At 74.3% G+C, this 115,343-nt stretch carries 85 protein-coding genes, 1 tRNA gene, 1 rRNA gene and 1 pseudogene (1 of these 88 running past the window's edge); 60 read left to right on the plus strand and 28 right to left on the minus strand.

Annotated elements, in window-relative coordinates; genetic code table 11:
• Positions 1–27 precede the first annotated feature (27 nt).
• The 3 genes from rrf to GTY84_RS24605 all read left to right on the plus strand — a co-directional run bounded on the left by rrf (position 28) and on the right by GTY84_RS24605 (position 1,076).
• A 5S ribosomal RNA gene (rrf, locus tag GTY84_RS24595) occupies positions 28–144 on the plus strand.
• Between the two features lie 114 nt (positions 145–258).
• The gene (locus tag GTY84_RS24600) at positions 259–924 is read left to right on the plus strand and encodes a DegT/DnrJ/EryC1/StrS family aminotransferase (RefSeq protein ID WP_161228686.1); all 666 of its coding nucleotides are present in this window, start codon (positions 259–261) and stop codon (positions 922–924) included.
• Between the two features lie 79 nt (positions 925–1,003).
• Positions 1,004–1,076: transfer RNA gene (locus GTY84_RS24605), tRNA-Thr, on the plus strand.
• Between the two features lie 190 nt (positions 1,077–1,266).
• Here GTY84_RS24605 and GTY84_RS24610 read toward each other — a convergent pair.
• Positions 1,267–4,017: a SpoIIE family protein phosphatase gene (locus GTY84_RS24610; RefSeq protein WP_161228579.1), complete on the minus strand. Its 2,751-nt coding sequence runs from the start codon at positions 4,015–4,017 to the stop codon at positions 1,267–1,269.
• Between the two features lie 419 nt (positions 4,018–4,436).
• On the opposite strand from GTY84_RS24610, the gene GTY84_RS24615 reads away from it, so the two are divergent.
• From GTY84_RS24615 to GTY84_RS34175, 10 genes are all read left to right on the plus strand, one after another.
• On the plus strand, positions 4,437–9,908 hold the full coding sequence (locus GTY84_RS24615; RefSeq protein ID WP_345943516.1) for a HAMP domain-containing protein: 5,472 nt from the start codon (positions 4,437–4,439) through the stop codon (positions 9,906–9,908).
• Between the two features lie 298 nt (positions 9,909–10,206).
• Positions 10,207–10,884: a response regulator gene (locus tag GTY84_RS24620; RefSeq protein WP_161228581.1), complete on the plus strand. Its 678-nt coding sequence runs from the start codon at positions 10,207–10,209 to the stop codon at positions 10,882–10,884.
• Between the two features lie 270 nt (positions 10,885–11,154).
• Positions 11,155–13,920 carry a DNA translocase FtsK gene (locus tag GTY84_RS24625; protein WP_202551697.1) on the plus strand — a complete coding sequence of 922 codons (2,766 nt, stop codon included), beginning with the start codon at positions 11,155–11,157 and terminating at the stop codon, positions 13,918–13,920.
• A gap of 242 nt (positions 13,921–14,162) precedes the next feature.
• Positions 14,163–15,008 (plus strand): RodZ domain-containing protein, encoded by an 846-nt coding sequence (locus GTY84_RS24630; protein ID WP_161228583.1) that lies wholly within the window; start codon positions 14,163–14,165, stop codon positions 15,006–15,008.
• A 147-nt stretch (positions 15,009–15,155) separates the two neighbouring features.
• Complete coding sequence (gene rimO / locus GTY84_RS24635) at positions 15,156–16,628, plus strand: 30S ribosomal protein S12 methylthiotransferase RimO (RefSeq protein ID WP_161228584.1); 1,473 nt, start codon at positions 15,156–15,158, stop codon at positions 16,626–16,628.
• Entirely contained in the window at positions 16,625–17,479 is an 855-nt protein-coding gene (pgsA, locus tag GTY84_RS24640; RefSeq protein ID WP_161228585.1) for a CDP-diacylglycerol--glycerol-3-phosphate 3-phosphatidyltransferase, read from the plus strand. Before rimO ends, pgsA begins: the two co-directional genes overlap by 4 nt.
• On the plus strand, positions 17,476–18,021 hold the full coding sequence (locus GTY84_RS24645) for a CinA family protein (RefSeq protein WP_161228586.1): 546 nt from the start codon (positions 17,476–17,478) through the stop codon (positions 18,019–18,021). The genes pgsA and GTY84_RS24645 overlap by 4 nt, the downstream gene beginning before the upstream one ends.
• 109 nt (positions 18,022–18,130) lie before the next feature.
• Positions 18,131–18,511, plus strand: coding sequence for a helix-turn-helix transcriptional regulator (locus tag GTY84_RS24650; RefSeq protein ID WP_161228587.1), 381 nt, complete (start codon positions 18,131–18,133; stop codon positions 18,509–18,511).
• 161 nt (positions 18,512–18,672) lie between these two features.
• On the plus strand, positions 18,673–19,143 hold the full coding sequence (locus GTY84_RS24655) for a DNA starvation/stationary phase protection protein (RefSeq protein WP_161228588.1): 471 nt from the start codon (positions 18,673–18,675) through the stop codon (positions 19,141–19,143).
• Complete coding sequence (locus GTY84_RS34175; RefSeq protein ID WP_237532634.1) at positions 19,140–19,532, plus strand: hypothetical protein; 393 nt, start codon at positions 19,140–19,142, stop codon at positions 19,530–19,532. The genes GTY84_RS24655 and GTY84_RS34175 overlap by 4 nt, the downstream gene beginning before the upstream one ends.
• Before the next feature lie 589 nt (positions 19,533–20,121).
• On the opposite strand, the gene GTY84_RS24665 is transcribed toward GTY84_RS34175, so the two are convergent.
• Both GTY84_RS24665 and GTY84_RS24670 read right to left on the minus strand, forming a co-directional pair.
• On the minus strand, positions 20,122–21,012 hold the full coding sequence (locus tag GTY84_RS24665) for a DNA-formamidopyrimidine glycosylase family protein (RefSeq protein ID WP_237532635.1): 891 nt from the start codon (positions 21,010–21,012) through the stop codon (positions 20,122–20,124).
• Between the two features lie 18 nt (positions 21,013–21,030).
• Positions 21,031–25,944, minus strand: coding sequence for an ATP-dependent helicase (locus tag GTY84_RS24670; protein ID WP_161228589.1), 4,914 nt, complete (start codon positions 25,942–25,944; stop codon positions 21,031–21,033).
• Between the two features lie 414 nt (positions 25,945–26,358).
• Here GTY84_RS24670 and GTY84_RS24675 point away from each other — a divergent pair, with 414 nt between their 5' ends.
• The 3 genes and pseudogenes from GTY84_RS24675 to GTY84_RS24685 all read left to right on the plus strand — a co-directional run bounded on the left by GTY84_RS24675 (position 26,359) and on the right by GTY84_RS24685 (position 28,540).
• A complete protein-coding gene (locus GTY84_RS24675; RefSeq protein WP_202551698.1) occupies positions 26,359–27,345 on the plus strand; it encodes an AraC family transcriptional regulator in 987 nt (328 codons plus the stop codon).
• Positions 27,297–27,923, plus strand: a pseudogene (locus GTY84_RS24680) (AzlC family ABC transporter permease); the annotation flags it as partial. The gene GTY84_RS24675 and the pseudogene GTY84_RS24680, both read left to right, overlap by 49 nt.
• A gap of 308 nt (positions 27,924–28,231) precedes the next feature.
• Complete coding sequence (locus GTY84_RS24685) at positions 28,232–28,540, plus strand: AzlD domain-containing protein (RefSeq protein WP_161228590.1); 309 nt, start codon at positions 28,232–28,234, stop codon at positions 28,538–28,540.
• 57 nt (positions 28,541–28,597) lie between these two features.
• Here GTY84_RS24685 and GTY84_RS24690 read toward each other — a convergent pair whose 3' ends face one another.
• Positions 28,598–29,560 carry a hypothetical protein gene (locus tag GTY84_RS24690; protein WP_161228591.1) on the minus strand — a complete coding sequence of 321 codons (963 nt, stop codon included), beginning with the start codon at positions 29,558–29,560 and terminating at the stop codon, positions 28,598–28,600.
• Positions 29,561–29,640: 80 nt separating this feature from the next.
• Between GTY84_RS24690 and GTY84_RS24695 the strand changes: the two genes are divergently transcribed.
• From GTY84_RS24695 to recX, 4 genes are all read left to right on the plus strand, one after another.
• Entirely contained in the window at positions 29,641–29,835 is a 195-nt protein-coding gene (locus tag GTY84_RS24695; RefSeq protein ID WP_161228592.1) for a DUF3046 domain-containing protein, read from the plus strand.
• Positions 29,836–29,895: 60 nt separating this feature from the next.
• Entirely contained in the window at positions 29,896–31,197 is a 1,302-nt protein-coding gene (locus GTY84_RS24700; protein ID WP_345943517.1) for an AI-2E family transporter, read from the plus strand.
• Positions 31,198–31,790: 593 nt separating this feature from the next.
• Entirely contained in the window at positions 31,791–32,915 is a 1,125-nt protein-coding gene (recA, locus tag GTY84_RS24705) for a recombinase RecA (protein ID WP_161228593.1), read from the plus strand.
• A 2-nt stretch (positions 32,916–32,917) separates the two neighbouring features.
• Positions 32,918–33,685 carry a recombination regulator RecX gene (gene recX / locus GTY84_RS24710; protein ID WP_161228594.1) on the plus strand — a complete coding sequence of 256 codons (768 nt, stop codon included), beginning with the start codon at positions 32,918–32,920 and terminating at the stop codon, positions 33,683–33,685.
• A 234-nt stretch (positions 33,686–33,919) separates the two neighbouring features.
• Here recX and GTY84_RS24715 read toward each other — a convergent pair whose 3' ends face one another.
• The 7 genes from GTY84_RS24715 to GTY84_RS24745 all read right to left on the minus strand — a co-directional run bounded on the left by GTY84_RS24715 (position 33,920) and on the right by GTY84_RS24745 (position 40,612).
• Positions 33,920–34,312 (minus strand): rhodanese-like domain-containing protein, encoded by a 393-nt coding sequence (locus tag GTY84_RS24715; RefSeq protein WP_161228595.1) that lies wholly within the window; start codon positions 34,310–34,312, stop codon positions 33,920–33,922.
• Positions 34,309–34,866, minus strand: coding sequence for a cysteine dioxygenase (locus GTY84_RS24720; RefSeq protein WP_161228596.1), 558 nt, complete (start codon positions 34,864–34,866; stop codon positions 34,309–34,311). Before GTY84_RS24720 ends, GTY84_RS24715 begins: the two co-directional genes overlap by 4 nt.
• A gap of 467 nt (positions 34,867–35,333) precedes the next feature.
• Positions 35,334–37,064, minus strand: a complete 1,731-nt coding sequence (locus GTY84_RS24725; protein WP_161228597.1) for an FAD-dependent monooxygenase — start codon at positions 37,062–37,064, stop codon at positions 35,334–35,336.
• Positions 37,065–37,228: 164 nt separating this feature from the next.
• On the minus strand, positions 37,229–38,101 hold the full coding sequence (locus GTY84_RS24730; RefSeq protein ID WP_161228598.1) for an amino acid ABC transporter permease: 873 nt from the start codon (positions 38,099–38,101) through the stop codon (positions 37,229–37,231).
• Complete coding sequence (locus GTY84_RS24735) at positions 38,098–38,763, minus strand: amino acid ABC transporter permease (protein WP_161228599.1); 666 nt, start codon at positions 38,761–38,763, stop codon at positions 38,098–38,100. Before GTY84_RS24735 ends, GTY84_RS24730 begins: the two co-directional genes overlap by 4 nt.
• A gap of 84 nt (positions 38,764–38,847) precedes the next feature.
• On the minus strand, positions 38,848–39,681 hold the full coding sequence (locus tag GTY84_RS24740; protein WP_161228600.1) for a glutamate ABC transporter substrate-binding protein: 834 nt from the start codon (positions 39,679–39,681) through the stop codon (positions 38,848–38,850).
• A 154-nt stretch (positions 39,682–39,835) separates the two neighbouring features.
• Positions 39,836–40,612, minus strand: a complete 777-nt coding sequence (locus GTY84_RS24745; RefSeq protein WP_161228601.1) for an amino acid ABC transporter ATP-binding protein — start codon at positions 40,610–40,612, stop codon at positions 39,836–39,838.
• A 319-nt stretch (positions 40,613–40,931) separates the two neighbouring features.
• Here GTY84_RS24745 and GTY84_RS24750 point away from each other — a divergent pair, with 319 nt between their 5' ends.
• Both GTY84_RS24750 and GTY84_RS24755 read left to right on the plus strand, forming a co-directional pair.
• Complete coding sequence (locus tag GTY84_RS24750; RefSeq protein ID WP_161228602.1) at positions 40,932–41,618, plus strand: response regulator transcription factor; 687 nt, start codon at positions 40,932–40,934, stop codon at positions 41,616–41,618.
• Positions 41,619–41,627: 9 nt separating this feature from the next.
• A complete protein-coding gene (locus tag GTY84_RS24755) occupies positions 41,628–43,070 on the plus strand; it encodes a HAMP domain-containing sensor histidine kinase (protein ID WP_161228603.1) in 1,443 nt (480 codons plus the stop codon).
• Here GTY84_RS24755 and GTY84_RS24760 read toward each other — a convergent pair.
• Positions 43,049–44,041 (minus strand): TAXI family TRAP transporter solute-binding subunit, encoded by a 993-nt coding sequence (locus GTY84_RS24760; protein ID WP_161228604.1) that lies wholly within the window; start codon positions 44,039–44,041, stop codon positions 43,049–43,051. The genes GTY84_RS24755 and GTY84_RS24760 overlap by 22 nt on opposite strands.
• Before the next feature lie 645 nt (positions 44,042–44,686).
• Between GTY84_RS24760 and GTY84_RS24765 the strand changes: the two genes are divergently transcribed.
• Positions 44,687–45,100, plus strand: a complete 414-nt coding sequence (locus GTY84_RS24765) for a MazG nucleotide pyrophosphohydrolase domain-containing protein (RefSeq protein WP_161228605.1) — start codon at positions 44,687–44,689, stop codon at positions 45,098–45,100.
• Between the two features lie 256 nt (positions 45,101–45,356).
• Here GTY84_RS24765 and GTY84_RS24770 read toward each other — a convergent pair whose 3' ends face one another.
• Together GTY84_RS24770 and GTY84_RS24775 are read right to left on the minus strand one after the other, a co-directional pair.
• Complete coding sequence (locus GTY84_RS24770) at positions 45,357–46,589, minus strand: cation:proton antiporter (protein WP_161228606.1); 1,233 nt, start codon at positions 46,587–46,589, stop codon at positions 45,357–45,359.
• Between the two features lie 4 nt (positions 46,590–46,593).
• Positions 46,594–47,079: a TrkA C-terminal domain-containing protein gene (locus GTY84_RS24775; RefSeq protein WP_161228607.1), complete on the minus strand. Its 486-nt coding sequence runs from the start codon at positions 47,077–47,079 to the stop codon at positions 46,594–46,596.
• A 198-nt stretch (positions 47,080–47,277) separates the two neighbouring features.
• On the opposite strand from GTY84_RS24775, the gene GTY84_RS24780 reads away from it, so the two are divergent.
• The 3 genes from GTY84_RS24780 (at position 47,278) to miaB (ending at position 50,748) form a co-directional block, all read left to right on the plus strand.
• Positions 47,278–48,444 (plus strand): HAMP domain-containing sensor histidine kinase, encoded by a 1,167-nt coding sequence (locus GTY84_RS24780; protein WP_345943518.1) that lies wholly within the window; start codon positions 47,278–47,280, stop codon positions 48,442–48,444.
• On the plus strand, positions 48,441–49,106 hold the full coding sequence (locus GTY84_RS24785; RefSeq protein ID WP_161228608.1) for a response regulator transcription factor: 666 nt from the start codon (positions 48,441–48,443) through the stop codon (positions 49,104–49,106). Before GTY84_RS24780 ends, GTY84_RS24785 begins: the two co-directional genes overlap by 4 nt.
• 115 nt (positions 49,107–49,221) lie before the next feature.
• Positions 49,222–50,748, plus strand: a complete 1,527-nt coding sequence (gene miaB, locus GTY84_RS24790) for a tRNA (N6-isopentenyl adenosine(37)-C2)-methylthiotransferase MiaB (protein WP_161228609.1) — start codon at positions 49,222–49,224, stop codon at positions 50,746–50,748.
• A gap of 147 nt (positions 50,749–50,895) precedes the next feature.
• Here miaB and GTY84_RS24795 read toward each other — a convergent pair whose 3' ends face one another.
• Together GTY84_RS24795 and GTY84_RS24800 are read right to left on the minus strand one after the other, a co-directional pair.
• Entirely contained in the window at positions 50,896–51,756 is an 861-nt protein-coding gene (locus GTY84_RS24795; protein ID WP_161228610.1) for a DUF3592 domain-containing protein, read from the minus strand.
• Positions 51,757–51,846: 90 nt separating this feature from the next.
• Positions 51,847–52,941 (minus strand): hypothetical protein, encoded by a 1,095-nt coding sequence (locus GTY84_RS24800; RefSeq protein WP_161228611.1) that lies wholly within the window; start codon positions 52,939–52,941, stop codon positions 51,847–51,849.
• 403 nt (positions 52,942–53,344) lie between these two features.
• On the opposite strand from GTY84_RS24800, the gene GTY84_RS24805 reads away from it, so the two are divergent.
• Complete coding sequence (locus tag GTY84_RS24805; RefSeq protein ID WP_161228612.1) at positions 53,345–54,058, plus strand: class III extradiol dioxygenase subunit B-like domain-containing protein; 714 nt, start codon at positions 53,345–53,347, stop codon at positions 54,056–54,058.
• A gap of 739 nt (positions 54,059–54,797) precedes the next feature.
• On the opposite strand, the gene GTY84_RS24810 is transcribed toward GTY84_RS24805, so the two are convergent.
• The gene (locus GTY84_RS24810) at positions 54,798–55,100 is read right to left on the minus strand and encodes an antitoxin (protein WP_161228613.1); all 303 of its coding nucleotides are present in this window, start codon (positions 55,098–55,100) and stop codon (positions 54,798–54,800) included.
• 24 nt (positions 55,101–55,124) lie between these two features.
• Positions 55,125–55,340 (minus strand): hypothetical protein, encoded by a 216-nt coding sequence (locus GTY84_RS24815; protein ID WP_161228614.1) that lies wholly within the window; start codon positions 55,338–55,340, stop codon positions 55,125–55,127.
• A gap of 180 nt (positions 55,341–55,520) precedes the next feature.
• Between GTY84_RS24815 and miaA the strand changes: the two genes are divergently transcribed.
• From miaA to hflX, 6 genes are all read left to right on the plus strand, one after another.
• A complete protein-coding gene (gene miaA, locus GTY84_RS24820; protein WP_161228615.1) occupies positions 55,521–56,459 on the plus strand; it encodes a tRNA (adenosine(37)-N6)-dimethylallyltransferase MiaA in 939 nt (312 codons plus the stop codon).
• A gap of 107 nt (positions 56,460–56,566) precedes the next feature.
• Positions 56,567–57,076, plus strand: coding sequence for a hypothetical protein (locus tag GTY84_RS24825; RefSeq protein ID WP_161228688.1), 510 nt, complete (start codon positions 56,567–56,569; stop codon positions 57,074–57,076).
• An 83-nt stretch (positions 57,077–57,159) separates the two neighbouring features.
• The gene (gene dapF, locus GTY84_RS24830) at positions 57,160–58,041 is read left to right on the plus strand and encodes a diaminopimelate epimerase (protein WP_161228616.1); all 882 of its coding nucleotides are present in this window, start codon (positions 57,160–57,162) and stop codon (positions 58,039–58,041) included.
• A 216-nt stretch (positions 58,042–58,257) separates the two neighbouring features.
• Positions 58,258–60,444: an HD domain-containing protein gene (locus GTY84_RS24835; protein ID WP_161228617.1), complete on the plus strand. Its 2,187-nt coding sequence runs from the start codon at positions 58,258–58,260 to the stop codon at positions 60,442–60,444.
• An 825-nt stretch (positions 60,445–61,269) separates the two neighbouring features.
• Positions 61,270–62,766 carry a M1 family metallopeptidase gene (locus GTY84_RS24840; protein WP_161228618.1) on the plus strand — a complete coding sequence of 499 codons (1,497 nt, stop codon included), beginning with the start codon at positions 61,270–61,272 and terminating at the stop codon, positions 62,764–62,766.
• A 155-nt stretch (positions 62,767–62,921) separates the two neighbouring features.
• Positions 62,922–64,415, plus strand: a complete 1,494-nt coding sequence (gene hflX / locus GTY84_RS24845) for a GTPase HflX (protein WP_161228619.1) — start codon at positions 62,922–62,924, stop codon at positions 64,413–64,415.
• A 146-nt stretch (positions 64,416–64,561) separates the two neighbouring features.
• Here hflX and GTY84_RS24850 read toward each other — a convergent pair whose 3' ends face one another.
• Entirely contained in the window at positions 64,562–65,794 is a 1,233-nt protein-coding gene (locus GTY84_RS24850) for a hypothetical protein (RefSeq protein ID WP_161228620.1), read from the minus strand.
• A 424-nt stretch (positions 65,795–66,218) separates the two neighbouring features.
• Here GTY84_RS24850 and GTY84_RS24855 point away from each other — a divergent pair, with 424 nt between their 5' ends.
• The 4 genes from GTY84_RS24855 (at position 66,219) to GTY84_RS24870 (ending at position 73,386) form a co-directional block, all read left to right on the plus strand.
• The gene (locus GTY84_RS24855; RefSeq protein ID WP_345943519.1) at positions 66,219–67,535 is read left to right on the plus strand and encodes an aminotransferase class III-fold pyridoxal phosphate-dependent enzyme; all 1,317 of its coding nucleotides are present in this window, start codon (positions 66,219–66,221) and stop codon (positions 67,533–67,535) included.
• A gap of 362 nt (positions 67,536–67,897) precedes the next feature.
• Positions 67,898–70,207, plus strand: a complete 2,310-nt coding sequence (locus tag GTY84_RS24860; RefSeq protein ID WP_161228621.1) for an IucA/IucC family protein — start codon at positions 67,898–67,900, stop codon at positions 70,205–70,207.
• A 29-nt stretch (positions 70,208–70,236) separates the two neighbouring features.
• Positions 70,237–70,995, plus strand: a complete 759-nt coding sequence (locus GTY84_RS24865) for a GNAT family N-acetyltransferase (protein WP_161228622.1) — start codon at positions 70,237–70,239, stop codon at positions 70,993–70,995.
• A gap of 414 nt (positions 70,996–71,409) precedes the next feature.
• Positions 71,410–73,386: an ATP-dependent DNA helicase gene (locus GTY84_RS24870; protein WP_161228623.1), complete on the plus strand. Its 1,977-nt coding sequence runs from the start codon at positions 71,410–71,412 to the stop codon at positions 73,384–73,386.
• Positions 73,387–73,690: 304 nt separating this feature from the next.
• On the opposite strand, the gene lexA is transcribed toward GTY84_RS24870, so the two are convergent.
• Positions 73,691–74,470, minus strand: a complete 780-nt coding sequence (gene lexA, locus GTY84_RS24875; protein WP_161228624.1) for a transcriptional repressor LexA — start codon at positions 74,468–74,470, stop codon at positions 73,691–73,693.
• A 730-nt stretch (positions 74,471–75,200) separates the two neighbouring features.
• Between lexA and nrdR the strand changes: the two genes are divergently transcribed.
• Both nrdR and GTY84_RS24885 read left to right on the plus strand, forming a co-directional pair.
• On the plus strand, positions 75,201–75,752 hold the full coding sequence (nrdR, locus tag GTY84_RS24880) for a transcriptional regulator NrdR (RefSeq protein ID WP_161228625.1): 552 nt from the start codon (positions 75,201–75,203) through the stop codon (positions 75,750–75,752).
• Positions 75,753–75,918: 166 nt separating this feature from the next.
• Positions 75,919–78,819 (plus strand): vitamin B12-dependent ribonucleotide reductase, encoded by a 2,901-nt coding sequence (locus tag GTY84_RS24885; protein ID WP_161228626.1) that lies wholly within the window; start codon positions 75,919–75,921, stop codon positions 78,817–78,819.
• Positions 78,820–78,974: 155 nt separating this feature from the next.
• Here GTY84_RS24885 and GTY84_RS24890 read toward each other — a convergent pair whose 3' ends face one another.
• Together GTY84_RS24890 and GTY84_RS24895 are read right to left on the minus strand one after the other, a co-directional pair.
• Positions 78,975–79,985: a questin oxidase family protein gene (locus GTY84_RS24890; RefSeq protein WP_161228627.1), complete on the minus strand. Its 1,011-nt coding sequence runs from the start codon at positions 79,983–79,985 to the stop codon at positions 78,975–78,977.
• Positions 79,986–80,195: 210 nt separating this feature from the next.
• Positions 80,196–80,729, minus strand: coding sequence for a TerD family protein (locus tag GTY84_RS24895; RefSeq protein WP_161228628.1), 534 nt, complete (start codon positions 80,727–80,729; stop codon positions 80,196–80,198).
• A gap of 155 nt (positions 80,730–80,884) precedes the next feature.
• Here GTY84_RS24895 and GTY84_RS24900 point away from each other — a divergent pair, with 155 nt between their 5' ends.
• From GTY84_RS24900 to GTY84_RS24910, 3 genes are all read left to right on the plus strand, one after another.
• Complete coding sequence (locus tag GTY84_RS24900) at positions 80,885–81,490, plus strand: YdbC family protein (protein ID WP_161228629.1); 606 nt, start codon at positions 80,885–80,887, stop codon at positions 81,488–81,490.
• Between the two features lie 118 nt (positions 81,491–81,608).
• A complete protein-coding gene (locus tag GTY84_RS24905; protein WP_161228630.1) occupies positions 81,609–82,268 on the plus strand; it encodes a histidine phosphatase family protein in 660 nt (219 codons plus the stop codon).
• Positions 82,269–82,278: 10 nt separating this feature from the next.
• The gene (locus GTY84_RS24910; protein ID WP_161228631.1) at positions 82,279–83,205 is read left to right on the plus strand and encodes an ADP-ribosylglycohydrolase family protein; all 927 of its coding nucleotides are present in this window, start codon (positions 82,279–82,281) and stop codon (positions 83,203–83,205) included.
• A 373-nt stretch (positions 83,206–83,578) separates the two neighbouring features.
• On the opposite strand, the gene GTY84_RS24915 is transcribed toward GTY84_RS24910, so the two are convergent.
• A complete protein-coding gene (locus GTY84_RS24915) occupies positions 83,579–85,126 on the minus strand; it encodes an MFS transporter (protein WP_161228632.1) in 1,548 nt (515 codons plus the stop codon).
• Positions 85,127–85,314: 188 nt separating this feature from the next.
• Here GTY84_RS24915 and GTY84_RS24920 point away from each other — a divergent pair, with 188 nt between their 5' ends.
• The 3 genes from GTY84_RS24920 to GTY84_RS24930 all read left to right on the plus strand — a co-directional run bounded on the left by GTY84_RS24920 (position 85,315) and on the right by GTY84_RS24930 (position 87,431).
• Positions 85,315–85,935 (plus strand): TetR/AcrR family transcriptional regulator, encoded by a 621-nt coding sequence (locus tag GTY84_RS24920; protein WP_161228633.1) that lies wholly within the window; start codon positions 85,315–85,317, stop codon positions 85,933–85,935.
• A gap of 84 nt (positions 85,936–86,019) precedes the next feature.
• Complete coding sequence (locus tag GTY84_RS24925) at positions 86,020–86,721, plus strand: ribonuclease HII (RefSeq protein ID WP_161228634.1); 702 nt, start codon at positions 86,020–86,022, stop codon at positions 86,719–86,721.
• A 68-nt stretch (positions 86,722–86,789) separates the two neighbouring features.
• The gene (locus GTY84_RS24930) at positions 86,790–87,431 is read left to right on the plus strand and encodes a hypothetical protein (RefSeq protein WP_161228635.1); all 642 of its coding nucleotides are present in this window, start codon (positions 86,790–86,792) and stop codon (positions 87,429–87,431) included.
• Between the two features lie 620 nt (positions 87,432–88,051).
• On the opposite strand, the gene GTY84_RS24935 is transcribed toward GTY84_RS24930, so the two are convergent.
• Entirely contained in the window at positions 88,052–88,666 is a 615-nt protein-coding gene (locus tag GTY84_RS24935; RefSeq protein WP_161228636.1) for a hypothetical protein, read from the minus strand.
• Positions 88,667–89,251: 585 nt separating this feature from the next.
• Between GTY84_RS24935 and GTY84_RS24940 the strand changes: the two genes are divergently transcribed.
• The gene (locus GTY84_RS24940) at positions 89,252–91,411 is read left to right on the plus strand and encodes a RecQ family ATP-dependent DNA helicase (protein WP_161228637.1); all 2,160 of its coding nucleotides are present in this window, start codon (positions 89,252–89,254) and stop codon (positions 91,409–91,411) included.
• Positions 91,412–91,595: 184 nt separating this feature from the next.
• Here GTY84_RS24940 and GTY84_RS24945 read toward each other — a convergent pair whose 3' ends face one another.
• Positions 91,596–92,261, minus strand: a complete 666-nt coding sequence (locus GTY84_RS24945; RefSeq protein WP_161228638.1) for a TetR/AcrR family transcriptional regulator — start codon at positions 92,259–92,261, stop codon at positions 91,596–91,598.
• 409 nt (positions 92,262–92,670) lie between these two features.
• Positions 92,671–93,369 carry a LysR family transcriptional regulator gene (locus tag GTY84_RS34735; protein ID WP_272919269.1) on the minus strand — a complete coding sequence of 233 codons (699 nt, stop codon included), beginning with the start codon at positions 93,367–93,369 and terminating at the stop codon, positions 92,671–92,673.
• Positions 93,370–94,469: 1,100 nt separating this feature from the next.
• On the opposite strand from GTY84_RS34735, the gene GTY84_RS24955 reads away from it, so the two are divergent.
• From GTY84_RS24955 to GTY84_RS25005, 11 genes are all read left to right on the plus strand, one after another.
• Entirely contained in the window at positions 94,470–94,769 is a 300-nt protein-coding gene (locus GTY84_RS24955; RefSeq protein ID WP_161228639.1) for a hypothetical protein, read from the plus strand.
• Entirely contained in the window at positions 94,766–95,701 is a 936-nt protein-coding gene (locus GTY84_RS24960) for a ferritin-like domain-containing protein (RefSeq protein WP_237532639.1), read from the plus strand. Before GTY84_RS24955 ends, GTY84_RS24960 begins: the two co-directional genes overlap by 4 nt.
• A gap of 66 nt (positions 95,702–95,767) precedes the next feature.
• Positions 95,768–96,187: an acyl-CoA thioesterase gene (locus tag GTY84_RS24965; RefSeq protein ID WP_161228640.1), complete on the plus strand. Its 420-nt coding sequence runs from the start codon at positions 95,768–95,770 to the stop codon at positions 96,185–96,187.
• A 60-nt stretch (positions 96,188–96,247) separates the two neighbouring features.
• A complete protein-coding gene (locus GTY84_RS24970; protein WP_161228641.1) occupies positions 96,248–97,321 on the plus strand; it encodes an alpha/beta fold hydrolase in 1,074 nt (357 codons plus the stop codon).
• Between the two features lie 10 nt (positions 97,322–97,331).
• Positions 97,332–98,966, plus strand: coding sequence for an AMP-binding protein (locus GTY84_RS24975; protein ID WP_161228642.1), 1,635 nt, complete (start codon positions 97,332–97,334; stop codon positions 98,964–98,966).
• Positions 98,967–99,370: 404 nt separating this feature from the next.
• Complete coding sequence (locus tag GTY84_RS24980) at positions 99,371–100,867, plus strand: DUF4192 domain-containing protein (RefSeq protein WP_161228643.1); 1,497 nt, start codon at positions 99,371–99,373, stop codon at positions 100,865–100,867.
• 280 nt (positions 100,868–101,147) lie between these two features.
• A complete protein-coding gene (locus GTY84_RS24985; RefSeq protein ID WP_161228644.1) occupies positions 101,148–101,906 on the plus strand; it encodes an NUDIX domain-containing protein in 759 nt (252 codons plus the stop codon).
• A gap of 145 nt (positions 101,907–102,051) precedes the next feature.
• Positions 102,052–104,790 carry an ATP-binding cassette domain-containing protein gene (locus GTY84_RS24990; RefSeq protein WP_161228645.1) on the plus strand — a complete coding sequence of 913 codons (2,739 nt, stop codon included), beginning with the start codon at positions 102,052–102,054 and terminating at the stop codon, positions 104,788–104,790.
• Positions 104,791–104,952: 162 nt separating this feature from the next.
• On the plus strand, positions 104,953–105,840 hold the full coding sequence (locus tag GTY84_RS24995; protein WP_161228646.1) for an FCD domain-containing protein: 888 nt from the start codon (positions 104,953–104,955) through the stop codon (positions 105,838–105,840).
• Between the two features lie 470 nt (positions 105,841–106,310).
• Positions 106,311–107,837 (plus strand): RNA polymerase sigma factor, encoded by a 1,527-nt coding sequence (locus GTY84_RS25000; protein WP_161228647.1) that lies wholly within the window; start codon positions 106,311–106,313, stop codon positions 107,835–107,837.
• Positions 107,838–108,037: 200 nt separating this feature from the next.
• The gene (locus tag GTY84_RS25005; protein ID WP_161228648.1) at positions 108,038–108,892 is read left to right on the plus strand and encodes a serine protease; all 855 of its coding nucleotides are present in this window, start codon (positions 108,038–108,040) and stop codon (positions 108,890–108,892) included.
• Between the two features lie 142 nt (positions 108,893–109,034).
• Here GTY84_RS25005 and GTY84_RS25010 read toward each other — a convergent pair whose 3' ends face one another.
• Entirely contained in the window at positions 109,035–109,265 is a 231-nt protein-coding gene (locus GTY84_RS25010) for a hypothetical protein (protein WP_161228649.1), read from the minus strand.
• A 442-nt stretch (positions 109,266–109,707) separates the two neighbouring features.
• On the opposite strand from GTY84_RS25010, the gene GTY84_RS25015 reads away from it, so the two are divergent.
• Positions 109,708–111,831, plus strand: a complete 2,124-nt coding sequence (locus GTY84_RS25015) for a DNA topoisomerase IV subunit B (protein WP_161228650.1) — start codon at positions 109,708–109,710, stop codon at positions 111,829–111,831.
• Between the two features lie 686 nt (positions 111,832–112,517).
• Here GTY84_RS25015 and GTY84_RS25020 read toward each other — a convergent pair.
• Positions 112,518–113,462, minus strand: a complete 945-nt coding sequence (locus tag GTY84_RS25020; RefSeq protein WP_161228651.1) for a sucrase ferredoxin — start codon at positions 113,460–113,462, stop codon at positions 112,518–112,520.
• 187 nt (positions 113,463–113,649) lie between these two features.
• Between GTY84_RS25020 and GTY84_RS25025 the strand changes: the two genes are divergently transcribed.
• Together GTY84_RS25025 and GTY84_RS25035 are read left to right on the plus strand one after the other, a co-directional pair.
• Positions 113,650–114,768, plus strand: coding sequence for a GTP-binding protein (locus GTY84_RS25025; RefSeq protein WP_161228652.1), 1,119 nt, complete (start codon positions 113,650–113,652; stop codon positions 114,766–114,768).
• Positions 114,769–115,145: 377 nt separating this feature from the next.
• Positions 115,146–115,343 carry the start of a class I SAM-dependent methyltransferase gene (locus GTY84_RS25035; RefSeq protein WP_161228654.1) on the plus strand. 603 nt of this gene lie beyond the right edge of the window, so 198 of the gene's 801 nt are visible here — the first part of the coding sequence; its start codon is at positions 115,146–115,148; its stop codon lies off the right edge, out of view.

Consider the following 115,343-nt stretch of genomic DNA (forward strand, 5'->3'; position numbering starts at 1 on the left):
GGGGTTGCGGGTTGTGTTTCATAGTGTTTCGGTGGTCATAGCGTAGGGGAAACGCCCGGTTACATTCCGAACCCGGAAGCTAAGCTCTACAGCGCCGATGGTACTGCAGGGGGGACCCTGTGGGAGAGTAGGACGCCGCCGAACAATCCTTCAGAAGGGTTGGACCAGGAACTTCGGTTCCGGGTCCAACCCTTTTTTGTTGTGCGTCACTTGGCGTTCACGTCGCGCGGCCACCATGCCGGTATGAGTACTGCTGCACTGCTCAGGGCCGCCGGCGTGGGAGCCGGCGACGAGGTCGTCGTGCCGGCCTTCGGGAACGTGGAGATCGCCGAGGCCGTCGCCTCGGCCGGAGCGTCACCGGTGTTCGCGGACATAGACCCGGTGACGTACTGCCTGGACGGCTCGTCCGTGGAGGCGGCGCTCGGCGCCCGCACCGCGGCCGTCGTCGTCGTGCACCGCTTCGGCCGGCCCGCGGACATGCCGCGGCTGCACGAACTGGGGCGGCGGCACGGGCTGCTGGTGCTGGAACGGGCCGAGATCGAGGACGCCCACGACGAGCGGGCGCAGCGCCGCCAGCGCGCCGCCTACCTCGACGCCAAGCTGCGTGGCGTACGCACCCCCGACGGCGGGGACGGACACACCTACCAGCAGTACGTGGTGCGGGTGCCGGGCAACGGGCGGCCCGACCGGGACGCGTTCGCCCGCGCGATACGCGGCAGGGGCGTCGAGTGCCGGGTGCCGGTGAAGACGCCCGTGCACCGGCTGCCCGGCTTCCGCCGGTGCGTGTCGCTGCCGGAGACCGAGCGGGCCGCGGACGAGACCCTGGCGCTGCCGGTGGACGCCTCCCTGACGAAGCGTGAGATGCAGCGGATCGTGGCGGCCTGCAACACCCTCGGGGGACTTCTGGAACCCGCTCTCGGGTGACGTCGGACGGTTGGGAACACAGCTGTGTTCGGGGTATGATCTATTCCGTTGCCAAGGGGGAAACCCCGCAAGGCGACAGGCCCCTATAGCTCAGTCGGTAGAGCGTCTCCATGGTAAGGAGAAGGTCAACGGTTCGATTCCGTTTGGGGGCTCCGTGAAGAAAGGCCCCGCCCGATTCGGGCGGGGCCTTTTTCATGTCCTGATGCGGTACTGCCCTTTCGGTCGCCCCGACCCGTCCCCCGTCCCGCCGCGCCGCCGCGCGTGAGCCCGTCGGTCCCCCGGGAGGGCGGATCCCGTCCGACGGGAAAGGCGCTCGCGGGTGCGAGGCCGTCGCCCGCCCCGTCAGTCCTGGTGGGGCTCCGGGACGCGCATCGCCAGGATCGCCATGTCGTCCGACGGCGCGTCCGAGGCGAAGCGCTCCACCGCCCGCATGATCCGTGCCGCCACCGCGCCCGCCGTCAGGCCCGTGCAGGTGGTGAGGACGTCGGCCAGGCCGTCGTCGCCCAGCATCCGGGTGCCCTCCCGGCGCTCGGTGACGCCGTCCGTGACGCAGAGCAGCACGTCGCCCGGGTCGAGGGTCACCGTCTCCTCGTACAGCTCCAGGTCCTCGATCACGCCCAGCAGCGGCTGCGGCTCGGCCGCGGGCTGCACGGTGCCGTCCTGGCGCAGGCGCAGCGGCAGGGGGTGCCCGGCGCAGACCACCTTCAGCTCGGCGCCGCCGCCGGCCAGCGGGCGCAGCTCGCCGTACAGGAGCGTCAGGAAGCGGCTGCGGGCGCCCTCGTCGAGGATCGCGGAGTTCAGCCGCTCCAGCACGGCCGGGCCGCTGAGTCCCTCCCGGGCCAGCAGCCGCAGGGCGTGCCGGGCCAGGCCGGTGACCGCCGCCGCGTTGGGCCCGGTGCCGCAGACGTCCCCGATGGCGAAGCCGTAGGCGTCGTCGCTGATGGGGAACAGGTCGTAGAAGTCGCCGCCGACCTCGTTGCCCTCACCGGCGGCGCGGTAGATGACCTCGACCTCGACGCCGTCGATCAGGGGCAGCTCCGGCGGCAGCAGGCTGCGTTGGAGGGACTGGCTGATGGCGGTGCGCTCGGAGTAGAGGCGGGCGTTGTCCAGGGCCAGGGCGGCCCGGCGGGAGAGGTCCTCGGCCAGTTCCAGGATCTCCTGGCGGAAGTGCTCTTCGGCGGGCTTGCCCAGGGTGAGCATGCCGATGACCCGGTTGCGGGCGACCAGCGGCAGCACGACCGTCTCGCCGCCGAGCGCGTGGGCCGTGGCGAGGGTCGGGCCGGTGCCGGACGCCGCCCGCGGGGAGGCGCCGTCGGTGAGGCCGAGGGCGCGCATGGAGGTGCGCAGCGCGGCCTGGTGGGCGATCTCGCCGGGCGTCGTCCAGACGCGGGCGCCGGGGGTGGGCACCGGGTCCGGTGGTGCGGCCTTCGCCAGCAGGGACTTGATGCCGTCGATCAGTTCCTCGTCCTCGTGCAGGACGTAGGAGAGAAAGGGCTCCGAGGCCTGGTCGGCGATGGTGTAGACGGCGCACCAGGTGGCCAGCGTCGGCACCGTCATCTGGGCCATCAGGGCGAGCGTCTGGTCCCGGTCCAGGGTGCCGGCGAGCAGGTCGGAGGCCTCGACGAGGAAGCTCAGCGAGCCGCGGCGCAGCCGCTCCAGCTCGCCCAGGCGGGCGGACTCGACGGCCAGGGCGATGCGGTCGGCGGCGAACTGGAGGCGGAGTGCCTCCTCGTTGGAGTAGCGGCCCGGGGCCTCGGCGGCGACGCCGAGGGAGCCGGTGAGGCGGCCCTCGACCTTCAGGGGCACCGTGACCACCGAGCGCATGCCGGTGCCGCCGAGCAGCGGCACGGCGCCGGGGACGGCTCCGAGGTCGTCGTGGACGGCGGGCATGCGGGCCGAGCCGTAGCGGCCGGGGCCGGCCTCGACGGGGACCCGGGCGAAGCGCTGGCGGGCGGAGGGCAGGCCGGTGGAGGCGCGGACCTCCAGCTCGGTCTCGTCGTCGGTGGCCAGGAGCAGGAAGGCGGCGTCGCCGTCGAGCATGTCGCGGGCCCGCTCGACGGTGCGCTGGAGGAGTCCGTCGAGGTCGTCGGGGGCGGGGGAGCCGATGAAGACCTCGAAGGGGTCGGTGCTCCTGCCCTCGCAGGAAGTGGCCTCGGAGGCCGTTCCGCGGGCCGGGGTCTGCAGGACGGCGCGCTCGTGGTCGCGGACCAGCAGGCAGACGGTGGAGGGTTCGCCGTCGGTGTCGCGGACCCGCAGGTGGGAGGCGTAGACGGGGACGACCCGGCCGTCCGCGGAGCGCATGCCGTAGCTGCCCTCCCAGCGGGAGAGGCGCAGCGCCTCGGCGATGCCGGTCCCGGTGCCGGGGGTGTGCGGCCAGGCCGCCAGGTCGGTGAGCTGCTTGCCGACGACCTCGTCGGCGGGGTGGCCGAAGAGGTCCTGGGCGTCCTCGTTCCAGGAGGTGACGGCGCCGCCGGCGTCGAGCTGGACGACGGCGACCCGGACCCGGCCGTCGGCGAGCGGCAGCCGGTCGGCGGGGAGCGAGGGCCCGGCGGTGCGGGTGCCGACCGCGCGGTCGGGCAGGGCAAGCTCGAACCAGACGTGCTTGTGGGTCGGCGTGTAGTCGACGCCCCAGCGGCCGGCCAGGGCGGCGCAGAGCTGGAGGCCGCGGCCGCCCTCGCGGTCGGGGCTGCCCATGGAGACGGCGGCGGACTGGAGGGGGACCTCGCGCTCGGGGTAGCGGTCGGAGACCTCGATGCGCACGGTCTCGTCGGTGCGCAGGCAGCGGACGTCGGCCGCGGTACCGGCGTGGACGACGGCGTTGGTGACCAGTTCGCTGGTGAGGACGACGGCGTCGTCGACGACGTCGGCGTGGCCCCAGCCCTGGAGGGTGTCGCGGACGAAGGAGCGGGCGCCCGCGACCGAGCGTCCCACGGGCTCGAAGCTGGCGGAGGCGCGCGCGGTGATCACGGAACTCTTCGACTCCTTCTCCCCGGGCGCGGCCTGCCGGCCGACCGGCTCGCGTCGCTGCTGCGGCATGCCGCTCGTCGGCCCGGAATCCGGGGGCTGCTCCCCCGGGATGAGTCCGGTGGTCATGTCTCCGGCCGCCCCTTCGATGCCCGCTCGTCTCGGTGTCACCGCCCAGACCGGACGGACCGGTACGGCTGGACAGCCGCATGCAAGGTTACTTACCCCCGCCGCCCCGGCGGAGGGCGGTCCGCCGCGATTCCGCCCCACGGGTGTGCGGGCGGTGTGCGAAGCTGCCGAACTGTTATGGCCTGGTTGGGTGAGGGTGAAACACTGGGCAGGGTTCTCGTGCGGGCCCGGGCGGCAGGATGCCCGTCGCGCGCGGCGGGCGGCGGTCTCCTCCGCGGTCCGGTGCGCCGGTCCGCGGGGCGCGGACCCCGTATGGAGGACGGGTGCCGGAGCACCCGTGAGGTACGCGGTAGAGACGGGTGCGCCGAGTGGCGGCACCCGGGCACGGCAGTGACGGTCGACCCTGCGGGAGGGACACAGTGGAGTCTGGCGCGGCGACGCGGGGCGCGAAAGCGCGCGCGAAGGGCGGACAGCCTTCTGGTAACCAGGGCCGGACGCGGGGTGGTACGACCACGGTGGACACGGCGGCGCTGAACCGGCTGCTGGCAGCCCTGGTCGCCATGCGGGAGGGGAACTTCCGCAAGCGGCTGACGGTGTCCGGCGACGGGGTGATGTCGGAGATCGCGGCGGTCTTCAACGAGGTCGCCGACCGAAATCTGCACCTCACGGGCGAGCTGGCCCGGGTGCGGCGCATGGTCGGGCGTGAGGGGAAGCTCACGGAGCGGCTGGAGGCGGGGTCCTGCGAGGGGTCCTGGGCGGCGGCGATCGACCATTCGAACGCCCTGGTGGACGATCTGGTCCGGCCGGTGTCCGAGGTGGGCCGGGTGCTGTCGGCGGTGGCCGACGGTGACCTGTCGCCGCGGATGGAGCTGCGGACGCAGTCGGCCGAGGGGTCGGGGCATCCGCTGCGCGGGGAGTTCCTGAAGGTCGGGCGGACCGTGAACAACCTGGTCGACCAGTTGTCGACGTTCACGGACGAGGTCACCCGGGTGGCCAGCGAGGTCGGTACCGAGGGCAAGCTGGGCGGCCAGGCCCGGGTGCGCGGGATGTCGGGTTCCTGGAAGGACCTGACCGAGTCCGTGAACACCATGGCGTACCGGCTGACGGCGCAGGTGCGGGACATCGCGCTGGTGACGACGGCGGTGGCCAAGGGGGACCTGTCGCGCAAGGTCACGGTGCACGTGGCCGGGGAGATGCTGGAGCTGAAGAACACCGTCAACACGATGGTGGACCAGCTCTCGGCGTTCTCCTCCGAGGTGACACGAGTCGCCCGCGAGGTGGGCACGGAGGGCGCCCTGGGCGGTCAGGCCCAGGTGTCCGGGGTGGCCGGGGTGTGGAAGGAGCTGACCGACTCCGTCAACACGATGGCCGGGAACCTCACGGCCCAGGTGCGGGGGATCGCCGAGGTGACGACGGCGGTCGCCAGTGGCGACCTGTCGCGGAAGGTGACGGTTCCGGCGCGCGGCGAGGTCGCGCGGCTCGCGGAGACGATCAACCAGATGACCGAGACGCTGCGGATCTTCGCGGACGAGGTCACGCGGGTGGCGAACGAGGTCGGTGCCGAGGGGCGGCTGGGCGGCCAGGCGAACGTGCCGGGCGCGGCGGGGACCTGGAAGGACCTCACCGATTCGGTGAACACGGTGTTCCGGAACCTGACGACGCAGGTGCGGGACATCGCCGCGGTGACGACGGCGGTGGCCAACGGCGACCTTTCGCAGAAGGTCACGGTGGACGTGGCCGGGGAGATGCTGGAGCTGAAGAACACCGTCAACACGATGGTGGACCAGCTCTCGTCGTTCGGCGCCGAGGTCACGCGGGTGGCCCGGGAGGTCGGTGTCGAGGGCGAGCTGGGCGGCCAGGCGCAGGTGCCGGGGGCGGCGGGGACGTGGAAGGACCTGACCGACTCCGTCAACACCGCGTTCCGCAACCTCACCGGGCAGGTGCGGAACATCGCCCAGGTGACGACGGCGGTGGCCAACGGCGACCTGTCGCAGAAGGTCACCGTGGACGTCTCGGGCGAGATGCTCCAGCTCAAGAACACCGTGAACCGGATGGTGGACCAGCTCTCCAGCTTCGCCGACCAGGTGACGCGGATGGCGCGGGACGTGGGCACGGAGGGGCGGCTGGGCGGTCAGGCCCGGGTGGACGGCGTGTCGGGCACCTGGAAGGAGCTGACCGACTCCGTCAACTCGATGGCCGGCAATCTCACCTCCCAGGTGCGGAACATCGCCCAGGTGACGACGGCCGTGGCGCGCGGCGACCTCTCGCAGAAGATCGACGTGGACGCGCGGGGCGAGATCCTGGAGCTGAAGAACACCATCAACACGATGGTCGACCAGCTCTCGTCGTTCGCGGAGCAGGTCACCCGGGTGGCCCGCGAGGTGGGCACGGAGGGCCGGCTCGGCGGCCAGGCGCAGGTGCCCGGGGTGGCCGGGGTGTGGCGCGACCTGACCGACTCGGTGAACGGCATGGCCGGGAACCTCACCGCGCAGGTCCGCAACATCGCGCAGGTGGCCACCGCGGTGGCGCGCGGCGACCTGTCCCAGAAGATCACCGTGGACGCGCGCGGGGAGATCCTGGAGCTGAAGAACACCCTGAACACGATGGTGGACCAGCTCTCGTCGTTCGCCCAGGAGGTCACCCGGGTGGCGCGGGAGGTGGGCACCGAGGGCATCCTCGGCGGCCAGGCGGAGGTGCAGGGGGTCTCCGGCACCTGGAAGGACCTCACGCAGTCCGTGAACGGCATGGCCAACAACCTGACCATGCAGGTGCGGAACATCGCGGAGGTGACGACGGCGGTCGCCAAGGGCGACCTGTCGAAGAAGATCACCGTCGACGCGAAGGGCGAGATCCTCGAACTGGTCACCACCGTCAACACGATGGTGGACCAGCTCTCGTCGTTCGCCGAGCAGGTCACCCGGGTGGCGCGGGAGGTGGGCACCGAGGGGATCCTCGGCGGCCAGGCGCACGTGCCCGGGGTGGTGGGCATCTGGAAGGACCTCAGCGACAACGTCAACCTGATGGCGAAGAACCTCACGGTGCAGGTGCGGAACATCTCCCAGGTGGCGGCGGCGGTCGCCAACGGCGACCTGACGCGGACGGTGACGATCGAGGCGCGCGGCGAGGTGGCGCAGCTCGCCGAGACGTTCAACACGATGGTGAAGACGCTGAGTTCGTTCGCGGACCAGGTCACCAAGGTGGCCCGCGAGGTGGGCACGGACGGCATCCTGGGCGGTCAGGCGCACGTCCCGGGAGTGTCGGGCACCTGGAAGGACCTCACCGAGTCGGTGAACCAGATGGCGTCCAACCTGACCGGTCAGGTGCGCAACATCGCCATGGTCACGACGGCCATCGCCAAGGGCGATCTCACCAAGAAGATCGACATCGACGCGCGGGGCGAGATCCTGGAGCTGAAGACGACCATCAACACGATGGTCGACCAGCTCTCCTCGTTCGCCGAGGAGGTCACCCGGGTGGCCCGCGAGGTGGGCACCGAGGGCGCCCTGGGCGGCCAGGCCCGGGTGCGCGACGTGGACGGCACCTGGCGGGACCTGACGGAGTCCGTGAACGAGATGGCCGGGAACCTGACCCGGCAGGTGCGGGCCATCGCGCGGGTGGCGACCGCGGTGACGCGCGGCGATCTGAACCTGAAGATCGACGTGGACGCGTCCGGGGAGATCCAGGAGCTCCAGGACTACATCAACAAGATGATCGCCAACCTGCGCGACACCACGATCGCCAACAAGGAGCAGGACTGGCTGAAGGGCAACCTGGCGCGGATCTCCGCGCTGATGCAGGGCCGCCGCGACCTCCAGGACGTGGCGTCGCTGATCATGAGCGAGCTGACGCCGGTGGTGTCGGCGCAGCACGGCGCGTTCTTCCTGGCCATGCCGCTGGTGGACGGGAGGGAGTCGGCCACCGGGCAGGACGAGCAGTACGAGCTGCGGATGCTGGGGTCCTACGGCTACTCGATGGGGTCCATGCCCACGTCCTTCCGGCCGGGGGAGGCGCTGGTCGGGACGGCCGCGCAGGAGAAGCGGACGATCCTGGTGGAGAACGCGCCGACGGGCTACCTGAAGATCTCTTCGGGGCTCGGCGAGGCGCCGCCCGCCCAGGTGATCGTGCTGCCGGTGCTGTTCGAGGGGAAGGTGCTCGGGGTCATCGAGCTGGCGTCGTTCACGCCGTTCACGCACATCCAGAAGGACTTCCTCAACCAGATCGCGGAGATGATCGCGACCAGCGTGAACACCATCTCCGTCAACACCAAGACGGAGGTGCTGCTGAAGCAGTCGCAGGAGCTGACCGAGCAACTGCGGCTGCGTTCGGAGGAGTTGGAGCAGCGGCAGTCGGCGCTCCAGTCCTCCAACGCCGAACTGGAGGAGAAGGCCGAGCTGCTGGCCCGGCAGAACCGCGACATCGAGGTGAAGAACACCGAGATCGAGGAGGCCCGGCAGGTCCTGGAGGAGCGCGCCGAGCAACTGGCGGTCTCCATGCGGTACAAGAGCGAGTTCCTGGCCAACATGTCGCACGAGCTGCGCACCCCGCTGAACTCGCTGCTGATCCTGGCCAAGCTGCTGGCGGACAACGCCGACGCCAACCTGTCCCCGAAGCAGGTGGAGTTCGCGGAGACCATCCACGGGGCGGGGTCCGACCTGCTCCAGCTCATCAACGACATCCTGGACCTGTCGAAGGTCGAGGCGGGCAAGATGGACGTCTCGCTGACGCGGATCGCGCTGGTCCAGCTCGTCGACTACGTGGAGGCCACGTTCCGGCCGCTGACCGCGGAGAAGGGGCTCGACCTGTCGGTGCGGGTCTCCCCGGAGCTGCCGCCCACCCTGCACACCGACGAGCAGCGGCTGCTCCAGGTGCTGCGCAACCTGCTGTCCAACGCGGTGAAGTTCACCGACTCCGGCGCGGTCGAGCTGGTCATCCGTCCGGCCCGGGACGACGTGCCGCAGGGCATCCGGGAGCAGCTGCTGGAGGCCGGCTCGATGACCGACCCGGACACGGAGCTGATCGCGTTCTCGGTCAGCGACACCGGGATCGGCATCGCGGCGAGCAAGATGCGGGTGATCTTCGAGGCGTTCAAGCAGGCCGACGGCACCACCAGCCGCAAGTACGGCGGCACCGGTCTCGGGCTGTCGATCTCGCGGGAGATCGCGCAGTTGCTGGGCGGCGAGATCCACGCGCAGAGCGAGCCGGGCCGCGGCTCGACGTTCACGCTGTATCTGCCGCTGCACCCGGGCGGGCTGCCGGCGCAGGCCCCGCAGCACGTGATGCCGGTCCCGGAGCCGGGCGGCCCGGAGGTGTCCGAGGGGACGGGGGACCGGTCGCCGGAGCCCGCCGAGACCCCGGCCGAGGTGAGGTCGTACCAGGACTCGCAGAACGGTGCCGCCGCGCTGTTCCGGCGCCGCCGCAGGGCCCTGCCGGAGCCCGCCGCGCGGCCCGCCGCGCCGGAGCGGCCGGCGGCCGGGGAGCGGGAGCCGGTGCCAGCGCCGCGCCGCGTTGTCCGGTTCGACGGCGAGAAGGTGCTGATCGTCGACGACGACATCCGTAACGTCTTCGCCCTCACCAGCGTCCTGGAGCAGCACGGCCTGTCGGTGCTGTACGCCGAGAACGGCCGGGAGGGCATCGAGGTGCTGGAGCAGCACGAGGACGTGACGGTCGTGCTGATGGACATCATGATGCCGGAGATGGACGGGTACGCGACGACGACGGCGATCCGGCGGATGCCGCAGTTCGCCGGGCTGCCGATCATCGCGCTGACCGCGAAGGCGATGAAGGGCGACCGGGAGAAGGCGATCGAGTCCGGGGCCTCGGACTACGTGACCAAGCCGGTCGATCCCGATCACCTGCTGTCGGTGATGCGGCAGTGGATGCGGGAGGAGTGAGGAGTACCGTCGGCGGTGGCGCGCGGTGGCCGGTTCCGGAGCATCGCGCGCCGGCCGCGGCCGGTACGCGGCGGTTGCGGAGCCGGGTTCGAGGGAACGATCCTGTACCGCGCCGCGTTTCCGGTGTGTGCACAGTGACATCACGGTGACAGGGTGTGGTGACGGACGGGGTGCGGCTACGATGACCGGCACGAGGACGGGCGGCGCGTGGGAGTCGTCGCCCGGCGCGGCCCCCCGAGGCGCCGTGCCACGTCCTGCGGACAGGGGAGGCCCCACGCCGGGGCGAGGAGGGCGGGCCATGGTGCAGAAGGCCAAGATCCTCCTGGTCGATGACCGGCCGGAGAATCTGCTGGCGCTGGAGGCGATCCTCTCGGCGCTCGATCAGACGCTGGTGCGGGCATCGTCCGGGGAGGAAGCGCTCAAGGCGCTGCTGACGGACGACTTCGCGGTCATCCTGCTGGATGTGCAGATGCCGGGCATGGACGGTTTCGAGACGGCCGCGCACATCAAGCGGCGGGAGCGGACCAGGGACATCCCGATCATCTTCCTCACCGCGATCAACCACGGGCCGCACCACACCTTCCGCGGCTACGCGGCGGGCGCGGTGGACTACATCTCCAAGCCGTTCGACCCGTGGGTGCTGCGCGCCAAGGTCTCCGTCTTCGTCGACCTGTACATGAAGAACTGCAAGCTGCGGGAGCAGGCGGCGCTGCTGCGCCTCCAGTTGGAGGGCGGTGACCGGGCGTCGGCCAACGGCGGTTCCGGGGAGCCGACGGGACTGCTCGCGGAGCTGTCGGCGCGGCTCGCCGCCGTCGAGGAGCAGGCCGAGGCCCTGTCCAAGCAGTTGAGCGACGAGTCGTCGGACGCGGCGGCGGTGGCCACGGCCGCGCACCTGGAGCGCAAGCTCACCGGACTGCGCCGGGCCCTGGACGCGATGGAACCGGGTTCCCCGGGAGGCCGCGCCGCCGTCAACTGACGTCCGCCGGCGCCCGTGCGCGCCCGGCGCCCCCGTCCGGAGACGACGGCGGTACGGGGCGCGGGGCGCTCGGGCGCGGGCACGGCGGTCCGGTCCGGCGCCGCCCGCTGGGCCAACGGGCTCCCGGTCCCGGTGGTGCGCTCCTGCTGGTGAGCGCGTGTCAGCGGCCGCGTCGGAGGGGTCAGTTCCGGGCCCTCCGGAGAACGACACGAACGGGTGAAGCGGTGGCCACACGTGTCGACCGCCGTCCGCCCCGGTAACCTCGCTTCCATGGCCTCACGTCCCTCCGCAGCCAAGAAGCAGCCCGCCAGGAAGGCGGCGGCTCCCGCGAAGGCTCCGGCGAAGAAGGCCGCCGCGAACAGGGCGCCCGCGAAGAAGGCCCCGGCGAAGAGGGCACCCGCCCGGAAGGCCCCGGCGAAGAGGGCGGCCCCGCCCCCGGCGGCCCGCCCGGCCGGGGGCCTGCTCCGGTTCGTGCGCGCCCTCTGGCTGGGTCTCGCCCATGCCGTCGGCGCGGTGTTCCGGGGCATAGGGCAGGGCGCCAGGAACCTCGACCCGGCCCACCGCAAGGACGGCGTCGCCCTGCTGCTGCTCGGCGTCTGCCTGATCGTCGCCGCGGGCACCTGGGCCGACCTCAGGGGTCCCGTCGGCGACCTCGTCGAGATCCTGGTGACCGGTTCCTTCGGCCGGCTGGACCTGCTGGTGCCGCTGCTGGTCGGGGCCGTCGCCGTGCGCCTGATCCGGCACCCGGAGAAGCCGGAGGCCAACGGCCGGATCGTGATCGGCCTGTCCGCGCTGGTCGTCGGTGTGCTCGGGCAGGTGCACATCGCCTGCGGCTCACCGGCCCGCAGCGACGGCATGCAGGCGATAAGGGACGCCGGGGGCCTCATCGGCTGGGGCGCGGCCACCCCGCTGTCGGCCACGATGACCGATGTCCTGGCCGTCCCGCTGCTGGCGCTGCTGACCGTCTTCGGGCTGCTCGTCGTCACCGCCACCCCCGTCAACGCGATCCCGCAGCGGCTGCGGCAGCTCGGGGTCCGCCTCGGCCTCGTCAGCGACCCGGAGGCCGACGGGGCCGTGGAGGCCGACGACGACGAGCGCTACGAGGATCAGTGGCGCGAGGCCCTGCCCCAGGGGCGCCGGCGCGGCTCCCCGGCCGGGCCCCACGACCCGGAGGCGGCCGAGGAGGAGGCCCTCGGCCGCCGCAGGAGCCGCCCCCGTCGCTCCGCGGTGCCCCAGCCCGACCCGGACCGGCCGATGGACGCGGTCGACATCGCCGCCGCCGCGGCGGCCGCCCTGGACGGTGCCGTCCTGCACGGCATGCCGCCCTCGCCGCTGGTCGCGGACCTCACCCAGGGCGTGGCCACGGGGGAGCGGGAGCCCACCACCCCGACCCCGACCCCGACGCCCGTCCCGGCGGCCCGGCCCCGGCCGGGCGGGACCGGGGACGCCGCCGCGCCGCCGCGCGACGCGGGCGGCGCCGGTGTCCCCGACCTCACCAAGGCCCCGCCCCCGCAGGAACGCGACCTGCCGCCGCGCGCCGAGCAGCTCCAGCTCTCCGGGGACATCACCTACTCCCTGCCGGCCCTCGACCTGCTCACCCGCGGCGGCCCCGGCAAGGTCCGCAGCGCGGCCAACGACGCCGTCGTCGACTCCCTCACCACCGTCTTCACCGAGTTCAAGGTCGACGCCCGGGTCACCGGCTTCACCCGCGGCCCGACGGTCACCCGCTACGAGGTCGAACTCGGCCCGGCCGTCAAGGTCGAGCGGATCACCGCCCTCACCAAGAACATCGCCTACGCCGTCGCCAGCCCGGACGTGCGGATCATCAGCCCTATCCCCGGCAAGTCCGCCGTCGGCGTCGAGATCCCCAACACCGACCGGGAGATGGTCAACCTCGGCGACGTGCTGCGGCTCGCCGAGTCCGCCGAGGACGACGATCCGATGCTGGTCGCCTTCGGCAAGGACGTCGAGGGCGGCTACGTCATGCACTCGCTGGCGAAGATGCCGCACATGCTGGTCGCCGGGGCCACCGGCTCCGGCAAGTCGTCCTGCATCAACTGCCTGATCACCTCGATCATGATGCGGGCGACCCCGGAGGACGTCCGGATGATCCTGGTCGACCCCAAGCGCGTCGAGCTGACCGCCTACGAGGGCATCCCGCACCTGATCACGCCGATCATCACCAACCCCAAGCGGGCCGCCGAGGCACTCCAGTGGGTCGTCCGGGAGATGGACCTCCGCTACGACGACCTCGCGGCCTACGGCTACCGGCACATCGACGACTTCAACCGCGCCGTGCGCGAGGGCCGGGCCGAGCCGCCCCCGGGCAGCGAGCGGGAGCTCCAGCCCTACCCGTACCTGCTGGTGATCGTCGACGAGCTGGCCGACCTGATGATGGTCGCCCCCCGGGACGTCGAGGACTCGATCGTGCGGATCACCCAGCTGGCGCGCGCCGCCGGCATCCATCTGGTGCTCGCCACCCAGCGGCCGTCCGTCGACGTCGTCACCGGTCTGATCAAGGCCAACGTGCCCTCCCGGCTGGCCTTCGCCACCTCCTCGCTCGCCGACTCCCGGGTCATCCTCGACCAGCCCGGCGCCGAGAAGCTGATCGGCAAGGGCGACGGCCTCTTCCTGCCGATGGGCGCCAACAAGCCGACCCGCATGCAGGGCGCCTTCGTGACCGAGGAGGAGGTCGCGGCCGTCGTCCGGCACTGCAAGGAGCAGATGGCCCCCGCCTTCCGGGAGGACGTGGTCGTCGGCAGCAAGCAGAAGAAGGAGATCGACGAGGACATCGGCGACGACCTCGACCTGCTGTGCCAGGCGGCGGAACTCGTCGTCTCCACCCAGTTCGGGTCGACCTCCATGCTCCAGCGCAAGCTGCGGGTCGGCTTCGCCAAGGCGGGCCGGCTGATGGACCTGATGGAGTCGCGCGGGATCGTCGGGCCGAGCGAGGGGTCCAAGGCCCGCGACGTCCTGGTGAAACCCGACGACCTCGACGGTGTGCTCGCCGTGATCCGGGGGGAACCCGCGGGGTAGGCATCCGGGGGACGGGCCGGGGCCGTCCGGCCGATCGTGACTCACCCGTTAGGGACCATTGAGCAACCGTTTCCTCGGCACGTACGTCAAGTTGAGGGAAGTGGCGAACACTGGTTCTCCACCGGGAGGGCCGGGCCATTCCTCCGGCGTACAAAGTCATACCGCCCGGTTGCCCCACCCGTTCGCACCCCACCTAGACTGAACCTCCAGCACAGGCGGCTAAACGCTCGAAAGGCGCCCCCGTGTCCATCGGCAACTCCCCTGAAGACGAGCGTCCCTTCGACACCGTGCCCGACGGCCCGTCCGAGGAGGACCGCCCCTCCGTCGGCACCGCGCTGCGCCGCGCCCGGATCGACGCCGGGCTGACCATCGACGACGTCAGCTCCGCCACCCGGGTCCGGATCGCGATCGTGCGCGCCATCGAGGCGGACGACTTCGCGCCCTGCGGCGGCGCCGTCTACGCGCGCGGGCACATCCGCACCCTGGCCAGGGCCGTGCGACTCGACCCGGACCGGCTGCTCGCCCGTTTCGAGAGCGAGCACGGCGGGCGCCCCGCCCCGACCCCGGCCGCACCCCTGTTCGAGGCCGAACGCATCCGCCCCGAGCGGCGCGGGCCCAACTGGACCGCCGCCATGGTCGCCGCCATCGTCGCCGTGGTCGGTTTCGTCGGCTTCACGGTCGTCAAGGGCGGTGACGACGGCGCGGACAAGGCCAACCTCGCCGAGGGAGCCGAGCCGAGCGCGTCCGCCCCGGCCTCCGCCAAGCCCGAGAAGCCGGCCGCGCCCAAGCCCGACCCGACCGACAGCGCCATCGCCGCCGCGCCCCAGGACAAGGTCACGGTCAAGGTCAGCGCCACCGACGGCCGCAGCTGGATCTCGGCCAAGGACCACAGCGGCCGGCTCCTCTTCGACGGGCTCCTCAAGCAGGGCGACTCCAAGACCTTCCAGGACAACGACCGGATCAACCTGGTCCTCGGCGACGCCGGAGCCATCCAGCTCTACGTCAACGGCAAGAAGATCGAGGACGATTTCCGGCCGGGCGCCGTGGAGCGGCTGACGTACACCAAGGGCGACCCGCAGACCGGGTGAGCCCGCCCCGCGGGGCGGTGCCGGGCGAGGGGCCGTCCACGGCCGGACGGCCTCCCGCCGTGCGGCCCCCCGCGCGCCGTCCGGCCCGCCGCTCCCGGCCAACCCCTTCGACATGGGCCGTCCGTGGGACGAAGTAGTCTTGAGCCCATGCCTGAAAGCCGTACCGTCGCACTCGTCACCCTTGGCTGCGCCCGCAACGAGGTGGACTCGGAGGAGCTCGCAGGCCGTCTGGAGGCGGACGGCTGGACGCTCGTCGAGGACGCCGGGGAAGCGGATGTCGCCGTCGTGAACACGTGCGGCTTCGTCGAGGCCGCCAAGAAGGACTCCGTCGACGCCCTCCTGGAGGCCAACGACCTCAAGGGCCACGGCCGGACCCAGGCCGTGGTGGCCGTGGGCTGCATGGCCGAGCGGTACGGCAAGGAGCTGGCGGAGGCCCTGCCGGAGGCCGACGGCGTCCTGGGCTTCGACGACTACGCGGACATCTCCGACCGGCTGCGCACCATCCTCGGCGGCGGCATCCACGCCGCCCACACCCCCCGTGACCGGCGCAAGCTGCTGCCGGTCAGCCCCGTCGAACGGCAGCAGGCCGGCACCGCCGTCGCCCTGCCCGGACACGGCCCCGTCGACCTGCCCGAGGGACTCGCCCCCGCCTCCGGGCCGCGCGCCCCGCTGCGCCGCCGCCTGGACGGCTCCCCGGTCGCCTCCGTGAAGCTGGCCTCCGGCTGCGACCGGCGCTGCTCCTTCTGCGCCATCCCCTCCTTCCGCGGCTCCTTCATCTCCCGCCGCCCGAGCGACGTGCTGAACGAGACGCGGTGGCTCGCGGAGCAGGGCGTCAAGGAGATCATGCTGGTCTCCGAGAACAACACCTCCTACGGCAAGGACCTGGGCGACATCCGCCTGCTGGAGTCCCTGTTGCCCGAACTGGCCGAGGTCGACGGCATCGAGCGGGTCCGGGTCAGCTACCTCCAGCCGGCCGAGATGCGGCCCGGCCTGATCGAGGTGCTGACCTCCACCCCGAAGGTCATGCCGTACTTCGACCTGTCCTTCCAGCACTCGGCGCCGAACGTGCTGCGCGCCATGCGCCGCTTCGGCGACACCGACCGCTTCCTGGAGCTGCTCTCCGCCATCCGGGCCGGGGCGCCCGAGGCGGGCGTGCGCTCCAACTTCATCGTGGGCTTCCCCGGCGAGAGCGAGGCCGACCTCGCGGAGCTGGAGCGGTTCCTGAACCACGCGCGGCTGGACGCCATCGGTGTCTTCGGCTACTCCGACGAGGAGGGCACCGAGGCGGCCACCTACGGCGACAAGCACGACGGCGACGTCGTCGCGGAGCGGCTGGCCCGGGTCTCCCGGCTGGCCGAGGAACTGGTCTCGCAGCGGGCCGAGGAGCGCCTCGGCTCGACCGTCCGGGTGCTGGTGGAGTCCGTGGACGAGGAGGACGGGGTCCGGGGCCGCGCCGCGCACCAGGCCCCGGAGACCGACGGCCAGGTGATCCTCACCGGCGGCGGGGGGCAGGTGGTCGGCCGTATGGTCGACGCGAAGGTGATCGGTACGGAGGGTGTCGACCTGGTGGCCGAACCGCTGCCGGGCACATCCGCGTCGAGCGAGGAGACGGACAGATGACCGGTGTCCCGGCGTCCGCGGCGGGCGGCTCCTCCGGCGCCCGGAGGACCGGCGCACGCGGTGCCCCGGGCACCGCGCCGGAGACGGCCCACGGCAGCGGCGCCACCCGGCGCGGCAGCGGCGAGGGCGGCACCACCGGGACGGCCGGGCGCTCCGGGGCCACCGCGGCCACCGGGACGGCCGGGCGGGGTGCCGGGACGGACGGCGCGGCCGGCTCCGGCCCGGCGGGACGCGGCGGCAAGATCACTGCGGCCGCCGTCAACCAGGCCAGCGTGTGGAACATCGCCAACTTCCTGACGATGCTCCGGCTGGTCCTCGTGCCGGCCTTCGTCGCCCTGATGCTCGGCAACGGCGGATACGACCCGGCCTGGCGCTCGTTCGCCTGGGCCGCCTTCGCCGTCGCCATGATCACCGACCTGTTCGACGGCCATCTGGCCCGCGCCTACGACCTGGTCACCGACTTCGGGAAGATCGCCGACCCCATCGCCGACAAGGCGATCATGGGGGCGGCGCTGATCTGCCTCTCCGCCCTGGGCGATCTGCCGTGGTGGGTGACGGCGGTGATCCTCGGCCGGGAACTCGGCGTCACCGTGCTGCGCTTCGTGGTCATCCGGTACGGGGTGATCCCGGCGAGCCGCGGCGGCAAGCTGAAGACGCTCACCCAGGGAGTGGCCGTCGGCATGTACGTCCTGGCGCTGACGGGGCCCCTGGCGACCCTGAGGTTCTGGGTGATGGCCGCGGCGGTCGTCCTGACCGTGGCGACCGGGCTGGACTATGTGAAGCAGGCCATTGTGCTGCGCCGGCGCGGGATCGCCGAGCGCGGAGCGGCTACGAGGGAGACGGACGTTTGAGTTCCACCGCCGCCGACGTGGTGCGACTACTCACGGCGAGGGGCCGGACCCTCGCCGTCGCGGAGTCGCTGACCGGTGGACTGGTGGCGGCCGCGATCACCGGGGTGCCCGGGGCGTCCCGGGTGTTCCGCGGCTCCGTCACCGCCTACGCGACCGATCTCAAGCGGGACCTGCTCGCCGTCGACGCCGCGCTGCTGTCATCGAAGGGCGCGGTGGACCCGCAGGTCGCGGCCCAGATGGCGGCCGGGGTGCGGCACCGGCTCGGCGCCGACTGGGGCATCGCCACGACCGGGGTGGCCGGTCCCGACCCGCAGGACGGGCAGCCCGTCGGAACGGTGTTCGTCGCCGTCCACGGACCTCTCGAACAGGATTCCGGTTCTGCCCATGGCGGAAAAGTCGCGGCACTGCGGTTGAACGGCAGTCGGGCGGAAATCCGTATGGAGAGTGTACGCAGCGTGCTGGCGCTCCTGCTGAGGGAGCTGGCGGGCGAACGGACCGGGAATCAGCGGGCACAGGATACGGAACAGAACGGGGGGTTTTGATGTTTGCAGCCCTGAGTGAACACGACATCGCTCCCCGCACGGCCGCGGCGCGAGGCGGTACGGTGGGGCGTGAAGGATGCGGTAACGCGGTCCGAGGAGGGAGCCACCGATGATTCTGCTCCGTCGCCTGCTGGGTGACGTGCTGCGTCGGCAGCGCCAGCGCCAGGGCCGTACTCTGCGCGAAGTCTCCTCGTCCGCCCGAGTCTCACTCGGCTATCTCTCCGAGGTGGAGCGGGGGCAGAAGGAGGCTTCCTCCGAGCTGCTGTCCGCCATCTGCGACGCGCTGGACGTACGGATGTCCGAGCTGATGCGGGAAGTGAGCGATGAACTCGCGCTCGCCGAGCTGGCCCAGTCCGCCGCCGCCACTCCCAGCGAATCCGTGCCGGCCCCGGTGCGCTCGATGCTGGGTTCCGTATCGGTGGCCGGTGTGCCACCGGAGCGGGTGACCATCAAGGCGCCCGCGGAGGCAGTGGACGTCGTAGCCGCCTGAGCACGTGTGCTCATGAGGCCCCGGCCGGGGCTCTCCGGTGGGATCCGGAGAGGTGCGGTCGGGGTTTTCGTGTCTCCGCGCCCGTTTGCCGCCCGCCCCGGGTGCCCCCATGGTGGAGGGAGAGGGCCGACGGCCGGGGGGCCTACCGACGGAGGGTGCGGATGTACGTCGTCAAGAGCCCGTTGTCCGACGCGAACCTGAAGGTCGTCTCCGAGGCCCTGCAGGGTGCCCTCGTCGACCTCGTGGACCTGGCGCTGGTGGCGAAACAGATCCACTGGAACGTGGTCGGGCCGCGCTTCCGCTCCGTCCACCTCCAACTCGACGAGGTCGTCGCCATCGCGCGGACCCACTCCGACACCGTCGCCGAGCGCGCCTCGGCGCTCGGCGTACCACCGGACGGCCGGGCCGCCACGGTGGCCGTCGGCAGCGGCATCGGGGTGACGCCGGAGGGCTGGGTGGACGACACGGCCGCGGTGCGCACCCTCGTGGAGGCGCTGGGCGCGCTGATCGCCCGGATGCGGGAGCGCGTCGAGGCGACGGCCGACGCCGATCCCGTGAGCCAGGACATCTTCATCCAGGTCACCGCCGACCTCGAGAAGGAGCACTGGATGTTCCAGGCCGAGAACGGATGACCGCAGTACGCACCGCGCGCCGGACCGCCGCCCTGGGGTTCGGCGCGCTGTGGTGGTGGGCGGTGCTCCGCCTGGCCCTGGCGCCCGGCGCGGGTGTGGTCGAGGGGGCGGTGGTGTTCGGCGGCTGGGGGCTCAGTGTGCTGCCGGTGCACTGTGTGCCCAAGGACCGGGCGGCGGGGGCGCTGGCCGCCGGGCGGTGGCGACGGGCACTGGGGCGGGACGGGGGCGCCCGGGGGAGCGCCCGAGGCAGTGCTTCGGCCGGTGGGCTCGGGGTTGCGGGGGCCGAAGGGGTTGCGGGAGCGGAGGGTGCCGGAGGCGGCGTCGGAGCCGGAGGCGTTGGGGCCGGGGGGACGGAGACGGCCGAAGGGGCGGGGGCTGAGGGGCCGTGAAGGGACCCAGGAGGCGCGTGGGCGCTACCGGTGGACTCCGGCGCCGAGCGAGTGCTGTAGTGCCCTGGGCGAGGGGCGAGGGGCGAGGGGCGAGGGGCGAGGGGCGAGGGGCGAGGGGCGAGGGGCGGGGAGCGAGGGGCAGCGGGGTAGCGACGGTGGGGGCGAGGCGGCGGGAGGTGCCCTTCCCGGCTGGGGGTGTGCGGGGCTGGTCCACGGCGGGGAGTGATGCCCGTGGACCGGCTCGGGCGTTCGGCGCTTTCGGCGGTGCTTCGGATGTCCGGCACATCCCGACGGTGCGTCGGGCGCTCGGCGCCGCCCGGCGGTGGTGGTGGGGTCCCCTCTGAGCGACCGGATGCTGTTCCGGGTCCACGGGCTCGGCCCCGCCCGGGGGCTGAGCGCGCCGGGCGTTCGGACCGTCCGGGGGCTTCGACGGGCTCGGTGTCCGACGCCTCCCGTCCGGCGGGCGCTCCCGGCGTTCGGGTCCCCTCGCGCTTCCGGTTCCTCCCGGCCGCCCGGGTGCGGGCCGGTTCCTTCCGTACGTCCCGCGCGGTGCGTCCACCGGGGCTTCGTGGTGCCCGAACGCCTCGGCTCACCTCGTGCGGCGGCGGTGGGGTCCGGCGCCGGAGCGGGGCTCGCTGCCCGGAGCCGGAGCCGGAGCCGGAGCCCATGCCGTGCCCGGGGCCGGGGCCGGGGCGGGCCCCGCCTGGCAGGACGGGCACCAGTACGTGGGGCGTTCGCGCGAACCGTCGCCCTGGTCGGCCAGCCGGACGGACGTGCCGCAGCGCGGACAGGGGCGGGGCGCGCGGCCGTAGACGAACAGGTTCTGGCCGCGCAGCCCCGTGGTGCGGCGCACCGGGCGGTCGCGGTTGGCCTCCAGCAGCCGCCGCGCCAGCACCGGCAGCTTCGCGGCCCGGCCGGCGGGCAGCTCGCCCACCGGGAGCCAGGGCGTGACGCCGAGCAGGAAGCACAGCTCGCTCTTGTAGACATTGCCGATCCCGGCGAGGTTGCGCTGGTCGAGCAGGGCCTCGCCGAGGGGGCGGGCCGGGTCCGCGAGGAGGTTGGCCAGGGCCCGTTCGGCGTCCCAGTCCGGGCCCAGCAGGTCGGGGCCGAGATGGCCCACGGCGCGTACCTCGTCGGCCGTCCGGATCAGCTCCAGGACCGGGAGCCGGTACCCGACGGCCGTACGGTCGGCGGTGCCCAGGATCACGCGGATCTGGTGCGCCGGACCGCCGCTCCAGCGCCGGCCGGGGGCGAACACCTTCCAGGAGCCGTCCATCCGCAGATGTGTGTGCAGGGTCAGGCCGCCCTCCACACGGGTGAGCAGGTGCTTGCCCCGGGGGACGGTCTCCAGGACCGTACGGCCGGTGAGGTCGACGGTCGCGTACCGGGGCACGCGGAAGTCGCTGCGGGTCAGCACCGCACCGGCGAGGGCGTCGTGCAGCCGCCGTGCCGCCTGCCAGACCGTGTCACCTTCGGGCATGCGTCAAGGGTGACAGGCTCAGGCCCGCAGGCGCAGTCCGCGCGGGGTGGCGATGAACCCCGCCTCCTCCAGCACGGCGCCGAAGGGGGAGGTGAGGGCGGCGGCGCCGTTGATCCGCTCCACCGTGACCGTGCCGAGCCGCCCGGCGCGAGCGGCTGACGCGAGCGCCTCGGCGGCCTCCCGCAACCGGGGGTCCGCCGGGGGCGGGGTGTCCTCGGCGGAGGGCCACAGCAGCAGGGTCTTGCCGCCGCGCTCCATGTACACCGCCGGTTCGCCCTCGACCAGGACCACCAGGGACCCCGCCTTGCGGCCCGGCTTGTGGGTGGCGCCGGACGGGGGCTCGGGCCAGGGGAGGGCGGCACCGTATGCGTTCGCCGGGTCGGCGGCGGCCAGCACCACGGCGCGGTTGACGGGCCCGGGGCGGTGGCGGCGGGCGAAGCCGCGCGCGGTGGCGTCGGGTCCGGGCGTCCGGTCGTGCCCGCCGCCCCTGGGGCCTCCGGCGCCGGGACCGGCGAAGGGGTCGCCACCGGGGAGGTCCCAGGCGTCGGCTCCGTCGGCACCACCGGTGGGACCGGGGCCGAACGGATCACCGCCCCGGCCCCTGCCCGGGCCGGAGCCTTCGGGGACGGCGGGGGCGTACGCGGAGGCCGGGGCGCCGGGTGCCGTGTCCGGTGCCGCGAGGGCCGCGCCGCGCTCGCGGGCGTTGGCGACCGCGCGCAGCCGGTCCACCGCGCCCTCCACGGCGAACTGCGCCGCCCCCAGCCCCTCCACCACGTACCCCCGGCGGGCCTGCCCGCTCTCCTCGAACGCCGCCAGGACCCGGTACACCGCGGAGAAGCCGCCCTCGACGCCCTCCGCCGCCACGGCGCCCCGGGTCACCACACCGTGCCGGTCCAGCAGGGTCCGGGCCAGTGCGTGCGCGCGCACCGTGGGGTCCGCCTCCCGCTCCGGCAGCAGGGACCAGCGGCCCGCCACGGTCGGCGGGCCGGAGCGCGAGGCGGTGCGGGCGGCGGCCGTCAGCGAGCCGTACCGCCCCCGCGGCACCGACCGCCTGGCGCGGTGGGCGGTGGAGCCCGCGGTGCGGCCCGAGCCCAGCAGGGAACGCAGCGGCGCGAGCGTGTCGTTGGTCAGCCGCCCCGACCAGGCCAGGTCCCACAGGGCGTCCGAGAGCTGGGCGTCGGTCGCGTCGGGGTGGGTGGTGGCACGGATCTGGTCCGCGATCTGACGGAAGAACAGGCCGTAGCCGCCCGACAGCGTGTCCAGGACCGAGCGGTGCAGGGGCGTCGGCTCCAGCGGGTGCGGGGGCGCGAGCAGCAGGGGCGCGGTGTCCGCGAGATGGAGGGTGACCCAGCCGTCCTTGCCGGGCAGTGAGCCCGCCCCCGCCCACACCACCTCCCCGGCGGCGGTGAGTTCGTCCAGCATGGCCGGGGTGTAGTCGGCGACCCGGGACGGCAGGACCAGCTTCTCCAGGGCGGACGCCGGCACCGGGGCGCCCTGCAACTGCTCGACGGCGCGCACCAGTCCGTCAACGCCGCGCAGCGCGTGGCCCGCGCCGATGTGCTGCCACTGGGGGAGGAACTGGCCGAGCGCGGCCGGCGGCACCGGCTCCAGCTCGTGCCGCAGGGCGGCGAGGGAGCGGCGGCGCAGCCGTCGCAGCACGGTCGCGTCGCACCACTCCTGGCCGATGCCCGCCGGGTGGAACTCGCCCTGCACGATCCGCCCGGACGCGGCGAGTCGCTGGAGCGCCCCGTCGGTGACCGCCGTGCCGAGGCCGAAGCGGGCCGCGGCGGCGGCCGAGGTGAAGGGGCCGTGGGTGCGGGCGTAGCGGGCGAGGAGGTCCCCGAGGGGGTCCTTGACGGGCTCGGTGAAGGCCTCCGGGATGCCCACCGGCAGCGCGGTGCCCAGCGCGTCGCGCAGCCGCCCCGCGTCCTCGACCGCCGCCCAGTGCTCGGCCCCGGCGATCCGCACCGGGATCGCGCGCCGGGCGGACGCCAGCTCCCGGACCCATGGTGGATCGGCGCCCCGCTCGGCGAGTTCCGCGTCCGTGAGCGGGCCGAGCATCCGCAGCAGGTCGGCGACGCCCTCGGCGTCCTTGACCCGGCGGTCGTCGGTGAGCCGGGCCAGCTCGCGCTCCAGCTCCGCCAGCACCTCCGCGTCGAGCAGCTCGCGCAGCTCCGCCCGGCCGAGCAGCTCGGAGAGCAGACGCGAGTCCAGCGACAGCGCGGCGGCCCGGCGCTCCGCGAGCGGCGAGTCCCCCTCGTACAGGAACTGGGCGACGTAGCCGAACAGCAGGGAGCGGGCGAAGGGGGAGGGCTCCGGTGTGGTGACCTCGACCAGGCGGACCCGGCGGGACTCCAGGTCGCCCATCAGCTCGACGAGTCCGGGCACGTCGAAGACGTCCTGGAGGCATTCGCGGACCGCCTCCAGGACGATCGGGAACGAGCCGTACTCGCTCGCCACCTCAAGGAGCTGGGCCGCCCGCTGCCGCTGCTGCCACAGGGGGGTGCGCCGGCCGGGGCTGCGGCGCGGCAGCAGCAGGGCGCGGGCGGCGCACTCGCGGAAGCGGGAGGCGAACAGCGCCGAGCCGCCCACCTGGTCAGTGACGATCCGGTCGACCTCCCCCTTGTCCAGTACGACGTCCGCGGCGCCCACCGGCGCCTGCCCGTCGTCGTACTCCGCGCCCGCCCGGGAGGGCTCCTGGTCGAGCAGGTCCAGGCCCATCAGATCGGCGTCGGGCAGCCGCAGCATGATCCCGTCGTCGGCGTGCATGACCTGCGCGTCCATGCCGTACCGCTCGCCCAGGCGGGCGCCGAGGGCGAGGGCCCAGGGGGCGTGCACCTGGGCGCCGAAGGGCGAGTGGACGACGACCCGCCAGTCGCCCAGCTCGTCGCGGAAGCGCTCCACCACGATGGTGCGGTCGTCGGGGACGTGGCCGCAGGCCTCGCGCTGCTCGTCGAGGTACGCCAGGACGTTGTCCGCGGCCCAGGTGTCCAGCCCGGCCGCGGCCAGCCGCGGCAGGGCGTCCTCGCGGGGCAGGGCCGACACCTCGCGCAGGAACGCGCCCAGCGCCCGGCCCAGTTCGAGCGGGCGGCCGAGCTGGTCGCCCTTCCAGAAGGGCAGCCGGCCGGGCACGCCGGGGGCGGGGGAGACCAGGACGCGGTCCCGGGTGATGTCCTCGATCCGCCACGAGCTGGTGCCGAGGGTGAAGACGTCCCCCACCCGGGACTCGTACACCATCTCCTCGTCCAGCTCCCCGACCCGGCCGCCGCCCTTCTTCGGGTCGGCCCCCGCGAGGAAGACGCCGAACAGGCCCCGGTCGGGGATGGTGCCGCCGGAGGTGACGGCGAGCCGCTGCGCGCCGGGCCGCCCGGTGACCGTCCCCGCGATCCGGTCCCACACCACGCGCGGGCGCAGCTCGGCGAAGGCGTCGGAGGGGTAGCGGCCGGCCAGCATGTCCAGCACGGCGGTGAACGCGGACTCGGGCAGCGATGCGAAGGGGGCGGCGCGGCGGACCGTGGCGAGCAGGTCGTCGGCCTGCCAGGTGTCCAGCGCGGTCATCGCGACGATCTGCTGGGCCAGCACGTCCAGGGGGTTGGCGGGGATCCGGAGGGCCTCGATGGCGCCCCCGCGCATGCGCTCGGTGACCACGGCCGCCTGCACCAGATCGCCCCGGTACTTCGGGAACACCACGCCCGTGGAGACGGCGCCGACCTGGTGTCCCGCGCGGCCGACGCGCTGCAGCCCGGAGGCGACGGAGGGCGGCGACTCGACCTGGACGACGAGGTCGACGGCGCCCATGTCGATGCCCAGCTCCAGGCTGGAGGTGGCCACCACGGCGGGCAGCCGGCCCGCCTTGAGATCCTCCTCGACCAGGGCCCGCTGCTCCTTGGAGACCGAGCCGTGGTGCGCGCGGGCGATCACCGCCGGGGCGCCCCGGGCCGCGCCCGAGCCGCCCATCAGCTCGGCGGGGGAGTGGTGCTCGTCCAGCGGCTCGCCCGCCGCCCGCTCGTGGGCGATCTCGTTGAGCCGGTTGCACAGGCGCTCCGCCAGGCGCCGCGAGTTGGCGAAGACGATCGTGGAGCGGTGCGACTGGACGAGGTCGGCGATGCGCTCCTCGACATGGGGCCAGATGGAGGGGCGTTCGGCTCCGTCACCGCCCTCGGTGACCGGGGAGCCGCCCAGCTCGCCCAGGTCCTCCACGGGGACGACGACGGACAGGTCGAACTCCTTGCCCGAGGGCGGCTGGACGATCTCCACCCGGCCGCGGGGGGCGAGGAACCGGGCGACCTCGTCCACCGGGCGGACCGTCGCCGAGAGCCCGATGCGGCGGGCGGGCCTCGGAAGCAGGGCGTCCAGGCGCTCCAGGGTGAGCGCGAGGTGGGCGCCGCGCTTGGTGCCCGCCACCGCGTGCACCTCGTCCAGGATCACCGTCTCCACACCGGTCAGCGCCTCGCGGGTGGCCGAGGTGAGCATCAGGAACAGGGACTCCGGAGTGGTGATCAGGATGTCCGGGGGGCGGGTGGCCAGGGAGCGGCGCTCGGCGGCGGGGGTGTCGCCGGACCGGATGCCGACCCTGACCTCCGGCTCGGGCAGGCCGAGCCGCACGGACTCCTGGCGGATGCCGGTCAGTGGGCTGCGCAGATTGCGCTCGACGTCCACGGCCAGGGCCTTGAGCGGGGAGACGTACAGCACGCGGCAGCGCTTCCTGGGGTCGGCCGGCGGGGGCTCCGCCGCCAGCCGGTCCAGGGCGGCGAGGAAGGCGGCCAGGGTCTTCCCGGATCCGGTGGGGGCGACCACCAGCACGTCGGACCCCTCCCCGATGGCCCACCACGCGCCGGCCTGGGCCGCGGTGGGCGCGGAGAAGGCCCCCGTGAACCAGCCACGGGTCGCGGGGGAGAAGCCGTCGAGGGCCCGGTGTGCGGAGCTGACCATGGATCCATCCTGCACCCGCCCACTGACAATCGGCCTGAACAGGGCGAATGCGGGTGAGCGGCCGGTGGGGCGAGGGCCGTGCGGACCGCCGCCCGGCGGGGTGTCCGGGAGGTCCGGGGCGCGGCGGAGCGAGGGGGAGGGGCGCGGTGTCGCGGCCCCCGGGCCCGGCTCACGGAGGACCGGCCCTCACGGCGGCCGCCCCGGGCGCCGAGGACGGGCCCGCGGCGGCCCCGGGCGGCGGCCGCGGCGCACGGCGGAGGGCCGTGACGGGGCGGGCCCGGCCGGGGAGGCGTCGGGAAGGCGTTCCGCTGCGTCGTCCGGGCGGCGGTGGCGGCCTCCCGGAGCACCCGGGCCCGGCGCGCGGCGCCCGCCCGGGCCCGCCGGGCGCCCGGCCGGGTGACGGAGAATGGACGCATGGCGGGATCGGACGAGCGGGCGCGGCACTGGCGGTACGCCGAGTTGCCCGGCGTGGACCTGCTGCGCGCCCGGTACGTGCGCAAGACCTTCGTCCGGCACACGCACGAGCACTTCGTCATCGCGGCCATCGCCGACGGGGTGGAGCGCTTCCACCACGGCGGGGCCGAGCAGTACGCGGGCGCGGGTTCGCTCGCCCTGATCAACCCCGACACCCCGCACACCGGCCGGGCCGGGGTTCCCGAGGGCTGGCGGTACGGCGCGGTCTACCCGGCGCCCGCAGTGGTGGCCGCCATCGCGGCGGAGACCACCACCCTGCGCGGCACCCCGGGCTTCGTCCGCCCCGTCCTCGACGACCCGTACACCGTGGCCCTCGTGCACCGGGTGCTGCGGGCCGCCGACGAGGGGGACGCGCTCGCCGCCGACACTCTGCTGAGGGTGGCCGTGACCCGGCTGCTGCGGCTGAACGGCGGCCCGCTGCCCGCGCGGCGGGTGCGCACGGCCGGGGCCCGCACGGCGGCCCGCGCGCGTGCCCTGCTGGAGGAGCGGATGGCCGACCCGCCGAGCCTGGAGACGCTGGCCCGGGAGCTGGGCACCGGCCCGTTCGCGGTGCTGCGGGCCTTCCGGGACGCCTACGGCATGCCGCCCCACACCTGGCTCACCGACGCCCGGGTGCGCCGGGCCCGGCGGCTGCTGGACGCCGGGACGACGCCCGCCGAGGCCGCCGTCGCCGTCGGGTTCACCGACCAGCCGCACCTGCACCGGCACTTCACGCGCATGGTGGGCGTGCCGCCCGGTGCCTACCGGCGCGAGCGCAAGAACGTACAAGACACGAGGGGAGAGTTTCTCCTATCGTCCGACATGTGCCAGATCAGACAGCCGTCCCGCACGACACGGGTACACAAGACAAACCGGACGCAGCCGTCGTACGGGACGCCCTGGGCGTCGGGGTCGCCGTGGGGCTCTCCGGCTTCGCCTTCGGGGTGACCTCGGTCGGCAGCGGCCTCTCACTGCTCCAGACCTGCGCGCTGAGCCTCCTGGTGTTCACCGGGGCCTCGCAGTTCGCCCTCGTCGGAGCGCTCGCCGCGGGCGGCAACCCGCTCACGGCCGCGGCCGGGGCGTTCTTCCTCGGGGTGCGCAACGCCTTCTACGGGCTGCGCCTGTCCCAGATGCTGGCCCTCCCGCGCGCGCTGCGGGCACCGGCCGCCCAGTGGGTCATCGACGAGACGACGGCCGTGGCCCTGGCGCAGCCCACCCGGCGCAGCGTGAGGATCGGCTTCGCCGTCACCGGGGCCACCCTGTACGTGCTGTGGAACCTCACCACCCTGCTCGGCGCCCTGGGGGCGGAGGCCATCGGGGACACCGACGCCTGGGGCCTGGACGCGGCCGGCCCCGCCGTGTTCCTGGCGCTGCTCGCCCCGATGCTGCGCACCGCCACCGAGCGGGCGGTCGCGGCCCTGGCCGTCCTCCTGGGGCTCGGTCTGCTCCCCGTCCTGCCCGCAGGTGTGCCCGTCCTGGTGGCCGCTCTGGCGGCACCGGCGGTTCTGTGGGCGGAGGGCCGCCGCGGGGGAGGCGCCGGTACCGGGACGGTCACCGGGGAGCCCCCGGCCGGGGGCTCCGGGACCGGCGCCCCGTACGGCACTCCCGCGGCGCCCGTGGCGGACGCTGCGTTGGACGCGGGGGGCGCGAGGGACGCGGCGCGGACCCACGGCGCACCGGGCGTACGCGACACCGGGGACCACGGCATCCGGGACGCGGGGGACGCCCACGGCATCCACCACGCCCGGGACGCGCGGGAAACCCGGGACGCCCAGGAAACCCGGGACGCCCAGGAAACCCGGGACGCCCGTGGCGGGTCCGGAGAGGAGGAACGATGAGCATATGGATCGCCATCGCGGTGACCGCGGTCGGCTGCTACCTCGTCAAGCTCGTCGGTCTCCTCGTGCCGGCCGGGGCCCTGGAGCGGCCGCTGGTGCGGCGCCTGGCCGCGCTGCTGCCCGTCGCCCTCCTCGCCGCGCTCACCGCCCAGCAGACCTTCGCGGACGGCCGGGCCCTCGTCCTGGACGCGCGGGCCGCCGGGATCGCCGCGGCCGCCGTGGCGCTGCTGCTGCGGGCCCCGTTCCTGCTCGTCGTCGCGGCGGCGGTCGCCGTCACGGCGGGCGTACGGGCCCTCGGCGGCTGAGACGGCCCGGGGGCTGAGGAGACGGAGAGGGCCGCGCGGCGGCGCCGGAGCCCCGGCTCAGCCGACCGGGCGGCCGTGCGCCCGCAGGGTGCGCAGGGCGTCCAGCGTCACCCGTGGGCGCGACTCCAGGAGCGGCGCGGGGGCCCAGTGCCGCCAGCGGACGGGCCAGCCGCCGTCGTCCGTCTGCTCCGCCGCGAGGAAGTCCAGCGAACGGGCCATCTCGTCGTCGGTGAACCACGCGCGCGCGAGGGAGTGCGGCGCCCTGGCGAAGTCGTGCGGGAAGTGGTGCTCTCCCGGCGCGTAGCCCGGGGAGACGGGGAAGGCGTCGAGGGCGTCCGGGTCCAGCACGGCGAGCCGCTGTTCGCGCACCAGGCGGCCCAGCCGGGCGGCGGCCTCCCGCGCGCGCGGGCGGTCGGGCACCGAGTCCAGGAACGCCACGGCCGCCTCGACCTCGTACGGGTGGGAGGTCTCCAGGGACTCGATCGCCCGCCAGCAGAAGTCGGCCGCCCGGAACAGCCAGGCGTGCCACACCTCGTTGCGGTACAGCAGGCCGACCACCGGGCCGGTGGCGAGGAGATCGCCGGGCGGGTCGTCCGGTACCGGCACGAAGGGGGCTGCCGGGTAGCCGCGCAGCGCGGCCGTGACCGACGGAAGGGCGCCGTCCGCCGTGGAGACGGAGGTCAGATAGCGGCAGATGCTCTCCACGCGCTGCCCGCCGCACCGCCCGACCGCGTCCAGCACCTGCACGGCGTGCGCCGTGTGCAGCGGCTGGCTGACCGGGCCGCGCAGATCGGGCTCCAGGGCGTGGCCGTACCCGCCGTCCTCGTTGCGGTAGGCGTCGAGCGCGCTCTCCACCGGACCGGCGCCGCCGCCGCGGAAGACGTACGCGAACAGGCGCTGCTCCAGCACGCGCGCGGTGAGCCACACGAAGCGCTCCGCGCGCGCGAGCGGGGAGGGCGCCGGGGGCTCCCCGGGTGCCGGGGGAGTCTGCGGAAGGGGGAACGCTCCGGTGTCGGCCATGTGCCAGATCGTAGGGCCGCGGGGGACCCGGCACCCGGGCCACGGGCGGGGCCCACCCCCAGGGGCGGGATACTGGGGGCATGCGGTTGACGGTCTTCTGGGAGCGGATGGCGGATCACTTCGGTCCGGGCTACGCCGACACCTTCGCGCGCGACCACGTGATGGCGGAGCTGGGCGGACGCACGGTGTGCGAGGCGCTCGACGCCGGGTGGGACGCCAAGGACGTGTGGCGGGTGGTCTGCGGCGTCATGAACGTACCGCGGGAACACCACTGACCCCGGGCAGTTCCCGGGGCGGGCTCCGGACCGTCGGCGGCGTGGGTCAGACTTGGGCGCGTGGCATCCACTGACGAGACCGGGCAGACACCCCGGCCACCCGCTCCGCCCGGCACGACGCCGCCCGCCCCGCCGCCCGGGGGAGCCGGCGCCGGACCGGGCGCCCGCATGCCGCGCTGGCTGCCCCGCGCCATGGTGCTGGCCCTCGCCCTGATCGCCGTCTTCCAACTGGGCAGCTGGGCCTTCCACCAGCTCACCGGGCTGCTGATCAACATCCTCATCGCCTTCTTCCTCGCCCTGGCCGTCGAGCCCGCGGTGAGCTGGATGGCCAGGCGGGGTGTGCGCCGGGGCGTGGCGACCTTCGCCGTCTTCCTCGCGGTACTGGTCGCCGCCGCCGGATTCGTCACACTGCTCGGCTCCATGCTCGCCGGGCAGATCGTCAAGATGGTCGAGGACTTCCCCGAGTACCTCGACTCCGTCATCAACTGGATCAACAGCCACTTCCGCACCGAGCTGCGGCGGGTGGACATCCAGGAGGGACTGCTCCGCTCCGACTGGCTGCGCGACTACGTGCAGAACAGCGCCACCGGGGTGCTGGACGTCTCCACGCAGGTCCTCGGCGGGCTGTTCCAGCTGCTGACGATCGTGCTGTTCGGCTTCTACTTCGCCGCCGACGGCCCCCGGCTGCGCCGCGCCCTCTGCTCCGTCCTGCCGCCCGCCCGCCAGGCCGAGGTGCTGCGCGCCTGGGAGATCGCCGTCGACAAGACCGGCGGGTACCTGTACTCGCGCGGGCTCATGGCGCTGATCTCCGGACTGGCCCACTACGTCCTGCTCCAGTTCCTGGAGGTGCCCTACGCGCCCGCGCTGGCGGTGTGGGTGGGCCTGGTCTCGCAGTTCATCCCCACCATCGGCACCTATCTCGCGGGCGCCCTGCCCATGCTCATCGCGTTCACCGTGGATCCCTGGTACGCGCTCTGGGTGCTGGTTTTCGTGGTGGTCTACCAGCAGTTCGAGAACTACATGCTCCAGCCCAAGCTGACCGCCAGGACCGTGGACATCCACCCGGCGGTCGCCTTCGGCTCGGTCATCGCGGGCACCGCGCTCCTCGGCGCCGTGGGTGCGCTGATCTCCATCCCGGCGGTCGCCACGCTCCAGGCGTTCCTCGGGGCCTATGTGAAGCGATACGACGTCACCGACGACCCGCGTGTCCAGGGCCATCAGGACCGGGGCCACCGGGACCGCGGGCGGCGGGGCGCGCTCGCGCGGGCGTGGAGCCGGTGGGGCGGGCGGCCGGGGGGCGGTCCGCCGGGTCCCGCGGGGCCGGAGGGCACCGCCGGGCCCCGGGGCGGCGGCTCCTCCTGAAGAGGGCCGTCCGGCAGGGCGGCGTTCAGCGGGGGTGCCGGCCCCGGCCGGGGCCGGCGAGCGGGCGGCGCGCCCGTACTCGGCGGCGCCCACGGCCGGTACGGCGGCCCCGCTGATCACGGGGCGGCGCCGGAGGCCGGGGCCGGGGAGGGGCGCTCGGCCCGGGCGGGCCGTGCGGCGGTTCCGGCCGGGCGGTGCCCGCTCCCGGGGCTCGGGCGGGGGTCCGGACGGAGGCGTCGGCGGCGGCGTGCAGGGGCGGGCGCCGGAGGGGGAGGAACGTTCGGGCTCCCGGGGCGGGGCCGCTGCCGCCGCGCACGCCCCGCGCCCGTTGCCGCCGCGCACGCCCGCGCCCGGCGGCACGGGTCGGCCGCGGCGTAGGCTCGGGGGTGCCGCGTGGCGCGCTTGACATAAAAATCGAACATCCATTCTTATGGAGGCTCCGGCGAGGTCCGGGACGGGCGTTTTCGTCCGTGTACGGGCGACGGGGCGGCAGAGTTATCCACAGGCCGGGCCCGCGTCGGGACGCGTTGTCAGTGGCAGGCGTTAGCGTCTGTGACGTGAAGCGATCGAATCAAGCAAACCGGGTGGAACCCATGGCAGGAACCGACCGCGAGAAGGCGCTGGATGCCGCTCTCGCACAGATTGAACGGCAATTCGGCAAGGGCGCGGTCATGCGCATGGGCGAGCGGTCCATGGAGCCCATCGAGGTCATCCCGACCGGATCGACGGCGCTCGACGTGGCCCTCGGTGTCGGCGGCCTCCCGCGCGGCCGCGTGGTGGAGATCTACGGCCCCGAGTCCTCCGGCAAGACGACCCTGACGCTGCACGCCGTGGCGAACGCCCAGAAGGCCGGAGGCCAGGTCGCGTTCGTGGACGCGGAGCACGCCCTCGACCCCGAGTACGCGAAGAAGCTCGGCGTCGACATCGACAACCTGATCCTCTCCCAGCCGGACAACGGCGAGCAGGCCCTCGAGATCGTGGACATGCTGGTCCGCTCCGGCGCCCTCGACCTCATCGTCATCGACTCCGTCGCCGCGCTCGTGCCGCGCGCGGAGATCGAGGGCGAGATGGGCGACAGCCACGTCGGTCTGCAGGCCCGGCTGATGAGCCAGGCCCTGCGGAAGATCACCAGCGCCCTCAACCAGTCCAAGACCACCGCGATCTTCATCAACCAGCTCCGCGAGAAGATCGGTGTGATGTTCGGCTCTCCGGAGACCACGACCGGTGGCCGGGCTCTCAAGTTCTACGCCTCCGTGCGCATCGACATCCGCCGTATCGAGACCCTGAAGGACGGCACCGAGGCGGTCGGCAACCGGACCCGCTGCAAGGTCGTCAAGAACAAGGTCGCGCCGCCCTTCAAGCAGGCCGAGTTCGACATCCTCTACGGCCATGGCATCAGCCGTGAGGGCGGTCTGATCGACATGGGCGTGGAGCACGGCTTCGTCCGCAAGGCCGGCGCCTGGTACACGTACGAGGGCGACCAGCTCGGCCAGGGCAAGGAGAACGCGCGCAACTTCCTCAAGGACAACCCCGACCTGGCCAACGAGATCGAGAAGAAGATCAAGGTCAAGCTGGGCGTCGGCGTACGTCCCGAGGAGAAGGCCGACGCCGCCGAGCCGGGCACCGACGCCGCCGCCCCGGCCGACGCCGTCCCCGCGGTGCCCGCTCCCGCGACGGCCAAGGCCACCAAGTCCAAGGCCGCGGCTGCCAAGAGCTGACGGTGACGCGACGAACCGACTGGGCCGACCGCGCCCACCCGCAGGCCGACGGGACGGTGGGCGGGGCGTACGCCGACGCCGGCCCCGTCGCACCGTTCGGTGCCGGTCCGCCCGATGACGACGGGGTGGCACCCGACGGCGGGGCCCGACGGGGCGGCCGGACGCGTGGTGCGGGGGGACCGCGCGGGCGGCGGCGCGGGCGCACCGCGGGAGCCGCTGAGGACGGAGGTACCGCCGACTCGTCGAGGGCCGGGGAGGAGGAGCCTCCGCGGGACCCGGTCGAGCAGGCACGGGCGATCTGTCTGCGCCTGCTGACCGGGACCCCGCGCACCAGGAAGCAGCTCGCCGACGCCCTGCGCAAACGGGAGATTCCCGACGAGGCGGCGGAGGAGGTGCTCTCGCGGTTCGAGGAGGTCGGACTGATCGACGACGGCGCCTTCGCGGACGCCTGGGTGGAGTCCCGGCACCACGGCCGGGGGCTGGCGCGGCGCGCACTCGCCCGCGAGCTGCGGACCAAGGGCGTCGACGCCCCCCTCATCGACGCGGCCGTCTCCCGGCTGGACGCCGAGCGGGAGGAGGAGACGGCGCGCGAACTCGTCGACCGGAAGCTGCGCGCCACCCGCGGCCTCGACCGGGACAAGCGGCTGCGCCGCCTCGCCGGGATGCTGGCCCGCAAGGGCTACTCCGAGGGGATGGCGCTGAGAGTGGTGCGCCAGGCGCTGGAGGAAGAGGGCGAGGAGACGGAGTTCCTCGACGGCGGGGAGTACTGACCGGACGGCCGCGGCGACCGCCGGGGTGCGCCGGGGCGCGGTGCCCGTCGTCCGCTCATCCCACGGTCGGGTGGCCGGTCGGGTGGCCCGGCCTTGGCAGCACCGGCCCGCCCGCCGACGGACCGGAACCGGGTGCGGCTCCCTGTGAGCGGTGCGGCGCACCGGCGCGGTGGGGCACCCGGGCGCACCGGCGGCGGCGCGCCCGGGACCGCGACACCGCCGGGGCGATCCCGCCTACGGGGCCAGTACCGGTAGGCCCTCGTTCCGCCAGGCCTGGAAGCCGCCGATGACATCGGTGGCCCGGTGCAGGCCCAGGCGGTGGAGGGAGTCGACGGCGAGGGTGGAGGCGTAGCCCTCGTTGCACAGCACGACGATCCGCAGGTCGTGGCCCGCGGCCTCGGGGACGCGGTGGCTGCCCTGCGGGTCGAGCCGCCACTCCAGTTCGTTGCGCTCGATCACCAGGGCGCCCGGGACCAGGCCGTCCCGGTCCCGCAGGGCGGCGTACCGGGTGTCGACCAGCAGCGCGTCACCCGCCCCGGCGGCGTCGTGGGCGGCACGTGGGCCGATGCGGTCGTAGCCGCTCCGGACGCGTTCCAGGAGGGCGTCGATTCCGACGGGAGCGGTCACTGCCAGTCCTCCGGGCGCTCGACCTGCTCCAGGCGCAGGGTGTCGCCGCTGCGGCTGTAGCGGCGGATCAGGGGCAGGGGCGGGTGGTAGACGTGGACGGAGACGGCGTGGCGGTCGGGTGAGACGTTCAGGACCTCGTGGACGTGGTCGCGGCCGAAGGCGCGCCCCCGGCCGGTCGGCAGCCTGCGGATCCTGTCGATCCCGTCGGCGAGTTCCAGGGTCTTCCAGCCGCCGGTGGGCAGCCGGACGGCGAGGGCGTGCTCCGTGAGTTCGCCCGCCGCGGTGGCGAACGCGCCCACGGAGTCGGCGTGGTCGTGCCAGCCGGTGCCGGTGCCGGGTGGCCAGCCGATCAGCCAGGCCTCGCTGCCGCCGGGGCCGGGCAGCCGGACCCAGGTGCGCTCCTCGGGGTCGAGGGGGAGGGAGGCGATCAGCTCGGGATCGGCGGCGACGGACTCGGCGAAGCCGAGGAGGTCGGCGGGGGTGGGAGCGGGGGCCTCTCCGGCCCCGGGTGGGGGCGTGTGGGCAGGGGAGGGCGCGGTGGTGGAGACAGACACGGTGACCGTCCTGGGAGTTCGCGAACGCGCGCGGGCGTGATGACGCGGCGCGCGGAAGGGAGACGAGGCGAAGTCAGCAGGAAGGGCGACACACGCAGCCCGCGTAGCGGACGAGGTCCATATGGACCCTCCGCCACAGGCGCACATCGGTGTCGGTCACGGTCCGGAGTACACCATGCCGGTGCGGGCCGGTCAATTCACCGTCGTCATGCGGACGGGGGTGTCGTCCGGCGGCGCGCGCGCCGTGCGCCGGCCGTTCGGCACGGGTCCAGTCCCGTCTCGGGGCCGCACCGGTCCGCGGCCCCGGTCTCGTCGCGTTCCCGCCCCGGTCCGTCGCCCCGCCCGCGTCCCCGGGCTGGTCCCTGCCCTTGGCCGTACCGCCCCGGAAGGGGCACCGTACTGCCTCCCGTTCCTCCGGCTCGGCAGGGGAGCCGCCTACCCGGGAACCCCCGGAGAGGCACGCCCCCTCACCGCGTCCCGGTGGCGGTCTCCGTCTCCGTGCCGCCGTCCGCGCCCCCGTCCGCCGCCGGGCCGTCCGCCGCCGGGTCGTCCGCCGCCGGGTCGTCCGGGGCCGGGGACGTCTCCGGGGCGGACTCCGGCCGTGTCCCACCGTCGGGCTCCGGGGCACCGGCCGGGTTGCCGCCCAGCGCGGCCTCGGCCGCCGTGTAGAGGTCGGCCGGGCGCACGCCGTTGAGCGCCGTCACCAGATGGCCGTCGGGACGGACGAGCAGGACGGTGTGGGCGGCGGCGCCCGGATAGCTCTCGGTGACCAGCAGTTCGGCGCGGCAGGGCAGCGCGGTGACCGCCGCCGCCAGCCGGGGCATCACCCCGGCGGTCATCCAGTGCTTGCGCTCCCACACGCCCGTGCCCGGCGCGACCAGCACGACCAGCAGCGCGCCCCGGCCGAGCCGGTCCCGCAGCCGCACGAAGGCGCCGTCCTCCGCCGTGACCCGGACGTCGGTGACCGGGGACCCCGGCGCGGTGTCGACGTCGACGGTGCCGTCGAGGTCCCCCGGCGCGAGCGGGGAGCCGCCGTAGGTGCCGAGGGCGCCGAGAGCGCCCCGGCCCAGATGGCCGTCGGCGAGCAGCGCGTCGTGGCCCCGGCCGGCGCCGGGGACGTAGGAGCGCAGCCCCCCGCCGCCGCGCACCTGCGGCAGGTGCTGGTCGGCGCTGCGCAGCCGGGCGGCGACGGCACCCCGGCGTTCGTGCTGGTAGCTGTCGAGGAGCGCCTCGTGGTGGCCGTGGTGCCAGGCGAGGGCCAGCTTCCAAGCGAGGTTGTCGGCGTCCCGCAGCCCCTCCTCCAGCCCCTGGGTGCCCAGCGCGCCGAGCAGGTGCGCGGCGTCCCCCGCGAGCAGGACGCGGCCCGCCCGCCAGCGCCGGGCCAGCCTGTGGTGGACGGTGTGGACACCGGTGTCGAGGAGGTCGTAGGCCGGGACGGAGCCGCCGGACCAGCCGGTGAGGGTCTCGCGGATCCGGTTGACCAGCAGTTCGGGGGTGACGAGGTCCTTGCCGGGCGGCAGCAGCCAGTCGAGCCGCCAGACGCCGTCCGGCAGCGGCCGGCCGACGATCTCCCCGGCCGAGGGGCCCGAGCTGCGCCAGGGTGGCTGCCGGTGCAGCAACGCCTGTCCGGGCCAGGGGAGTTCGGTGCGCAGGGCGGCCACGGCGTAGCGCTCCACCGCGGTGCGGCCGGGGAAGCGGATGTCCAGCAGTTTGCGCACGGTGGAGCGGGGTCCGTCGCAGCCGACCAGATGGCTGCCGCGCCACCAGGTGCCCTCCGGGCCGCGGGTGTGGACCGTGACGCCCCCCGGCTCCTGCTCGACGGCGTCCACACGGCTGTGGGCGGCGGTCCGCACGAGGGGCCGGCCGGCCAGGGCGGTGCGCAGCACGCCGGTCAGCTCGTGCTGAGCGATGTGCAGGGGGCCGGGCGCGGTGTCGTCGAAGACGGTCTCGCGGATCACCTGTCCGCGCCGGGAGGACCGCCATCCGGCCCAGTGCAGCCCCCGCCGCGACAGGGAGGTGCCGGTGAGCCGCTCGAGGAGGACGGTGGTCTCCTCGCGCAGCACGACGGTGCGCGCGGGCCGCGGTTCGTCCTTGCCGGGGCCCTCGTCGAGGACGACGCAGGGCACCTCCTGGCGGGCCAGGGCCAGGGCGAGGGTGAGCCCGACGGGCCCCGCCCCGACGATGATCACCGGGTCCACGGTGCTGCGCCCCCTGTCCGCGACGGAGCAGGTGAACAGGGTGGGGGAACGGGGTGCGCGATCACAGAACGTATGCAACCCATTGCCGCTGCTTGCGTCAAGTGACGGAGGCGGCGGTGATCGGGCCGCCGCCTCCGTCGATCGTCCTACGAGGTGACCGGTGGTCAGGCGTTCGCGCCGCCGACCGGGTCGGCCGCCGGGAGCACGGCCCCGGAGGAGCGCTTGCCCCGCCGCAGCCGCTGCTCCAGCCAGCCCGCGAAGCTGGTGAGCGCGAAGTTGAACGCGATGAAGAGGACCGCCACGACGGTGTAGCTGGCGATGATGTTGGCGCCGTAGTAGGCGCTCATCGTGTTCGCCGCGGAGAGCAGTTCGGGGAAGGTGAGGACGGCGCCGCCGAGCGCGGTGTCCTTCACGATGACGACGAGCTGGCTGACGATGGCGGGCAGCATCGCGGTGACCGCCTGCGGCAGCAGGATCAGCCGCATGACCTGGTTCTTGCGCATGCCGATGGCCAGCGCGCCCTCGCCCTGGCCCTTGGGCAGGGACAGGATTCCGGCCCGGACGATCTCCGCGAGGACGGCGGCGTTGTAGAGGACCAGGCCCGTGACGACCGCGTAGAGGGGGCGGTCATCGGTGCTGACGTCGGTGTACTCGGAGAAGAGCGCCAGGCCGAAGATCATCAGGACGAGCACCGGGATGGCCCGGAAGAACTCGACGACGACCGCGGCCGGGACGCGGATCCAGACGTGGTCCGAGAGCCGGGCGATGCCGAGCACGGCACCGAGCGGCAGGGCGATGACCATGGCGAGCGCCGCGGCCTTCAGGGTGTTCCGCAGACCGGGCCAGAGGTACGTCGACCAGGGCTCGGTGCTGGTGAGGAACATCTTCCACTGGTCCCACTCCAACTGCCCCTTCTCCTCCAGGGTGGTGACGACCCACCACAGGACGGCGGCGGCGGCGAGCAGGAAGACGACCGTGAGGACCACGTTGCGCCGCTTGGCGCGGGGGCCCTGGGCGTCGTAGAGGACGGAACTCATCGCTTCACCGCCACCTTCTTGCCCAGCCAGCCGAGGAACAGGCCGGTCGGCAGGGTCAGCACCACGAAGCCGAAGGCGATGACCGCCGCGATCAGCAGCAACTGGGCCTCGTTCTCGATCATTTCCTTCATCAGCAGCGCGGCCTCGGCGACCCCGATGGCTGCGGCCACCGTGGTGTTCTTGATCAGTGCGATCAGCACGTTCGCCAGGGGGACGACGGACGAGCGGAACGCCTGGGGCAGCACCACCAGGCGGAGCACCTGGGTGAAGCCGAGCCCGATGGCCCGTGCCGCCTCCGCCTGGCCGACCGGCACCGTGTTGATGCCGGAGCGCAGCGCCTCGCAGACGAAGGACGAGGTGTAGAGGATCAGCCCCAGGACGGCGAGCCGGAAGTTGATCGTCTCGAACTCCGTCGCGCCCAGGGAGATGCCCAGGGACTGGTTCAGGCCCAGGGACGTGAACAGGATGATGACGGTCAGCGGAATGTTCCGCACGACGTTCACGTACGCGGTACCGAAGCCGCGCATCAGCGGCACCGGGCCGACGCGCATGGCGGCCAGGACGGTGCCCCAGATCAGGGAGCCGACGGCCGAGAGCACAGCGAGCTGCACTGTCGTCCAGAAGGCTCCCAGCAGGTCGTAACCCTCAAGAAAGTCGAACACGATCTCCCGCGCTTCCGGGTGTAGGGGTGCCCGCCCCGGTGCGCCGCCCCGTCCGCGGGGCGGCGCACCCTGTCAGGCGCGGTCTCAGCTCTTGATCTCGCCGATCTTCGGCGCGGGCTCGTTCTTGTAGCCGGCCGGGCCGAGGTTGGCGTCCACGGCCTTCTGCCAGGAACCGTCGGAGACCATCTCCTCCAGGGCCTTGTTGATCCGGTCCTTGAGGTCGCTGCCCTTCTTGACGCCGATGCCGTAGTTCTCGTTGGTCAGCTTGAAGCCGCCGAGCTTGAACCTGCCCTTGAACTGGGCCTGCGAGGCGTACCCGGCGAGGATGGAGTCGTCGGTGGTCAGCGCGTCGACGGCGCCGTTCTGGAGGCCGGGCAGGCAGGCCGAGTACGTCGGGTAGGGCTGGAGCTGGGCCTTGGGCGCCAGCTTGTCCTTGACGTTCTGGGCCGACGTCGAGCCGGTGACGGAACAGAGCTTGGCGCTGTTGAGGTCCTCCGGCGACTTGATGCCGTCCTCGTCGGCGCGGACCAGCACGTCCTGGTGGGCCAGCAGGTACGGGCCCGCGAAGTCGACCTTCTCCTGGCGCTCGGGGGTGATCGAGTAGGTGGCGGTGATGAAGTCGACGTCGCCGCGCTGGAGCATGGTCTCGCGGTCGGCGCTCTTGGACTCGCGCCACTCGATCTGGCCCTTGGAGTAGCCGAGCTTCCCGGCGACGTACGTGGCGACGTCCACGTCGAAGCCCGCGTAGCCGTTGGGGGTCTTCTGGCCGAGGCCCGGCTGGTCGAACTTGATGCCGATGGTGATCTTCTTGTCGCCGCCGGAGGAGCCGCCGTCCTTGTCGTCGCTGCCGCAGGCGGTGACGGACAGGGCGAGGGCGAGGACGGTGGCCGACGCGGCGGTGACCTTGAGGAGCTTCATGGGGGACATCCTTTGACGGCGATCGGGAGGGATCGGGCGGTCGGGGGACGACGGCCGGCGCCGGGACGGGCCGGCGGCCGGGGGACCGGCGGCGGGGAGGGCCGACGGGGGCGGTGCCCCAAGGGAGGCCGGCGCCGGGAGGGGCGCCGGGCGGTCAGTGGTGGAGGATCTTCGACAGGAAGTCCTTCGCGCGGTCGCTGCGGGGGGCGCTGAAGAACTGGTCCGGCGCGGCCTCCTCGACGATCCGGCCGTCCGCCATGAACACCACGCGGTTGGCGGCCGACCGGGCGAACCCCATCTCGTGCGTGACCACGACCATGGTCATGCCGTCCTGGGCGAGCTGCCGCATGACCTCCAGCACCTCGTTGATCATCTCCGGGTCGAGCGCCGAGGTCGGCTCGTCGAAGAGCATCACCTTCGGGCCCATGGCCAGCGCCCGGGCGATGGCCACGCGCTGCTGCTGCCCGCCGGAGAGCTGGGCGGGGTACTTGTCGGCCTGCGCGCCCACGCCGACCCGGTCCAGCAGCTCGCGGGCCCTCTCCTCGGCCCTGGCCCGCTCCACCCGGCGGACCTTGGTCTGGCCCAGGGTGACGTTCTCCAGCACGGTCTTGTGCGCGAAGAGGTTGAAGGACTGGAAGACCATGCCGACGTCGGCCCGCAGCCGGGCCAGCTCCCTGCCCTCCTGGGGCAGCGGCCGGCCGTCGATCACGATGGACCCGGAGTCGATGGTCTCCAGCCGGTTGATCGTGCGGCACAGGGTGGACTTCCCGGACCCGGAGGGCCCGATGACCACGACGACCTCGCCGCGGGTGATGGTCAGATCGATGTCCTGGAGCACGTGCAACGCGCCGAAGTGCTTGTTGACGCTCTTCAGGACGACCAGATGGTCGGTCGGGACCGCGTCTTCCTCGGCCGCCGCTACTTCGGTCATCGCTCTCGGGCTCCGTCCTCCTCGGTGTCCGGTGGACAGTAGTGACCGGGTACGAGCCGCGTCTTCACATCTGAGGGGAATCTGAGCATCACGATCCGATAGCAATCGGACACGTGTCGTAGCGCGGGTGACCGGGAGCGTATCGGCCGGGTAACGTCGGGCGGCCCGGCGGGGGAAGCACTTGACGCCGTCCCCCCGCTCCGGCATCACTGCACGGGGCACCCCGCGCACGGCCGCCCCGCGCCCGCCCGTCCCGTCGTCCGAACCGGCCGGGCCCCACGGCCGATGAACCGAAGCGGATGAACCGAAGGAGGCCCGGATGAGGCTGCTGCTCGTCGAGGACGACAACCACGTCGCCGCCGCGCTGTCCGCCGTCCTGGCCCGGCACGGCCTCGACGTCACCCACGCGCGCAACGGGGAGGAGGCCCTGCGGGCCCTCGTCCCGGACGCCGACCGCTTCGACGTCGTCCTGCTCGACCTCGGCCTGCCCGACCAGGACGGCTACGAGGTCTGCGGAGGCATCCGCAAGCGCACCGCCACCCCGGTGATCATGGTCACCGCCCGCTCCGACGTGCGCTCCCGCATCCACGGCCTGAACCTCGGCGCCGACGACTACGTGGTCAAGCCGTACGACACCGGCGAGCTGCTCGCCCGTATCCACGCCGTCAGCCGCCGCACCGCCCACGAGGAGAGCACCGGCCCCGTCGAGACCGTGCTGCGCCTCGGCACCGTCCGGGTCGAACTGCCGACCCGGCAGGTCACCGTGGAGGGGGCGGCCGTCCAGCTCACCCGCAAGGAGTTCGACCTGCTCGCCCTGCTCGCGCAGCGCCCCGGTGTCGTCTTCCGCCGGGAGCAGATCATCAGCGAGGTGTGGCGCACCAGTTGGGAGGGGACCGGGCGGACCCTGGAGGTGCACGTGGCCTCGCTGCGCTCCAAGCTGCGGATGCCGTCGCTCATCGAGACCGTCCGCGGCGTCGGCTACCGCCTCGTCGCCCCCGGCACCTAGCGGGGTCCGGTGCGCACCCGTCTGCTCCCGCTGCTGATCGTCCTGATGGCGGCCGTGCTGCTCGCCCTCGGGGTGCCGCTCGGCATCAGCGTCGCCCGCGCCGGGCAGCAGCGGGTCGTCGTCGACCGGATCGACGACACGGCGCGCTTCGCGGCCCTCGCCCAGTTCGTCACCGAGGACGCCTCGGGGGGCTCCCGCCGCACCACCACGGACGAGCGCCGGGAGACCCTGCGCGCCGAACTCGCCAGCTACCACGAGGTCTACGGCATCCGGGCCGGGGTCTATTACCGCAACCAGGTCCCCATGGCCAATGCCCCCACCACCTGGTTCCTGCCGCCCGACGGAGAGGTCCGGGACGCCTTCGACGAGGCCCTGCTCAGCCGCCGCAGCCACGACCCGGAGCAGGTCTGGCCCTGGCAGGACGGGCGGCTCGTGGTCGCCTCACCGGTCATACGCGACGGCGACGTGGTCGCCGTCGTCGTCACCGAGTCGCCCACCGACGCGATGCGCTCGCGCACCCTGCACGGCTGGCTGGTCATCGGCGCCGGGGAGTTCGCGGCCGTGCTGCTCGCGGTCGGCGCCGCGCTCCGGCTGACCGGCTGGGTGCTGCGGCCGGTGCGGGTGCTGGACGCCACCACCCACGACATCGCCACCGGGCGGCTCAAGTCCCGCGTCGCGCCCTCCGGGGGGCCACCCGAACTCCGGCGCCTGGCAAGGTCGTTCAACGAGATGGCCGACCACGTCCAGGACGTCCTGGAACAGCAGCGGGCCTTCGTCGCGGACGCCTCCCACCAACTGCGCAACCCCCTCTCGGCACTGCTGCTCCGGATCGACCTGCTCGCCCTGGAACTGCCCGAGGACAACGAGGAGATCGCCTCCGTCCGGGCCGAGGGCAAACGCCTGGCCCGCGTCCTGGAGGACCTGCTCGACCTGGCGTTGGCCGAGCACACCGAGGCCGATCTGAGGACCACCGACATCGGTGCCCTCGCCGCCGAACGCGTCGCCGCCTGGGCCCCCGCCGCCGCGGCGCAGGGCGTCCGGCTGACCGGCGACTGCCCGCCCACCACCGGCTGGGCCGACCCGGTCGCCCTCTCCAGCGCCCTGGACGCGGTGATTGACAACGCGGTGAAGTTCACCCCGCCGGACGGGGAGGTGCGGGTCGAGGTCGCCGCCACCGGCGACGCCGCCACCGTCCGGGTCAGCGACGACGGTCCCGGGCTCACCGACGCGGAGCTGGTCCGGGTCGGGGACCGCTTCTGGCGCAGCGGTCATCACCAGAACGTCAAGGGCTCCGGCCTCGGCCTGTCCATCTGCCGGGCCCTGCTCGCGGCGGGCGACGGCACCGTCGGCTTCGGCCACCGCGACCCGCGCGGGCTGGAGGTGACGGTCACCGTGCCGCGCACGGGCGCCCGCGGCTCCGGACCGCTGCCCTACGGCTTGACCGAGCGGTAGTAGCGCCGGGCACCCTCGTGCAGGTCCAGGGGGTCGGTGTAGATCGCGGTGCGCAGGTCCACCAGTTGCGCGGAGTGGACGTGGGCTCCGATGCCGTCGCGGCTGTCCAGCACCGTGCGGGTCAGCCACTCGGTCAGCCGGGGGTCGACGTCCTCGCGGGTCACCAGCAGGTTGGAGACGGCCATCGTGGGCACCACGGCCCCGTTCTGCACGGCCGGGTAGGCCGACTCCGGCATGTTGGTCGCCCGGTAGTAGCGGGTGGCGCCGCCGTACGCGTGCAGCTTGGCGACGAGGTCCTCGCCGATCGGCACGAAGCGGAAGGCGCCGGTCTCCGCGATCCGCTTCAGCCCGTCCGTCGGCAGCCCGCCCGACCAGAAGAACGCGTCCAGCTCCGTGCCCAGCCGGCCCGGACCGGTGTCGATGCCGTCCTCGCGGGCCGTGATGTCCCGGTCCGGGTCGATGCCCGACGCCCGCAGCACCTGGGTGGCGATCAGCCGCACCCCCGAGTGCGGCAGCCCTATGGCCACCCGCTTGCCCCGCAGGTCGGCCACGGTCCGGATGTCCGAGCCGGACGGGACCACGAGCTGCACGTAGTCGTCGTAGAGCCGGGTGACCCCGCGCAGCCGGTCCGCCCCGGGGGCCCCGTCGAGCCGGTACGTCTCCACCGCGTCGGCGGCGGCGATGGTGAAGTCGGCCCTGCCGGAGGCCACCCGCTCCACGTTCTCCTGAGATCCGGCGCTCGTCAGCAGCCGCACGTCGAGCCCCGGCATGTCCTTGCGCAGCTCCGCGTGGAGCAGCTCGCCGTACTTCTGGTAGACGCCCGCCCTGGTGCCGGTGCTGAAGGTGACCGTCCCGCCCGGGGGCTTCTCGCCCAGCGGCAGCAGCCACGCCAGCAGCAGCCCCAGAGCGACGACGACGGCCGTGCCCAGGAGCGCGGCGCGGACGCGCGGCCGGGGGAACGAGAGGGACATGCGGGCGATCCTGCCAGCCCGGCCCCGGGCTGAACAGGGCCGGGCCACCGGGGCCGCGCCCTGCCCCGTGCGCCCGTCGCCGTTCCGCGCCTCGCGCTCCGTGCGCCCGTCGCCGTTCCGCGCACGGGCCGGCCTCGCGGCCCCGTACCCGGGCGCGGCTCCTCGGTCCGTGTCCCGGGCGGGGCGGCCCGGTCCGTGTCCCGGGCCGGTCTCCCGGACCCGCGCCCACCGCCGGTACCGGGTGGGTGTCTGTCCCGTGTCCGGGTGCGCCCCGCCTCCCTGCTCCGGTCCGTGTCCCGTGTCCGGGTGGGCTCCCCGCCCCAGGCTTTGGCCCTGCGCCCCGTGTCGGTACCCGGCCTGCGTCCCGTGTCCGTGCTCCGGTCCGGTCCGTGCTCCGGTCCGGTCCGTGCTCCGGTCCGGTCCGTGCTCCGGTCCGTGTCCGGGCCGGTTCGCGCCCCTACGGGTCCGTACGGGGCCGTGTCCCGTGTCCGTACCGGTCCCCGTTCCGTGTCCGGCCGCCGGGCCCGACCCGGTGTCCGGGGCCGTACCCCTCCGCGCCGGTCGCGGCGGACACCGCCCCCGCAGCCGGACGGCCGGACCCCGTACGGGAACCGGCCGTCACCGCCGCTCGCTACAGTCGTCGGCATGAGCAGCCCCTCACCCGCCGACCTCGTCCGCGCCTTCCACCTCGCCCTCGGCCTGGACGCCCGCACCACCCCGGCCGAGGTCCCCCCGGACCTGGCCGCGCAGCGGGGACGGCTGCTCGCCGAGGAGGCGGCCGAGGTCGCGGAGGTCGCCGTCGGCGGCCCCCTGGACCGGCTGGCGCACGAACTGGCCGACGTGGTCTACGTCGCCTACGGCACCGCCCTCGTCCACGGCATCGACCTCGACGCCGTGATCGCCGAGGTGCACCGTTCCAACATGACCAAGCTGGGGCCCGACGGGCGCGTGGCCCGCCGGGCCGACGGCAAGGTGCTCAAGGGGGACCACTACACCGCGCCCGACGTGGCCGCGGTACTGCGCGGCCAGGGCTGGAACCCGCCCGCGCCGGACGCCTGACCGGCCCCGGCGGCACCCAACGACGGCGCCGGGGCGGCACTCCGGCTCCGGCGCCCCAGATCCCCGGAACCTCGGCCCAGTACTCCGGCACCCGCACGGCCCCCTGCTGGAAGCCCCGCTCCGGCGGGCCCACGGGCACCGGCAGCCGCACGGCCCCCCGCTACGGCGGGCCGGCCGGTACGGCGGCGCGGCCGCGGGGGCTCCGCCGGGCGCGCGCCGCGCGCCTCCGCGCGCCCGGCGCCTCCGCGCCGCGGGCTCAGTCGCCCACCGACGCCTCCGCGCCCGTCGGCCGCGCCGCCGTCCCGACCGGCCCGCCGTGGCCGTCCGGGTTGCCGCGCCGTGGCCAGAACCGGGTCGCCAGCGGCTCGGTGAACCGGGCCGTGAGCGGGCCCAGGACCACCAGGATCAGCACGTACGCCGTGGCCAGCGGGCCCAGCGACGGCTCGATGCCGGCCGACACCGCGAGCCCCGCGATGACGATGGAGAACTCGCCGCGCGCCACCAGCGCGCCGCCCGCCCGCCAGCGGCCCTTCACGGAGATCCCCGCGCGCCGCGCCGCCCAGTAACCGGTGGCGATCTTCGTCAGCGCGGTCAGCAGTGCCAGCGCCAGCGCGGGCAGCAGCACCGGCGGGATGCTGGCCGGGTCGGTGTGCAGGCCGAAGAAGACGAAGAAGACGGCGGCGAACAGGTCCCGCAGGGGGCTCAGCAGCGTGTGCGCGCCCTCCGCGACCTCCCCGGACAGCGCGATGCCGACCAGGAACGCGCCGACCGCCGCCGACACCTGGAGCTGCTGGGCGACGCCCGCGACGAGGATCGTCAGTCCGAGCACCACCAGGAGCAGCTTCTCCGGGTCCTCGCTGGAGACGAACCGCGAGATCAGCCGCCCGTAGCGGACCGCCACGAACAGCACCAGACCGGCGGCGCCCAGCGCCACGGCCAGGGTGATGCTGCCGGTCACCAGACCGGCGCCCGCCACCAGCGCCGTGACGATCGGCAGGTACACCGCCATCGCCAGGTCCTCCAGGACCAGCACGCTGAGGATCACCGGCGTCTCGCGGTTGCCGACCCGGCCGAGATCGCCGAGCACCTTCGCGATCACCCCGGACGACGAGATCCAGGTCACGCCCGCCAGCACCACGGCGGCCACCGGGCCCCAGCCCAGCAGCAGCGCCGCCACCGCGCCCGGCACGGCGTTCAGGGCGCAGTCGACGAGACCGGCGGGATAGTGCGACTTGAGGTTGGTGACCAGGTCACCGGCCGTGTACTCCAGGCCGAGCATCAGCAGCAGGAGGATGACGCCGATCTCGGCGCCGGTGGCGACGAACTCCTCGCTCGCGCCCAGTGGCAGCAGCCCGCCCTCGCCGAAGGCCAGGCCCGCCAGCAGGTACAGCGGGATGGGGGAGAGCCGGTAGCGGCCGGCGAACCGGCCGAGCAGCCCCAGCCCCAGGATGATGGAACCGAACTCGATCAGCAGAACCGCGGAATGCACCGGCTCACTCCTGCTCGAGTATCGCGGCGGCGGCGTCGACGCCCTCACGGGTGCCGATGACGATCAAGGTGTCACCACCCATGACACGGAAGTCGGGAGCCGGTGACGGGATGGCCTCCGCGCGGCGCAGCACTGCCACGACCGACGCGCCGGTCTCGGTCCGCATCCGGGTGTCGCCGAGCAGCCGCCCGTTCCACCGGGAGAGCGCCGCGACCTCGATGCGCTCGGCGACCAGCCCCAGGTCCGTGGTGTAGAGCAGGCTGGCGCTGTGGTGCGACGGCTTCAGCGCGTCGATCAGCGCGCCCGCCTCCGGCGCGGCCAGCCGCAGCGAGTGGGCGCAGGAGTCGGGATCGTCGGCCTGGTACACGTTCACCGTGCGGGCGCCGTCGCGGTGCGCCACCACCGACACGTGGCGATGCTCACGGGTCACCAGGTCGTACTGGACCCCGATGCCCGGTAGTGGCGTCGCCCTCAGGCGTGGAGCGGACACGAGTCTTCCCCTCGTTCGTTCAGCAGGTTCACGCCACGTCCGGTGCGCGCACGCGCGCGTTCGCGGCGTCGCCATGCTGTCATCCGCACGTACGGTGGCGATATGGGTGTCGTGACGGATATACGCAGCGGGCCGCGGTCGACAAGGCTGACGGAGGCCGAGTCGTGTGCGGAATCCGGGAGGAGCGGGAAGAGGACCGTGTCGTTGTTCTGGCGGATCTTCTCGCTCAACGCCGTCGGCCTCGTCGTCGCCACCGCCCTGCTGATGGGCCCCGTCACCGTGTCCACCCCGACCATGGCGCACGAGGCGCTGGCGCTGCTCGTCGGCCTCACCGCCCTGCTCGTGGGCAACGCCGTCGTCCTGCGCCTCGGGCTCGTCCCGCTGCGCCGGCTCGGCGGCGCCATGAGCACCGCCGACCTGCTGGTTCCCGGGGCCCGCCCCGAGGTGTCCGGGCCCGCGGAGGCCGCCGAGCTGATCGCCACCTACAACACGATGCTCGACCGCCTCCAGGCCGAGCGCGCCGCCGGGCCGGGCCGGGCGCTCCAGGCCCAGGAGCGCGAGCGCCACCGCATCGCCCGGGAGTTGCACGACGAGGTCGGCCAGACCCTGACCGCCGTCCTGCTCCAGCTCAAGCGGGTGGCCGACCGGGTCCCCGACGACCTGCGCGAGGAGGTCTCGCTCGCCCAGGAGGCCACCCGGGCCGGTCTGGACGAGATCCGCCGCATCGCCCGGCGGCTGCGGCCCGGCGTGCTGGAGGAGCTGGGGCTGGCCAGCGCCCTGCGCTCGCTGGCCGCCGAGTTCACCCACCACGGCCTCACCGTGGGGCACCAGGTCCACGGCGAGCTGCCCCCGCTCAGTTCCGAGGCGGAACTGGTGGTCTACCGGGTCGCCCAGGAGGGCCTCACCAACACCGCCCGGCACGCCGGGGCCGACCGGGCCGAGCTGCGCCTGAGCGCGCTGCCCGGCGGCGGCGTCGAACTGCTCGTCCGCGACAACGGCGTCGGTACGGGCCGGGCCCCCGAGGGCACCGGCATCCGGGGCATGCGGGAACGGGCCCTGCTGATCGGCGCCGAGCTCCACCTCCGGCCCGCCCCCGGCCGGGGAACCGACGTCCTGCTGCGCCTGCCCGCGCCCCCGGTTCCCGCGGCGGGCCGGACCCCGGGGGAGCCCGCCCCCGGGACCGCCCCGGCGTGCCCGGCCGGGCGCCCGCCGGGCGGCCGTGACGCGGCCGCCGCGACGGCCCGTGCCGGAGCGGGAGCCGTCGGCGGGGAAGCGCGCCCGGATGCCGACGCCGCCGCCGGTGCCGGGCTCGGGCCCCCGGGCGTACCCCCGGGCGGAGAACCGACCGGAGAACGACCCCGATGACCGCACCACCCCCCATCCGCGTCCTGCTCGCCGACGACCACACCCTCGTACGCCGGGGGGTGCGGCTGATCCTGGACGGCGAACCCGATCTGAGGGTCGTGGCCGAGGCCGGTGACGGCGCCGAGGCCGTCGCGGCGGCGCGGGCCACCCCCGTGGACCTCGCGGTGCTGGACGTCGCCATGCCCCGCATGACCGGGCTCCAGGCGGCCCGCGAACTCTCCCGCCGCCTCCCCGAGCTGCGCATCCTGATCCTCACCATGTACGACAACGAGCAGTACTTCTTCGAGGCGCTCAAGGCCGGGGCCTGCGGGTACGTCCTCAAGTCGGTCGCGGACCGGGACCTGGTCGAGGCGTGCCGGGCGGCCGTCCGCGACGAACCGTTCATCTACCCCGGGGCCGAGCGCGCCCTCGTCCGCTCCTACCTGGAGCGCCTGCACCGGGGCGACGGCGGCCCGCTGCCCGAGCGGCCGATCACCGAGCGCGAGGAGGAGATCCTCAAGCTCGTGGCCGAGGGCCACACCAGCAAGGAGATCGGCGAGCTGCTCTTCATCAGCGCCAAGACGGTGGAACGGCACCGCGCCAACCTCCTGCAGAAGCTGGGCGTCCGCGACCGTCTGGAACTCACCCGGTACGCGATCCGGGCCGGTCTGATCGAGCCCTGACTGCCCGGCCCGAAGGACGGGCGACCGGACGGCGGCGGTCCGGGGCGGCGCCGCCGGACCGGACCGCCGCCGCCCGCGGCGGCCGGGGTCACCGCGACGGCCTACCCTTGTCCGCATGACCGTCAGCACCGACCGGAGCCCTGCCGTGGACGTCCCGTCCCCCCGGACCTACGAAGTACGCACCTACGGGTGCCAGATGAACGTCCACGACTCCGAGCGATTGTCCGGACTGCTGGAGGACGCCGGTTACGTCCGCGCCCCCGAGGGCTCGGACGGCGACGCCGACGTCGTGGTCTTCAACACCTGCGCGGTCCGCGAGAACGCCGACAACAAGCTGTACGGCAACCTCGGCCACCTCGCCCCCCGGAAGGCGGGCCGCCCCGGCATGCAGATCGCGGTCGGCGGCTGCCTGGCGCAGAAGGACCGCGACACCATCGTGAAGCGGGCGCCCTGGGTGGACGTGGTCTTCGGCACGCACAACATCGGCAAGCTGCCGGTGCTGCTGGAGCGCGCCCGCGTGCGGGAGGAGGCGCAGGTCGAGATCGCCGAGTCCCTGGAGGCCTTCCCGTCCACGCTGCCCACCCGGCGCGAGAGCGCCTACGCGGCCTGGGTCTCCATCTCCGTCGGCTGCAACAACACCTGCACCTTCTGCATCGTCCCGGCGCTGCGCGGCAAGGAGAAGGACCGCCGCCCCGGCGACATCCTCGCCGAGGTCGAGGCCCTGGTCGCCGAGGGCGTCTCCGAGATCACCCTGCTCGGCCAGAACGTCAACGCGTACGGCTCCGACATGGGCGACCGCGAGGCGTTCGGCAAGCTGCTGCGCGCCTGCGGGGCCATCGAGGGCCTGGAGCGCGTCCGCTTCACCTCGCCGCACCCCCGCGACTTCACCGACGACGTGATCGCCGCGATGGCCGAGACGCCCAACGTGATGCCGCAGCTCCACATGCCGCTCCAGTCCGGCTCGGACCCGGTGCTGAAGGCGATGCGCCGCTCGTACCGGCAGGACCGCTACCTGGGGATCATCGAGAAGGTGCGGGCCGCCATCCCGCACGCGGCGATCACCACCGACATCATCGTCGGCTTCCCCGGCGAGACCGAGGAGGACTTCGAGCAGACCCTGCACGTCGTCCGCGAGGCCCGCTTCGCCCAGGCCTTCACCTTCCAGTATTCCAAGCGGCCCGGCACCCCGGCCGCCGGGATGGACGGCCAGATCCCCAAGGCGGTCGTCCAGGACCGCTACGAGCGCCTGGTCGCCCTCCAGGAGGAGATCTCCTGGGAGGAGAACAGGAAGCAGGTCGGCCGCACCGTCGAGCTGATGGTCGCCGAGGGCGAGGGCCGGAAGGACGGCGCCACCCACAGGCTGTCCGGCCGCGCCCCCGACAACCGCCTGGTGCACTTCACCAAGCCCGGCCAGGAGGTCCGCCCCGGTGACGTGGTCACCGTCGCGATCACCTACGCCGCCCCGCACCACCTGCTGGCCGAGGGCGACGTCCTGGAGGTGCGCCGCACCCGCGCGGGCGACGCCTGGGCCAGGCGCAACGCCGCCGAGCAGGCCGGACCGAAGGGTGTGATGCTCGGGCTGCCGGGCATCGGGGCCCCCGCGCCCCAGCCGGCCGCGGCGGGCGGCTGCGGCTGCGACTGACCGGCGGGCGGCCGTCCGCCGCCCCGGGCCGCACCCCGCTGTCCCCGGCCCCTCCGCCGCGCGGCCCGACCGGCCGGGGACGGCCGCCACCCCGCCGCCCGGCGGGGTGTGGACCACGGCGTCACCCCGGCCGGGCCCGACCCCGCGTCACAGCAGGACCATCCCCACCACGGCCGCCGTCGCCACGACCAGAACCCCCACGATGTTGACGGCCATGTCCCACTTCCAGGACCGGCGTTCGGCCCCGACGTCCAGGACGAAGACCGCCGGGTCGTCGGGGGCGTAGTGGACCGTGACGTCCGTGCCGCGCGATCCGGCGGGGTCCGGCAGCCCGGATTCGCAGTGGGCCGTGACGTCCCTGCCGTCGAGGGTGGTGAAGGCGACGACCGGTACCAGACGCGTGGAGGTGTGACCGTCGTCGTCGACGGTGACGCTCTTGAGCACGGCGACGACATGGCCGGGTACGGCGGCCATGTCGGCCAGCGCGGCGATACGGCGGTTCCTGTCGCGGACGTTCCCCGGCAGGTGGTACAGGCCGGAGAGGGCCCACGGCCCGCAGAAGCCGAGCAGCGCCCACGGCCAGCCGTGGTCGATCGCGACGACGGTGACCAGGCCGGCGTAGACGAGGACGAGCGCGAAGGTCGGCGGGCCGAGTCCGTGCCCGCCTCCGGAGAGGTGGCCGGCGAACCGGAAGGCGTGGGGCCTGCCGCGCGGGTAGTGGATCCCGATCTCCCGGCCCGTCCAGGCCACGCCGATCGTCTCGCCGCACTCGCCGTCGTTGGTGACCGTGAACTCCTGCCCGGTGGCAGGGTCCCGGAAGGAGACGACCACGGCTATCCCAGCCTTCGGGGAGCTTCCGTGCCGGGGCTCCCCCACCCGCTCGATCCGCCCCTTCACCCGGACCGTCCGCTGGACCCGGGTCATCCCGGCCAGTGACCTCCCGTATCCGGTCAGCGCCACCGCGCCGAACACGCCGCACCACAGCACCAGATACCCGTGCCGGTCCATCCGTCCCTCCTCCTGCTCCTTCGGGAACCCACCGCCTCGGCGGCGCCGAGCACACGCCCCGCCCCGCGGAAGACGCGGTCCCCGGGCACCTCAGCGTGCGGACGTGCGCCGAGCCACCCTGCCCTGTCCGTCCGCCTCCAGCGACGCCGTCCCCTCGGCCCCGGTCACGACGACCCTGATGACGAGGGAGCCGGTGAGACGGTCGGCGGTCAGCTGCCAGGTTCGCGGGGAGCGGAGCCCGAGCGCGGTGGTGGCCTCCTTCACCAGGGCGGGGAAGCGTCCGTGGGGCAGCGCGCGGGGGTCGAACCCCGGGGCGCGCGTGCCGGTGGGCGAGAACACGACCGACAGCAGGCGCTCCCGCACGACGACGGTGAGCGCCCGGCGGGCTTCCCCCTCCCCGGTGAGTGAATCCAGGGCCCGGCCCAGCTCGCCCGGGTCGAGGAACGAGCGGCCCGGGCCCAGGAGGACCGTCGCGGACGCCGACGACACCACCGTGGTCGACGACGTGGAGGAGGCGGACGGCCGTGCGGCCGAAGGCGGCTTCGGGGCTCCGTCCCGTCCGACGAGGTCCGCGCGGAAGAGCAGGACCACGGCGGCCGCACCGAGCAGCAGGCCGAAGGGCACGACGAAGCCGAGGGTGGGGACCTCCGGGGGCGCGACCGCTCCGGCCGTCCCGGGCAAGGGGTCGAGGCGTGCCGAGGCCGCCCGCTCCTGCCACTCCGGCGTCGGCCGCTCGACGACGCGCGCCCGCCACGGCCGGTCCGGCGGGTACCGGACCACCACGACGCCGCGCGGCCGGTAGTCGGGCAGGTCCACGACGTTGATGTCCTGTGTGACGTCCACCCGGAACGCGGGGCCGTCGTCCGGTACGACGGTGAGCCCGAACCGCACCGGGACCTCGCTCGTCGCGCCCCCGCCCGCCTCCCGGCTCCCGATCACCGCGAGTGCCGTGCGGGGCACGACCGCCGCCTCCCGGGCACGCCTCGGCGCACCGGCGAGGAACGACAGCAGTCCAAGGGCCGCGGGCAGCACCAGCCCCGTGACGAACAGGGGCGCGTTCTCCGTGATCCCGCCCACGACGAGCGCGGCGAGCGACACCCCGGCCACGCCGCCGGTCAGGACAGCCCGGGCGAGCGCGGCCGGTATGCCGTGCGCGGGCGGAGGCGTGCCCTTGGTGGTCGTCATACGGGCGATTGTGCTGGGCTCGGGTGACGGCCGGTAGACCGCGGTACGGCCTTCCGGCACGCCACGGGGGAACGTCCCGACCGCCTCTTCGGGGCGGTGCGGCACGGAGGGGGGAATGTCATGGGCATGTACGCCATCATTCCGGCAGCCGTCCGCCGGACGCCACCCCGTTCGGTCCCGGCCCCCGCCGCCGGTTCGCGCGCGGCCCGCTCGCGCCCGCCGGACCGCCGCCGGGCGCCGGCCGTGCGGGGCGCTCCGTGCGCCGTGGGCGTTCCGGGTCCGCCAGGGGGAGCCGCGCTGGGGCCGCGGGCTCCGGTGGCGGGCGGTGGCTCCGGCGGGCGTTCCGGCCGCCGACCGGAGGGTGCGCCGCCCGCCCTCGGGGCACGGGGCTACGCTGCCGGTCATGCTTGTCGCCGCCGCAGTCTGCCCCTGTCCGCCGCTCCTCGTCCCGGAGGTCGCCGCGGGTGCCGCACCGGAGCTGGAGGACGCGCGCACCGCGTGCGCGGACGCCCTGGGCGTGCTCGCCGCCGCCCGGCCCGGACTGCTCGTGGTCGTGGGCCCCGGGGACGGCGCGGAGCCCGCGACCCACCCCGAGGGCGCCCGGGGCTCGTTCCGCGGCTTCGGTGTCGGCCTGGACGTACGGCTCGGCCGCGACCGGGACACCCCGCAGGGGCCGCCGCTGCCGTACGGGCTCGCCGTGGGCGCCTGGCTGCTGGGCCGCGCCGGCCGGACCGACACCCCCGTGGAGGGGCTCGCGGTGGGGGAGGAGCTGACGGCCGCGCGGTGCGCCGGGCTGGGCCGCGACCTCGCCGCGCGCGCGGACCGCGTGGCCCTGCTCGTGCTGGGCGACGGCAGCGCGTGCCGCACCCTCAAGGCCCCCGGGTACCTCGACGAACGGGCGGAGCCCTTCGACGCGGCGGCGGGCCGGGCGCTGGGGGCGGCGGACGGACGCGCGCTCGCCGCGCTGGACCCGGGGACGGCCCGGGAGCTGAAGGTCTCCGGGCGGGCACCCTGGCAGGTCCTCGCGGGCGCCGCCGAGGGCGCGGACCTCGCGGGCACCGTGCTGTACGAGGACGCCCCGTACGGGGTGGGCTATTTCGTGGCCACCTGGTCGTAGCCCCCGCCGTCACTCGCCCGCCCCGACGGCGCCTCGCGCGCGTTCCCGTCGCGCGCACCGGCCTGCGGGCGCCGCAGCCGGACTCCGGCGGTGCCTGGCGCGCACTCCCGCCGCACCGGGCTCGGACCCGGGCGCGCGGCCGGGCGCGGTCCGGGGTCCGGGGGTGCGGCGACTCCGGGAGCACGCGTCCGACGCCCTCGGGTCCCGCCCTCCGGCCCCGCTCCGCGGGCCGACCGGGGCGAGGTGACGACAGGCCCCGGGAGCGGCGTCACCGGGACCGGTGGGGCCCGGCCCCACGGGTGCCCGCCCCCGGCCCGCCGGGTGCCGCCCGCGGTCAAGGTAGGCCCGGGTCCGTTGGACAGGAACGCCCCGTACGCCGCCGGCACCCGGAGCCGTGGTGCCCACGACCGGCGCGCCGCCCGTGGGAGGCGCGTGGGGGCCAGGGCCAGGGCCACGGCCGGGGGCCCGGCAGGACCCGGGACCGGGCCGTCACCGGCCGGGGCCGCCGCCGGACGGCGACAGGACCCGGAACCGGGCCGCCGTCGGGCGCCCGGCGACACCGCGCGGCCCGGGCGGACCACCGCCCGTGGGGCCCGCCACCGCCCACCGGGCGGTCACCGCGCCCGCGCCCGCCTCCCCGCCCCGGTGGGCGGAACGCCGGACGGCCCGGAACCTCTCGGTTCCGGGCCGTCCGCCGGGGCCGCCGCCGGGGCGGCGGTCACCGGGTGATCCGTGCCGTTCAGGACGCCGACGGGGTGGACCCGGGCTTGTCACCGCGGGTGCCGGAGTCCGGCTTCGCCCCCGTGCCGCCCTGGGCGTCCTTGCCTTCGGCGTCCTTGTGCGCGAGGCGGTCGACGGCCTCCTTGGCCTTGCCCGTACCCGTCTGGATGCGGTCGCTGTACTTGCCCTTGGTCTTCTCGTCGACCGTCTTGGCCACCTTGTCGAGACCGGCGTCGATCTTGTCCCCGTGCTGCTGCGCGAGATCCGAGACCTTCTCCTTCGCCGGACCCAGTTTGTCCTTGAAATTGTCCATCAGACCCATGGTTGACCTTCCCTCGCCACGCTGTTACGTACGAGCGCCCTTGTCCGCCTCATGGTCGACGGCCTCCCCGGCGGACTGCTGCCGGGGAATCCCGACGGTGTCCGCGCCGGTCGTCCCGGCGGCCTCCGCCGCGCCCTCCTCCGCCGCGCGTCCGGGGACCGGGGTGCCGGACCCGGCCTCGGCGGCCGACGCCTCCTCCGTGGCGCTCGACCTCCGAAAGAGTCGTGCAAAAACGCCCATGTCAACTCCATACGTTACTCGTGCGGGCGGTCTCCCGGGGCGTCCGGTGCCTCCGTACGCGTGACCGGGCCGCCGCCCGGCGATCCGGGAGCGGAAACCTCGCAACGGGCAACGAGGCCGGTGGCGCCCTGTCACGTAACTCGATCGAGGGCAGGCCGCGAGGTTTGGGAGACTGGGGGAGTGAGCAGCGCACCCCCCGCCCCCCGCGTCATCGCCGTCGTCGGCCCCACGGCGGCCGGAAAGTCCGATCTGGGCGTTTTCCTGGCCCAGCAGCTCGGCGGCGAAGTCGTCAACGCCGACTCCATGCAGCTCTACCGAGGGATGGACATCGGCACCGCCAAGCTGACGCCCGAGGAGCGCGGCGGCGTCCCGCACCACCTCCTGGACGTCTGGGACGTGACCGTCACCGCCTCGGTCGCCGAGTACCAGCGGCTGGCCCGGGAGCGGATCGACGCGCTCCTCGCCGCCGGACGCTGGCCCGTCCTGGTGGGCGGCTCCGGCCTCTACGTCCGCGGCGCCATCGACAACCTGGAGTTCCCCGGCACCGACCCCGAGGTCAGGGCGCGCCTGGAGGAGGAGCTGGCGCAACGCGGCTCCGGCGCGCTGCACGCCCGCCTGGCCGCCGCCGACCCCGGTGCCGCGCGGGCCATCCTGCCCGGCAACGGCCGCCGGATCGTGCGGGCCCTGGAGGTCATCGAGATCACCGGCAGGCCCTTCACCGCCAACCTCCCCGGCCACGACTCCGTCTACGACACCGTCCAGATCGGCGTCGACGTGGCCCGCCCCGAGCTGGACGAGCGCATCGCCCGCCGGGTCGACCGGATGTGGGAGGCCGGACTGGTCGACGAGGTGCGCGCGCTGCGGGAGCGGGGGCTCGGCGAGGGCCGGACCGCCTCCCGCGCCCTCGGCTACCAGCAGGTGCTCGCCGCCCTCGCCGGTGAGTGCGGCGAGGAGGAGGCGCGGGCCGGGACCGTCAGGGCCACCAAGCGCTTCGCGCGCCGCCAGGATTCCTGGTTCCGCCGCGATCCGCGGGTGCACTGGCTGAGCGGCGCCGCGGCGGACCGCACGGAACTTCCGCGCCTCGCCCTGTCGTTGGTCGAACGACCGGTTACAGCCTGATCACGTGATGGCATCGGGACGCTCAGGCCGTCAGCGCGGCCTCCGGCGCCGTGCCATCATCGTGCTCGATCGATCAATGTGAGTCCTAGTGGGGAGGGCGCGTGGCGATGGAGGCCGGCCCTCGCGACACCGCACGGAGTACCGGGCACGAGGCCGCCGACCACGGCGGAGCGGAGCCGGAGGGGGACCGTCTGAGCCCCGACGGTCCCGACGAACTGCACGGACTGCCGGGCGGTGTGACCGCCGACGGCCCCGAACCCGGCGCCATGTACGGCGACGAGGTCGAGGTCGAGCTGCGCCCCCAGCGGCGGCTGCGGATCTGGCAGCTCGCGCCCATCGTCTCCCTCGGGGCGCTGGGGTCCCTGATGTTCGCCTTCCCGCTCGCCTTCGACTTCGGCGACAGCGGCGCGGTGATCGCGATGCTCGGGCTGTTGATCTGCTCGTGCGCGGCCGGGTGGGGCATGATGGCCGCCCGCCGGGTCGGTTACACGTGGCCCGGGGTGCCCCCGCGCGGCAGCGGCCGCCGCGCCGACTGGCGGATCATGCTCGCCTACGCCGTCGCGGTCGCCGTCGTCGTCGCCCTCGCCGTGTGGCGGGTGGCCCGCCTGCGCGGCTGACCGCCGCGGGTCCTCCGGAGGGTCCGGGGGGCGGTGGACGAAGATCCTGTCGCGATGCCGCCGCCACCCCGTACGATCGAGGAATGAGCACGCGGATCGCCTTCCTCAAGGGCCACGGGACCGAGAACGACTTCGTGATCGTCCCCGACCCCGAGAACGCCATCGACCTGCCCCCGTCCGTCGTCGCGGCCCTGTGCGACCGCCGCGCGGGCATCGGCGGCGACGGCGTGCTGCACGTGGTGCGGTCCGCCGCGCACCCGGAGGCGCGGGCCATGGCCGCCGAGGCCGAGTGGTTCATGGACTACCGCAACAGCGACGGCTCGGTCGCCGAGATGTGCGGCAACGGCGTCCGCGTCTTCGCCCGCTACCTCCAGCGCGCCGGCCACGTCACCGAGGGCGACCTCACGCTCGCCACGCGTGGCGGCGTCAAGCGCGTGCACATCGCCAAGGACGACGGCGACATCACCGTCGGCATGGGCCGCGCCGTGATCCCGGCGGACGGGGTCACGGTGAGCGTCGGCGGGCGGAGCTGGCCCGCGCGCAACGTGAACATGGGCAACCCGCACGCCGTGGCCTTCGTCGCGGACCTGGGCCACGCGGGCGACCTGCTCTCCCCGCCGCCGTACGAGCCCGCCGCCGTCTACCCCGACGGGGTCAACGTCGAGTTCGTGGTCGACCGGGGCCCGCGCCACGTGGCCATGCGGGTGCACGAGCGGGGCTCCGGCGAGACCCGCTCCTGCGGCACCGGCGCCTGCGCCGTGGCCGTCGCCGCCGCCCGCCGGGACGGCACCGACCCCGCCGTCACCGGTGTCCCCGCGACCTACACCGTGGACCTGCCCGGCGGCACCCTGGTGATCACCGAGCGGCCCGACGGCGAGATCGAGATGACCGGCGCCGCCGTGATCGTCGCCGGGGGCGAGCTGGACGCCGAGTGGCTCGCGGCGGTCCGGGGCCCCCGCGGGTGAACCGCGGAACGGACCGGGGCACTCCGCACCAAAACGTAAACCTTCCGTCCTTCGCTCGAATGGGTGATCCGTTTCACGCTCGGCGAGAGGCGGTCGGCGGTAGGTGATGGGCTCGATAGCATCAAGCACCGGCCCGGACGGGGGATCGACACCATCCCCTGAGCCGTGTCCGCCCCGGGATGCCCCGTCCGCCGGTCCGTGCAGCCGGAGGTGCCCATGAACGCGGAGGCCGTGAATCCCGCGAGCCCAGGTCCCGTGACGCCCGTCGGAGCGGTCGCTCCCTCACCGCCCCGCCGCCGCACACGCCCCCGACTCGATCTGCGCCGCCTCGGCCGCGCCGCCCTCCTCGGCAATCCCGCGCGCGGCCGGCTGCCCGACGCCATCGGCCACGTGGCCGACGCCCACCGCGCCCACCACCCCGACGCCGACCTCGATCCGCTGCGCCGCGCCTATCTGCTCGCCGAGTCCTCGCACCGCGGACAGATGCGCAAGAGCGGCGAGCCCTACATCACCCACCCGCTCGCCGTGACCCTGATCCTCGCCGAACTCGGCGCGGAGACCACCACGTTGACCGCCTCCCTGCTCCACGACACCGTCGAGGACACCGAGGTGACCCTCGATCAGGTCGGGGAGCAGTTCGGCGCCGAGGTCCGCTTCCTCGTCGACGGCGTCACCAAGCTGGAGAAGGTCGACTACGGCGCCGCCGCCGAGCCCGAGACCTTCCGCAAGATGCTCCTGGCCACCGGCAACGACGTCCGGGTGATGTCGATCAAACTGGCCGACCGGCTGCACAACATGCGCACCCTCGGCGTGATGCGCCGGGAGAAGCAGGAACGGATCGCCAGGGTCACCCGGGACGTGCTCATCCCGCTGGCCGAGCGCCTCGGCGTCCAGGCCCTCAAGTCCGAGCTGGAGGACCTCGTCTTCGCGGTGATGCACCCCGAGGAGTACGAGCGCACCCACGAGCTGGTCGCCCGCAACGCGGCGCGCCCGCACGACCCGCTCACCGAGGCCGCCGACGAGATGCGCAGGGTGCTGCGCGAGTCCGGGATCACCGCCGAAGTCCTCATCCGGCCGCGGCACTTCGTCTCCGTGCACCGCGTCTCCCGCAAACGCGGCCCACTCGGCGGCGCCGACTTCGGCCGCCTCCTCGTCCTCGTCCAGGAGGACGCCGACTGCTACGGCGTCCTCGGCGAACTGCACACCTGTATGACGCCCGTCGTCTCGGAGTTCAAGGACTTCATCGCCGTACCCAAGTTCAACCTCTACCAGTCGCTGCACACCGCCGTGGCCCGGCCGAAGGACGGCCAGGTCGTCGAGGTCCTCATCCGGACCCACCAGATGCACAAGGTCGCGGAGGCCGGGGTGGTCGCCCTCGGCAACCCCTACGCCCCCTCCGCCGACGACCCCTCCGGCGGCGAGGGGGAGCGCGCCGACCCCACCCGGCCCGGCTGGCTCTCCCGCCTCATCGACTGGCAGCGCGGCGCCCCCGACCCCGACACCTTCTGGTCCACCCTGCGCGAGGACCTCGCCCAGGACCGCGAGATCACCGTCTTCTGCCCCGACGGCGGCACCCTCGGTCTGCCCGAGGGCGCCACCTGCGTGGACGCGGCCTACGCCCAGTACGGGGAGGACGCCCGCGCCTGCATGGGTGCCCGGGTCAACGGCCGCCTCGCGACCATGAGCACGGTGCTGCGCGACGGGGACACCGTGCACCTGCTGATGGGGCAGGACCCCGCCTCCGAGCCCGGCCCGGACTGGCTGGAGCACGCCCACACCCCCACCGCCCGCATCGCCATCCAGCGCCGCCTCGCCGCCCGCCCCGAGACCACCGGTCCGGCGGGAGCCGCCGCCCCGTCCGCGCCCGCGGGGCCGGCGGGAGCCACGGCGTCCGCCGGGCCCGGCGGCACCCCGCCGGTCCGGGAGCGGACGCCCGTCCCGGCCGACCCGCGCTCCGCGCCCGAGGTCCTGGTCGACCTGCCCGGTGCCACCGGACGGCTGGCGGGGTGCTGCACCCCCGTACCGCCCGACGAGGTCACCGGGTTCGCCGTGCGCGGCGGCGTCGTCACCGTGCACCGCGCGGGCTGTCCGGTGGTCGCGCGGATGGCCGGCGCCGGGCGCGCGGAGATCGGAGTGCGCTGGGGGGAGACCACCGGATGCCGGGTCACCCTGCTCGCCGAATCGTTCGTCCGCCCCCATCTCCTGGCCGACCTCACCGAGGCCATGGCCCTGGAAGGCGCCGAGATCGTCTCCGCGACCGTCGAGCCGCCGGACCGCCAGCGCGTCCGCCACACCTACACCGTGCAACTCCCCGACGCGGCCCGGCTGCCCGCCCTCATGCGCGCCATGCGCAAGGTCGCGGGCGTCTTCGACGTGGCCCGCGCCCAGACCTCCGGCGCCTGACGCCTCCCTCGCCCGACGCCCCCCTCGTCCGGTCCTTTCCCGGCCCGGCCCCGGGGCCTCGGGGCCGGGCCGGGTGCCTGCCCTGCGGGGGCCGGTGTCCTCGGTGCCCGGTCCGTCCGGACGCGTCCCGCCCGGCGTCCGGCCCTCGGGCCCGGCGGCCCCGGGGCCGCCCGCGGACCGGCCCCTCCGGGGTGGCGGTGTCCCGGGCGCCCGGCCTCCGGACGGGCGTTGTCCCGAGCTGTCGACTGCCGACCTCCCGCGGACGGGGGCGCACCCCGTCGGGACGGCGTCGGCCGAGTGGCGAGGGCCGACGTGCCGCACCGCACAGGGAGCGGGGGCATCCCTCCGGAGCGCGCGCCCACGGCCCGCTGTCCGCCCCCGGTCCGGCCGACCCGGGCGGTCGCCGCGCGCACCCCGGAAGGCGTCCGGCCCGCGGGGTGCTCCTGCATCAGTCATGAGCCAGGAGGCTGGGAGCCGGAAGCCCGGGACCTGGAGGCCGGGAGCCTGAAGCCCGGACCCGGAGGCTGGGAGCCGGAAGCCCGGGACCTGGAGGCCGGGAGCCTGAAGCCCGGACCCGGAGGCTGGGAGCCGGAAGCCCGGGACCTGGAGGCCGGAAGTCTGAAGCCCGGAACCCGGAAGTCGGGAGCCCGGAGCCCGGGACCCGGAGTCCGGAGGCGCGGGGTCTCGGGACGCGGAGCCCGAGAGCCGCCCGCGCCTCCGCCCCCCGCGCACGCGCCGGAGCGCACCGCCCCGGAGGCCACCCGTTCGGGTGTGCCCGGTGCGCGTCGGCGCCGCGCCGCGGGCGGGCGTTGATAGCCGTAGGGGATGCCGCACACCCCCCAGCCCCCGGCCCGGCGCGCCCGCGGGCGCCGCCGCCTGCGGGCCGCCGCCCTGCTCGCCCCCGCCGTCTGCGTGGCCCTGACCGCCGCGAGCGCCCCGCCGGTCCCGCTCGGCATCGGCGACCGCCTCTACCCGTACCTGGGCAACCCCGGCTACGACGTCACCGACTACGACCTGTCCTTCACCTACTCCGGTGACAACGGCCGGCCGCTCGGCGCCGTCACCGTCATCGACGCCCGCGTCACCGAGCGCCTGGACCGCCTCAACCTGGACTTCGCCCACGGGACCGTCGACTCCGTCGAGGTCGACGGCGCGCCCGCCGCCTTCGCCACCGCGGGCGAGGACCTCGTCGTCACCCCCCGGGAACCGCTCGACGCGGGCCGCCGGACCCGGATCACCGTGCGGCACACCAGCGATCCCGTCTCCTCCGAGGACCGCCCCGGCGGCTGGGTGCGCACCGCCGACGGCCTCGCCATGGCCAACCAGGCCGACGTCGCCCACCTGGTCTTCCCCTGCAACGACCACCCCTCCGACAAGGCCCGCTTCACCATCCGGATCACCGCCCCCGACTGCCTCACCGCCGTCGCCAACGGACTGCCCGCCGGGGTGCGCCGCTCGGGCACCACGACCACCTGGACCTACCGCACCCGGCACCCCATGGCCACCGAACTCGCCCAGGTGTCCATCGGCCGCTCCACGGTGGTGCGCCGCACCGGACCGCACGGGCTGCCCCTGCGCGACGTCGTGCCCACCGAGCACCGCGAGGCGCTGGAGCCGTGGCTGGCCAGGACCCCCGGGCAGATCGCCTGGATGGAGGAGAAGGCGGGCCGCTTCCCCTTCGAGACCTACGGCCTCCTCATGGCCGACGCGACCACCGGCTACGAGCTGGAGACGCAGACACTCTCCCTCTTCGAGCGGGAACTGTTCACCGAGCCCGCCTACCCCCAGTGGTACGTGGAGTCGCTGATGGTGCACGAACTGTCCCACCAGTGGTTCGGCGACAGTGTCACCCCCCACTCCTGGTCCGACCTCTGGCTCAGCGAGGGCCACGCCACCTGGTACGAGGCCCTGTACGCGGAGGAGACTGCCGGCCGTCCCCTGGAGACCCGGATGAGGGCCGCCTACGGCGCCTCCGACGGCTGGCGGGCCACCGGCGGGCCCCCGGCCGCGCCCGAGCCGCCCCGGTCCGGCAGCAAGATCGGCATCTTCCGCGGCAACGTCTACGACGGCGCGGCCCTGGTCCTCTACGCACTGCGCCAGGAGATCGGAGCCCCGGCCTTCGAGCGGCTCGAACGGGCCTGGACGGCACGGCACCGGGACTCCACCGCCACCACCGCCGACTTCGTCCGCCTCGCCTCCGCCACCGCCGGACGCGACCTGGAGGGCTTCCTCCGGGACTGGCTCCACGGCGCGAGGACCCCGCCCATGCCGGGCCATCCCGACTGGAGGCCCGCGGGCGCCGCCGACGGCGGGGGGAAATAAGACGGTGACGAGACGGCCCGTACCGTGCGACCATCGTCGCGACGGCGCGGCACGGGCCCGCGGGAATCTCCCCGGCGCCCCGCGCGTTGCACAAGTACGGCACCGCGCGCCCGCGCGAGCCGGACACGAACCGTTCCCAGCTACGTAAGGATCAAATGACCTCCTCTTCTTCCCCTTCCCAGGACACCAAGCGTCTCGCGCGTGACTACCCCGACGGCCTGCGGGCCGATGCCCTGATGGAAGAGGACGTCGCCGGGAGCCACGAGATCGACCCGCGGTGGGACGGCGACCAGTTCGACCGCTCCGAGCGCGCGGCGCTGCGCCGGGTGGCGGGCCTCTCCACGGAGCTGGAGGACGTCACCGAGGTCGAGTACCGCCAGCTCCGGCTGGAGCGGGTCGTCCTCGTCGGCGTCTGGACCACGGGCACCGCGCGCGAGGCCGAGAACTCCCTCGCGGAGCTGGCCGCCCTCGCCGAGACCGCCGGAGCCCTGGTGCTCGACGGCGTGATCCAGCGCCGCGACAAGCCCGACGCGGCCACCTACATCGGCTCCGGCAAGGCCAACGAACTGCGTGACGTCGTCATCGAGACGGGCGCCGACACCGTCGTCTGCGACGGTGAGCTGAGCCCCGGCCAGCTCATCCACCTGGAGGACGTGGTCAAGGTCAAGGTCATCGACCGGACGGCCCTGATCCTCGACATCTTCGCCCAGCACGCCAAGTCCCGTGAGGGCAAGGCGCAGGTCTCGCTCGCGCAGATGCAGTACATGCTGCCGCGGCTGCGCGGCTGGGGCCAGTCGCTCTCGCGGCAGATGGGCGGCGGCAAGGGCGGCGGGCTCGCTACCCGCGGCCCCGGTGAGACCAAGATCGAGACGGACCGGCGGCGCATCCGCGAGAAGATGGCGAAGATGCGCCGGGAGATCGCGGAGATGAAGACCGGCCGCGACATCAAGCGCCGGGAGCGCCGCCGCAACAAGGTGCCGTCGGTGGCGATCGCGGGCTACACCAACGCCGGGAAGTCCTCCCTGCTCAACCGGCTCACGGGCGCGGGCGTCCTGGTGGAGAACGCGCTGTTCGCCACCCTGGACCCGACCGTGCGCCGGGCCGAGACGCCGAGCGGGCGGCTGTACACCCTCGCGGACACCGTCGGCTTCGTCCGCCACCTGCCGCACCACCTGGTCGAGGCGTTCCGCTCCACGATGGAGGAGGTCGGCGACGCCGATCTGATCCTGCACGTGGTGGACGGCGCCCATCCGGACCCGGAGGAGCAACTGGCCGCCGTGCGCGAGGTGATCAGGGACGTCGGCGCCACCGACGTGCCCGAGATCGTCGTGGTCAACAAGGCCGACATGGCCGATCCGCTGGTCCTCCAGCGGCTGCTGCGGCTGGAGAGGCACTCCATCGCGGTCTCGGCCCGCACCGGCCAGGGCATCGAGGAGCTGCTCGCGCTGATCGACAGCGAACTGCCCCGGCCGGCGGTCGAGATCGAGGCGCTGGTGCCGTACACCCGGGGCAAGCTGGTGGCCCGCGCCCATGACGAGGGCGAGGTCCTCTCCGAGGAGCACACCCCGGAGGGCACGCTGATCAAGGTGCGCGTGCACGAGGAACTGGCGGCGGAGCTCTCGCCGTACGCTCCGGCACCGCTCGCCTGACACACCCGGAGACAGGGGTCCGCCCCCGCGCCCGACGGCGCGGGGGCGGACCCCTGTCACGTTCCCGGTCACCCGGTCACCCGGTCACCCGGTCACCCGGTCACCCGGTCACCAGGGGCCGGTCGCCGCCCAACGGGCGGGGGCGGTCACTGCCCGGCGAACTTGCCGCTGACCGCGTCGTACACGCCCTTGGCCTCCTCGCCCAGCCGGGGCCCGGCCAGCCAGCCGGCCGTGACCGGGCCGATCGAGGTGTTGGAGATCAGCGCGGGCTTGCCGTCGGCCCCGGCGGCGACCCAGCCGCCGCCGGACGAACCACCGGTCATCGAGCAGCCGATGCGGTACATCGTCGGCTGCTTCGCGTCGAGGGAGAGCCGCCCGGGACGGTCCGCGCACTGGTACAGCTTCTGGCCGTCGTACGGCGCCGCCGCCGGGTAGCCGGTCGCCGTGAGGGTCTTGACGTCCGGCACCGCGGGCGCCGCGAAGTCCACCGGCAGCGCCGCGCCGACCGTCTCCTCCAGGGACTTGGTGCCGCCCTTCTCCGGCGTCACGTGGATCACCGCGAAGTCGTACGAGGCGCCCCGGCCGCCCGTCGCGCCGCCCTGCTCGATCCACTGGTCGGAGGTCTGCGCCCAGTCGCCCCACCACACACCGTAGGGAGCGACCTCCTCCTTGGTGGCGTTCTCCAGCTCCGCCGCCGGCTTCCCGGCGTCGTTGTAGGAGGGGACGAAGGCGATGTTGCGGTACCAGCCGCCCTTCTCACCGGCGTGCACGCAGTGGCCCGCCGTCCACACCATGTTGGACTTGCCGGGGTGCGCGGGGTCCTGCACGACCGTCGCCGAGCACACCATGGTGCCCCCGGGGGAGTCGAAGAACACCTTGCCCGCCGTGGCCGCGTTCTCGTGGTACGACGGCGGCACCGCCCGCGCGTCGACCGGGCGCGGCTCCGGGTCCGTGACGCCCTGGTCGTCGGAGAGGTCGTCCTCGTCGACGCCCTGGTCGGGCTCCTCGGCGTCGCGCATGCGGTCCGGGTCCCAGAGGTCCTCGATGATCGGGTTGACGAAGTCCTGCGCTTCGCGCAGCCAGTCGCTCCGGTCCCAGTTCTTCCAGGCGCCGTTCTTCCACTCGTCCAGGTCGATCCCGTGCTTCTTCAGCTTCTCCTTGAGCTGGTCCGGGATCTTGACTCCGCCCCCGTTGGCGTCGCTGTCCGCCGCCGTCGCGGAGGCATTGGCCCCGCCGCCCGCCTCGGGGTCGTCGCCCTCGCAGGCGGTGACGGTGAGCGCGAGTGCCGAGACCAGGGCCAGGGCGGCGGGTACGGAGGAGGCCCGGCGCCGCCCGTTCCGGTGCCCGCGCGTGGTGGACGAAGGCCGTATGGATCGCATGGTGCTGCACTCCCCCTGCTGTGACGAAGACGGTGCCGGACCGCGCGCCGCACGCCGTGCCTCTCTCGGGTCCGGACGGGATCGCGGCACCTCGGCGGCACCCTGGAACGGCACCACACACTATGCGGTCGCTGTGGGGGAGTCCCGACGGAACGGCAACGGTTCCGTCACGGAAAGGATCTTGGCGGGGGCCGTAACCCGGTGCGCCCAGGCCGGTTGATAGCGGCGAGGGGCCCGCCGTCCGGACGCGGCCCCGGGGCCGGGAGCGACACGGTGCGCCACGCGCCCCTGGACACGGGAAGGGCGGGGAGCCGTGGGCGGGCGGGGCGGCGAGGGGCTGCGCGGGGCGCCGGTGCCCGAGGGGTTCGGGGGGTCCGCGCGCCGGATGTCCGCGGTGGAGCGCACGGGCGCGTGGCGGAGGGCGGTGCGCGGGGCGCCGGACCCGCGCGACCCCTCCGGCCGGACCCGCGCGGGCGCCCGCGCCCTGCCGGTCGTTCCCGTCCGGGCCCGGGGGCTCGTGGTCGAGGGCGCCGACGGCCGCCGCTACCTGGACTGCTCCACCGCCGCCGGGGCGCCCGTGCTCGGACACCACCACCCCGTCGTCCTGGAAGCGGTCCGCAGGGCGCTCGACACCGGTGCCCCGTCCCGGACCCGCGGCCTCGCGCCGCCGGTCGAGGACGCCTTCGCCGCCGAACTGCTCGCCACCCTGCCGCCCGGCTTCGCCCGCCACGCCCGCGTCCGGGTCCTCGGCCCCGCCGGCGGCGACGCGCTCGCGGCGGCCAGGACGCTCGTCCGCGAGGCCACCGGACGGTTCATGGTGCCGCGCGCGGAGGAGTATCCCGGCGACGGGTCCGGCGCCGCGCCCGCCGCCCGCCCCGCCGGGGGAGAGCCGCCCGCCGGACTGGTCCTCGCGCCGCTCCGCGTCCGCGACGGAGTGCTCCCCGTCCCGGACGCCCGGATACGGCGCATACGGCGGATCACCGCCGGGCGGGCCGTTCCGCTCGTGGTCGACGAGACCGAGACCGGGCTCGGGCGGACCGGAACCCTCTGGGCGGTCGAGCACAGCGGAGTCGTCCCCGACGTCCTGGTCCTGCCCCCGGCGATCGGCGGCGGGCTGCCCCTGACCGCCCTGGTCCACCATCAGGACCTCGACCCCGGCGGCCCCGCGCGGGACACCCGGCGGGGCAACCGCCTCGCCCTCGCCGCCGGCACCGCGATCCTCGCGCACGTCCGCGAGCGGGGACTCGCCGCCCACGCCGCCGCCCTCGGCGCCCGGATGCTCGACCGGCTGCGCTCCTCGGCCGGGGAGTTCCCGTGCGTGGGCGAGGTACGGGGGCGGGGACTGGTGATCGGCGTGGAGCTGGTGGCCGACCCGGGAGGACCCGGCGCCGCCCCCGGCCGCCGCTCCGCCGGTCCCTCCGTTCCCGGCCGCCCGCTCGTTCCGGGGCGTCCCTCCCCTTCCGGCCGGTCCCCCCTTCCCCTTCCCGGCCGCGCCGCCGCTACGGGCCGCCCGGGGGCCACCGTCGCCCCGGGGGCACGGGCAGCCGCCGCCGTGCGGAGGGAGTGCCTGCGGCGCGGCCTGATCGTGGACCTCGTGGGGCCGTCCGGCACCGTCATCGCCCTCACACCGCCACTGACGCTCACCGAGGAGCAGGCCGCCGCCGTCCTGGACCGGCTGACCGAGGCGATACGCACCGTGGCCCACGCCCGCCCCTCCGCCGGGCCGCCCGTCCCGGAGTGACCGCCGCCGGGGAGGGGGCCCGCCGCGCGACCGCGCGGCACCGCCGTCCGCCCCCGGGCGCGGTGGACGGGACACACCTCCCGCGCGACCGCGCGGCACCCACCAGACCCACGAGGACCACCGTGAACACCCCCACCCCGGACCACTCCCCGGAGCCCGCCCCGTCCCCGGCCCCCGCCGGCACCGCCGTGAACGGCAACGACCGCGTACCCGCCCAGAGCCGCCCCGCCGCGCCCGGCCGGCCCCCCGCCGCCGGCGTCCCGGCGTCCGGCACCGTGCCCGGCCCGGTACCCGTGGCCGGGGGTGGTGCCGCTGCCGGTCACGGACCCGTACCCGAGGGCCGCGCTCCCGGGGGAGCCCCGATGTCGGGCCCCTCCGCCCCGGAGCACGTCCCGGCCCCGGTGTCCGCCCCGGCGTCCCCCGGGCCCGCCGTCAACGGCACCGACCGCGCCTCCGCCGTGAGCCGTCGCGCCGCGCCCGGCCGGGTCCCCGCGGCCGACGGCCCGGTGCACGGCGCCGCGCCCGGCCGGGGCTCCGCCGTGAACGTCACCGCGCCCGGCCCGGTGTCCGGAACGGCCCTCGGACCGGCACCCCTGGCCGGGGGCGGTGCCGCCCCCGGCCACGGCCCCGTCCCCGAGGGCCGCGCTCCCGAGGGCCGCGCCCCCGGGCGGACTTCTCCGGCCGGAGCCCCGCCCCGGAGCACCCCCGCCCAGGGCACCGCGGCCCAGGGCATCCCCGCCCCCGGCACCGTCTCCCGCTCCGAGGGCATCCCCCAGCATGCGCGCCCCACCGGCACCGGGCGGTTGGCCGCCCCCGGAATCCGGCGCGCGGGCACCCCCCGCACCTCCGGTGCCCCGGGTGCCGGACGCGCCGCCGCTCCCGCCGCCGACGCCCTCGCCGCCCCCGAGCCGTCCGCCGTCGCCCAGGCCGTCGGAGTCGGCAACCTGCTGCGCTGCTGGGTGCGCGAGGCCGGGCTCGCGGTGCCCGACGGAGGGATGCTGCGCGTACCGCTGCCCGCCAGCGGCACGGCCCTGGTGGTGCCCGTCCGCTACCGGTCGCCGACCGGCCGGCACCGCTTCGGCCCGGCCCGGCCGGAAGGCGCTCCCGAGTCGGCGCCGCCCGTGGACCCGGTCACCCTCGCCGCCCTGCTGGCCAGGGAGACGGGGGGCGGCGGCGACCTCGTCACCCGCGTCGCGGACTCCGTCCGCCGCACCGCCGCCTTCGTCCGCGACCGCCGGGCCGACCCCGCCGACCACCCCGACCTCTTCCTCGCCGCCGAACAGGCCCTCGTCCTCGGCCACCCGCTGCACCCGACCCCCAAGAGCCGCGAGGGGCTCACCGACGCCGAGGCCCGCGCCTACTCGCCCGAACTGCGCGGTTCCTTCGCGCTGCGCTGGATCGCGGTCGCCCCCTCTCTGCTCGCCGCCGACTCGGCCTGGACCGAGCGCGGACGCACCGTGACCGCCGACCGGCTGACCGCCCGCCTCATGGGCCCCGGCGCCCCGCTGCCCGAGGGACACGCGGCCCTCCCACTGCACCCCTGGCAGTTCCGCGAGATCCGGCGGCGCCCGGAGACCGCGGCCCTGCTGGACGCCGGGCTGCTGCGCGACCTCGGGGTCCGCGGCGACCCCTGGCATCCCACCTCCTCCCTGCGCACCGTGCACCGCACCGGCGCCCCCGCCATGCTCAAGCTGTCGCTGGCCCTCCAGATCACCAACTCCCGGCGGGAGAACCTCCGCAAGGAGCTCCACCGGGGCGTGGAGGTGCACCGCCTGCTCCGCACCGGCCTGTCCCGGCGCTGGCAGGCCGCCCACCCCGGCTTCGACATCGTCCGCGACCCCGCCTGGCTGGCGGTGGACGGCCCGGACGGCGGCCCCGTGCGCGGCCTCGACGTGGTCGTCCGGCACAACCCCTTCGGCCCCTGGGACGACGTCGCCTGCGTCGCCGGACTGGTGGCCCCGCGCGTCCCCCCGCCCACCGGCGGCCCCGGCGGCCCGGCCACCCCGTCCGACGACCTGCCCGCCGACGGTGCCCCCGCCGGGTCCCGGCCGTCCTCCCGGCTGGCCGAGATCGTCGCCTGCCTCGCCCTGCGCACCCGCCGCCCGCGCGGGGCGGTCGCCGCCGAGTGGTTCCTGCGCTACCTCGAACACGTCGTCCGGCCGGTGCTCTGGCTCGACGCGGAGGCCGGGGTCGCCCTGGAGGCGCACCAGCAGAACACGCTCGTCGTGCTCGGCGCCGAGGGCTGGCCGACCGGCGGGCGCTACCGGGACAACCAGGGTTACTACTTCCGCGCCTCCCGGCACGCGGAACTCGACGCCCGTCTGCCCGGGATCGGCGAGCGCAGCGACACCTTCGTCTCCGACGAGGTCGCCGACGAACGGTTCGCCTACTACCTGGCCATCAACAACGTCTTCGGGCTGATCGGCGCCTTCGGTTCGCAGGGGCTCGCGGACGAGCGGCTCCTCCTCGCCGCCTTCCGCCGCTTCCTCGGCACGCTCGCCACCGGCCCGGCCCGGCTGCGCACCTCGCTGCCCGCCCGCCTCCTCGACTCCTCCCGGCTGCGCTGCAAGGCCAACCTGATGACCCGGCTGCACGGGCTCGACGAACTCGTCGGCCCCGTCGACACCCAGTCCGTCTACGTCACCATCGCCAACCCGCTGCACGTCGGCTGACCGGCGCCCGCGCCGAGAGGAACGGCCCCATGCCCCCCGAGACGGGCGACACGCCGACCGGCCGACCCGCCGCCCCGGCCCGGCCCACCACGCTCACCGGGGTCACTGGGGTAACCGGGGTGACCGGCGTCACGGCCCGGGGCGCCGGGGCCACACGGGACCCCGGCCGCGCCGGGGCCGGCGGACGGGCCCGGGACACCGGCACCGCCCCGGGGCGCGCCGTCGCCCCGGTCCCCGGGATCGCCCGCTGGGGCCCCGTCCCCACTCCCGCGGGCGTCCTCCGGCTGGAGCCCGTGCGGACCGGGCGGGACCTGCCCCTGCTCGCCCGGTGGATGAACGACCCCGCCGTCGCCGCGTTCTGGGAGCTGGCCGGAGCGCCGGAGGTGACCGGGGCGCATCTGCGGGACCAACTCGACGGGGACGGGCGCAGCGTCCCGTGCCTCGGCGTGCTGGACGGCGCGCCGATGAGCTACTGGGAGGTCTACCGTGCCGATCTCGATCCGCTGGCCCGGTACTGTCCCGTCCGCCCGTACGACATCGGCCTCCACCTCCTCATCGGCGCCGCCGCCGACCGGGGCCGGGGCCTCGGCACCGCCCTGATCGCCGCCGTCACCGCGCTCGTCCTCGACCGGCTCCCCGACTGCACGCGCGTCCTGGCCGAACCCGACCTCCGCAACGCGGCGTCCGTCGCCGCCTTCCGGGCCGCCGGATTCCGGGCCGACACCGAGGTCGACCTGCCGGGCAAGCGGGCCGCCCTCATGGTCCGCGACCGCGTCCGGCGGCTCTGAGAGGTCCGGGGAACGGCCCGGCGGCCCTGGCGGTCTCCGGCGGCCCGGCGGTCCGGGGCGCGGTCTCCGCAGGGGTGCGAGCGGGGCCGCGCAGGGCGGCACTGGGGGCGGGGGCGCGGTGTACCCGGCCTCCCGGCCGCGCCGACGCCGTACTGTCACCACGCCCCGCCCACGCCCCGCCCCGCCACCGCACATGCCCCGCCCCGCCACCGCCCACGCCGTACTCCACGTGCCGGAGCGTCCACCCCGCGCCCCCGTACGCCGTCCCCGCGACGGCCGGGCTCCGGGCGCCCCCGCGCGCCCTCCCGCGATGGGCGCTAGCCGCGCGCCCTCCGCACGCCCCCCTCACCCCACCGGGTCGATCTCCGCCGTGGGCGTCCGCTTGTCGGTGCCGGGCCGTAGGGTGGTCGGGCTATGACGAAGCCCTCACTCCCCGAACTCCTGCACGCCGCCGTCGCCTCCGTCGGCGGTACGGAGCGTCCCGGCCAGGTGGCCATGGCCGAAGCCGTCGCCGAGGCGATCGACGACGGCACCCATCTGCTGGTCCAGGCCGGCACCGGCACCGGAAAGTCCCTGGGCTACCTGGTGCCCGCGCTGGCCCACGGGGAGCGGGTCGTCGTGGCCACCGCGACCCTCGCCCTCCAGCGCCAGCTCGTCGAGCGGGACCTGCCGCGCACGGTCGACGCCCTGCATCCGCAACTGCGCCGCCGCCCCGAGTTCGCGACGCTCAAGGGCCGGTCGAACTACCTGTGCCTGCACCGCCTCCACGAGGGCATGCCGCAGGACGAGGAGGAGGGCCTCTTCGACCAGTTCGAGGCGGCGGCCCCCACCAGCAGGCTGGGCCAGGACCTGCTGCGCATGCGCGACTGGGCCGACGAGACCGAGAACGGCGACCGCGACGACCTCACCCCCGGCGTCTCCGACCGGGCCTGGGCGCAGGTGTCGGTCTCCTCCCGGGAGTGCCTGGGCGCCTCCAAGTGCGCCTACGGAGCCGAGTGCTTCGCCGAGAACGCCCGGGAGCGGGCCAAGCTCTCCGAGGTCGTCGTCACCAACCACGCGCTGCTCGCCATCGACGCCATCGAGGGCGCCCCGGTGCTGCCGCAGCACGAGGTGCTGATCGTCGACGAGGCCCATGAACTCGTCTCCCGGGTCACCGGGGTGGCCACCGGCGAGCTGACCCCCGGCCAGGTCAACCGGGCGGTGCGCCGGGCCGCCAAGCTGGTCAACGAGAAGGCCGCCGACCAGCTCCAGACGGCGGCCGAGGGCTTCGAGCGGCTGATGGAGCTGGCCCTGCCCGGGCGCCTGGAGGAGATCCCGGAGGACCTGGGCTACGCCCTGATGGCGCTGCGCGACGCCTGCCGCACGGTCGTCTCCGCCATCGGCGCCACCCGCGACAAGTCCGTGCAGGACGAGGACGCGGTCCGCAAGCAGGCCCTCGCCTCCGTCGAGTCCGTCCACGAGGTGGCGGAGCGGATCACCAACGGCTCCGAGTGGGACGTCGTCTGGTACGAGCGGCACGACCGGTTCGGCGCCTCGCTGCGGGTGGCGCCGATGTCCGTCGCGGGCCTGCTGCGGGAGAAGCTGTTCGCCGACCGCTCGGTCGTCCTCACCTCCGCGACGCTGAAGCTGGGCGGGGACTTCAACGGGGTGGGCGCCTCCCTGGGCCTCGCCCCCGAGGGCACCGGGGGCGAGGACGTCCCGCAGTGGAAGGGCGTCGACGTGGGCTCCCCCTTCGACTACCCCAGGCAGGGCATCCTCTACGTGGCCCGGCACCTGGCGCGCCCCGCGCGGGACGGCGACCGGACCGACATGCTCGACGAGCTGACGGAGCTGATCCAGGCGGCGGGCGGGCGGACCCTGGGGCTGTTCTCCTCGATGCGGGCGGCCCAGTCGGCCGCCGAGGAGCTGCGCTCGCGGATCCCCGACTTCCCGATCCTGCTCCAGGGCGAGGAGACCCTGGGCGAGCTGATCAAGAACTTCGCGGCCGACCCCCGGACCTGCCTCTTCGGGACGCTGTCGCTGTGGCAGGGCGTCGATGTGCCCGGCCCGAGCTGCCAGCTCGTCGTCATGGACAAGATCCCGTTCCCGCGCCCCGACGACCCGGTGATGAGCGCCCGCCAGAAGGCCGTCGAGGAGGCCGGGGGCAACGGGTTCATGGCGGTCGCCGCCACCCACGCCGCCCTGCTGATGGCGCAGGGCGCCGGCCGCCTGGTGCGCGCCACGGGCGACCGGGGCGTCGTCGCCGTGCTCGACCAGAGGCTCGCCACGGCCCGGTACGGGAGCTTCCTGAAGGCGTCGCTGCCGGACTTCTGGTACACCACGGACGGCCAGCAGGTCCGCAGGTCGCTGACCGCGATCGACGCCGTGGCCCGCCGGGCGGAGGGCGACTGAGCACACGCGGGAGCGGCCGGGCCCGGTGCGGAGCCGCCGTGCCCGCCCGAGCGCCGTCGGATGGCGGCGGGTGGGGCGCGGGGCCACAGGGCGCCGCGAGGCCGCCCGGCGCGGCACCCTGACATGCCTGGGCGCCCGCGGGGCCATCCGCGTGCCCGCGGCAGCGGCCGTCCCACGGGCGCCCATCGGGTCCCGGACGCGCCCCGGCCCTTCCCGGACAGCACGGGACCCCGGAACCGGCGCAGAGGTTCCGGGGCCCGGTCGGGAGGCGGGCCGTGGCGTACGGACCCGCCCGCTGGGGTGGTCAGACGCGGCGCAGTACGGCCACCACCTTGCCGAGGATGGTCGCGTCGTCACCGGGGATGGGCTCGTAGGCCGCGTTGTGCGGGAGGAGCCAGACATGGCCGTCCTCGCGCTTGAAGCGCTTGACCGTGGCCTCGCCGTCGAGCATGGCGGCGACGATGTCGCCGTTCTCCGCGACGGGCTGGCGGCGGACCGTGACCCAGTCGCCGTCGCAGATGGCGGCCTCGATCATCGAGTCGCCGACGACCTTGAGCACGAACAGCTCGCCGTCACCGACGAGCTGCCGGGGGAGGGGGAAGACGTCCTCGACCGACTCCTCGGCGAGGATGGGGCCACCGGCGGCGATGCGCCCGACCAGGGGGACGTAGGAGGCGGCGGGCTTGCCGGCGGTGTCGGTGGGCTGCACGGACGCGGCCTGGTCGGAGCCCCGGACCTCGTAGGCGCGCGGCCGGTGCGGGTCGCGGCGCAGGAAACCCTTGCGCTCCAGGGCCATGAGCTGGTGGGCGACGGACGAGGTGCTCGACAGGCCGACGGCCTGGCCGATCTCCCGCATCGACGGCGGGTAGCCGCGCCGCTGCACGGAGTCCCGGATGACCTCGATCACCCGGCGCTGGCGGTCGGTGAGACCGGTGCTGTCCGCCCGGATGCCGGGAGGTCGCCCGGGCAGGGAGCGCTTGTGCCCGTCCGGATGCGCGCTCTCGTTCCTCGCGTGCACCGGCTCAGGTCGGCCCTGGGGGCGGTCCTGGGCAGTGATGGTGGCACTGTCGGCGGTGGTGGTCACGTCGGCCCCTCTCGATGGTCTCCCTGCAGCACAACGGTAGTTGCTTTCGAAAGGTTGCGCCAAACACACGTTCGAGTGAAAATTCGCGGATCAGCCGTCCGAAGTGCACGTCCGGGTGTATGGCTCTTGCTTTGCCTGACGGGCAAAAGGCCCCATTGCGGTACTGTTCACCGCCGGGACGCGCCCATGCGGGCGGTCGCCCCAGTCTGCCATTCGCCCTCCCGTTCGACGGAGGGCGGGTGCCCTCCCGGGGGACCGGGCGGTGCCCGGGCGGGGCGCGGGCGGTCCGGAGGCGTCCGGCGCGCGGTGCCCGGGGGTTCCCCGCGGCCCCTCCCGCCCGCCCCCGCGCGCCGTCCCTCTGCCCCGTACCGGCCCGGCCGCGCGCGGCCCACGCTAGCTGCGGGCGGGCCTCCCGGCGGGGGCGGCGGGGTGCGCGCGGCGTGTCGTCCGCGGCCCTGTGCGACCCTGTGCGGGCCCGCCGCCACAGGGTGCGGAGGCGGTGCGCGGCATCCGCGCCGGGTCCGGCGGACACGCGCGGCGACGACACGCGTGCGGGGCGTGGGTGGGGAAGTCAATCCCCACATGTAGTGGTTGGATGGCACCAGCGGCCCATAGGTTGTGGTGGCCGCGGTCTCCGGCTCCGTTTCGATCGCCTATGCTGGGGGCTGCTTCGAGGGGCCGGAGGGTCCCGCGGGGCCGTTGAGTCTGCTGTGAGGAGGGTTGGGAATCCATGTACTGCCCCTTCTGCAGGCATCCCGACAGCCGCGTCGTCGACAGTCGTACGACCGACGACGGCATGTCGATCCGCAGGCGCCGCCAGTGCCCCGACTGCTCCCGCCGTTTCACGACCGTGGAGACGTGCTCGCTCATGGTGGTCAAGCGGTCCGGGGTCACCGAGCCGTTCAGCCGGACCAAGGTCATCAACGGCGTCCGCAAGGCGTGCCAGGGTCGGCCCGTCACCGAGGACGCGCTCGCGCAGCTCGGCCAGCGGGTCGAGGAGGCCGTGCGGGCCACCGGCAGCGCCGAGCTGACCACGCACGACGTGGGCCTGGCCATACTGGGCCCGCTCCAGGAGCTGGACCTCGTGGCCTATCTGCGCTTCGCCTCCGTCTACCGGGCCTTCGAGTCGCTGGACGACTTCGAGGCCGCGGTCACGGAGCTGCGGGAGGCGACGGGACACCCCGGCGGGGCCGGCGGCGGAGCCGCGGCGGAGGACCGGGACGACGACCGCGGGGGGACGGGGACGGCAGCGGTCCCCGGGCCCGCGGGCGCCGCGTACTGACCGCCGGACCGGACCGGGGCGAGTGTCCCGGGGGCCGGACGGACGGCGGCGGCGAGCAGGACCTGTCGCGGGCGGAGGCAGAGACGCCCGCGGCACGAGACAGAAACACCGTGCCACGGAACAATCGCGGCACTTCAGGGCGTTTTCGCCCGTACAGGGAGGCGGCATGACAGAGACGGCGAGCGGTCCGGCACGGAGTTCCCGCGCCAAGGGCACCAAGGCGGGCAAGGGGCTCCGCGTCGAGCGCGTCCACACCACTCCCGGTGTCCACCCCTACGACGAGGTGGCCTGGGAGCGTCGTGACGTCGTCATGACCAACTGGCGCGACGGTTCGGTCAACTTCGAGCAGCGCGGCGTCGAGTTCCCCGACTTCTGGTCGGTGAACGCGGTCAACATCGTCACCAGCAAGTACTTCCGGGGTGCCGTCGGTACCCCGCAGCGCGAGGTGAGCCTGCGGCAGCTCATCGACCGCATCGTGAAGACGTACCGGAGGGCGGGCGAGGAGCACCGCTACTTCGCCTCCCCGGCCGACGCCGAGATCTTCGAGCACGAGCTGGCCTACGCCCTCCTGCACCAGATCTTCAGCTTCAACAGCCCGGTCTGGTTCAACGTCGGCACGCCCCAGCCGCAGCAGGTCTCCGCCTGCTTCATCCTCTCCGTGGACGACTCCATGGAGTCGATCCTGGAGTGGTACAAGGAAGAGGGGATGATCTTCAAGGGCGGCTCCGGCGCCGGCCTGAACCTCTCCCGCATCCGCTCCTCCAAGGAACTGCTCTCCTCCGGCGGCAACGCCTCCGGACCGGTCTCCTTCATGCGCGGCGCCGACGCCTCGGCCGGCACCATCAAGTCCGGCGGAGCGACCCGCCGCGCCGCCAAGATGGTCATCCTCGACGTCGACCACCCCGACGTGGAGGGCTTCATCGAGACCAAGGTCAAGGAGGAGGAGAAGATCCGCGCCCTGCGCGACGCGGGCTTCGACATGGACCTGGGCGGCGACGACATCACGTCCGTCCAGTACCAGAACGCCAACAACTCGGTCCGGGTGAACGGCGAGTTCATGAAGGCCGTCGAGCAGGACGGCGAGTTCGGCCTGCGCGCGCGGATGACCGGCGAGGTCATCGAGAAGATCCGGGCCAAGTCCCTCTTCCGCAAGATGGCCGAGGCCGCCTGGGCCTGTGCCGATCCGGGCATCCAGTACGACGACACGATCAACCACTGGCACACCTGCCCGGAGTCCGGCCGGATCAACGGCTCCAACCCGTGCAGCGAGTACATGCACCTGGACAACACGTCCTGCAACCTGGCCTCGCTGAACCTGATGAAGTTCCTCAAGGACGACGGCCAGGGCAAGCAGTCCTTCGAGACCGAGCGCTTCCAGAAGGTCGTCGAGCTGGTCATCACCGCGATGGACATCTCGATCTGCTTCGCCGACTTCCCCACCGAGAAGATCGGCGAGAACACCCGCGCCTTCCGCCAGCTCGGCATCGGCTACGCCAACCTGGGCGCCCTGCTGATGGCCACCGGCCACGCCTACGACTCCGACGGCGGCCGCTCCCTCGCCGGTGCGATCACCTCCCTGATGACCGGCACCGCCTACCGCCGCTCCGCCGAACTGGCCGCCGTCGTCGGCCCGTACGACGGCTACGCCCGCAACGCCGACGCCCACAAGCGCGTCATGAAGCAGCACGCCGACGCCAACGGCGCCGCCGTGCGCATGGACGACCTGGACACCCCGGTGTGGGCCGCCGCCACCGAGGCGTGGCAGGACGTGCAGCGCGTCGGCGAGAAGAACGGCTTCCGCAACTCCCAGGCGTCCGTGCTCGCCCCGACCGGCACCATCGGCCTGGCGATGTCCTGCGACACCACCGGTGTCGAGCCCGACCTCGCCCTGGTCAAGTTCAAGAAGCTGGTCGGCGGCGGTTCGATGCAGATCGTCAACGGCACCGTTCCGCAGGCCCTGCGCCGCCTGGGCTACCAGGAGGAGCAGATCGAGGCGATCGTCGCCCACATCGCCGAGAACGGCAATGTGATCGACGCCCCCGGCCTCAAGCAGGAGCACTACGAGGTCTTCGACTGCGCCATGGGCGAGCGGGCCATCTCCCCGATGGGCCACGTCCGTATGATGGCCGCGATCCAGCCGTGGATCTCCGGCGCCATCTCCAAGACGGTCAACATGCCGGAGTCGGCGACCGTCGAGGAGGTCGAGGAGATCTACTACGAGGCCTGGAAGCTCGGCGTCAAGGCCCTCGCGATCTACCGCGACAACTGCAAGGTCGGCCAGCCCCTCTCCGCGAAGACCAAGGAGAAGGAGAAGGCGGAGATCACCGAGAAGGCCGAGGGCACGATCCGGTCCGCGGTCGAGAAGGTCGTCGAGTACCGCCCCGTCCGCAAGCGCCTGCCCAAGGGCCGCCCCGGGATCACCACCTCCTTCACCGTCGGTGGCGCCGAGGGCTACATGACCGCCAACACCTATCCGGACGACGGTCTCGGCGAGGTCTTCCTGAAGATGTCCAAGCAGGGCTCCACCCTCGCGGGCATGATGGACGCCTTCTCCATCGCCGTCTCCGTGGGCCTCCAGTACGGGGTGCCGCTGGAGACGTACGTCTCCAAGTTCACCAACATGCGCTTCGAGCCGGCCGGCATGACGGACGACCCGGACGTGCGGATGGCGCAGTCGATCGTCGACTACATCTTCCGTCGCCTGGCGCTGGACTTCCTGCCCTTCGAGACCCGCTCCGCCCTCGGCATCCACTCCGCCGAGGAGCGCCAGCGCCACCTGGAGACCGGCTCCTACGAGCAGTCCATGGAGGACGAGGACGTCGACGTGGAGGGCCTCGCCCAGTCCGCGCCGCGCACCCAGGAGCTGAAGGCCGTCGTGACGCCGAGGGCCGAGGCCGGGGCGGCGGTCCCCGTCCCCCAGCAGGCGCACACCAGCGCCGAACTGGTGGAGATGCAGCTCGGCATCCAGGCGGACGCCCCGCTCTGCTTCTCCTGCGGCACCAAGATGCAGCGAGCCGGTTCCTGCTACATCTGTGAGGGCTGCGGCTCGACCAGCGGCTGCAGCTGACGCCGGTCGGCCCCGCCCGCGCGACGCATGCCGTCGGGCGGGCGGGGCCGGGGGCGAGACGGAGAGAGGGAGGGGCGCCGGCCCACGGCCGGCGCCCCTCCCTCTCTCCGTGGCGGCCCGTGTGCCGCCATCGCGTCACGCGGTGCGGGCGGGGGTCACTCCAGGGGGACGCTCATCTCGATGGAGCGCAGGGCCGCCGCCAGGGCCGTCCCGTCGCCGACGTCGAGGGCGGTGTCCGTCAGCTTGATGACGTGCTCGTCGCCGTGGGCCAGCGCCAGGTCGACCACCTCGTCGGGGGTGAGGGTGCCCGGCGGGACGTACTCGGCCGGGGCGTCCGGCGCGTACATCGCGGTCACCGCGGCGGACGCCGTCCAGGCTGCCCGCAGGCTCGGTACCCACAGGGCGCGGGGGAGTGCGGGCAGGGTACGCAGGACGGCGTTGGGCGCGGTGGCGGCGTGGACCAGCATCGTCGCGTCGCCGTGGCCGTGGGTGGCGTAGCGGTGGGTGGCGGCCCGCACCAGTTCGGTGAGGCGGGCGTACGCGTCGTCCGGGTCCGTCACCGAGGCCGCCCACACCGGCAGGGCCGTGACGCGGTCGAGCCGGTCGGGGAAGCCGCCCTCCCGCAGGCCGATCGGCGGCACCGCGTCGAGGGCCCCGGCCGCGCCGTCGGCGCCGGGCAGCGGGGCGGGAGGGGCGACGGGCCGGTGGCGCGCGGCCCAGTAGCCGAGGCCGTGGGCGAGCTCCGTCAGGCGGGGCGCGGTCGTCCCGCCGGACCGCAGGGTGCGGACGGCGTGGCCCACCCGGATCACCGGATGCGCCGAGCCGCCGTGGATGCCGGGCAGCAGCCGGGGCCACCACTGGGTGAGGACGTCCTGCCAGGGACGCTCGGTGATCTCGCGCGTGAAGTGGTCGATCCAGTCGGCAGCGCGGCGCGGATCGCCGAGCGCGGACCGCCAGTCGTCCTCGGTGACCGGGGCGACGCGGGACGGGAAGTCCTCCAGCCGGTCCGCGTACAGGTCGAGCCAGCGGTGCACCGAGCGCGCCCGTCCGCGGGCGGCGAGGGCCTCGACGGCCATCGGCGCGTGGTTGGTGAGCCGCCCGAGCCGCTCGGGTCCGGAGGCGTGCAGTCGTTCGAGTGCCTCGTCCAGGGTCCCTGTCGTATCCATGGACGTGACAGTAGGCAGCACGACCGCTTGGGCGTAACGGGCTGCGGACGTAGGCGGGGCCTAGGTCTCCGGACCGGTGCGGGTGCGGGGCGGGTCCCCGGCCCGGGACCGGGCGCGCCCGGCCCGCCGCAGAGGTAAGGGGCGCCTTCCACAGAAAGCGCCCCTTACCTTCGTGGGGGCTCCGCCGCGTGCGCGGGGCCCCGCCTCGGGTCAGGGGCGGCCGAGGCCGCCCATGGCGCGGATGAAGCCGGACGGGTCGCCGGCAAAGCCGTGCACGCCCGCGCGGAACTGCCAGGCGCCCGCGCCGTCCCGGACGAACTCCCCGACCACCGCCGCCGTCGCCTCCGGCACCCCGGCGAAGTCCTCCGTGGCCAGGTCGGTGTACCGCTCGCGGATGCGCAGCCCGGGGCCGGAGACCCCGGAGAAGGTCCGCCGCCCCGCCGACTGCTGGATGACCACGCCGACCACCACGCGCGTGTACCGGGGGTCCAGGCGTTCCAGGTCCAGCGTCATCACCTCGTCGTAGCCGAAGCCCCGGCCGTCGGTGCTGTCGCGGTTGAGGAAGATCGTCCCGTCGGGGGAGCGGCTGTCGAAGTGCACCACGTAGGCCGCGTCGCCGTGGGGGGCGTCCGCCGTGTACGTCCCGGCGACCAGGTCCAGATCGGTCGGCGGCTCCCCCGCCGGACTCGGATTCCACCGCAGCGCGACCTCGATCGTGCCGTTCCCCTTGCTGAGGCCGTTCACAGGCTTCCCCTTCCCGGTTTCCCGTCCCGTCCGCGGCCCAACTGCCGGACGGCGACGGCAATTTGTCCATCCTGCCACGTGGGTGCGGGGGATCGGGGGAGAGCGGTCGCGCCGGAGGTGGCCGGTGTCGCGCCCCCTGGCCTTACCATGGCGCGGTGCTGGTCAAGTGGATGCGCTGCACCGTGGTGGACCGCCGCGGTTTCGAGCGCGGGCAGCGGAAGTGGGCGGGGCTTCCGGGGGAGCCGGGTTTCCGGGGGCAGGGCGGCGGCTGGAGCCGGCTGCGGCCGGACGTGGCGCACGTCTTCGCGTTCTGGGAGAGCCGCGCCTTCTACGACTCCTTCATGGCCCGCTCCCACGACCGGCTGGCCTCGGCCCAGTCGGGCACCTTCAAGGACGCCCAGGTCCGCCTCTTCGACCACCGCTTCGACGTGAAGACCGGGTTCGAGCCCCGGTTCACCGACGCCGACCTCGTCAGGGTGGCGCTCTGCCGGGTCCACGAGGACCGGGCCGAGCACTTCGCGCTGATGCAGGAGAAGGTCTGGAACCCGGCCATGGCCGGGTCGCCCGGCATGCTCCGGGGCATGTTCGGCGAGGCCTCCGGCAGCGAGTACCTGGTGCTGTCGATGTGGCGGTCGGCCGCCGAGCACGGGAAGTACCGCATCGAGCGGGTGGAGCGGCTGGCCCTGCGCGCCCAGACCCACTCCGACCTCGCCGCCCTGACCGGGGACGTCGTGGAACTCGAGCCCTCCTGGACGGTCTGACCGGAGCCGGAGCCGGAGCCGGAGCCGTGCCCGGCCGGGTCCGGTCCGGTGGTGTGACCTGTGCCGTAGGAGGCCCCGCGAACGCCCGGTTCCGCCGCGCACGATCTAGGGTTCTGGCATGGCACGACCACGACGCATCGTTCTTGTCCGGCACGGCGAGTCGACGGGCAATGTCGATGACAGCGTGTACGAGCGCGTTCCCGACCACGCGCTGGCCCTCACCGAGCAGGGCCGGGCCCAGGCGGAGGAGACGGGCGAGCGGCTCAGGGCGGTCTTCGACGGCGAGCGCGTCAGCGTCTACGTCTCCCCGTACCGCCGCACCCACCAGACGCTCCAGGCGTTCGGGCTCGACCCGGCGCTGATACGCGTCCGGGAGGAGCCCCGGCTGCGGGAGCAGGACTGGGGCAACTGGCAGGAGCGCGACGACGTGCGCAGCCAGAAGACCTTCCGCGACACCTACGGCCACTTCTACTACCGCTTCGCCCAGGGCGAGTCCGGCGCGGACGTCTACGACCGGGTCGGCAACTTCCTGGAGAGCCTCTTCCGCAGCTTCGAGGCGCCCGACCACCCGCCGAACGTGCTGCTCGTCACCCACGGCCTGGCCATGCGGCTGTTCTGCATGCGCTGGTTCCACTGGACGGTCGCCGAGTTCGAGTCGCTGGTCAACCCGGGGAACGGCGAGACGCGGATGCTCGTTCTGGGGGAGAACGGCAAGTACACGCTGGACCGGCCCTTCGAGCGCTGGCGGGAGCCGGAGCCGTACGGGATCACTGGATAGAGGCGGGGCGATGACATCCGACGCGGCTGATTCTTCTTCCGGCGGGCGCCTGGTCCGCGCCCTGGGCAGTCTGCGCGGGCTGTCGGTGGGCGACGCGCTGGGCGCGCGGTTCGCCCTGCCCGCGAACTACCCCCTGCTGGAGCGCCGTGAGCTGCCGCCCGGCCCCTGGAGGTGGACCGACGACACCGAGATGGCGTGCTCCGTGGTCGCCGTGCTGGCCGCCCACCACCGGGTCGACCAGGACGCGCTGGCCCGCTCCTTCGCCCGGCGTCACGACTCCGCGCGCGGCTACGGCCCCGCCGTGGACCGGCTGCTGGGCCGGGTCCGGGAGGGCGGTGACTGGAGCGCGCTGGCCGCCGGTCTCTTCAACGGGCAGGGCTCCTGGGGCAACGGCGCCGCGATGCGCATCGCGCCCCTGGGCGCCTGGTACGCGGACGATCCGGAGCAGGCGACCCACCAGGCCGAGATCTCGGCGTACCCCACGCACCAGCACCGGGAGGCGGTGGTCGGCGCCATGGCGGTGGCCGCCGCGGCCGCCCTGGCCGCGGACCCCGCGGGCCCGCCCGGGGCGCACGGCCTGCTGGACGGGGTGATCGCCCTGGTGCCCGGGCGCAGCGCGGTCGGGGCGGGGCTGCGGCGGGCCCGGGACATGCTCGACTACGGCGACGCGGTCACCGTCGCGGCCGTCCTGGGCTGCGGGCGGCGTACGACGGCGCACGACACGGTGCCGTTCGCCCTCTGGTCCGCGGCGCGCTCCCTCGGTGACTACGAGGAGGCGTTCTGGACCACCGCCGGTGTCGGCGGTGATGTGGACACGACCTGCGCCATCGTGGGCGGGGTCCTCGCGGCGGGCCGGGCGGGCGCGCCGCCGGACCTGTGGACGGAGCGGACGGAGGCGCTGCCGGACTGGCCGGCGGCATCGGCCCGGACGGACTGACCACCCGGGCCCGGCACGGAGGCCCGGTCCCCGGCGGGTACCCCGGGCCGCGTGCTCCGCGAACCGCGCCCCCGCACCGGCCCCCGTGGCCTGCACACCCGTGCCGCGCACCGCGCACCCGCGTCCCGGCGCACCCGTGCCCCGCACACCCGGGCCCGCGCCCCGCACACCCGGCCCCGTCGCACACCCGGCCCCGCGCCCCGTACACAGGGCCCCGCCCCCGGGCGCCCGCGCCCCCATGCCCCTGGGCGGGCGCCTGGGCACCCGTGCCCCTGGGCCCCGCACGGCCGGGGCGCCGACGGGAGCGGTCGCCACCCGTCGGCGCCCCGGCCGGTCTCCCGACGGCACCTCCGACCCCCGTACGGCGGTGCCGTCAGCCCATCCCCGGGCCCGCCGAGCCGGACAGGGCCTCCAGGTCGCTCCTGCGGACCCGGATCACCAGCGCTGCGGTGGCGAGGGCGAGCACGGCCATGGCCGCCGCCGGGACGAAGGCCGCCGAGATGCCCTGGGCCAGCACCTCGTGCCCCCACGGCGCGGGCAGTTGGTGGGTCCGCGCCAGCTCGGCCTTCTGCTCCGCCGAACCGTTCGCCATGAGGTCCGGGAGCTGCTTCTTCGCCTCGTCCCTGCTCGCCGTGCCGAACACGGTGGTCAGGATGGCCAGCCCGATGGAGCCGCCCACCTGCTGCATCGCGTTGAGCAGGCCGGACGCCGCTCCCGCCTCGTGCGGGGCGACCCCGGAGACCGCCGTGAGCGTCAGCGTCACGAAGTTCAGGCCCATGCCGAAGCCGAAGACCAGCATCGGCCCGAGCACTCCGCCGACGTAGGAGCTGCCCGAGTCGAGGAGGGTCTGCCAGCCGAGGCCCACCGCCGCGAGCGCCGAGCCGGCCACCATGAACGGCTTGGGGCCGAACACCGGCAGGAACCGCTGCGACAGCCCCGCCCCCAGCGCGATCACCACGGTGACCGGCAGGAAGGCCAGACCGGCCTGGATGGGCGTGTAGCCGAGCACGTTCTGGACGAACAGCACGATGTAGAAGAACATCCCGAACATGGCCGCGGCCAGGCTCAGCATGATCACGTAGGTGCCCGAGCGGTTGCGGTCGGCGAACATGCGCAGTGGGGTGATCGGTTCCCTGGCCCGCGACTCGATGAACACGAAGGCGGCCAGCAGGACCAGGGCGGCGGCGAACGACCCGACGGTCAGGGAGTCCCGCCAGCCCTCGTCGGCGGCCCGGATGAACCCGTAGACGAGCAGCGCCATCCCGCCCGTCGAGGTCACGGCCCCGGCGATGTCGAAGCGCCCCGAGTGGCGCGGGGACTCGCTGATGTAGAGCGGTGCGAGCGCGGCGATCAGCAGGCCGATCGGCACGTTGACGAAGAGCACCCACCGCCAGTCGAGCCACTCGGTGAGCATGCCGCCCGCCAGCAGGCCGATCGCGCCGCCGCCCGCCGATACGGCCGCGAAGACGCCGAAGGCCCGGTTCCGCTCGGGTCCCTCGGCGAAGGTGGTGGTGATCAGCGCCAGTGAGGTGGGCGAGGCTATCGCGCCGCCGGCGCCCTGGAGCACACGGGCCGCGAGGAGCTGCCACGGCTCCTGGGCGAAGCCGCCGAGCAGCGAGGCGGCGGTGAAGAGCAGGATGCCGGCCATGAAGACCCGGCGCCGCCCGAGGATGTCCCCGGCCCGGCCGCCGAGCAGCAGCAGGCCGCCGAAGGTGAGGGTGTAGGCGCTGACCACCCAGGTGAGGTCGGTGGTGCTGAACGCCAGCGCGTCTTGAATGTGCGGGAGAGCGATGTTCACAATCGTCGCGTCGAGTACGACCATGAGCTGGCACGCCGCGATGACGGCGAGCGCGATGCCGGGATGCCCGTCCCGGCGGGCGGCGCCCGGTTTCCGGTCTTCTACCGAAGGAGAGGTGGTCACGTGGGTATCCCCCAGGAATGAATCAGTGAACGCTTGCGTTCACTGTTGTGCCGACCGTAGCGACTCCCGAACAGTGAACGCAACCGTTCACTGTCGACGCCGCGCTCCGTCCCCCTGCTCCGGGTGCGCCCGTCGCCGGTCCCGACCCGACCCGCTCCGCTACCCCGTACCGCTCCTGGAGATCCCCCATGGTTGCTTCGCACCGGACTGCCGAGTCCGTCCCGACGCCCTCCCGCCGGCGCGGCGCCGTCCTGGAACGCGCCATCCTCGACGCCGCGCTGGAGCAGCTCGGCACCGTCGGCTGGAACGGCCTCACCATGGAGGGGGTGGCCGTCGCCGCCCGCACCGGCAAGGCCGCCGTCTACCGCCGCTGGCCCTCGAAGCAGGAGCTGGTCGCCGATGCCCTGCGCTCGGCCCTGCCCGGCCTGGAGGCCGTCCCCGACCTCGGCGGCGTCCGCGACGACCTGCTCTGGCTCTGCCTGCGGGTCCGCGACGCGATGTTCTCCCGGTCCGGCTGCGCCCTCCGCTCGGTGATTCACGAATGCGATCCGGCGGACGCCGAGGGCTTCCGGGCCGTGATCCTCGGAGGGCTGGTCGGGCCCACCGTCGCCATGCTCCGCCAGGTCATCGTCCGTGGTGCGGAGCGTGGAGAGGTGCGCCCGGACGCGGCCGACGGCCATCTCGTCGATGTGATCCCGGCGATGATGATGTACCGCACCAAGGTGTACGGCAGCGAATGGGCGGACGGTGAGATCGAGGAGCTGATCGACCGGGTGATGGTTCCGCTGCTGCGCCCGACGGGAACCTGACGGGCCGTCCTCCGCCGGGTGTGGAGGGCTTGTGGGGACCGGGGGTGTCGCGGCGCGCCCGGTGCGGCGTACGCTAGGGGCGCCATGCCGTACGAACAACCCACCCACACCGTCGAGCGCTCCCTCCGCGCAACGACCGGAGCGAAGATCATCGCCGGTGTCGACGAGGTCGGGCGGGGCGCGTGGGCCGGTCCGGTCACCGTCTGCGCGGCCGTCACCGGGCTCCGCAGGCCCCCGGAGGGGCTCACCGACTCCAAGCTGCTCACCGTCAGGCGCCGCACGGCGCTCGCGGCCGAACTGCGCACCTGGGTCACGTCCTACGCCCTCGGGCACTCCTCCCCGGAGGAGATCGACGCCCTGGGCATGACGGCGGCGCTGCGGCTCGCGGCGGTGCGCGCCCTGGAGGGCCTGCCCGTCCGGCCCGACGCCGTCATCCTCGACGGCAAGCACGACTACCTCGGTGCGCCCTGGAAGGTCCGTACGGTCATCAAGGGCGACCAGTCCTGCGTCGCCGTCGCGGCGGCCTCGGTGATCGCCAAGGTCCAGCGCGACGGTGCGATGGCCGAACTGGGCACCGACCACGCGGACTTCGGGTTCGCGGACAATGCCGGGTATCCGTCCCCCGTGCACCGGGCCGCGCTGGAGACGCGGGGCCCCACCCCCTACCACCGGTTGTCGTGGGCGTATCTTGATGCGCTGCCCCAGTGGCGGCACCTGAAGAAGGCCCGCAGCGGGGCGGACGGAAGCGTTCCGGAGATCGTGGGTCAGCTCGGCTTCGATTTCTGACGAATCCGGTCGCGCGGATGTGTCACCTGCCCGCGCGTACCGCACCAATGTTTGATTAACATCAGCCCATGCCTCTCATTCCCGAGGAGCCTCAGATTCACGAGAAGGCCCAGGGTCCCCGCGCCACTCCGGCTACCGGCCGCACCGCGCCGACCCCCCGCCCCGTCCCCGGCCCCCGCCCCGCGGCTCCGCCGCGCCCCGGTCGTCCCGGCCCCCCGCGGCCGACGGCACCGGCGCAACGCGCCCCGCGCGAGGCGGCCGAGACCGAGCCCGTTCCGTCGGGCCCGGCCGTCACCGCTCCGGCGGTCACGGCCACTGCCACTCCGCAGCTCCAGGTGATCCCGGCTGCCCCCGAGGGCGCCCTGGACGCCGCCGAGGAAGCGGTCGACCTGCTGCTCGACTCGGGCCGCTCTCCCGGTGAGGTGCTGGTGATCACCACCGGTCGACCGCATCCGTGGGCCGCCCATGAGCTCTCCTTCGGCGACGCCGCCTACTGGGCGCAGCACGACGCCGGCGACGACGTGTTCTACGCGGACGCCGCCGTCGCGGGCCGTGCCGCGTCGCGGCCCGTCGTCGTGGTCGCGCTCAACGGCGGTTCCGAGGACGCGGCGGGTACCGCCCTGTCCACGGCCCGTGCCCGGGCCGGCGCTCTGATGATCGTCTGCGGCGACCCGCAGAACGTCGAATCGGCGCTGGGCGCGGGCGTCTAGGGTCTTTCGTCTGGATCGGGCCGGATTCCGCGAGCCCGGCATGATCCAAACGAGAGGCCCCAGCCCGGCGCCCGCCGGACCGAACGGTGCCGCCGTCCGTCCGCCCCGCCGCTCCGGCCACCGGCCGGTCCGGTGGGCGAGCGGCGGCCGGGGCCGGGCGGGGTGGCGTGGCCCATCGGGTCGTGGCACCTTCGCCGCGGCCCGCTCCGCCATGCCCGGGTACGGCCGGGACGGGCGGCCCGCACCGGTGGCACGGCCTCCGGGCACGCACGGGGTGCGGCGATCCGGCGGCACCGTCATGTCCGGGGTTCCGGCGGCCTCCGGGGGCGCCCGGCGTGCCGTGCGGCGTGCCGGGGGCGTGACATCGCCCGCCGGCGGGCGTGTGCCGTCCCGGCTCCGCCGGGCGTTCCGCCCCGGCGCCGCGGCGCGTGCCGTCGAGGTGCTCCGGGGCGCGGACGTACGGGAGTCGGGCCCTCGGGGCGCGGCACCGCGGGCCGCTCCCGGTGCGGGCGCGCGGCGGTTCACGGGCGGGGGCCGCGGCCGGGCGATGAGCGGTGCCGTGTCGGGCGGGTCCGTTCCGGGCCGCCGGTGCGGCCCACCGGTGCTCCGGTGCGCCCGGCTCAGCGGGCCGCCGCGCGGCGCAGCACGTCCGAGGCGACCCCGCCGGTGCGCGGCACGGGCGGCGGCGCCTCAGCCGTGGCGAACGGCTCCGGCGCGGACAGGGAGTTGGGCCGACGGCCGCCCCGGCCCTCCCCGAGGACCTGCCAGCCGTCCCGGGTCAGCGTGATGTACGCCCCGCAGCGCAGCCCGTGCAGGGTGCACGCGTCCCGCAGGCCCCACATCCACGCGCCGTCCACCTCCGTCCACCGCCCGTCGCCCTCGCGGCAGTAGAGCAGCACCGCGGTGCGCACCGGAGTGCGGCGCCGCAGATCGTGCGGGATGACCCGGCGGAGCTGGGCGAGCAGCGCGTTGCGGAACATCCAGCCGTCGGGCTGGACGCGCCTGCTGGTGAAGGACGCGCTCGCGCGCAGCCGTTCGTCGGGATCGAACACGGCCACGACCGCGGTCGCCGGTCCCGGACGGTGCCGGGAGTGCAGCCCGCTGACGACTTCCCGGGGGTTGCGCAGCAGGGGTATCCCGGCGGCGGCCCACTCGGCCGGTTCGAGCAGGCGTGCGGCGGAGGTGGCGGACGGCGGCACGGGGGCCGACGATGACGAAGCGAATCCGAAGGTCACGTTCCTCCCTTCGGCTACGCGCCCGCACGGCGGGCGGGATGGATCGGGGGAGCGCGCACCGCAGCGGAGCCCTGCCGGAAGGCACCGGGCCGTGCGGGGAGCGGACTCCGATTCTCGCCGTCGAACAGGAATGCGGCAACGAGCAAAAAGAACCGCCGACCGGTATCGGGTGAACTATTCGCTATATCCCCACCCCGGGTGCCCCGGCGGCGACCGGCCCCCCGGTACCGGGCTCCCGGCCCGGAGCCGTGGCCCGGCACGGGGGCCCGGCACGGAGGACCGGGTGGCCGGGGCCGGGCGGCGGACGCGCCCCGGAGCGACACGCCCCGCCGGAACCACCCGGGCGTGGCCGGGACCGGCGACGACTCCGTCCGGTCACCGTCGGGACCCTGCGGCCGGCCGAGGGAGCCCGCCGGTCCCCGGCCGGGGCCGGGCCGCCGCGTCCGGCACGGGGCGAGCGGGCCGGCCGGGGTGGGCGGCGTCCGGCCGCGCGGGGGGAGCCGCCGCGACCGCGTGTTCCGCGCGTGGCCGGACGGCACCGGGTGGATTCGCGGTTCTCCGGTGCCATCGGGTTCCATGGGCGCCATGGACCTCCAGGAACTGCGCACCGAAGCCGACACCGTCCTCGCACGGCTCGTGGGGGCGCCAGAGGGGACGGCACGGCTGCGGGAGGACCAGTGGCAGGCGGTGGCGGCCCTGGTGGGCGAGCGGCGCCGGGCGCTGGTGGTGCAGCGCACCGGCTGGGGTAAGTCGGCGGTGTACTTCGTCGCCACGGCCCTGCTGCGGCGGCGCGACGCGGGCCCCACGGTGATCATCTCCCCGCTGCTGGCGCTGATGCGCAACCAGGTCGCGGCGGCCGAGCGGGCCGGGATCCGGGCGCGCACCATCAACTCGTCCAACCCCGAGGAGTGGGAGACGATCCGCGCCGAGGTGGGCCGTGGCGAGGCCGACGTGCTCCTGGTCAGCCCCGAGCGCCTCAACTCCGTGGACTTCCGCGAGAACGTGCTCCCCACCCTCGCGGCGGCCACGGGCCTGCTCGTGGTGGACGAGGCGCACTGCATCTCCGACTGGGGGCACGACTTCCGCCCCGACTACCGGCGGCTGCGCACCATGCTGGCGGAGCTGCCCGAGGGCGTCCCGGTGCTCGCCACCACCGCGACCGCCAACGCGCGGGTCACCGCCGACGTGGCCGACCAGCTCGGCACCGGCGGCGCCGACGCCCTGGTCCTGCGGGGTCCCCTGGACCGGCAGAGCCTGCGCCTCGGCGTGCTGGAGCTGCCGGACGCGGCGCACCGGCTGGCGTGGCTGGGGGACCGGCTGCGCACCCTGCCGGGCTCCGGGATCATCTACACGCTGACCGTGGCGGTGGCCGAGGAGGTCGCGGCGTACCTGCGGCGGAGCGGATACGAGGTCGCCTCCTACACGGGCCGGACGGAGAACGCCGACCGGGTGCAGGCGGAGGAGGACCTGCTGGCCAACCGCGTCAAGGCGCTGGTGGCGACCTCCGCCCTGGGCATGGGCTTCGACAAGCCGGACCTGGGCTTCGTGGTGCACCTCGGCTCGCCCGCCTCGCCCATCGCCTACTACCAGCAGGTCGGCCGCGCCGGGCGCGGGGTGGAGCACGCCGACGTGCTGCTGCTGCCGGGCCGCGAGGACCAGGCGATCTGGGCGTACTTCGCCTCGGTCGGCTTCCCGCCCGAGGAGCAGGTGCGGCGCACGCTGGACGTCCTGGGGACGGCGGTCGGCCCGCTGTCGCTGCCCGCCCTGGAACCCCTGGTGGACCTGCGGCGCTCGCGGCTGGAGATGATGCTGAAGGTCCTCGACGTGGACGGCGCCGTCCAGCGGGTCAAGGGCGGCTGGATCGCGACCGGGCGGCCCTGGCGGTACGACGCCGAGCGCTACGCGTGGGTGGCCCGCCAGCGCAAGGCCGAGCAGCAGGCCATGCGCGACTACGTGGCGACCACCGGGTGCCGGATGGAGTTCCTGCGGCGGCAGCTCGACGACGAGAAGGCCGCGCCGTGCGGGCGCTGCGACACATGTGCCGGACCCTGGTTCGACTCCGGCGTGTCCACCGGGGCGCTGGAGTCCGCGTCGGGCGAGCTGAACCGGCCGGGCGTGGAGGTCGAGCCCCGCAGGATGTGGCCGAGGGGTCTCGCGGGCGTGGGCCTGGAGCTGCGGGGCCGTATGCGCGCGGACGAGCAGGCCGCCGCCGGGCGGGCCCTCGGGCGGCTGTCGGACATCGGCTGGGGCAACCGCCTGCGCCCCCTGCTCGCGCCGGGCGCCGCCGACGGACCCGTCCCGGAGGACGTGCTCGCCGCGGTCGTCAAGGTGCTGGCCGACTGGGCGCGGTCCCCGGGCGGCTGGGCCGAATCCGGGCCCGGCGCGGCGGAGCGGCCGGTGGCCGTCGTCGCCATGCCCTCCCGCACCCGTCCCCGGCTGGTCACCAGCCTGGCCGAGGGGCTGGCCCGGGTCGGCAGGCTCCCGTTCCTGGGCGGTCCGGTCCTCACCCCGCAGGCCGGGGAGTTTCCCCCGCACCGCAGCAACTCCACACAGCGGCTGCGCGCGCTGGCCGACTCGTTCGCCGTTCCGGACGACCTCGCCGCGGCGCTCGCGGCGCGTCCCGGCCCGGTGCTGCTCGTGGACGACGTCATCGACTCGGGGTGGACCCTGGCGGTGGGGGCGCGGCTGCTGCGGCGGGCGGGAGCGGGGGAGGTGCTGCCGCTCGTGCTGGCGGTGGGGAACTGAGGAGGGCCCTCGCCGGGTCCGCGGAGGGCCGCTCCCACCGGCCCCTGGCCCTTGGCGGGTCTGTGCGCGGTCCCTCGGGTGGCGGGACGGGGGTGCGTCCCGGGACGGCTCGTCCCGCTGGGTGCCGCGCGTGACGGGTCCGTGTCCCCCGGGCGGCGTGGCCCAGGGGCGGCGGGGTGCGGGGTCAGGTGCCGACCGGCTGCTCGGCCAGGTCGCCCAGGAAGCCGGAGTCCACCGCCGCCGCGTCCGCCAGCAGGGAGCGCACGGCGGTGCGGGCGTGGGCGTAGGGCAGGTCGGACTCGGTCAGCAGGGACCGGGCGTTGGCCGCCTCCCAGAGGGCGGTCAGCTCGAAGGCCATCTGGTCGGCCGGCGTCCGGGTCCCCAGCTCACCCAGCTCCTGCGCCTCGGAGACGGTCTGGCGCACGAAGGCCCGCCAGGAGCCGTCGGCCGAGCGGATGGCGTCCCGCACCGGCCCGGGACGGGAGCTGTACTCGGGGACGACCTTCTGGAAGAAGCAGCCGCCGGGGAAGACCCGTTCCCGGGAGTAGCGCAGCCACGCCTCGCTCAGTTCTCGGACCCTGCGCAGCCCCGGCGGCTGGGCGAGCGCCGGCTGCACGACGCTGGTGACGTGGATCCTCGACGCCGCCCTGACCGTGGCGAGCTGGAGTCCCTCCTTGGAGCCGAAGAGCGCGAACACCCCGCTCTTGCTCAGCTTCAGCTCCGCCGCCAGGCGACCGAGCGACAGGGCCTCCAGTCCCTCCCGCGACGCCACGCCGACGGTGTGCCGGAGAACGAGCCGCCGGGTCTGGTTGCCTCGCTCGATCCGGCCGTCAACGCGCCTCTCGGTCATGGCGGTTCTCCTCGTCGCAGGCGGCCACCCGCCCGGTGCCCGGCACAGGGGTGCCGCTGGGCTGGTGTGGTGGGGGGAATTGCATCGTACTGAGCACACGACCGTGCGGGAAGTTTTGTTGACCGCTGAGCGGACCCGAGCTGTCCTGGTGCCGTGCCGTGCCGTGCCGTGCGGGGGCGGGTGCGGGGGCGGATCGGGTGCGGAGTGGCCCGGGTCCCCAGCGGGGCGGGGTGGGGACGGGCGGCCTCGGCCGGGACGGCCCGCGAGGGGGCCAGGTGCGGGCCCAGGTGTGCGCCGGGCCCGGTCTTGCGCCCCGAACGGTGACGGGCCGCACCGCCGGGGTGCCGAGGGCGGGGGAGCGGCGCGGTGGGTAGGGCGGCGGCCGGTGCGTACGGCGGCGCCGGGCGCGTCAGCCCTGGGGGACGGGCGTGAGGCTCTGCGCCACCGCGAGCAACTGGTCCACCTCCGCCGGGCTCGCCCAGTCGGGCCAGCTCAGCCGCAGCCGGTGGGAGCCGCCGTCCCCGCAGCCCGCCGGGTCCGCGGGCACGACGATGTCCGCCGACCCCAGCCCGTGCAGGTCCGGAGCCCCGTCCGTCGGGCGGACGCCCAGCACGGCGCGTCCGTCGCGCAGGGCGCTGCGGTGCTCCTCCAGGCTGTGCCGGGCGACGCGGACGGCATGGGCGCGGAACAACTGCTCCTGGAGGGCCCGGCAGAGAGCCTCGACGAAGGACTCGGGGTCGCCGGAGACATGGGGCACGTAGCTGAGGACGAGGGGTGCGCGGCCGAGGGCGGCCGCACGGGTGGCGTGTGTGGTCTCCTCCAGGACGCGCAGCGCGGCCCGGACGCCCCGCAGGAACTCCCGCCCGGCCGGGGTCAGTCCCACGGCGCGGTTGGTCCGCCAGAGCAGGGGGGCCGCGACCTCGCGTTCCAGGCGCACGATCTGCTGGCTGAGCGCCGGCTGGCTGATGTGCAGGCGCTGGGCCGCCCGGCCGAAGTGCAGTTCCTCGGCCAGGCAGACGAACGACCGCAGGCGACTGAGCCCGAGATCCGCCCGGACGTACGGCACCGCCGGGACATCGATACGCTCCGGCGCCTCCTCGGCCTTCATATGAGCCCCCCATTTTTTGCGATGTGTACGGAACGGTCCCGACCGCGCCGGTGGGCCTGGAATTCCCGGAATTCCCTTTCGCGCCGAGGAGTTACCGGTCGATTCACCGGACCCGAGTGTTCCGGAAAGGGCCGACCGCCGTCCCGCGCCGCACGGGGCGCACCGGGTGGATTCGTTCGACACCCCCGTCGGAACACGGATGCCGCCCGCTCCCCGGCCCGGAGGTCGACTCCTCCGCGGGTCGGAACACGGACACCACCCCCACAGTGTACGAACGTTCGTTCTGACAGTATCTTCGGGCGATATTTTGCGTCAAGGTACGTGTCTCGCCGCGCAGTTGGGTGAGCGGCCCGGGTGGACGGGCAGGGCGTGCGGACCGCCTGGTGCCGTGGTGATCCTAGTTACCGGCGATCCGGTGGGGGGCTCCAGGTCCGGACAATCGCATACCGGAGAGTAGAACTCGATGGTAGCGAATGCGGATTGGCGGCGCCGCCGGGTGGGTAATGCGGGCGTAAAGCGCAGGGCTATTCGGTGACGGCTGTGGAAAGGGCCGGTGGGTACGGGGCTCCCGCACGATGGGGCTGCCGGGAGGCGGAGCGTGCCGCCGGACGCGGTTCGTCCCCCGGCGGGGTGCCGGACGCGCCCCGTCCGGCCCGTGCCGGAGCCGGGTGGGTGCGGGCGTGGAACGGAGCCAACTCGGCGCACTTCCAAGGGGGATGGGGACATGGGGAGGGTGGGCCCGCCGGAACGGATGGGCGGTGCGGTGAGGGGAGGGGCGCTGCCGCCCGGCGGCGGGGCGGCGGTGGCCGGCCGCCGCCCCCGGCTTCGCCCGCGGTCCCTCCGCTCCCCGTGCCCGAAGGCCGTCGACGGAGTCCTCTTCCTCGAACGGAGCGAAAAAGCAACCGAGTTGGAGCGCTCGCCTCGCCTCCTGGCCGGTTCCCGCCGCCCCGCTGGGCGGGCCCCTCCCCGTCCTCCGCGCCCCCGGGCTGCGCCGCGGCGGCGCGCACCAGGGGGACAACGCCCGGACGCGGGCGCGCGATAACCAAAACTTATGTCCGAACACCCGATTGCCGGGCGGCGCGAAGGTAGGGTCAGGCCCCATGAGAACAGCCGAACTGGACTCGTACATACGGCGCACATTCGCCGAGCACTCCGGCCTTTCGGAGGCCGAACTGTTCAGCGGTGACACCACGTTGGCCGATGTGATCAGCCGCAGCTCGCGCATGACGAACAGCATCGACCTCATGGAGTCCTTCGCCCGCACGGCCAACGCGCTGCGCAAGGACCACGGGATCCGGGTACGGCTTCCGGCACTTCCCCTGGACACCCCGATGACGTCGGTCGTGAAGCTCTTCCTGGAGGAGTGCGAACGCAAGGCGCAGAAGGAGGAGAGCGCGTGAGCATCCGCCCGCCGGAGACCGCCGCCCGCCCCGGCTCCGCCGAGCGGGCGGACGCCCCGCCCGCGATCATCACCGACCTCTACGACGCCCTCACCACGCGCGGCATGTCGCTGGTCGACGTCACCTGGGAGCAGCACCGCCTGCACGAGTCCCGCCGCTGGAGCGTCGTGGAGATGCTCGCGGACGTCGACGTGGACAGCCTCACCCAGCGCGACCGCATCCTCGTCTGGAACGCCGGGCGGGCCGAGCTGACCACCAAGCCCGGTGCCGACCGGCTGGAGCGGCAGGCCGAGGCGGAGTGCCGTCACTGGCGGGCGAAGGCCCCGGCGGTCGCGGCCGTCATGGAGGCCTGCGGCACCTGGAGCCGCTACTGGAACGAGGAAGAGGCCCACCACGAGACCGTCTTCAACCGGCTGGCCGCGGTCACCGGCATGGAGCCGATCTCCAACGAGACCTTCATCGAGTTCCGGCAGGTCTTCCCCGACGACAACATGCTGCGCACCCTCGTCCTGCTGGCCATCTCCGAGATCACGGCGGCGGTCAACTACGGGCAGTGCCAGCACGTCATCGAGGACCCGGGCCTGCGCCGCATCTTCAAGCAGGTCGCGGCCGACGAGATCCAGCACCGCAACTACTTCGTGGCCTTCGCCAAGGCGCTGGTGGACAGCGGCGAGTACCACCCCAAGGACGCCTTCTCGGTGGCCCATCTGTTCCTGCGCGAGGACGGTGAACTCCAGGGCAGCGGACGCGAGCAGCGCGGCACCCACGTCAACTGGTGGGACCACCTCGACACCACCGGGAGCGACTTCCGGCCCGAGGCGATGGAGAAGAAGGAACAGCTCATCTGCGGTGCCCTGAAGAAGATCACCGGAATCACCACCCACTCGGCCGACGAGGTCGAGGACCAGTGGATGGAACTGCTCGACAACTGACCGGCGCCGCCGACGGGTCCACCGTCGGCGGCGTTCCGCTCCCGGCACCCGGACGGACGACCTCCCGTGCTCCACGACGCGACCCGCCTCTCCCTCTCCGTACGCCCCAACGACCTCGACGCCCTGGGACACGTCAACAACGCCGTCGTCCTGGAGTACCTGGAGGCCGGACGGCGTGACTGGCTGCGCCGGATCGGCGGCGAACCGGGCGGGGACGCCGTCGCCGTGGTCGCCCGGATCGAGATCGACTACCGCGCCGAACTGCCCTACGGACAGCTTGAGGTGGTCACGGAACTGGAGTCGCCGACGGCCGAGGAGGTCGCCGACGAGGCCCTGACCTTCCGCGCCCTGCTGCGCCAGCGCGTCCGTCTGCCCGGCACACGGGAACCGGCGGCCGAGGCCCTGGTCACCGTCGCCTTCCTGGACGCCCGTCAACGCTGCCCGATCACGCTCCAGGACTACCTCTCGGCCGTAGTCGCCGGCTGAGCGCCCCCAAGTGCCCCTCCGAGGGCACCCGTTGAGTCCGACGAGGGAGAGCAGACCACGATGAGCACGGCAGCAGCGCCGTACGAGAGCGCGTACTGGGTCCCCACGAGCGACGGTCACGAACTCCATGTGCGCCGGGCGGGCGACGGCCGGGCCGGTGACGGGACCCCGGGCGTGCTCTTCCTCCCCGGCCTCTTCGCGGACGGCACCTTCTTCCTCGGCACCGCGGGCCGCAGCCCGGCCGACGTGTTCCTCGCCGAGGGGTACGCCGTCCACGCCGCCTCGCTGCGCGGGCACGGCCCCAGCCGCCGCGCGGACGGAGGGCGCGCGGGCGACTGGAACTTCGACACCTACGTCCGCCACGACATCCCCGACCTCGTGCGCGCCGTCTCCGAGCGCCACCCGGGCCCGCTGTTCCTGCTGGCGCACAGCATGGCGGGCTACGCGGCGCTGGCGGCGCTCGGTGTCGCGCCCGAACTGCAGCGGCGGCTCGCCGGGGTCGTCACCCTCTCCTCCGCCGTCAACGACTACAGCGACGGCGGGCTGCCCAAGCGCGCCCAGATCCTCTTCGCGGCCACCCTGTCCCGCCTGGTCGGCCGGTTCCCCGCGCGGGCCCTGAAGCAGGGGCGCTTCGACGAACCGGCGGGCCTGATGCGGCAGTTCGCCGACTGGGCGCCCAGGGGCGGCTTCCACAGCGCCGACGGGGGCACCGACTACTGGGCGGCCCTCGCCGAGGTGACGCTGCCCGCGCTGGTCGGGGTCGGCGCCGCCGACACCTTCCACGCCTCGCCCGCCCGTGCCCGCAAACTGGCCCAGCACCTCGGCTCCGACGTCAGGTGCACGGTCTTCGGCCGCGAGTCGGGGCTCTCCTGGGACCCGGGCCACGTCGACGTGCTGCGCGGGCGCCGGGCGGCCGAGGAGGTGCTGCCCCGACTGGTGGAGTGGATGCGGCGGACCCTCCCCGCCGACGGCCCGGCCGGCGCGGGGGACACGGACACCACGGCCGAGGCCGTGGACCCGGACACCACGCCCGGCGCCGGAGACCGGGACACCACTGCCGGCGGCGGGCGCACCGCGCCGGGCACCGGTACCACGAACGGCGGCGGCACCGGCGCCGACGCGGACACGGAGTAGAAGGACCGCCATGCTGGAATTCCTGGGTGCCCGTGACGGCTTCTCCGACCAGGGCCTGTACCTGTACGGGAAGTTCGACGAGGCCCCCGAGTCCGTTCCCTACGCGGAGTTCCCCGGACGGGTCGCCGCCAGTGCCGATTTCCTCCGCGACCACGGGGTGCGTCCCGGCAGCCGGGTCCTGTTCCCCTTCGAGACCTCCGCCGAGGTGATCCTCTCCTTCTTCGCGCTCATGGAGATCGGCGCGCTCCCGCTGTGCGTGAAGCCCTTCGCGCTCAGCACCCCGCTGCGGACCTACGAGGAGTTCCTCGACCGGATCGCCCGCGACCACGGCGCCGACCACGTCCTCGCCGTCCCGAGCCTCGCCCCCGTCGCCCTGCCCGCGCCCGCCCTGCCCCTGCCTCCGGCCGGGCCGCTCGCGTCCGGCGCGCGGCGGGGGCCCGCGGTGCTGCGCGTGCCCGGCGACGAGGAGACGGCCTTCGTCCAGTTCTCCTCGGGCTCCACCTCCTTCCCCAAGGGCATCCCGATCCTGCACGGCAGGCTGCGCGCCAACCTCGGGATGATCACCCGCACCGACGGCCGGGTCCCCGGCGACCGGGTCAGCAGCTGGCTGCCGCTCTACCACGACATGGGCCTGGTCGGCGGGATGCTCTCGTGCTTCCGGGTGGGCTGCGACCTGCTCCTGGCCGACCCGACCTCGTTCCTCTTCGACGCCCGCGGCTGGTGGGAACACCTGTCCGCGGAGCGGGTGATGGGCACGGTCATCCCCAACTTCGCCGTCGACTACTCGCTGCGCATGATGGCCGACGCGGACCCGGCCGAACTCGCGGAGCTGGACCTCTCCCGGATACGGGCCGTCTACCTCGGCAGCGAGCCGATCAACATCCCCAACCTGGAGGCGTTCACCGCCCTGATGGAGCCCTCGGGGCTGCGGTCGACGGCCTTCATGCCCTGCTACGGCATGGCCGAGGCCGTCCTGCTGGTCTCCAGCAGGGAACCCGGCCAGGGCGTCCGGACCGTGCCCGCGCCCTCCGGCGTCCCGGCCGTCTGCGTGGGGCGGCCCATGCCGGAGTTCACCGTCCGTGTGCGCGACGGGGACGGCCGGATCTGCGGCGAGAACGAACTGGGCCTGATCGAACTGTCCGGCGGCAGTCTCGCCACCGCCTACCTCGGCCGCAGCGGCACGCTGGCGGGCGACGACGGCTTCTACCCCACCGGGGACATCGGCTTCCTCGACGGCGGCGAGCTGTTCGTCACGGGGCGGGACGGCGACCGGATCAAGGTCAACGGGCAGAGCCTGTTCGCCGCGGACTTCGAACAGGCGGTGGAGCGACTTCCGTTCGTGCGCCAGGGCCGGACCGCGGTCGTGGAGAGCGGGGGGAACATCCTGGTCCTCACCGACTCCTGCCGGGAGACCCGCCAGGACACGGAGGGCTGCCGGACCCGCGTCGTCGACCAGCTCGTGCGCACCCTCGGCGTCACCGTCCGGCCCCAGGACGTCCACTTCCTGCGCCCCGGCCAGCTCCCCCGCACCAGCAGCGGCAAGCTCCGCCGCCGGGCGGTGCTGGAGGCGTACGAGGGGGGACGGCTGCGGGGCCCGACGCTGCCCGAGCCCGCCCCGGAGACCGGGGCGGGAGCCGGTTCCTAGGGCCTGTCCGACCATGGCCGTCGTCGCCCGTGGGGCGGCCCGGGCGGCCGGGCGGCGTCGGGTGCGTGCTCCCGGCGCCCCGGCCCCGGGCCTTCGTGCTGGACGTACTCGGGGCCGGGGTCGGCGCGGCGGGAGTGCGTGCATGGTGTCGTGGGGCAGACGGGAATTGCCAGAAAGGCCTCAGGACCCCCGGGCGGTGGCCTCCGGACGGATCGGCCGCTCCGGACCACGCCTCCCCGCTGGGACGCGCCGGGTGTGTGCCCGGGGGCCGGGCACCGCGCGCCGGGTGTGTGCCCGGGACCGGGAACGCCTGGTGAGGGCCGCCGTGAGACGGGTGTCATGTCCGGGGCGAGAGTTGTCCACAGGGCTCAGCGGGATTCCGTGATTCGCGAGATCGTCGATCCATGACGAACCGCAGCGAAGCGCGCGAAGCCGCCGACGACGACCCGCAGGTCACCCTCCGCACCCCGGCCGAGCTGGCGGACGCCCTGCCGTATCTGCTCGGGCACCGGCCGGAGGACAGCATCGTCCTGGCCGCCCTGTACGACCGGGACGGGCAGGGCCGGTTCGGCGGCCGGGCCAGGCTCGGCATCCCCGCCGGGCCGGACGACTGGCCGGGAGCGGCCCGGGAGTTGGTGCGCGGCCTGGTGGCCGGCGGGGAGCGCCGCGGCACCCGCCCGGTGCGGATGGTCGCCTATCTCTGCCAGGAGCCGGCCCCGGGCGAGTCCGGCCGTCAGGTGATGGAGCGGCTGCGGCCCCTGGCGCAGACCCTGCGCCTGGAGAGCGGTGCCCTCGACATCCCGGTGGTCGAGGCGCTCTGCATCTCCGACGGGCGCTTCTGGTCCTACTGCCACGACGACGAGGTCAACTGCCCGCCCGAGGGCGTCCCCATGGGGCTGCCGGGCACCTCGGTGCTCGCGGCGGCCGCCGCCTACGCCGGTATCCAGGTGCGGGGCTCGCTGCGGGAGCTGCGGAGGCGGCTGCTGCCCTGGGAGGGCGCCGCCGCGGCCGAGCAGGAGAGCGCCCTCGACGCGGCGGGCTCGGCGCTGATCTCCCGGATCTTCGACACCACCCGGCGCGGGGACGTCGCCGAGGACACGCTCGACCTGGCCTCCCGCCTCATGGACCGACTGGCCGCGGCCCCGGCGGCGTCCGGCACCGCCGCGGCGGACGGGCGCGACGACCGGCTGATCACCCATGACGAGGCCGCCGCCCTGGTCCTCGGCCTCCAGGACCGCACCACCCGGGACCGGGCCGCCGGATGGATGGAGGGCGCGGAGGCGGGCCCCGCGCTGCGGCTCTGGCGCGCGCTGGCCCGCCGGTGCGTCGGCCCCTACGGCGAGCACGCGGCGGCGCCGCTCAGCCTCGCGGGCTGGGTCGCCTGGTCCACGGGCGACGAGTTGGAGGCGCGGGAGGCCCTCGCCATGGCCCTGGGCGCCGATCAGGACTACCTCTTCGCGCGCCTGCTGCACCAGGCGTGCAACGAGGGGCTCGATCCCGAGTCGATCCGCCGCTGTCTGCGCACCGACCGGGCGGGCGGCGCGGTGACCGGGGGCGGCGTTCAGGGCGGGACGGAGGGCGCCGCCGGGTCCGGGACGGATGACGGCGGCGTGGCCCCCGGGGCCGGGGCCCAGGCGGTGCCCCGGCCCCGGGCGCACCCCACCGCCGCGGCCGACGGGCACCCCGCCCGGCTGCGGACGCGGCACCGGGCCCTGCGGCGCGCGGTCCGGCCCGATGCCGCGGCCCGGCCGGAGGGCGTGCGTCCCCGCGCCCCCATGGGCGGGGCGCGTCCCGGCGGGTCCCGCGCGGCGCGCGGGGAGGCGGGCGTCGCGCGCGGCGGAGCCGGGGGGGAGGAGAGCATCCGACGGGAGCCCGCCCGCGGGGCCGAGGAGGAGGGGTGAGCGGCGTCCGTCCCGGCCCCTGACGCCGCCCGGCTCAGCCTCGGCCGCCGGGGCGGAGGTCGGGGAGCCCGTGCCGCCCCGGGGTCGGTGCCACGAGCGGCCGGAGCGTGTCGCGGAACGGAGGGGAGGGCCTGCGCGGGGACCCGCCGGGAGCCCCGGGAAGCCGTGGCAGACGGTGCTCCGGTGGGGGTCCGGACCGGCGTGAACGGCCGGTGGCGGCGAGAACGCTGTGTAAGCGGAAGGGAGTGTTTATCGTCAGGAAGACGACTATGATCACGGCATGCCCTACGACCCGTCAGCGTTTCCGCCCTTCGCCGTCACCGTGGACCTGGTCGTGCTGACCGTGCGCCGCCATTCCCTGTGCGCGCTGGCGGTGCGCAGGGGCGAGTCCCCGTTCCAGGGGCGCTGGGCCCTGCCCGGCGGCTTCGTGCGGGCCGACGAGGACCTGGCGCGGGCGGCGGCCCGGGAGCTGGCCGAGGAGACGGGGCTGACCGTCCACGACCCCGCCGCCCCGGCCCAGGACAACGGGGCGCATCTGGAACAGCTCGCGACCTACGGGGACCCCGACCGCGACCCCCGGATGCGCGTGGTCAGCGTCGCCCACCTGGCGCTCGCCCCCGACCTGCCCGCGCCCCGGGCGGGCGGTGACGCCAGCAACGCCCGCTGGGCGCCGGTGGAGGAGCTGCTCGACCAGCAGGGGCGCGGCCGGGACGGCGAGCCGGTGGCGCTGCTCGCCTTCGACCACGCCCGCATCCTCTCCGACGGCGTCGAACGGGCCCGCTCCAAGATCGAGTACTCGTCGCTGGCCACCGCCTTCTGCCCGTCCGAGTTCACCGTCGGCGAGCTGCGCCGGGTGTACGAGGCGGTGTGGAGCGTGTCCCTGGACCCGCGCAACTTCCACCGCAAGGTGACCGGTACCCCGGGCTTCCTCGTCCCCACCGGCGGGACGACGACCCGTCAGGGCGGGCGCCCCGCACAGCTGTTCCGCGCGGGCGGCGCCACCCTACTGAACCCCCCGATGCTGCGCCCGGAGGTGTGAGCGCGGGCGCGGCCGGTCCCGGCGCGAACGGCGGACACCCGCTCGCGCACCTGGCGGAACGGGTCCGCGCGCCCGGTCGTACCGCACCCCACGACTGGCCGTGCTATACCCGGAAAATCCGATATCACGCGCTATCTTGCTTCGGGTGATCCAGGCCTTCGGACTGACCAGCACCCCCCGCAAGGAGCTTCCCCCCGCCGTCGACGACGTCTCCTTCGAGGCGCGCGCGGGCCGCGTCACCGCACTGCTCGGAGCGTCCGGCGCGGGAAAGACGACAGCGCTCGGGCTGATGCTCGAACTCCAACCCGGCCGGGGCATCACCCACTTCAGGGGACGCCCCCTGCACCGCATCGCCCACCCGGCCCGGGAGGTCGGGGTGCTGCTGGGGGACGTGCCGGGCCACCCGGGCCGCACGGTCCGCGGGCATCTGCGCATGCTCTGCGCGGCGGCCGGGGTTCCCGCGGGGCGCGGTGACGACCTCCTGGAGTCCGTCGGCCTCGTGAGCCTGCGCGAGGAGCGCCTCGGCACCCTCTCGCGCGGACAGGACCGGCGCCTCGGGCTGGCCTGTGCCCTGCTGGCCGACCCGCACGCCCTGGTCCTCGACGACCCCGCCGCCGCGCTGTCCGCCGCCGAGGCCCGCTGGCTGCACGGCGCGCTGCGCGCGCACGCCGACCGGGGCGGCACGGTCCTGTTCGGCACCGCCGATCCCAAGGAGGCCGCCCGCACCGCCGACCACGTGGTCACACTGGAGTGCGGCAGGGTGGTCGCGGACCAGGAGGCCGCGCGGTTCCGGCGCACCCGGCTGCGTCCCAGGGTCGCCGTCCGCAGCCCGCACGCCCCCCGGCTCGCCGCCCTGCTGGCCAAGGAGGCCCGCACCGAACGCCGTTCGGTGGAGGTCGTCCGGGAGGGCGGCAACCGCCTCGCGGTGTACGGCAGTACCTGCGCCGACATCGGTGACACCGCCTTCCGCAACGGCATCCTCGTCCACCGACTCGCCGACGAGGTGGGGGACATGGGGCCGGGGGCGGAGACGTACCCGCCGGAGGAAGAGGAGCCCGGGGCGGCGCCCGGACCGGCCCTCGGATCCGTGCCGGGCTCGCGGTCCGGGCCGGAATCCGGGCACGCGTCGGTCCCAGGGGCCGCGCCGATCTCCGGGGCCGCGCCCTTCTCGGAGCTCGCGTCGGAGTCCGGGGCCGGGCCATTCGCGCGGGCCGTGTCGGAGTCCGGGGCCGCGCCCTGCTCGGGGTCCGCGTCGGAGTCCGGGGCTGGTCCTGTGCCGTTCTCGGGGTCCGCGCCGGTATCAGAGGCCGCGTCGGGGTCCGGGGCCGGGCACGTGTCGTTCTCGGGGTCCGCGCCGGTATCAGAGGCCGCGTCGGAGTCCGGGGCCGCGGCCTTCTCGGGGCTCGCGTCGGAGTCCGGGCCCGGGCCGGCATCGGGGGCCACGCCGGTTCCGGCGTCCGAGCCCACTTCCGCGCCCGACCGGGACACCGGGGTCGTGACCGACCGGGACACCGGGGTCGTGACCGACCGGGACCCCGGGGTCGTGTCCGGGCCGGGAGACGCGGCGGCTGAGGCGACCGCGTCCGCGTCGGTGGCCGAGTCCCCGTCCGTCGTGGGGCGGTCCCTCGCGGGCTCCGCACCCGCGGCCCACGCCATCGGCCGCCCCGCCTCGGCAGTGCGCCCCGCTCCCGCCGGACCGCAGGGCCCCGACCCCGACCCCGACCCCGTCCTCGGTCCGGCCCCGGGCACTCCCGTGCCCACCGCCATCGCGGGTACCGGCAACGCCCATCCCGACCCCGACCCCGACCCCCACCCCGCGCCCGCGGCCCCGGTACGCACCGCCTCCCCGCCGGTCCCCGTACCCGCCGCCCCCGGGGCTGTCGACCCCGCGTCCGACCCCGTACGCGGCGCCCCTCCGCCCGACTCCGTGCGCACCGCCCGCGCGGTCCCCGTGCGTACTGCCCCCGCGCCCGAACCCGTGAGCGCCGACTCCGCGCCCGCCGCCCCCGCGCCCCCGTCCCACCGTGCGGCTTCGCGTGTCGAGGGTGTCCGGGCCGTCGGGGACGTCCGGGGCGGGGACGACGGGCTCGGGCCGCCGATCCGGGTCCGTTCCGCGCCCAGCCCCCTGCGCCCGTTGCGATACGAGCTGCACAGGACCCTGGGGATCGGCACCGGGTTCCTGACCGGCGCGGTCGTGCTGGTGGTGTCCGCGGTGACCGCCGTGGTGCTCGCCCGGATCGGGCACAGCCCGCAGCCGCGGCTGCTCGTCGCATGGCCGGCGGAGCTGCCGCTGCCGCCAGCCGCGCTGGGCGCGGGGCTGCTGGGGGCGCTCGCCTTCGGGGACGAGTTCCGCCACCCCGCCCTCGCGGCGGACCGGGGTACCGTGCCCCGGCGGCTGGGGCTGCTCGGCGCCAAACTCGTCGTCTCGGCCCTCACCGCGCTGCTGCTGGCCGTGCTCACCCTGGGCTGCGACGCCGAACTGCTGTACCTGTTCTACGGCCCCGAACTGACCGTGGTCCCCGCCGACTGGCCCGCGCTGAGCGCCGGTTGGGCCGGGCTCGTGGTCGGCTGCGCCTGGGCCGGGCTGCTGGCCGCCGGGGTCTTCCGCTCCACCACCGCCGGGCTGGCCGCGGTGCTCGCGGTGCCCGTGCTGGTCGTACCGCTCGTACAGAGGCTCTGGGACGGTCCGTCCGTGCGGTCCGCCGCCGGTCTGCCGATGCGGCTGCGCGAGGCGCTGCTGACGCCGTGGCCGTTCGGCGGCGAGCGGTACGTGACGGGGGTGCTACGGCTGCTGGCACAACCCGTGGGCGGCGCAATGACGTTGTCGGTGGCCGCCCTGCTCTGCGCTTATCTGCTCACCACCCTGCGCGGCAGGACCCGGTGACCACCGCGGATGTCTTCCGTTCCGGCCGTGCGCACAACTCCCCCGCGGGAAGCCCGTTTCTTTCCGATAAGGCGTCAATTGGGGCGGGGTGAGCGATCACCCTTTCGTGTGCTTTTCACCAAAGCCCTCAAGGGAGTTGAGGACCAGGCCGACAAAGGATGCGTGAGTACCCTTGCGCACACCATGATGACCTCCGCCCGTTCCTCCGACTCCGGTCTGTCGAACCCGGGCGAACTCGACCGCTACCCCTACGCGGAGACGCCCGGCGTCGACCGCGGCGGGGCGCCCGCGTGGGAGGGGATGGAGCCCGATCTCGGCCGTGTCAGCAGGCGCCCCGCGGGCAGCCGCGGCCGCGGACTGCACGGGCAACTCGTCCAGCAGCTCGGCCAGATGATCGTCTCCGGTGATCTGGGGGCGGACCGCCCCCTGGTGCCCGAGGAGATCGGCCAGCGTTTCGAGGTCTCCCGCACGGTCGTCCGGGAGTCCCTCCGCGTCCTGGAGGCCAAGGGCCTGGTCAGCGCCCGGCCCAACGTCGGCACCCGGGTGCGCCCCGTGAGCGACTGGAACCTGCTCGACCCCGACATCATCGAGTGGCGCGCCTTCGGGCCGCAGCGCGACGACCAGCGCCGGGAGCTGAGCGAGCTGCGCTGGACGATCGAGCCCCTCGCCGCCCGGCTGGCCGCCGGTCACGGCCGCGAGGACGTGCAGCAGCGGCTGGCCGACATGGTCGGCATCATGGGCCATGCCATGGCGCAGGGTGACGCGCTCACCTTTTCCCGGGCCGACACCGAGTTCCACGCCCTACTCATCCAGGTCGCGGGCAACCGCATGCTGGAGCACCTGTCCGGGATCGTCTCCGCCGCCCTCCATGTGTCCGGCGGCCCGGTCACGGGCTGTGACCGGCCGAACGAGGGGTCCCTCGGACAGCACGGCCGGATCGTCGACGCGCTCGCCGCGGGCGACGGCGCCGCCGCCGAGACGGCCATGCGCCACCTCCTCGTCGTCCACCCCGAGGTGGAGCGCGTCGTCCCCGCCCCGCGCGAGCACTGATCCCCGGGCGAGCACCGACCCCCGCGCGAGCACCGACCGCGTCCGGCCCGGCGGGGGCGGGCCCCGGGTGCGCCGCCTCCCCCTCCCGCGGCGGTTCCGGACCGCCCGTCACCACCGTCGGACCCCACGGGATTCCCTCAGATCCCGCGGGGTCCGACGGCGTGATGAGACCCTGGATCTCCCCGGCCGGGCCAGGTCAGGACGGTGCCCGACCTCGTTCGTTCGGGTGTGACCGGCTTTGACCGCTTACGGGGTGTGACTCGGGCCACGCGGATTGGGCGTAACGCTCGGGCAAACAACGCGATGACCTAATAGGTGACTGCCGTGGAGGGAATACGGACGTCGTTCACGACGCTGTGCTTCTCCCCGGCCCGCGCCCGCGCCGTCGGCCCATCCCCAAGCCGGTGGTCGGCCCCGTCCGTCCAGGACGGCGGCCGGAAGCCGTTTTCCAACGTTCCGAGAGGTTGTTCGTGTCGGCCAGCACATCCCGTACGCTCCCGCCGGAGATCGCCGAGTCCGTCTCTGTCATGGCGCTCATTGAGCGGGGAAAGGCTGAGGGGCAGATCGCCGGCGACGACGTGCGTCGAGCCTTCGAGGCTGACCAGATTCCGGCCACTCAGTGGAAGAACGTACTGCGCAGCCTCAACCAGATCCTCGAGGAAGAGGGTGTGACGCTGATGGTCAGTGCCGCGGAGCCCAAGCGCACCCGAAAGAGCGTCGCAGCGAAGAGTCCTGCCAAGCGCACCGCCACCAAGGCGGTCGCGTCCAAGACGGTGACCAGCAGGAAGGCCGCCGCCCCCGCCGCTCTGGCGGCCCCCGCGGGCGACCCCGCCGAGGAAGAGGCGCCGGCCAAGAAGGCGGCGGCGAAGAAGACCACCGCCAAGAAGGCGGCCACGAAGAAGACCGCGGCGAAGAAGACGGCGGCGAAGAAGACCACCGCCAAGAAGGACGACGCCGAGCTGATCGAGGACGAGCCCGCCGAGGAGCCGAAGGCCGCCGACGAGCCCGAGGGCACCGAGAGCGCCGGTTTCGTGCTGTCCGACGAGGACGAGGACGACGCCCCCGCGCAGCAGGTCGCCGCGGCCGGCGCCACCGCCGACCCGGTCAAGGACTACCTCAAGCAGATCGGCAAGGTCCCCCTGCTCAACGCCGAGCAGGAGGTCGAGCTGGCCAAGCGCATCGAGGCCGGTCTCTTCGCCGAGGACAAGCTCGCCAACTCCGACAAGCTCGCGCCCAAGCTCAAGCGCGAGCTGGAGATCATCGCCGAGGACGGCCGCAGGGCCAAGAACCACCTGCTGGAGGCCAACCTCCGTCTGGTGGTCTCCCTGGCCAAGCGCTACACCGGCCGCGGCATGCTCTTCCTGGACCTCATCCAGGAGGGCAACCTCGGCCTGATCCGCGCGGTCGAGAAGTTCGACTACACCAAGGGCTACAAGTTCTCCACGTACGCCACCTGGTGGATCCGTCAGGCGATCACCCGCGCGATGGCCGACCAGGCCCGCACCATCCGCATCCCGGTGCACATGGTCGAGGTCATCAACAAGCTCGCCCGCGTGCAGCGCCAGATGCTCCAGGACCTGGGCCGCGAGCCCACCCCGGAGGAGCTGGCCAAGGAACTCGACATGACCCCGGAGAAGGTCATCGAGGTCCAGAAGTACGGCCGCGAGCCCATCTCCCTGCACACCCCGCTCGGCGAGGACGGCGACAGCGAGTTCGGTGACCTCATCGAGGACTCCGAGGCCGTCGTGCCGGCCGACGCGGTCAGCTTCACCCTGCTCCAGGAGCAGCTCCACTCCGTGCTGGACACCCTGTCCGAGCGCGAGGCGGGCGTCGTCTCCATGCGGTTCGGTCTCACCGACGGTCAGCCGAAGACCCTCGACGAGATCGGCAAGGTCTACGGCGTCACCCGCGAGCGCATCCGCCAGATCGAGTCCAAGACGATGTCGAAGCTGCGCCACCCGTCCCGTTCCCAGGTGCTGCGCGACTACCTCGACTAGGCAGGTCGCCGGCCCCTCCCGGCCCATGGCGAAGGCCCGGCCCCCTTGCGGGGGGCCGGGCCTTCGCCATGGGCCGGCCGGAGCGGGCGAGGTCGGGGCCGCGGGACCGGGAGCGGGTGCGGGCACGGGTGGGGGTGCGGGCACGGGCCCGGTGGATCACTCTGGGTCTCCCAATGACCACCTGTGAGTGAGGAGCGCGTATGCGTCGTCTCATGGTCCGGACGCTGGTCCGCCCGCTCGTCCTGGCGGCGGCCGCCACCGTCATACCGCTGGCGGGCGCCGCCCCCGCGACCGCGGGCGGCATCGTCGTCGGGGGCTTCCCGGTCGACGTGGCCGACAGCCCGTGGACGGTGGCCCTCTCCAGCCGTGACCGGTTCGGGGGTACGCGGTCCGGCCAGTTCTGCGGGGGAGTGGCGGTGGGCCGCACCACCGTGCTCACGGCGGCGCACTGCGTGAGCGCGGCGGTGCTGGGTTCGCCGCCCGGGCGGACCGGCGACCTCAAGGTCATCGCCGGCCGCACCGATCTGCGCTCGGCCCAGGGGCGGGAGATCCCCGTCAGCCGGATCGGTGTGAACCCGGGCTACGACCCGGACGGCAACGTCGGGGACTTCGCCCTGCTGACCCTCTCCGAGGCGCTGCCCGCCGGTTCGGTCCTGGGCATGGCCGCGGAGGGGGATCCCGCCTACGCGCCGGGGACGGCCGCCCTGGTCTACGGCTGGGGGGACTCCTCGGGCGCCGGCGACTACGCCACCGGGCTGCGGGCGGCGCGGGTGCGGGTGCTGTCCGACGCGCGGTGCGAGGAGGCGTATCCCGGGGGCGACGACCGCCGGTACCGCGCCGACAGCATGCTGTGCGCGGGGGAGGAGGCGGGGGGCCGCGACGCCTGCCAGGGCGACAGCGGCGGGCCGCTGGTGGCCCGGGGACGGCTCATCGGGCTCGTCTCCTGGGGGAGCGGCTGCGGCACACCGGGGTATCCGGGGGTCTACACGCGCGTCTCCGCCGTCGTGACGGCCCTGGGCGGGCAGGTGCCCCGGGCCGCGGCGGGAGGGCGCTGACGGGCCCCTGGAGCCCCGCGGACACGAGCGAGGGCGACCGCCTCGGATGAGGTGGTCGCCCTTTCACCGGCCTGTGCCTGCACGCACACGGTCCGATCGGACTCGGCCCGTGCCGGACTCGCTCGTCGTCGGATGCGAAGCGTCAGCGCTCTTCCTCGGGACCGGACGCGGGAACGGGCGTCAGCCGCTCCGTCTCGTCCTGTATCTCAGCGGCGATCTTCTTGAGTTCCGGCTCGAACTTGCGGCCGTGGTGGGCGCAGAAGAGCAGTTCCCCGCCGCTCAGCAGAACGACGCGCAGGTATGCCTGGGCGCCGCAGCGGTCGCAACGGTCGGCGGCCGTCAGCGGGCTCGCGGAAGTCAGAACAGTAGTCACGTCGCCTCTTCTCTAGCTCGACGAGCTGTCGTACCAGGGTCAACATCCAACCAGCCCCAAAACGTTCCCGCTCGTGGCTTTTTCCTCGAAGATTTCTTCCGAGGGGCCGGCTGTCACCCGTTGGCGGCGAATGTGCCGTATTGCGTGTCTCTGTGTCGTACGGGTTCGCGCGGTCGGATCGGTGTCGGTCCCGCCGGCTGGGTTGCCGGTTTGTTCATGAGGACGTGCCCGGAGCCTAAATGGTTCATGCCTCGAAGGGAACGTGATGTGTACTTCACCCCATCGAGGGATCGAACAGGTATGCGACCCTGGACTAGGGTGAGTTCTCGACGAGGGTGGCGTGACAGCGGCTCTACCAGGCATCGGTACCCTCTGACCGGTGAACGAAGCCGCGCCCTTACCCAGCGAGGCCCCATCTGAAATTCAGCGAGGAGCGAACCGCGTGACCGCCGAGACGTCCGTGCCGTCCACAGCGCTGCTGGCAGGAGCAGACCGGGACGGTTCCAACTACACCGCGCGGCACCTGCTCGTCCTGGAGGGGCTCGAGGCCGTCCGTAAACGTCCGGGCATGTACATCGGGTCGACCGACAGTCGCGGTCTGATGCACTGCCTGTGGGAGATCATCGACAACTCCGTCGACGAGGCCCTGGGCGGTTACTGCGACCACATCGAGGTGATCCTCCACGACGACGCGTCCGTGGAGGTCCGGGACAACGGCCGGGGCATCCCGGTCGACGTCGAGCCCAAGACGGGCCTGTCCGGCGTCGAGGTCGTGCTGACCAAGCTCCACGCCGGAGGGAAGTTCGGCGGCGGCTCCTACGCCGCCTCCGGCGGTCTGCACGGCGTCGGCGCCTCGGTCGTCAACGCCCTGTCCGCCCGGCTGGACGTCGAGGTGGACCGGGGCGGGCACACCCACGCGATCAGCTTCCGGCGCGGTGTGCCGGGCGCCTTCGCGGCGGCGGGCCCCGAGGCGAAGTTCGAGCCGGGCAGCGGCCTGCGCAGGGCGAAGAAGATCCCCAAGGCCCGTTCCGGTACCCGTGTGCGGTACTGGGCCGACCGCCAGATCTTCCTGAAGGACGCGCGGCTCTCCCTGGAGACGCTGCACCAGCGGGCGCGGCAGACGGCGTTCCTGGTGCCCGGCCTGACCATCGTCGTCCGGGACGAGTTCGGTCTCGGCGACGGGGGCAGCAAGGGTGAGGAGTCGTTCCGCTTCGACGGCGGCATCAGCGAGTTCTGCGAGTTCCTCGCCTCCGACCGGCCCGTCTGCGACGTGCTCCGCTTCACCGGCCAGGGCGCGTTCAAGGAGACCGTGCCTGTCCTGGACGAGTTCGGGCAGATGACGCCCACCGAGGTCACCCGTGATCTCGGCGTGGACATCGCCATGCGCTGGGGCACGGGATACGACACCACGCTGCGCTCCTTCGTCAACATCATCGCCACGCCCAAGGGCGGTACCCATGTCGCGGGCTTCGAGCAGGCTGTGGCGAAGACGATGAACGAGGTGCTGCGGGCCAAGAAGCTGCTGCGCGTCGCCGAGGACGACATCGTCAAGGACGACGCCCTGGAGGGCCTCACGGCGGTGGTGACGGTCCGGCTGGCCGAGCCGCAGTTCGAGGGGCAGACCAAGGAGGTGCTCGGCACCTCGGCGGCCCGCCGGATCGTGAACACCGTGGTCGCCAGGGAGCTGAAGGCGTTCCTGACCTCGACCAAGCGGGACGACGCCCAGCAGGCCCGGGTCGTCATGGAGAAGGCCGTCGCCGCGGCCCGGACCCGTATCGCCGCCCGTCAGCACAAGGACGCGCAGCGTCGCAAGACGGCGCTGGAGTCCTCCTCGCTGCCGGCGAAGCTCGCGGACTGCCGCAGTGACGACGTGGGGCGCAGCGAACTGTTCATTGTCGAGGGCGACTCGGCGCTCGGCACCGCGAAGCTCGCGCGGAACTCGGAGTTCCAGGCGCTGCTGCCGATCCGCGGCAAGATCCTCAACGTACAGAAGTCGTCCGTGACGGACATGCTGAAGAACGCCGAGTGCGGCGCGATCATCCAGGTCATAGGAGCGGGTTCGGGCCGTACCTTCGACATCGACGCGGCCCGCTACGGCAAGATCATCATGATGACCGACGCCGATGTGGACGGCTCCCACATCCGGACGCTGCTGCTGACCCTCTTCCACCGCTACATGCGGCCCATGGTCGAGGCCGGCCGGGTCTTCGCCGCGGTGCCGCCGCTGCACCGCATCGAGATCGTCCAGCCCAGGAAGGGCCAGGACAAGTACGTGTACACGTACTCGGACCGGGAACTGCGGGACAAGCTCATGGAGTTCAAGACCAAGGGCGTCCGCTACAAGGACTCGATCCAGCGCTACAAGGGCCTCGGCGAGATGGACGCCGACCAGCTGGCCGAGACGACCATGGACCCCCGCCGCCGCACCCTGCGCCGGATCAACCTGACCGATCTCGACTCCGCGGAGCACGTCTTCGACCTGCTCATGGGCAATGACGTGGCCCCCCGCAAGGAGTTCATCTCCAGCTCGGCCGCCACCCTGGACCGGTCGCGCATCGACGCGTAGTCCGCCCGGGGGGTGCGCGGGTGGGGGTACCGGCGGGACCCGAGGGCCGAGGGCCGGGACCCCGGCGCCGGGGTGTCGACCTGGGGCCGGGCGCCGGTCGCCCGCGTCCGTGGTTCGAACGGTCCGGTGCTCCTGCCGCTCCGGCACTCCGGTGGTCCGGTCACCCCGGCCCTCCGGTCACCCCGGCCCTCCGGCCGCCCCGGCCCGGGGTGCTCGGGCGGGGGCGGTCGGCGCATCTCGGTCCCGGGTGCCGGGGTGCCGGCCTCGGGGTCGGGCGCCGGTCGTCCGCGTCGGTGGCTCGAACGGGCCGGTCACCCCGGTGGTACGGCCGCTCGCCCCGCTCCGGCGCTCCGCCACCGCGGCGCTCCGGTGGTCCGGCAGCACGGCGTACCGGCCGGTCCGGGGGTCGGCGGCTCAGGGGGTTGCGGTGGTTTCGGGTCGACCCGTGGCTCCCGTGGCTCGTGGCTCACGTGGCTCACGTGGTTTTCGGGTGCTCCGGGTGCTCCGGGGGGGCGGTCACGCGGAACGTACGGCGGTGGTCGGGGCGTGAGCGGTGCCGGGCCGTGTCCGTGCGCCGTCGCACGCTGCCGGGGCGGACGGTGTGAGGAGCCCGGCCGTCGGTTTCCGGGTCCGTTCGCGTCCGCACGTGGTGCTTCCCGCCGCTGTCCGCTCGCGCGGGGGCGGGCTCAGACGGCCAGGGAGGTGGGCAGGGCGACGGGGCGCAGCGCCGTGACCCGCATATGGGCGGGGGAGCCGAGTACCGAGCTGGCGCAGCTCTCCGGGCGGGGCGGCAGCGCGGCGGCCTGGGCGACGGTGACCCGCCAGTGGCGTCCGTCGGCGTGGGCCACGGTGACCTCCCAGTGCGGGGCGGACCGCTCCGTGCGCACCACCGTCAGCGCTTCCGCGGCGTCCTCGCCGGTCTCCGCGCGCACCGCCAGCTCGGCGGCCTGGCCGGGGCGCTCCCAGGCCGTGCTGCCCCGGCAGCCGGAGACGACCATCCGCCCCTCGCGCACCCGGTGCAGGATCTCGCCGACCGAGCGGGCGTCGACCCTGCCGTAGGCGTAGCCGTGCGGCAGGACGAGGATCGTCGGGGAGAAGCGGTGGCCGCCCAGGTGGGTGACCTCCCAGGTGCCCTCCGCGCCGGAGGCGGCCAGCTCGGCGGCGAGCGGCCTGCCCAGGATCGCGCAGCAGCGGTCCCGCTTGCCGTTGGTGCAGACGAGGGCGAGCGGGGCGCCCTCGTGCGGGGCACCGCCGAGCGCCGTGTCGAAGGCGCTCCGGTCGCCCCGGCCGAGCGCGGCGAAGTCGAGGTCGAGCAGGCGCCGGGGATCGGTGACGGTGGCGCCGTGCAGCCACACGTTCCCGGGCACGGTGTGACCCGCGTACACCCGGCGTGTGCCCGGGGCGTGGCCGTCGGCGTGCCGGCCGGGGCGGCGGATCAGCGCGAGGCGCACGCCGGTGCCCTTCGCGGCGGCCTCCAGGGCGCGTCCGAGGGCGGGGTCCAGATGGCTCGATGTGAGCGCCTTGGCACCCCAGGGCCCGGTCTGCTCCAGCAGGAGCCAGGTCCGCGCGGCGGGCGCGGTCCCCGCGACGGGCTCGTCGAGATCCCGGGAAACGGTTGAGCAGATACTCACAGAGGTAAGCCTAACCTGACTTTCTCCCGGTGACTTCCGGCCGCGCCCGAACGATACTCCGGTGGTGGCCCGAACCTCCTCTGCCACGCCCTCACCACACGTATCCTGATCAGGCGTTCCGTTCCCCGGTCACCCTGCCGGAGGTCCGCCGTCGCGGCGGGCGGGCAGGCGAGAAAGAGGTCGTGCGGTGGCCCAGAGCCCCATTCCCCGGCAGATCCCGGTCGTCGTGCTGGCCGGATTCCTCGGCTCCGGGAAGACCACCCTCCTCAACCACCTCCTCCACCGCAGCGGCGGCAGCCGGATCGGCGCCATCGTCAACGACTTCGGTTCGATCGAGATCGACGCGATGGCCGTCGCCGGGGCCCTGGGGGACTCCACGGTCTCGCTGGGCAACGGCTGCCTGTGCTGTGCCGTCGACGGCAGTGAGCTGGACGTCTATCTGGAGCGGCTCGCCCGCCCCGACGCCGGGATCGACGTCATCGTCATCGAGGCCAGCGGGCTCGCGGAGCCGCAGGAACTGGTGCGCATGCTCCTCGCCAGCGAGCAGCCGGACGTGGTCTACGGGGGGCTCGTCGAGGTCGTCGACGCCGCCGAGTTCGACGGCACGCGGGAACGGCACCCGGAGATCGACCGGCATCTGGCGCTGGCCGACCTGATCGTGGTCAACAAGACCGACCGGGCCGACGCCCCGGAGCGGGTGCTCGCCCTCGTGCGGTCCCTCGCGGACGGCGCCGCCGTGGTCGCCTCGGTGTACGGGGCGGTCGACCCGGAGTTCCTGTTCGACTGCCGTCCGGGCGGGGAGCGGATCGGGCAGCTCTCGTTCGACGATCTGCACGACCACTCCCGGGACGGCGGGCCCCACGCCGGGCACCTGCACGCCGCGTACGACAGCCTGGCGTTCGTCTCCGACGTGCCGCTCGATCCGCGCCGGGTGATGCGGTTCCTGGACAGCCGCCCCGAGGGGCTGTACCGGATCAAGGGGTACGTCGACTTCGGCCCGTACGACCCGCGGAACCGGTACGCCGTCCACGCCGTGGGGCGGTTCCTGCGCTTCCACCCGGAGCCCTGGCCGGCGGGCAGCGAGCGGCTCACCCAACTGGTGCTGATCGGCGCCGGGATCGACGCCCCCGCCCTCGCCAAGGAACTGGACGGCTGCCGGGACGCCGGTCAGGAGGCCGACGAGCACGGCATGTGGGGCGTCCTGCGCTACGTGCCCGACCCGGAGGTGGAGGGGACGGAGGAGCGGGCCGAGGACCCCACCGTCGGTACCGGCCCCTCCGACCCGCCGGCCGAGCCGGACTTCTAGGGCCTGTCTGACCATTGCCGCCGTCGCCCGCAGGGCAGCCGCGCGGCATCGGGTGCGCGTGCTCCCGGCGCGCCGGCCCCAGGGCTTCGTGCTGGACACGTACTTGTGGAAACGGTCCTCCGCGTGCCAGGTGCCACCTGCCCGCGCTTCCCTGCCGGCCGTCGAGCCTGCCCGCCCGAGGACTGCGGCGGCCCTCGGGGACACCCGGCCTCCCTCGCCGCGATCACCGGCCCCCAGCGGCGAGCGGCATGAGGAACTCCTCGACCGGGGCTGCGCCTTCGAGCCCGGCCACTTCGACACCGACGCCGTCGGCGAGCGCCTCACGGACCGAGAAACCTGGACCGCAGGTGTGCGGTGCGGCGACTAGGCTGCGGTGTATGAGCCGGACTCCCTTCGACCCCGTCGCGCACAACCGCCTCGCCTGGGACCGCGAGGCGGAGCAGGGCGGCGAGTGGTCACGCCCGGTCGGCCCCGAAGTGATCGCGAAGGCGCGGGCCGGCCAGTGGTCCATCGTCCTGATCGGCCACGAGCCGGTCGACCCGAGCTGGTTCCCGCCGGAGATCACCGGTCGCGAC

It is taken from the genome of Streptomyces sp. SID8352, assembly GCF_009862265.1.
Lineage (GTDB): Bacteria > Actinomycetota > Actinomycetes > Streptomycetales > Streptomycetaceae > Streptomyces.

Coding starts and splice junctions, on each gene's coding strand:
- GTY84_RS24685 (WP_161228590.1), top strand. CDS start 28,232: ATGAGCATATGGATCGCCATCGCGGTGACCGCGGTCGGCTGCTACCTC.
- GTY84_RS24885 (WP_161228626.1), top strand. CDS start 75,919: ATGACAGAGACGGCGAGCGGTCCGGCACGGAGTTCCCGCGCCAAGGGC.
- GTY84_RS24810 (WP_161228613.1), bottom strand. CDS start 55,100: ATGGGTCTGATGGACAATTTCAAGGACAAACTGGGTCCGGCGAAGGAG.
- hflX (WP_161228619.1), top strand. CDS start 62,922: ATGACCTCCTCTTCTTCCCCTTCCCAGGACACCAAGCGTCTCGCGCGT.
- GTY84_RS24740 (WP_161228600.1), bottom strand. CDS start 39,681: ATGAAGCTCCTCAAGGTCACCGCCGCGTCGGCCACCGTCCTCGCCCTC.
- GTY84_RS24610 (WP_161228579.1), bottom strand. CDS start 4,017: ATGACCACCGGACTCATCCCGGGGGAGCAGCCCCCGGATTCCGGGCCG.
- GTY84_RS24860 (WP_161228621.1), top strand. CDS start 67,898: ATGTCGGGCCCCTCCGCCCCGGAGCACGTCCCGGCCCCGGTGTCCGCC.
- GTY84_RS24695 (WP_161228592.1), top strand. CDS start 29,641: ATGCGGTTGACGGTCTTCTGGGAGCGGATGGCGGATCACTTCGGTCCG.
- GTY84_RS24665 (WP_237532635.1), bottom strand. CDS start 21,012: ATGCCCGAAGGTGACACGGTCTGGCAGGCGGCACGGCGGCTGCACGAC.
- GTY84_RS24850 (WP_161228620.1), bottom strand. CDS start 65,794: ATGCGATCCATACGGCCTTCGTCCACCACGCGCGGGCACCGGAACGGG.
- GTY84_RS24955 (WP_161228639.1), top strand. CDS start 94,470: ATGAGAACAGCCGAACTGGACTCGTACATACGGCGCACATTCGCCGAG.
- GTY84_RS24795 (WP_161228610.1), bottom strand. CDS start 51,756: ATGGACCGGCACGGGTATCTGGTGCTGTGGTGCGGCGTGTTCGGCGCG.
- GTY84_RS24925 (WP_161228634.1), top strand. CDS start 86,020: ATGCCGTACGAACAACCCACCCACACCGTCGAGCGCTCCCTCCGCGCA.
- GTY84_RS24745 (WP_161228601.1), bottom strand. CDS start 40,612: ATGACCGAAGTAGCGGCGGCCGAGGAAGACGCGGTCCCGACCGACCAT.
- GTY84_RS24625 (WP_202551697.1), top strand. CDS start 11,155: ATGGCCTCACGTCCCTCCGCAGCCAAGAAGCAGCCCGCCAGGAAGGCG.
- GTY84_RS24620 (WP_161228581.1), top strand. CDS start 10,207: ATGGTGCAGAAGGCCAAGATCCTCCTGGTCGATGACCGGCCGGAGAAT.
- GTY84_RS24675 (WP_202551698.1), top strand. CDS start 26,359: ATGGCGGGATCGGACGAGCGGGCGCGGCACTGGCGGTACGCCGAGTTG.
- GTY84_RS24805 (WP_161228612.1), top strand. CDS start 53,345: ATGCTTGTCGCCGCCGCAGTCTGCCCCTGTCCGCCGCTCCTCGTCCCG.
- GTY84_RS24980 (WP_161228643.1), top strand. CDS start 99,371: ATGACGAACCGCAGCGAAGCGCGCGAAGCCGCCGACGACGACCCGCAG.
- GTY84_RS34175 (WP_237532634.1), top strand. CDS start 19,140: ATGACCGCAGTACGCACCGCGCGCCGGACCGCCGCCCTGGGGTTCGGC.
- GTY84_RS24800 (WP_161228611.1), bottom strand. CDS start 52,941: ATGACGACCACCAAGGGCACGCCTCCGCCCGCGCACGGCATACCGGCC.
- miaB (WP_161228609.1), top strand. CDS start 49,222: ATGACCGTCAGCACCGACCGGAGCCCTGCCGTGGACGTCCCGTCCCCC.
- GTY84_RS24985 (WP_161228644.1), top strand. CDS start 101,148: ATGCCCTACGACCCGTCAGCGTTTCCGCCCTTCGCCGTCACCGTGGAC.
- pgsA (WP_161228585.1), top strand. CDS start 16,625: ATGACCGGTGTCCCGGCGTCCGCGGCGGGCGGCTCCTCCGGCGCCCGG.
- rimO (WP_161228584.1), top strand. CDS start 15,156: ATGCCTGAAAGCCGTACCGTCGCACTCGTCACCCTTGGCTGCGCCCGC.
- GTY84_RS24870 (WP_161228623.1), top strand. CDS start 71,410: ATGACGAAGCCCTCACTCCCCGAACTCCTGCACGCCGCCGTCGCCTCC.
- GTY84_RS24905 (WP_161228630.1), top strand. CDS start 81,609: ATGGCACGACCACGACGCATCGTTCTTGTCCGGCACGGCGAGTCGACG.
- GTY84_RS24750 (WP_161228602.1), top strand. CDS start 40,932: ATGAGGCTGCTGCTCGTCGAGGACGACAACCACGTCGCCGCCGCGCTG.
- GTY84_RS24655 (WP_161228588.1), top strand. CDS start 18,673: ATGTACGTCGTCAAGAGCCCGTTGTCCGACGCGAACCTGAAGGTCGTC.
- GTY84_RS24840 (WP_161228618.1), top strand. CDS start 61,270: ATGCCGCACACCCCCCAGCCCCCGGCCCGGCGCGCCCGCGGGCGCCGC.
- GTY84_RS24835 (WP_161228617.1), top strand. CDS start 58,258: ATGAACGCGGAGGCCGTGAATCCCGCGAGCCCAGGTCCCGTGACGCCC.
- nrdR (WP_161228625.1), top strand. CDS start 75,201: ATGTACTGCCCCTTCTGCAGGCATCCCGACAGCCGCGTCGTCGACAGT.
- GTY84_RS24890 (WP_161228627.1), bottom strand. CDS start 79,985: ATGGATACGACAGGGACCCTGGACGAGGCACTCGAACGACTGCACGCC.
- GTY84_RS24970 (WP_161228641.1), top strand. CDS start 96,248: ATGAGCACGGCAGCAGCGCCGTACGAGAGCGCGTACTGGGTCCCCACG.
- GTY84_RS34735 (WP_272919269.1), bottom strand. CDS start 93,369: ATGAAGGCCGAGGAGGCGCCGGAGCGTATCGATGTCCCGGCGGTGCCG.
- GTY84_RS24765 (WP_161228605.1), top strand. CDS start 44,687: ATGAGCAGCCCCTCACCCGCCGACCTCGTCCGCGCCTTCCACCTCGCC.
- GTY84_RS24920 (WP_161228633.1), top strand. CDS start 85,315: ATGGTTGCTTCGCACCGGACTGCCGAGTCCGTCCCGACGCCCTCCCGC.
- GTY84_RS24730 (WP_161228598.1), bottom strand. CDS start 38,101: ATGAGTTCCGTCCTCTACGACGCCCAGGGCCCCCGCGCCAAGCGGCGC.
- GTY84_RS24910 (WP_161228631.1), top strand. CDS start 82,279: ATGACATCCGACGCGGCTGATTCTTCTTCCGGCGGGCGCCTGGTCCGC.
- GTY84_RS24865 (WP_161228622.1), top strand. CDS start 70,237: ATGCCCCCCGAGACGGGCGACACGCCGACCGGCCGACCCGCCGCCCCG.
- GTY84_RS24650 (WP_161228587.1), top strand. CDS start 18,131: ATGATTCTGCTCCGTCGCCTGCTGGGTGACGTGCTGCGTCGGCAGCGC.
- GTY84_RS24945 (WP_161228638.1), bottom strand. CDS start 92,261: ATGACCGAGAGGCGCGTTGACGGCCGGATCGAGCGAGGCAACCAGACC.
- GTY84_RS24760 (WP_161228604.1), bottom strand. CDS start 44,041: ATGTCCCTCTCGTTCCCCCGGCCGCGCGTCCGCGCCGCGCTCCTGGGC.
- GTY84_RS25005 (WP_161228648.1), top strand. CDS start 108,038: ATGCGTCGTCTCATGGTCCGGACGCTGGTCCGCCCGCTCGTCCTGGCG.
- GTY84_RS24975 (WP_161228642.1), top strand. CDS start 97,332: ATGCTGGAATTCCTGGGTGCCCGTGACGGCTTCTCCGACCAGGGCCTG.
- GTY84_RS24690 (WP_161228591.1), bottom strand. CDS start 29,560: ATGGCCGACACCGGAGCGTTCCCCCTTCCGCAGACTCCCCCGGCACCC.
- recA (WP_161228593.1), top strand. CDS start 31,791: ATGGCAGGAACCGACCGCGAGAAGGCGCTGGATGCCGCTCTCGCACAG.
- GTY84_RS24825 (WP_161228688.1), top strand. CDS start 56,567: ATGGAGGCCGGCCCTCGCGACACCGCACGGAGTACCGGGCACGAGGCC.
- GTY84_RS24930 (WP_161228635.1), top strand. CDS start 86,790: ATGCCTCTCATTCCCGAGGAGCCTCAGATTCACGAGAAGGCCCAGGGT.
- dapF (WP_161228616.1), top strand. CDS start 57,160: ATGAGCACGCGGATCGCCTTCCTCAAGGGCCACGGGACCGAGAACGAC.
- GTY84_RS24670 (WP_161228589.1), bottom strand. CDS start 25,944: ATGGTCAGCTCCGCACACCGGGCCCTCGACGGCTTCTCCCCCGCGACC.
- GTY84_RS24815 (WP_161228614.1), bottom strand. CDS start 55,340: ATGGGCGTTTTTGCACGACTCTTTCGGAGGTCGAGCGCCACGGAGGAG.
- GTY84_RS24785 (WP_161228608.1), top strand. CDS start 48,441: ATGACCGCACCACCCCCCATCCGCGTCCTGCTCGCCGACGACCACACC.
- GTY84_RS24940 (WP_161228637.1), top strand. CDS start 89,252: ATGGACCTCCAGGAACTGCGCACCGAAGCCGACACCGTCCTCGCACGG.